The sequence below is a fragment of the Nonomuraea sp. NPDC000554 genome (genome assembly GCF_040300065.1).
Classification (GTDB): Bacteria; Actinomycetota; Actinomycetes; order Streptosporangiales; family Streptosporangiaceae; genus Nonomuraea.
In genome coordinates this window covers 1-113,432 of the sequence record NZ_JBEPDC010000020.1, presented here as the reverse complement: position 1 = coordinate 113,432, position 113,432 = coordinate 1, and the positions used below count along the sequence as shown (strand labels likewise).

Genomic DNA, 113,432 nt, shown 5'->3' with positions numbered 1-113,432 from the left:
CGACACGCACCTGGGGCTGATCGACTGGGTGCTCGGCGCCGAGATCCCGTGGACGACCGCGACCCCGTGGGCGTGGGTGGCGCTGGTGGGCGTCACGGTCTGGTGGACGCTCGGGTTCAACTCGGTGATCTACCTGGCGGGCATGCAGGACATCCCGCGCGAGCTGTACGAGGCGGCCAAGGTCGACGGGGCGGGCCGGTGGGCGGAGTTCCGCCACGTCACGCTGCCGGGGCTGCGGCCCGTGACGCTGTTCGTGGTGACGACCACGATCCTGGCCTCGGCCAACATGTTCGGCCAGTCGTACCTGCTCACCCAGGGAGCGCCCGGCGGTGAGACGCGGACCGCGATCATGTACATCCTCCAGCAGGGGCTCGGCGACTACAAGATGGGCAGCGCCTCGGCGATGAGCTACCTGCTCACGCTCGCCCTGATCATCATCAGCGTCCTCAACTTCCGGCTGTTCAGGAGCCGCTCATGAGGCGCTACACGGTCCTGGTGGCCCTGGCGGTCGTGATCGCGGGCCCGCTGCTGTGGGCGCTGGCCACGTCGCTGAAGAGTCAGGCGGAGGCGACCAGGATGCCGCCCACGCTCCTCCCGGCGAAGCCGACCACCACGGCGTACGCCACCGTCTTCGAGGGCACCACCGAGACGCCGGTGCTGCGCTGGTTCGCCAACAGCCTGATCACGGCCACGGTCCACATGCTGCTCGTGCTGGTCGTGTCGTCGCTGGCGGCGTACGCGCTGGCGCGGCTGGAGTTCCGCGGCAAGAACGTGATGTTCGCCGTCATCGTCGGGACGCTGCTCGTGCCGGGCTTCGTGCTGCTCATCCCGCAGTTCCTCATCATCGACGGGCTCGGCTGGCTCGACAGCCTGACCGCGCTGATCGTGCCGGGCGCGGCGGGCGCGTTCGGGGTGTTCTTCCTGCGGCAGTTCTTCCTCGCCCTGCCCCGCGAACTGGACGAGGCCGCGCTGATCGAGGGCGCCAACCACTGGCACATCTTCCTGCGCATCACGCTCCCGCTGTCGCGGCCCGCCCTGGCGACGCTGGCCGTGCTCAGCTTCCTGAGTAACTGGAACGACTTCATCTGGCCGATCTACGTGATCTTCAGCCCCGACTACCTCACGCTTCCACCGGGGCTGTCGCTCCTGCAGGGCGCGTACTCGATCCACTACCCGGTGATCATGGCCGGGGCGGCGCTGGCCGCCGTGCCGGTGCTCATCCTGTTCGCGCTGACCCAGCGGTACGTCATCGAAGGAATCTCCCGCAGCGGCCTGAAAGGCTGACCCATGCACCTCGCCGTGATCGCCTCCCTCCTCCTGGCCCTGTTCACCAACCCGGCGCCGCCAGGCTTCGCCAACCCCGTCTCCAAGAGCTTCGCCGACACCTTCGCCGACCCGTCGGTCATCCGCGGGCTCGACGGGTACTGGTACTCCTACGGCACGTCCGACCCCCTGCGTGAGGGCGAGGGCGTCCACCACCGGCTGCCCATCGCCCGCTCCACCGACCTGGTCACCTGGACGTACGTGAGCGACGCGTTCGGCACGGACAACCTGCCTCCGTACGCCGCGCCGGGCAGCCTGTTCTGGGCCCCCGACGTCCGCTACCTGGACGGCCGGTACGTCATGTACTTCACCGTCACGAACACGGCGAGCACCCCGCACCCGTGGGACTACTCGATCGGCGCGGCCACCGCCCCTACCCCGACCGGCCCGTGGACCCACGCCAAGGCCCCCGTGGTGGCCCCGCGCCCCTCGGGCGACTCCTACTGGAACACGATCGACCCGTCCGAGTTCACCGACGCGGATGGGCGGAAATATCTGTACTTCGGCGGCTTCTTCGGCGGACTGTGGGTGACCGAGCTCGCGCCCGACGGCCTCACCGCGGTCGGGCAGCCGGTGCAGGTCGCGATCGACAACAAGTTCGAGGGCTCGTACGTGGTGCGCCGCGACGGGTTCTACTACCTGCTGGCGTCGTCCGCGAACTGCTGCGCGGGCCCGACCACCGGCTACTCGGTGCTGGCCGGACGCGCCACCAGCCCGCGCGGCCCGTTCACGGACCGGGAGGGCGTGCCGCTCACGGCGTCCCGGGCGGGCGGCACGCCCGTCCTCGACCAGAACGGGAACAAGTGGATCGGCACCGGCCACCACGCCCAGCTCACGGACCTGTCCGGCCAGGACTGGATGCTCTACCACGCGATCGACAGGTCCGACCCCTTCCTGGACGAGCCGTACGGCGTCAACGAGCGTCCGATGCTGCTCGACCGGCTCGACTGGATCGACGGCTGGCCCGTCGTCCGCGCGGGCGCCGGGCCTTCCGAGTCGTCCCGGGAGGCTCCGGTCACCCGCGGAGCGCTCGACGAGCGGTTCTCCGCGGACCTGTCGGGCTGGCAGGACACGTCCGGCTGGGCCGTGCGTGACGGGTACGTGCGGCATGTCGACGGCGGGCGCGCGACCCTGACGGCCCGCGCGGGCGCGGGCGGGGACGTGCGCGCGGAGACGGACCTACGGCTGGAGGGCGACGGGGCCGGACTGCGCGTCGGGACGGCGACCGCGCTGGTGTCCGGTTCGGAGCTGACCGTCTCGGCGGGAGGCGTCACCCGCACCACGCCGCTGCCCGGGGGAGCCCGCACCTGGCACAACCTCGCCGTGACCGTCAGGGGAAGGACGGTCACCGCCGAGGTCAGCGCCGCCAGGCTCGGCGACCCGCAGGCGACCGTCACCGTGCAGGCATTGCAGCCGGTGCTCGCGCCGGAGCGTTCGGCCGCGCAGGTGGGCCTGGTCGCCGACGGGGTCGCCGAGTTCGACAACGTGAGCGTCGCCCGGCTGTTCCGTCCCGTCACCAGCCGGGCGCCCGTCCCGCGCCTGGGCAAGCTGGTCGACGGCGACGAGTTCACCGGCCCGCTCGACCGCCGCTGGACCTGGGTCCGCGAGGACTCGGGCGCCGCGACCGCGAACGGCTCACTGCGCTGGCCCGTGCAGGGCGCCGACCTGGTCGGCGACGGCAACAGGGCGGGCGTGCTGCTGCGCGAGCCCCCGCGCGGCGACTACGTCGTGGAGACCAAGGTGACGCTCGACCTGGGCGAGGACACCGTTCGCAACTACCAGCAGGCCGGGCTGGTCGCCTACGCCTCCGACGACGACTTCGCCCGCCTGTGCCAGGTCGCCATCTGGAACACCCGCCAGGTCGAGTACGGCAGGGAGCTGAAGTTCGCCGACCGCCTGTCGTACGGCGCCAACATCGTCGGCCCGCCCGCCAGGACGACCTGGCTCAGGCTGGCGCACCAGGTCGATCCCGCCACCGGCGAGCACCGCTTCCGCGCCGGCTCCAGCCGTGACGGCCGGACATGGACCTGGGGAGGCGTGTGGACGTTCCCGGCGGGCGCGTCCCCGCGGATCGGCCTGGTCTCGCACGGCGGCGCGCACCCGCAGGTCAGCGCCGAGTTCGACTACGTACGCATCTACCGAGGAGCCTGAGACGTGCCCGATGCCCACCTGACCCTGGACCCCGCCTTCGCGATCGGGCCGGTGCGCCGCCGCCTGTTCGGCTCGTTCGTCGAGCACATGGGCCGCTGCGTCTACACCGGTGTCTTCGAGCCGGGCCACCCGGCGGCCGACGACGCCGGGTTCCGCACCGACGTGCTGGAGCTGGCCCGCGAGCTGGGTGTGAGCGTGGTCCGCTACCCGGGCGGGAACTTCGTCTCCGGCTACCGCTGGGAGGACGGCGTCGGGCCCGACCGTCCCACCAGGCTCGACCTGGCGTGGCGGCAGATCGAGACCAACGCGTTCGGGCTGAACGAGTTCATGGCGTGGACCCGGGCCGCCGGCGTCGAGCCGATGATGGCGGTCAACCTCGGCACGCGCGGCCTGCAGGAGGCGTGCGACCTGCTCGAATACGCCAACCACCCGTCCGGGACGCACTGGTCGGACCTTCGGATCAAGCACGGCGTCGCCGAGCCGCACGGGATCAAGCTGTGGTGCCTCGGCAACGAGATGGACGGCCCGTGGCAGATCGGGCACAAGACCGCCGCCGAGTACGGACGGCTGGCCAACGAGACCGCCAAGGCCATGCGGCTGGTCGATCCGGATGTCGAGCTGGTGCTGTGCGGCAGCTCCAACAGCTCGATGCCGACGTTCGGCGCGTGGGAGGCGACCGTCCTGGAGCACGCCTACGACGCGGTCGACCACCTGTCGCTGCACGCCTACTACGAGGAGAAGGGGGACCTGCCCGGCTTCCTGTGCAGCGCGGTGGACATGGACCGCTACATCTCCGCCATCGTCGCCACCGCCGACCACGTCGGGGCCAAGCTGAGGCGGCGCAAGAAGATCGACCTGTCGTTCGACGAGTGGAACGTCTGGAACCAGTCGGACTTCCGCGGGCGGGAGACGTCCGCGTTCGAGGAGGCGCCGCGGCTGATCGAGGACACCTACACCGCCGCCGACGCGGTCGTGGTCGGCGACTTCATGATCACCCTGCTCAGGCACGCGGACCGGGTGAGCGTCGCCTGCCAGGCGCAGCTCGCCAACGTCATCGGGCCGATCAGGACCGAGCCCGGCGGGGCCGCCTGGCGTCAGACGATCTTCCACCCGTTCGCGCTGACCGCCAGGCACGCGCGCGGCACCGTGTTGCGGGTGGAGCCGTCCGGCCCGCTGCTGGAGACGTCCAGGTACGGCGAGGCGTCCGCGCTCTCGGCGGTGGCCACGGCCGACGGCGGGTCGCTGGCCCTGTTCGCTGTGAACCGCTCGCCCGACCAGGCGCTCGACCTCACCGCCCGGCTGCCGGGCCCGGCGCGCCCGGTGTCGGCGTCGGTGATCGCGGCGGGCGACGACCCGCACCGGACCGAGGTGACGCCGCAGCCGCTGGACGTGCGGGCGGACGGTGACAGGCTGACGGCCCGGTTGCCCGCCGCGTCCTGGGCGATGATCCTTGCCGATTGCGAAACACTGCGTTCTGCGGGAGCGCAGGAAGCAGGCCACCTGTGAGGCTCTGAAGGCGGCCGCGCTCCGGCTCGCGCCGGAGCGCGGCCCCCACGGGCGTCGCCGAGCGCGTGACCGCGTCCTCAGGCGTTAGTCTGCCGTCAGAATGTCGTTCTGGACTCTGGGGAGAGCCATGCCGGACAACCTGATCTTCCGCCTGCCGCCGACGTTCGAGACGGTCGAGGAGGAGCGGAGGCACCGCAAGGAACGGCTCGCCGCGGCCCTGCGGATCTTCGGCAAGTTCGGCTTCGAGGAGGGCGTGGCCGGGCACATCACCGCCCGCGACCCCGAGCTCACCGACCACTTCTGGGTCAACCCGTTCGGCCTGTCGTTCAAGCACATCCGGGTCAGCGACCTCATCCTGGTCGACCACGAGGGCAAGGTCGTCGAGGGCCGCTACCCCGTCAACGAGGCAGCCTTCGCCATCCACTCCCAGGTCCACCAGGCGCGTCCCGGCGTGGTGGCCGCCGCGCACAGCCACTCCGTCTACGGCCGCGCCCTGTCGGCGCTCGGCCAGATCATCGAGCCCATCACCCAGGACGCGTGCGCGTTCTACCAGGACAACGCGCTGTTCGACGACTACACCGGCGTGGTGACCGACCTGGAGGAGGGCAAGCGCATCGCCGCCGCGCTGGGCGGCAACAAGGCGGTGGTGCTGCGCAACCACGGGCTGCTGACGGTCGGCGACACGGTCGACGCCGCCGCCTGGTGGTTCATCACGATGGAACGCTCGGCGCAGGTGCAGCTCGTCGCCAAGGCGGCCGGGCAGGTGGTCCCGATCGAGCCCGGCAACGCGGCCCTCACCCACCAGCAGATCGGCAACGACCTCGTCGGCTGGATCAACTACCAGCCCCTGCACGACCAGATCACCCGCGAGCAGCCCGACCTGTTCGAGTGACCTCGCGCGGGCCTCAGCCGCGGAAGGTGTGGCGGTAGGCCAGCGGGGCGACCCCGACCGCGGCGTGCAGGTGCTGGCGGAGCGAGACGGAGGTGGAGAAGCCCGCTCTGCGGGCTATCTCCTCCACCCCCAGGTCCGTGCTCTCCAGCAGGTGCCTGGCGTGCTCCACCCGCTGCCTGGTCAGCCACTTCGCCGGGCTCAGGCCGGTCTCCTCGCGAAAGCGCCTGGTGAAGGTCCGGACGCTCATCTTCGCGTGGCCGGCCAGGGTGTCCAGGTCCAGCGGGGCCTGCAGCCGGGAGAGCATCCAGGTGCGGGTCGCCGCGGTGCTCGTGCCGTTGGCGTCCGGCAGCGGGCGCTCGATGTACTGGGCCTGGCCGCCCTCCCTCCAGGGCGGCATGACGCAGCGCCTGGCCACGCGGTTGGCCACCTCGCTGCCGTGGTCACGCCTGATGACGTGCAGCGACAGGTCGAGGCCCGCCGCCACCCCCGCCGAGGTGAGGACGTCGCCGTCGTCGATGAACAGCACGTCCGGGTCCAGCTTCACCTGCGGGAACAGGGAGGCGAAGCGCGCCGCGTCGCGCCAGTGCGTGGTGGCCGGGCGGCCGTCGAGGAGCCCCGCCGCGGCCAGGACGAACGCGCCCGTGCAGATCGACATGATCCGCGGGCGTCCGTGCAGGGCCGCCCTGAGGTCGTCGTCGATCATGCCGTCCTTCAGGGGGCTGCCGTCGTGGATGCCGGGCACCAGGACGGTCTCGGCCGTGTCCAGGACGTCGAGGTCATGGTCGGGCAGGACGGAGTAGCCCGCCGCACAGCGGACCGGCCTGCGGCCGGGGGAGCAGGTCACCACGTCGTAGAGTTTCTCCCCGTCGGAGGACTCGGCGCACCAGAAGACCTGACCGGGCACGCCCAGGTCGAGCGGGGCGAAGTGGTCGAGGGCGACGACCGCGATGCGATGGGCCATGGCCGGATTCTTACACATATTGGCTTCCCGGCCACTCGCGGGGACGACCTGGGATAATCCAGGATTATCGAATGACCTTGAGCACCACCACCCGCGCCCCCCGGCTGCACCGCGCCTGGTGGGTCGCGGCCGTCGCCTTCGTGGCCATCCTCGGGGCCGCGGGCTTCCGCGCCACCCCCGGCGTCCTGATCAACCCGCTCCAGGAGGAGTTCGGCTGGAGCAAGGGCACGATCTCCCTCGCCGTCTCGGTCAACCTGGTGCTCTACGGCCTCACCGCCCCCTTCGCCGCCGCCCTCATGGACCGCTTCGGCATGCGCCGCGTGGTCTCGCTGGCGCTGCTCCTGGTCGCCGCCGGCAGCGGGCTGACGGTGCTGATGACGGCGAGCTGGCAGCTCCTGCTGTGCTGGGGCGTCCTGGTCGGGCTCGGCACCGGGTCGATGGCGCTGGTGTTCGTGGCCACCGTCACCGACCGCTGGTTCGTCCGGCACCGCGGCCTCGTCACCGGCGTGCTCACCGCCGCGGGCGCCACCGGGCAGCTCATCTTCCTGCCCGTGCTGGCCCAGCTCGCCGAGGGCCCCGGCTGGCGGGTCGCCTCGCTGGCGGTCGCCGCGTCCGCGCTGGCGGTGGTGCCGTTCGTCTGGTGGCTGCTGCGCGACCACCCCGCGGACGTCGGCCTCACCGCCCTCGGCGCCGAGCCGGACGTGCCCCCCGTCGCGCGGCAGCACGCCAACGCGGCGCTGCGGGCGGTCACCGTGCTGCGGTCGGCGGCGCGCACCCGTGCCTTCTGGTTTCTGGCGGGAGGCTTCGCGATCTGCGGGGCCAGCACGAACGGGCTGGTCGGCACGCACTTCATCCCGGCCGCGCACGACCACGGGATGGCCGAGCCGACGGCCGCCGGGCTGCTCGCCGTCGTCGGGATCTTCGACATCGCGGGCACGGTGGCCTCGGGCTGGCTCAGCGACAGGATGGACCCGAAGGTGCTGCTCGGCGTCTACTACGGGCTGCGCGGGCTGTCGCTGATGGTGCTGCCCAGCCTGTTCGCGGCCACCACCGAGCCCAGCATGCTCATCTTCATCGTCTTCTACGGCCTGGACTGGGTGGCGACCGTCCCGCCGACGGTGGCGCTGTGCCGCCGCGTCTACGGCGCGGACGGCGCGGTGGTGTTCGGCTGGGTGTTCGCCTCGCACCAGGTCGGCGCCGCCATCGCCGCCGTCGGGGCCGGGCTCGCCCGCGACCACCTGGGCGCCTACGACCTCGCCTGGTACGGCGCCGGTGCGCTGTGCATCCTGGCCACCGGCATGTCACTGGCCATCGGGCATGCTAGAGCGCGATGAACGACACAGAACTGATGGTCCTGCCGCTCGTGGTCAGGATCGAGAGGGCGACGCCGCCCGAGCGCACCGACGCGCTGGAGGCGTCCGCGATGGCCGTGCTGAGCCTGCTCGACGACCCCGGCGAGTGGGCGGGCGAGGTGGACGCCTGGCAGTCCACCGGCAAGATCCGCAAGGTGGTGCGCAGGGCCAGGGGCGCCGAGTGGCGCCGGGCGCTCGCCCTGCCGGGCCGCACCGTCGAGCATCGCACGGCCGAGGTGCGGGTGTACCCGCCGGTGCCGCTCGACGCCTGGCCGCGCGACCTCGCCCGGTTGCAGGTGGGCGGCACCGAACTGGCCGACACCCGCGAGCCCGCCCCGGCCGCGTCGCCGGTCCTGTACGCCAATCCCGGGCTGGAGATGTCCGCGGGCAAGGCCATGGCCCAGGCCGGGCACGCCGCGCAGCTCGCCTGGTGGGCCAGCGACAGCGACGAGCGCGCAGCCTGGCGGGCCCACGGCCTGTCGGTGTCCGTGCGCACCGCGACGGAGGCCGGCTTCGCGGAGAAGGTCGCGGCCGGCCTGCCGGTGGTGCGCGACGCCGGGTTCACCGAGATCGAGCCCGGCTCGTGCACGTTCGTCGCCGACGCGCCCTGGCTGTACGGGCGGGTCGCCAGCTCCTGAGAGCCCCTAGAGGGGGAAGACGTCCGCCAGCACGCCGCCGGCGGCCGTGATCCGGGCGGGCGACGGGCTGTCGTACACCACCATGAACCTGTCCTCGCCCACCACGGCCAGCCCCTCCGGGTGGTCGCAGCCGATGCCGTGGGGCAGTTCGGCGACCGTCTCCAGCTTGTCGGCGGGCACCAGGTCACCGCTTCGCGCCACCCGCCAGCGCATCACCCGCACCGGGCCGTCGAGGTCCATGCTCGGGCCGGTGAGCAGCAGCAGGTCCCCCTCATGCGGGCACAGGTCCCGCACACCGAGCCCGCCCAGGTCCAGGAAGTGCTTGCGGTACGGGCTGCGCAGCCGCAACCGGCCGGCCTCGCTCTCCTCGGGACGCAGCTCCAGCACCACCGCCCAGCCGCGCAGCACCGGCCCGCGCAGGCCCAGGTAGACCCGCTCGCCCAGCACCGCGATGCCCTCGATGTCGAGCCCGTTGTCCTTGCCGGGCAGCGCCAGGAACGGCGCCAGGTGCTCGTCGTCCGCGAGCTGGGCGGCGACGTTGTCCGCGCCTGACAGGACCGCGCCGGGAAGCGGCGCGTTGGACGCCGGGTCCAGCGGGAGCCTGGCCAGGATGAAGCGGTTCTCCTCCCTGACCACGGTCGCCAGCCGCCTGGCCGCCTTGGCGGGGTCCTTCGACTTGACCCGCTTGCGCTTGAGGCTGTGCGAGCCGACCGCCCACAGGTGGCCGTCGGCTCTGGCCAGGCCCTCGATGTCGGCCTCGTCCTCGCGCCCGGCGGGAAGCCGCACGTAGTCGCCCAGGTGAAAGGTACGCTGACCTGCGAAGACCGCACCGTCCCAGGCGAGGTGCTCGATGGTCGCGGTCTCGTCGCCGGCGAGCCAGAGGCCGGTCTCGTCACGCCGGAGGGCTGAGAGGTTCGTGTGCGTCTGCGCCGCCCGCGAGGCGTGATCGAATCGGAGTTCCACCTGTTCCACGGAGCCATGATGACACTTCGGTCGCTTCATGAGCGGAATGGCGGGATTTGTCGTACGCTCCCGATCGTGCTCGATGGGGAAGATGGGACCAAAGGTGCCCCTGTGACAACCGCCAACAGGCCGGCTCCACGACCTCGTCGGTCCCGCATCGGCGATCTGCGGATGCGGGACGTCTACCGGGGGCTCGCCGTCCTCGCCGCGCTGGCGGTCGCCGCCGTCGCGGTCGTCCTGGCGCTCCCGTCGCGGCCGGACGAGGCCGCCGCAGGGCCGATCGCCGCGCCATCGGCCCTGCCGTCCTCGTCCGCGCCGCCCACCACTGCGCCAAGTACTGGGCCCACTACTGCGCCCACTACTGGGCCCACTACTGGGCCCACGGCGGTCGAGCCGTCCCCCAGTGACCCGGCTCCACGGGCGACGCCCACGCCCGGCACGTCGCTCGCCCCCGGATACACCGCCATGGAGGCCCTGTACGCCGACGCCCGCGTGCCCCGGCTGTCGGGCAAGGTCAGGCGGCTGCACCTGCGCGCCACTGGCAAGCGCTTCTACAAGGACGAGCGGACCGGCCTGCTCGTCCCGAAGCTGGGCAAGCCGTGGAAGGTGTCGGGAGCCGCGCCGTTCACCACCAAGCAAGTGCTGCGCAAGGAGCGCGGCAAGGTGCTGCGCGGCACGTTCGTCACCTGCCCGCTGCCGATCGAGAAGCAGAAGTCGCCGCGCGACACCGCGCTCCTGGCCGCCCGCTGGACCCTCAACCACCACCCCGAGGGCTCGCGCATCCACTGGCTCGCCTCGCAGCCCGTCAAGGACGGATGGATGCTTCTGTACCAGGTCGACTACGGCAAGCACGCCTCGCGCGCGGCGGTGGTCGTCCTTGACGGGGGAATGAGCAAGCCTGGTCTGGCGTTCGTCTCAGTACCTGACACGCAGCGCAACCGGTGGCGCGACATCACGCGCGTGATCTCCGGGATGCGTGTTCTAGGCTAGAGATCATGGTTGCGGCGATGTTGGGGGAGTGACGCCGTGGAACGCTCTGGAGCGCCGCAGGCAGGGGACAAGGACAGGTCCAAGCCGCCGTGGCGCGCGGAGGGGCTGCCGGGCTCGACGGGCGGAGGCCGTCCGAAGATCAACTGGTGGCGGTTCGTCATCACGCTCCTCGTCGTCTACGCGGCCTTCTTCCTGGTCTCGTCGTTCTTCGACAGCGGCCAGGTCGAGACCGTCTCCTACACCGAGTTCACCAAGCAGGTGAACGCGAAGAACGTCAAGGACATCTACGCCACCGGCCTGTCGGTCGAGGGCGACCTGAAGTCCGCGGCCAAGGACCCCGACAGCGGCAACACCTCCTACACGAAGTTCCGCACCGAGATCCCGGCCTTCGCCGACCATGACCAGCTCTACCAGCGGCTCGAGACGGCCCAGGTCGACATCAAGGCCGATCCGATCAACTCCGGGCGCGGCTTCTTCCTCAACCTGCTGCTGTCGCTGCTGCCCGTGCTGCTGCTGGCCGGGCTGTGGATCTGGATCATGCGCCGCGGCGCCAGCATGATGGGCGGCGGGCTGGGCGGGCTCGGCAAGTCCAAGGCGGCCAAGCCGGTCGAGGCGGGCCAGGTCCGCGTCACGTTCGAGGACGTGGCCGGCATCGACGAGGTGGAGAACGAGCTCGTCGAGGTCGTCGACTACCTCAAGGACCCCGACAAGTACCGCAGGCTGGGCGCCAAGCTGCCCAAGGGCGTGCTGCTCGCCGGGCCTCCCGGCACCGGCAAGACGCTGCTGGCCAGGGCCGTCGCGGGCGAGGCCAAGGTGCCGTACTTCTCCGCCAGCGCGTCCGAGTTCATCGAGATGATCGTCGGCGTGGGCGCGTCCCGGGTGCGCGACCTGTTCGAGGAGGCGCGCAAGGTGGCGCCGTCCATCGTGTTCATCGACGAGATCGACGCCATCGGACGGGCCCGCGGCGGCGCGGGCGGCCTGGGCGGCCACGACGAGCGCGAGCAGACGCTGAACCAGATCCTCACCGAGATGGACGGCTTCTCCGGAGCCGAGGGCGTGATCGTGATCGGGGCGACGAACCGTCCCGAGATCCTCGACCCGGCGCTGCTGCGTCCCGGACGCTTCGACCGGACCGTCCAGGTCGGGCTGCCCGACGCGGCGGGGCGCACCGCGATCCTGCAGGTGCACACCCGCAGCGTCCCGCTCGACGGCGAGGTCAGCATCGACCAGATCGCCAAGACCACGCCCGGCATGACCGGCGCGGACCTGGCCAACCTCGTCAACGAGGCGGCGCTGCTGGCGGCCAAGCGCGGCAAGGAGAAGGTCGGCGCCGCCGACTTCGCCGACGCGCTGGAGAAGCTCCAGCTCGGCGCGGCGCGCAGCATCGTCATGCCGGAGGAGGAGCGCAGGCGCACCGCCTTCCACGAGGCGGGCCACGCGCTGCTCGGCATGCTCCAGCCGGGCGCCGACCCGGTCAGGAAGATCTCGATCATCCCGCGCGGGCGGGCGCTCGGCGTCACCCTGTCCACGCCCGACACCGACCGCTACGCCTACGACGAGCAGTACCTGCGCGGACGCATCACCGGCGCGCTCGGCGGGATGGCGGCCGAGCAGGTGGTGTTCGGCGTGATCACGACCGGCGCGGAGAACGACCTGGAGCAGGTCACGATGATCGCGCGGGGCATGGTCGGCCGCTGGGGCATGTCGGAGCGGGTCGGGCCGCTGACGATTCTGCCCAGCGACGGGCAGCAGCCGCAGGCGTCCCCGGCCACGCTCGCCACCGTGGACGAGGAGGCCCGGCGGATCGTCGACGAGTGCTACGAGCGCGCGGTGCAGGTGCTCAGCGAGAACCGCGACAAGCTCGACGCGATCGTCGTCGCGCTCCTCGAGCACGAGACCCTGGACGAGGCCCGCGCGTACGCGGCGGCCGGTCTGGCCGCCCACGGTAAGTTTTCCGAAGATTAGTACAACCTGGGATATAGCTCGGTTTAGTGGAGGGAACGTCTCCCGGCGACGATCGGGGGGACTCTCATGACACTGAATGACGAGCTTCTCGCGCAATTGGGCGACCCCGGCGTGGAGCAGATCGCCGAGCTCCTCGGCACCGACGTCGCCTCGGCCCGCAAGGTGATCGAGGCGACGTCCGGCACGATCATCGGCGGCATGGCGCGCAACGCGGAGTACCCCGAGGGTGCCGAAGCGCTGCGCGCCGCGCTCGACGAGCACCTCGACGCGGACCCCTTCAACGCCGACGTCGCCTCGTTGTCGCGCGACGGCCAGAGCATCCTCGGCCACGTCCTCGGCGGGCAGGGCACCGAACAGGCGGCGGCCGGGCTGTCACGGCTCGCGGGGGTCGCCCCCGGCACCATCCTGAAGCTGTTGCTGCTGCTCGCACCCATGATCATGTCGCTGCTCGCGAACCGGGCGTCGTCCACCGGCATGGACGCCGGAGCGCTGGCCGACGTGCTGCACCGGGAGCAGTCGGCGCTGCCCGGCCGCCTCGGAGACCTGCTGGACGACCTGCTCGACGGCATCTTCGGCGGAACCCAGCCCAGCGTGCCCCAGCAGGGCCGGGCCGAGCCACAGCGGGCGTCGCACCCCGAGTGGTGACCGGTAAGCTGGGGCCGTGATCGTCCTGGCCTCAGCCTCCCCCGCCCGCCTGGCCCTGCTCCGCAGCGCCGGGCTCGACCCCAAGGTGATCGTCAGCGGCGTCGACGAGGAGGCCTTCTCCGCGTACTCGCCCGCGGCGCTCAGCCTGGAGCTGGCCAAGGCCAAGGCGGCGGCGGTCGCGAGCGGCCTCGACGAGGGGCTGGTCATCGGCTGCGACTCGATCCTGGAACTCGACGGCAGGCCCTACGGCAAGCCGAGCACGCCGGAAGAGGCGGCCGAGCGGTGGCGCCTCATGCGCGGGCGCACGGGGCGGCTGGTCACCGGGCACTGCGTGATCGACGTGGCGGCCGGCAGGCAGGTGGCCGAGGTGGCGACCACCGTGGTCCGGTTCGGTCAGCCGTCCGACGAGGAGATCGCCGCCTACGTCGGCACCGGCGAACCGCTCGCGGTGGCCGGGGCGTTCACCCTCGACGGGCGCGGCGGCTGGTTCGTCGAGAGCATCGAGGGCGACCACGGCAACGTGCTCGGCATCTCGCTGCCGCTGGTTCGCGAGCTGTTCGGCGAACTGGGCTACGCGGTGACGTCGTTCTGGCGCTAGCCTGCCGGGCATGCGATCTTTGCGCGATTTCGCCGCGGGCGTGGGGTTCTTCCTGCAAGGCTTGGGATGGGTCGCCAGGAACGGCCGATGGTGGCTGTTCGGGCTGATCCCGGCGCTGATCGCGTTCGCCGTGTACGTGGTGGCGCTCGTCTTACTCGGGACGAACGCGTCCGACCTGGCCGAATTCCTGACCCCGTTCGCCGACTCGTGGTCCTGGCGCGAGACCTTCCGAACCCTCATCGGGGTCGCGCTGGTCCTCGGTGGCCTCGCGCTGGCGGTACTCACGTTCACCGCGCTCACCCTGGCCATCGGGGAGCCGTTCTACGAGAAGCTGTCGGCCGCCGTCGACGTGCTGCCCGACGTGGAGGAGCAGCCGTGGTGGCGTACGGTGCCGCGGTCGATCAGGGACAGCCTCGTGACCCTGGGCTGGGTGATGGTGTTCACCGTGCCGCTGTTCTTCCTGGGCTTCGTCCCGGTGATCGGGCAGACCGTGGTGCCGGTGATCGGGGCGGCCGTGTCGGGCTTCTTCCTCACGGTCGAGCTGACGATGCTGGCGCTGGAACGCAGAGGACGCTCGCGGCGGGAGCGCTTCGCGCTGCTGCGGGCGAACAAGGGGCTGGCGCTGGGGTTCGGGGTCGTGGTGTTCCTGCTGTTCCTGGTGCCGTTCGTGGCGGTGCCGGCGATGCCGGCGGCGGTGGCGGGCGCCGCCCTCCTGGTCCGCGACCGACTCGCCTGACGACCTCGCCCGCGGTCTCTGCCCGCTTGACCCCGCGCACCGGCCCACGCTTGACCGCGCTCGCCGGGTCGCGTCGAACCCGTCCCGCGCCCTCCGTGTGACCTTTCCACGGGCTGCGCGCCCATCCTCAGGCCGAGTAACCTCTGCGTCTTCGTCCACGATCTTTCCGATGCCTCATGGGTTCAGGCCGGTCCAGCCCCAGGTGTCGTGATCGGCCTAGCGTCGTCCGGACTCTCGGTCAACTGGGTCTGTTGGCGAGGAAGTCCTCGATTCGCCGGGCGAGAGCGTCGGGCGTTTCGAGCATGGGTAGGTGTCCGCTGTCGAGGGATTCATTCCAGTTCGTGTCGAGGTTGCGCGCGAATCGCTGTTGCAGTCCGATCGGGAGCGCAGCGTCTTGGCTGGTGGAGAGGTAGCCTCGACGTTCGGGAAAACCGCCGCCTTGGGGCGTGTCCCGGTAGAGACGCACAGACTCGGGGTTGAACTCCGCCACGATGCGATCGGCCGTCTCCGCGTCGACCCGGCCGGCCACGCCTCGCCGGATGGCGGCGTCGGGCGGTCGGGTGCCGGCCAGTCGCATCGCCAGGCTCAGCACGAGCCGGTTCGGCAACGGCATCGACGCGACGAAGCTGCGTCCCGGCTTCGGCACGACGGCCGTGACGGCCAGGAACGCGCCCACCCGGTCAGGTGCGAGGGTGACGATTTCCGCTGCGACAGTCCCGCCGCTGGAGTGCGCGACGACCGCGAATCGCTCCCACGGTGCCGAATCCAGTGCCGCGGCGGCGTATTCCGTGAGCGAAGCGCGATCATGACGCGGTCGCTCAGCGACGGCCGTCCGGTGCGATGCGGCCAGTTCTTCGCGCACCTGATCCCAGATCCAGACGGGAAGACCGGCGCCGCTCAACAACAGGATGGGTTCTCGCGGCTGTGTCATGCTCCGATTCTGGAGGCGCTGGATGTCACCGTTATGGCACCATTCATGGATGAACCGCACCGACCGGCTCTACGCGATCCGCGAAGAGCTCCGCCGTGCCGGTCCCCGCGGCCGCACTGCCGAACAGCTCGCCACCGCATTCGAGATCAGTGTCCGCACCGTCAAGCGCGACATCTCCGCTCTGCAACAGGGCGGGTTCCCAGTCTGGGCACGCACGGGCCGGAACGGCGGATACGTCGTCGATCGTGCCGCCACCCTGCCGCCGGTGAACTTCACCGCCGCCGAAGCCTCCGCGCTCGCTGCGGCGATCGCAGCACACCGTGGACAACCATTCGACAGGCAGGCCCGAGCTGCCCTGGTGAAAGTGCTGGCGGTGATGGACCCGCAGGCGCGGCGGCACGCGGACGACTTGACCGAGCGCATCTGGATCGACCACAGCACTGCCGAGGCAGCTGATTCGCGCCGACGCAACGCGATCGAACAGGCCCTTCAGGAGCGCAAGGTCCTTTCGCTGCGCTACCGCGATCGTCACGGTACGCCAACGACGCGCCGGGTTGACCCCCAGCTGCTCGCGTTCACGGCCGGGCACTGGTTCCTCGTGGCGCGCTGCCACCGCCGCGAGGCCATCCGGTGGTTCCGCCTCGATCGGATCGAACGCGCCAGTCTCACCACTCAGCCTGCCGTCGACATACCCGTCGAAGAGTTGGGGGCACCGCCCTCGACGGCGGCCTCCGTCCGGGTACGACTGGCGATGTGATCCCGGCATAACCTTCGGTTGGTCGATGATTGGCGGCGCTTGCTTGCCAAGCCCGACTTCTACCTGCGGTACGCCGTGGATGAGGACTGACGGGCGAAGACGAAAGCCACCGGCCAACTGTCGCAAGACGGGGCAGCGTAGCCGTAAAACCCCAGATCAACCCCCTGATTGTGGATAGTCCAACGTTTTCCACAGAACGCGGTTCCGGCGCGCCGGACCAGAGCGGCTGCGGGCACCCTCGTGCCCATGACGACCTCCGAACCCTGCCTCACCCTGTCCAGCCCCGCCGACGTCCTGGCCGCCGTGCCGTACCTCGTCGGCTTTCACCCCGACGACAGCCTCATCGTCATCGGGCTGGCCGAGGGAGAGGCGAGGGTGGCGACCCGCTGGAACCTGCCACTCCCACCAGGCGCGCTGGCCCCCTTGGCCCCTCTGTTTGACAGGGAGGGCATCACCCAGGCCGTCGTCGTCGGCTACGGCCCAGGGGAGCGGGTCACCCCCGCGGTCGACGAGGCCAGGCTCCTCGCGGCCCGCGCCGAGGTGGAGGTCGAAGAGGCCCTGCGCGCCCACGAGGGCCGCTACTGGTCGTACGTGTGCGGCCTCGCCCGTTGCTGCCCGCCCGAAGGCACGCCGTACGACGTCGCCACCAGCCACGTCGCCGCCGAAGCCACGGTACGCGGCCTGGTCGCCCTCCCCGACCGCCAGACCCTCGAACGCACGATCGCCCCCGCCTCCGGCCCCGTCCGCCTGGCCATGCGCCGAGCGACAGCCGAAGCCGTGGCCGACATCCGAGCCACGCTGGCAGCAGCCCCCGACACCGACGCCTTCGCCACCGACTTCGTCACCGACGGCCTGGCCAGAGTCAGAACAGCGCTCGCCAGCCACGCCTCGGGCGGACGCCTCGACGACGGCGAAGCAGCCAAGCTCGGCCTGGACCTGGCAATCATCAGAATCCGGGACGAAGCCTGGACCCTCACGGACGAATCCCACGTCCCGTTCTGGAAAGACCTCACCCGCCGCCTGGAGCCGCGCTTCATCCCGCCGGTCGCGTCACTCCTCGCCATGGCGTCGTGGCGTGGGGGCGACAGCATCCTCGCCACCATCGCCCTCGACCGCGCCCTGACGATCAACCCCGGCTACTCGATGGCCAACCTGCTCACGCACGCCCTGCACCACCTGCTCTCCCCGCGCATCCTCCGAGGTCGTCTCCCCACCCCCGCCGAACTCGACACCGCCATGGGCCCGCCCCACGCCGCCTGGCTGCTCCCCTTGGTCGCCCTGCTGGACGAGGAGAGACCCGTGGCCGCCTGACGGGCCTTCGGTGTGCGGCAGGCTGCCGGTATGAGAGTTCTCATGCTTGGCGGCACTTGGTTCCTCGGCCGCCGCGTGGCCGAGCGGCTCGCCGAACGAGGCGACGAGGTGATGATCGCGCACAGAGGATCGCCCCGGTCGGCGCCAGAGGTGCCGGGCACCCATCTGCGCACCGAACGCCACGATCTGCCGCGACATGCCGCGCAGATCAAGGACTTCGCTCCCGATGCCGTGATCGACACCCACGCGCTCACCGGCGCGGACGTTGAGGTGGTGCTGCCGGTCCTGCCCGAGGTGCCCACGGTGGTGCTGTCCAGCCAGGACGTGTACGAGGCGTACACCGGCCTGATGAGCGGACGTCCCGTGGCGGCGTTGCCGTTGACCGAGGAGTCGCCGCTGCGGCGAGAGCGTTACCCCCACCGCGGCGCAGGTTACGACGGGGTGCCCGATGACTACGACAAGCTCGACGTGGAGGAACGTTGGCTGCCCAGAGGAGCCGTCGTGCTGAGGCTCCCGCTCATCTACGGCCCGCACGATTGGCAGCGCAGGGAGGAGCCGATCCTGCGGCGGCTCCGGGCGGGGCGGCGACGCATCCCCGTGGGGGCGGCGAACCTGCTGTGGACGAAAGGGCACGTCGACGATCTCGCCAAGGGGGTGCTCGCCGCGCTGGACTGCCGTGCCGCTGACGGGACGGCCGTCAACCTGGGCGAGACCAGCACGGTCACGATCTGGACGTGGTTCCGCCAGATCCTGGACGCGGCGGCATCCGAGGCCGAGCTGGTACGGGTTCCCGAGGAGGCGCTTCCCGCCGACCTGGCGCTGACGCGGGCACCCGCCCAGCACCTGCTGTTCTCGATGGCCCGTGCACAGGCCCTGCTCGACTGGGCGCCAGCCGACCCGGCGCTGCGGGTCGCCGAGTCGGTGCGCTGGCACCTGGCCAACCCCCCGGAAACGGTGTGGACCCCTGAGGACGAGGCTGCCGACGAGGCCGCGCTCTCCTGACTCCACGAGGTCTACGCGCGGGGCCGCCCAGCCCGGGCCGCCCCGCGGAAGCCTGCCCTGTGGAGGCCCACCCTGTGGAGGCTCGCCCAGCACGGGCCGTCCCTTCGAGTGATGATGCTCGCCTTCGGTCCCGGCCAGTCGCCGCCCGGCCGTCTCACCAGGCAGCCGCGTTGCGCACCGCAGGCCCCCAGAACCGCCGCCGTCACCCCGCCACCGCGACCGTCAGCCTTCTTGCCGCCGCCACCGCCTCGACGAGCGTGCTTATGGAGACACGGTGAACGGGAACTCGCCAACAGCGAATGGCCAGGCCAAGGCGTTGGCTCGCCCGTTCTTCGCTGGTGGTGGCGAGTGGCGGGAATCCGTTGGACATTGTCGATTCAGCCCATGGGGTGCCGGTCGACGCCCGGTCTAGCCTTGCGCTGCGAAACGAAAGGAGCGGCCTGGCTGCCAGGGATCGGCGGAGGGTCGGCCCTGCGTGTGCGGAACAAGGCGGCCGAGCGGGCTCACGTCAATCGGAAGCACCCCAACCTCAGAACGGAGCACACCCTCCCATGTCCATCTTCATGCCGATCGTGATCGGCCTGATCGCCGTCACCCTCATCTCCCTGATCCCCGAGCCGCACCGGCGCCTCGTCAACGCCGTGACGGTCGCCGGCGCGGGCGCCGCCTACCTCAGCGGCGGTGGTCTCGGCTACTGGGAGTTCGTCCTGCCCGTCGTCATGACCTATGTCGCCTACCGCGGGCTCAACAGCTGGACCTGGATCGGCATCGGCTGGCTGCTCCACACCGCCTGGGACGTCATCCACCACCTCAAGGGCGCCCCCATCCTGCCCTTCGCCGAACAATCCTCCTTCGGCTGCGCCATCTGCGACCCGGTGATCGCGTTGTGGTGCTTCGCCGGCGGGCCGTCGGTCCTCGGCTGGGTCCGCGACCGTCTGTCCCGAAAGGCGCAGAACGCACCGCAGGCCTGACCGCCCACGTCCTGCACAGCAGGGCGGTCGGTGAGTCAGTCCTGCTGACCGTTCGCCTCACGGCGACGGCGTTCGTTGTAGGCGCGCATGCGCGCCGGGTACCCGGTGAGCTGCACGTCGTAGACCGGCAGGGCAAGGTCGCGGGCGACCTTGTGGATCACGGCGGGGGAGCCCACCCTGCGCCTGGTCCACTCGCCGTCGTCAGCCACCGCGACCGCGGTCGTGTCGGTCGCGAAGGTCTCCGGCTCGACGTAGAACTCGACGCCACGCCGCGACCGGGCGAAGTCGATGAGGGCTTCGATGTCGGCGTCCGTCGCCTCACGGTCGAACTTTGCGACCTTCGCACCCCGCAGTCGCCGGATGCCGTAGCGGTCTCGCCATCTCATGGATCCTTTTTATACCGCCAAGAGCCGCCGCGCGTCGGGGTGATCTAGGGGATACATCCGGGATAGTCCCGATGGCCACGCCGTTTCGCGCGGACGCAGTATGGACGTTGACTGCCCGAACCGAAGGAGAGGCATGACTGTTATGGCTGGGGTACCCACACCCCCGGGCCCGGGACAGATGCCGCCGGCTCACCTGCGCGTCACCAACCAGGACCGCGAGCATGTCGTGGAGCACGTCAAGGCCGCCTACGCTGAGGGCCGCTTTGACAAGCTCGAGTTCGACGAGCGCCTGGAACGCGCGATGACCGCGCGTACGCACGGTGACCTGACGCCCATCATGACGGAGCTGTACGGCACCCGCCCTGCCCCGCGCATCTACCCGGCACCGCCGCCCGCCCGTCCGGATGCGCCTACGGAGAGCAACGAACGTCTCGGCGCCTCCCTGGCCCACCTGCTCACCGTGGTCGGCTTCCCGATCGTCGGCCCGCTGATCCTGCTGCTGACGGGGGCCAAGACCTCGCCCTACATCAAGCAGCACGCGGTGGAGGCCCTCAACTTCCACCTCACGGTCCTGGGCGCCACCATCCTGCTGCCGTTCACGCTCGTCGGCATCGTGCTCATCCCGGTCATCTGGGTGGCCGCCTTCGTCCTGTCCATCGCTGGAGGCATCTCCGCCCTCTCGGAGAACTCCTTCCGCTACCCCTTGACGGTCCGCCTGATCAAGTGACCTCGCGTGATGGGGCCCGACGGCCCCAGGCCCTTGCCCAGGGCCCGACGGGGGCGCGCGAGCCGACGGGGGCGCGCGAGCCGGCGGAGGTGCGCGAGCCGGCGGAGGTGCGCGACCGCTTGTGACGTCGGCGGCCGAGGCTCCGATCAGCTGCGCCCGCAGCGGCGGCAACGGCCGCGCCTGCGCAGGTGGTAAGCGAGGGCGGCGGTGGCCAGGGCGCCACCCCAGATCGGCCAGAACGTCTCCGGCAGCCAGGCGCCCCATTCGGACAGAAGGAAGCGTCCGGCGAGCGATTGGCGGATGTACGTCAGGCCCGCCACGGTGATGACGATCGCGACCAGGGTGGCCGGGACGATGGCGAGCAGCGGCGGCACCCGCCTGCCGCGCAGGCCGGGGATCCAGCGGGGGAAGATCTCGCCCCAGCGCTGCGTCAGCCCGAGTGTGAGCAGGCCGCCGCCCGCGCCGAAGGTGGCCAGGTAAGCACCGGCCAGCCAGATGCCGGGAGCGTCCTTGGCGCCTTCGTCGAGGAACTCCTTGCTCACCCCGAGAGGGATGTCCAGAGCCCAGCTCCATCGGGTCGCGCAGTACACGAGCGGGACCGTGACGGCGACGTAGACGGCGACGCGGCCCCAGCGGGCCGCCGCGGCGGGGGACGTCCAGCCGTCCTCGTCGGTACGCCCGCAACCGGCGCACGCGTCCCGGCAGCGCCGCTGGTAGGCGACCGCGCCGACCGCTAGGAGCAGCCCGCCGAGCACGCAGAGCAGCTGGTTGAGGACGGGCCAGGGCCAGGCATCGGACAGCTGGACGCCACCGAGGCTCCAACCGGCGAGCGGCGCGACCAGCAGCAGCGGCGTGTACGCCAGGCCCATCATGACGCGGGAGTCGGGAATCACGACGGCCAGCAGCGCGGCGAGGGGCCAGGCGAGGAACAGGGGTGTGAGGCGCAGCGGCACGCGCCCGCTCATCCGGGTCAGCGCCAGAGCGGTGACCGTGCAGACCAGGCCGAAACCGGCGATCCACCAGCCGCCGGGGGTGGGGTCGAGCCCCGCCAGGATGGACAGCGCGCCGTCGGGGTCGGGATCGCTCCGGCCCCACGGGAAGCCCGGCGCGCCCAGCGCCCACGACAGGCCCAGCGTGCCGTATCCGAGCGACCACACCGCCGCCGCGTACGCGGGCCACACCGCCCGGCGCGTGCGAGGGGATCGAACAGTGATCGTTGTCATATGCCCAGCGTCCTGCCCCCGACAGGGCGGCGGCCATGTGCCGTTCGGCAGATCCTGACCGCCTTCGCACGTCGTCTCTGTGCCATTCGGGGGGCGCGGCGGCGTCGGGCGTTGTGCTGCGGCTCGGGGGCGCGGCGTCGGGCGTTGTGCTGCGGCTCGGGAGGGCTGTCCTTATGGGCAGTCAGGGGACGTCAGCGGGCGAGGACCTCGTACTTGACCGTCATGACGCCCGCGCTGATGCTGCCGATGGACTTGAAGGCGGCTGCGGAGAGGTCCAGGCAGCGGCCCCCGATGTACGGGCCGCGGTCGTTGATGCGGACCGTGACCGACTCGCCGCTGGACGGGTTGGTGACACGGACCCTGCTGCCCATCGGCAGGGACTTGTGGGCCGCCGTCATCGCCGACGGGTCGAAGCGCTCGCCGCTGGCCGTCATCTGGCCCTCGTCGTAGTAGGAGGCGCCGCAGGTGCCCGACGACAGGACGCGGGTCTTCGGCTTGGCCGGCTCGGCCTTCTTGGGCGCCCGCGTCTGCTCCGTCTTGACGGCCTTCGGCAGGGCCCCGTTCGGCGGCTTGGGCGCGGAGGACGTCCTGGGGGACGGCTTGGGGGAGGGCTTGGAGGCAGCGGACGGGGTCGCGGGGCTGGGCGTCGCGGAGCCGGTGGGCGCCGGGGTGGAGGGTTCGGGGGTCGCGGGGGAGGGGGCGGCGAGGTCCAGTGCCGTCGTCGACCTGGGGGTGTCGTCGTTGGCGACGGCGGCCCAGGCGGTGGTGGACGCGGCCGCGACGACGGCGGCGCCGGCCGCGACGGTGACCCATCGGCGCTTGGAATGACCGGTCGCGCGCTCGGCCGGATTGGGACGTGACGGCTTGCGGGAGTGCTGGCCCAAGGGAACCACGGTCCTAATTAGGGGACAGGACGGGGAAGGCCAGGACGGGGACAGAAGTGGGGGCGTGCGTCGGCCGTTCCCGAGAGCGAGGGCGGGGGAGCCCTCGCGACGTGGACAATACGGGACAAACTGCAGGTAAAGGCAAGTTAATAGGACGTTCAGTGACATATATCACTTAAGTAACAAGATTGCCCAGAACTCCCACGGTACGCCGTGGATCTACCGGATTCTGGTAAAACGACGACTTCCATACCGCATGCGTATGGGTCGTGAAGATCGCGCTCTCTCGCGGAGGCGCGGACGCTCGTCTAGAGCATGAGGGAGCGGACGGTTTCCACCGTGTCGGCGTCCTGGGGACGCTTGTCCGGGCGATACCGCAGGACGCGTGCGAAACGCAGCGCCATCCCGCCCGGGTAGCGGGGCGAGCGCTGCACCCCGTCGAAGGCGATCTCCACCACCAGTTCGGGACGGAGCCGCACCATCCACTCCTCTGTCGGCCCGTCGGCCAGCTCCAGGAAGCGCTCTGTCTGCCAGGCCAGCAGCTCGTCCGTCAGCCCCTTGAAGGTCTTGCCGAGCATGACGAACCCGCCGCCCTCGGTGTCGCGCGCCCCCAGGTGGAGGTTGGACAGCTTGCCCTGACGGCGGCCGTGACCCCATTCGGCGGCCAGGACGACCAGGTCGAGCGTGTGCCGCGGCTTCACCTTGATCCACCCGGCGCCCCTGCGGCCCGCCGCGTACGGCGACGCCAGGGACTTGACGACCAGCCCCTCGTGCCCGGCCCTGACCACGTCGGTGAAGAACTTCTCCGCCTCCGCCACGTCGGACGTGACGAGCCGAGGCGTCAGAAGGGCCTGCGGGACCGTGCGCGCGAGCACCTCCTGGCGCTGGGAGTAGGGCAGGTCGAGCAGGTCGGCGCCGCCGACGCGCAGCGCGTCGAAGAAGAAGACGCTCAGCGGAGTCTCCTCGCGCAGCCGCGACACGTTGGTCCGGCTGGTGGCGCGGCTCGCCGTCACCTGGAACGGGTGCGGGCGGCCGTCGGGACGCAGCGCGAGCACCTCGCCGTCGAGCACCAGATCGCCGGACGGCAGCCCCAGCACCGCCTCGACCAGCTCGGGCACCTGCGCGGTGATGTCGTCGAGGGTGCGGGTGAAGACCTTCACCTCGTCACCCGAGCGGTGCGCCTGGACCCGTACGCCGTCGAGCTTCCACTCCAGAGCCGCGGGCACGCCGGCCTTCTCCAGCGCGGCGGCGACGTTCGGCGCGCTGCCCGCGAGCATGGGGGAGACCGCCCGCCCGACCTCGAGCCGGAACGCGCGCAGCGCCTCCACCCCGCCGGCCAGCGCCGCCGCCCCGACCGCGGGCAGCCAGCCGCGCAGCGTCAGCGCCTTCCGGACGTCCGCCGACGGCGCGCCTGACGCCTTGGCGATCGCCTCGATCATCACGCCGTCGAGCGCGCCCTGACGCAGCTCGCCGCCGAGCAGGCGGAGCATGAACGCCTGCTCCTGGCTGGTGAGACCGGCGAACAGCTGGGTGACGGCGCTCTTGCGGGCCGCCTGTGAGCCCTGCCCGGAGATCGCCTTGATGCGGGTGAGTTGCTCGTCGACGGTGCTGAGCGTGGCGGTGGCGATCAGCTTGGGCTCGGGAAGCTCCTGCAGGGTGCGCCAGCCCACGCCGATCTGGCGCTGCGGCAGCTCGCCCGACAGGTAGGAGATGGCGATCTCCGCCTCGTCGGGGCCGACCCGGCCGAGCAACTCGGCGAGGTGGCCGACCTTGCCGAGCCTGGCGGACGTCCGCGTCACCGCCTCGGAGACCCGGACCACGTCGATCAGTAGCACACGCCTATCGTGCCTCACCGCGCCGAGATTTCGTACATTCTTTCCTGTCGCGCCGACCGCGTGATGGACTCCGGCCGCACGACCAACTCCCGGAACCGACCGCCGTCGCGGGACTGGGCGGGCCTGGAATGGGCCCGCCCGCGGGTCAGCTGACTCCGAGGAGGTCGACCACGAAGATGAGGGTCTCGCCCGGCTTGATACGGGCGCCCGCGCCGCGGTTGCCGTAGCCCAGGTGCGGCGGGATGATCAGCTGGCGCCGGCCACCCACCTTCATCCCCGCCACGCCGCGGTCCCAGCCCGCGATGACCTTGCCGCCGCCCAGCGGGAACTCGAAGGGCTGGTTGCGGTTCCAGGACGCGTCGAACTCCTCGCCGGTGGAGAAGGCGACGCCCACGTAGTGGACGCTGACGTTCTGGCCGGGCTTGGCCTCGGGCCCGGTGCCCTCGGTGATGTCGACGATCTCCAGGTCGGCGGGCGGGTTGCCCCCCGGGAAGTCGATCTCCGGCTTTTCGAGTGCCACGAAGTGCTCCTGTGGACGATGTGAATGGACCCGACGACTCTATGCGGTCGGGATATCGCCATCGTCCATGGTGGCCCCTTCTCCCGCCGAGTTCCTGCTCACCGGGCGCGTCGCGGCGGTGACCACGACCGCCCGCCCGATCCCCGTCACCAGCTCTGGTGGAGAGGCATGCCCTCGGTGTAACCGGACGAGCTCTGGATGCCGACCACCGCGCGCTCGTGGAACTCCTCCAGGTTCCCCGCCCCCGCGTACGTGCAGGAGGAGCGCAGCCCGGCCACGATCGCGTCGATCTGGTCCTCCACGCTGGGACGTTGCGGGTCCAGGTACATGCGCGAGGTCGAGATGCCCTCCTCGAACAGCGCCTTCCTGGCCCGTTCGAACGCGCTGTCGTCGGCGGTGCGCAGCCGCACCGCCCGCGCGGACGCCATCCCGAAGTTCTCCTTGTACTTGCGCCCGTCGGCGTCGGTGCGGGTGTCGCCGGGCGACTCGTACGTCCCGGCGAACCAGGAGCCGATCATCACGTTGGCCGCTCCCGCCGCCAGCGCGAGCGCGACGTCGCGCGGGTGGCGGACGCCGCCGTCGGCCCAGACGTGCCGTCCGAGCCGCCGCGCCTCGGTGGCGCACTCCAGGACGGCGGAGAACTGCGGACGTCCGACGCCGGTCATCATCCGGGTGGTGCACATGGCGCCGGGGCCGACGCCGACCTTGAGGATGTCGGCTCCGGCGGCCACGAGATCCCGCACGCCCTCAGCTGTCACGACGTTTCCGGCGGCGAGAGGGACGTCCGGGGCGAGGGCGCGTACGGCCCGCAGCGCCGAGACCATCTTCTCCTGGTGCCCGTGCGCGGTGTCGACCACCAGGCAGTCGATCCCGGCCTCCAGCAGCTCCTTGGCCTTGGCCGTCACGTCGCCGTTCACGCCCACGGCCGCCGCGATGCGCAGCCTGCCCCGGGCGTCGAGCGCCGGACGGTAGAGGGTGGCGCGCAGGGCGCCCGTCCTGGTCAGGATGCCGACCAGGCGGCCGTCGCCGTCGACGATGGGGGCGAGGCGGTGGCGTCCCTCGTGCAGCCGGTCGAACGCCTGGCGCGGCTCCAGACCGGCGGGCAGCGTCAGCAGCTCGCTCGACATCACCTGGGAGAGCTGCGTGTACATGTCCACGCCCTGGCAGTCGGCGTCGGTCACGACGCCGACCGGCCGGTTCTCCCAGTCGACCACGATGACCGCGCCGTGCGCCCGCTTGGGCAGCAGCTGCAGGGCCTCGCCGACGGTGTCGTGCGGGGTGAGCGTGAGCGGGGTGTCGTGCACGAGATCGCGCTTCTTGACCCAGTCGACCACGTCGGTCACCACGTCGATGGGGATGTCCTGCGGGATCACGGTGATGCCGCCGCGCCTGGCCACGGTCTCGGCCATCCTGCGCCCGGCGACCGCGGTCATGTTGGCCACGACGACGGGGATGGTGGTGCCCGTGCCGTCGTGCGTCGAGAGATCGACTTCGAGCCGGGAACCGACCGAGGACCGCGACGGGACCATGAACACGTCGCTGTAGGTCAGGTCGTACTGAGGCTCCAGGCCATTAAGAAACTTCACGTTCGTCCATCTTATGTGCTGACAGGTCAACAGGGGGGTTTCCCGTTTCTGGTGGCCTTATGATCGGCCGGGAAACTTATGGGGGATGGAGGACCTGTGGAGGTCACAGATCGCGACGAGCTGACGGTGGTCGGCTTCGCCGTGCGCACCACGAACGCCGAGGAGAGAGAGCCGGCCAGGGCCAAGCTGCCCGCGCTGTGGCAGCGGGCGGGCGCGCCGGGGGCGTTCGCGCACGTGCCCGGGCGCCTCGACGAGAACCTGTACGCCGTCCTGACCGACTACGAGAGCGACCACAACGGCGCGTACACCCAGATCGTCGGCATCGGCGTGCGGACCGTGCCGAGGCTGCCCGAGGGGATGGTGGCGGTGCGGGTGCCCGCGGCCAAGTCGCTGCGGATCGAGGCGCGGGGGCAGCTGCCGCAGGCGATCGTGGAGGCGTGGCAGCAGGTGTGGAGTCACACCGAGTCGGGCGCCGCCCCCGGCCGCGCGTTCACCACCGACCTCGAGGTGCACCACAGGGACGGCGCCGACCTCTACATCGCCGTCTGACACGCGGCCGTCAGGCGGGGCCGGGGAGTCCCAGCGCCGCCGCGGCCGCCTCGACGGCCACGTCCTTGACCTCGTCCAGCGGCAGGTGGGCGTACTCCACCGCGCAGTCGGCCATCCCGCCGAGCGCCACCGTCGCGCGGATGTGCGCCGCCTGCGTGATCTCCTCGCCGAGCAGCAGCGTGATGAGCCGCCGCCGCCAGTCGAACATGCGCTCGCCCAGGTCGAGGTAGGCCAGCGTGGACATCTCCCGCACCACCATGACGATCACCTCGCGATGCCGCCAGATCAGGTCGAAGTAGTCTTCCAGCAGCGTGCGGGGGTCACCGGGCTCGCGCCCCGCCACGAACCGCTCCACGTCCTCGACCATCGGCTGGACGATGCTCCTCACCAGGTCGTCGCGTGAGGCGAAGTGGTAGTAGAGGGCGGGCTTGGTGATGCCGAGCCGGTCGGAGATCTGGCGCAGGCTGGTGTTCTGCACGCCCTGCTGGACGAACAGCTCACGCGCCACCGCCTGGATGCGCGCCTTGGTGTCTGTCTGCCTGGCCACGACACCAGCCTATCCCTTACCTATCGTTAAGTAAGCCCTTGTGCGATGCTGTCGAGCCGACTTACCATCCGTTAAGTAAGGAGGTGTCAGCCATGCGGATCCTCATCTCCGGCGCCAGCGTCGCCGGACCCGCCCTGGCGTACTGGCTCGACAGGTACGGCTTCACGGTCACCGTCGTCGAACGGGCTCCCGTGCTCCGCAAGACGGGCGGGCACGCGATCGACCTGTTCAGGCCCGCGATGGACATCGTCGAGAAGATGGGCGTGCTCGACCGGATCCTGGACAGGAAGACGGGCACCGACCGGCTCACCATGTACAGGGAGGGCGACGAGCGTCCCGTGGAGCTGGAGCTCCGCAGGGTGTTCACGGCCATCTCCGACCGCCACGTCGAGATCATGCGGGACGACCTCAGCGAGATCCTCTACGACGCCACCCGCGACCACGTGGAGTACGTCTTCGGCGACTCGATCACGTCGATCTCCGACGACGGCGAGGTGACCTTCGAGCGCGGCCCCGCCCGCCGGTTCGACCTGGTGATCGGGGCCGACGGGCTGCACTCGAACGTCCGGCGGCTGGTCTTCGGGCCGGAATCGCGCTTCTCCGCCTGGATCGGTGCCTACCTGGCCGTCGTGTCCGTCCCCGACTTCCTCGGGCTCGACCAGCGGATGGAGGGCGTCGCCGGGGTCGACCGGATGGCCGGGCTCTACAGCGCCGCCCACCTGCCGGACGCGCGGGCGCTCTTCCTGTTCAGGACGCCGGAGCAGCTCGACTACCACTACCGGGACGTCCCGCGGCAGAAGGAGCTGCTGCGCGAGAGGTTCGCCGGGATGGGCTGGCAGGTGCCCCGGCTGCTGGACGAGCTCGACGGCACGCCCGCTTTCTACTTCGACTCGATCACCCAGCTGCGCATGGACACCTGGTCGCGCGGGCGGGTCACGCTCGTCGGCGACGCGGGCTACTGCCCGGGGCCGGCCGTGGGCGGCAGCACCAGCCTGGCCGTCGTGGGGGCGTACGTCCTGGCGGGGGAGCTGGCCGCGTACGGGGGCGACCACGCGCGGGCCTTCCCCTCCTACGAGGCGGAGCTCGGTGACTACGTCCGGCGTGGCCGCGCGTTCGCCATCGGGGCCGCCAAGCGGATCGTGCCCGGCAGCCGCGCCGACCTGTGGGCCCTGACCCAGGGGGTGCGGCTGGTCAACCTGCTGCCCGCCGGGCTGACCAGGGCCGCGACCAAGCTGAGCAGCAAGGGCGTGCGGTTGCACGACTCGATCGCGTTGAAGGACTACTCGGCCTACGAAGGCGTCCTTCACTAGAATGCGCGCCGTGCGTGCCGCGTACTTCGCCTTCGACCGCTTTCCTTCAAGCAAGGGGTCCGCCGTCCACATTGGGCAGATGGCGGCTGAGTTGTTCCACGGGTACGGCGGGGGGCTGCTGGGAGTGCTGGGCGGGGGCGGGCTGCCCCGATATCAGCGGGAGGGCGACGTGCGGATCGCCCGGTTCGACGAGCAGATCCCCAACCTGATCGACCGGGCCGAGGCGTACTCGCACTGGGTCGCCCGGCACCTCGCGCCGCACCTCGGCACGCTGGAGCTGGTCCACGTGCGCGACCCGTGGAGCGCGCTGCCCGTGCTCGGGCACCGGCACAAGGTGGTGTACGAGGTCAACGGGCTGCCGTCGATCGAGCTGCCGCACACCTGGCCGCACGCCGCGCCCGCCACCCTGGCCAAGCTCAGGGACCTGGAGGCGCACTGCCTGGCGGGCGCCGACGCCGTCGTGGTCCCCTCCCGCGTCATCGCGGACTGCGTTCGCCGGTACGGGATAGGTCAGGACAAAATCCACCTCGTCCCCAACGCCGCCGACCCGGTCGTGCACCTCTGCGACAGCGCGCCAGAGAACGTGCGGGCGGGCGTGGGGCGGTACGTCGTCTACGTCGGGGCCCTGCAGCGCTGGCAGGGGGTGGACGTGCTGTTGCGGGCGTTCGCCAGGCTGGCCGATCTGGACTGGCTGCGGCTGGTGATCTGCTCGTCGGTGCCCGAGCGGCGCGCCAGGCCGCTGCGGCGGCTGGCCGAACGGCTCGGCGTGGCCGAGCGGGTCGAGTGGCGGTTCACCCTGCCCCACCACGAGGTGGCCGGCTGGCTGGCCGGCGCGGAGGTGTCGGTCGCCCCGCTCACCGCCTGCCCGCGCAACCTGGAGCAGGGCTGCGCCCCGCTGAAGATCCTGGAGTCGATGGCCGCGGGGACTCCGGTCGTGGCGTCCGACCTGCCCGTGGTCCGGGAGATCCTCGGCGATGACGGACGGCTGGTCGCGCCCGACCGGCCCGCCGAGCTGGCGCGGGCCATCAGGATCCTGCTGGAGTACGCGGAGGCGGCGGAGGCGATGGCGGAGCGGGCGAGGACGCGGGTGCCGAGCTGGTCCGAGTCCCGAGCGAGGCTCGCCGCCGTCTACCGGCGTGTGTAGGGTTCCAGCCATGTTCTGGCGGAAGACCCGGGCGGCCATCGCCCAGTTCCACCCGCTGCACCAGACCCTGGTCTGGCAGCACACGCTGTCGGCCACCCTCCCCAGGGTGGAGTGGGAGGCGCTGCTGGCCAGCCTTTCGCGGCACGACGCGCTGGTCCGCAGGCGCAAGTGGCGGCTCCCCGCGCGCACCGAGAGCGTGCTCGTGCCGCTGATCCGGGTGCTGTGCGAGGACGCGGGCAGAGGTTCCGTCTCCATCGACGCCGACCTGCGCGGCCACGACGTGCCGGGCAAGACGAGCCCGCCGCGCGAGCTGCCCGTCCAGCGTCCGGTGCGCAGTGTGCGGGAGTGGTGGGTGCGCGACCCGTGGCTGCGCGCCCGCTCCGAGCTGCGTGACGGCGGCCTGCTCGAACTGAGCGTCACCGACCACGTCAGGCACCGCCGCGTGGTCAAGGTCAACCCGCGCGGGAAGCGCAAGGCCAAGACCAAGACCAAGTCCGTGCAGCGCGTCCACACGACCCGTTCGCTGGCCAAGAACCAGGCGGCGGCGCAGCCGGGCAGCCCGCCGCCGCCGTGGATCCAGGTGAAGGTCCGTCCCGGGGCCAAGACCGTGATCAGGGCCGGCGCCAAACTGCCCGTGCCCTCGGAGCGCGACCAGTTACCGCTGATCATGACGGTGGCGACCGAGCTGTTCAGGTGGACCAGGAGGACCCCATGACCCCGTGCCTGGTGAGCACCGGCTTCTTCGTGCTCGGCCGGTGCGGCAGGCCGTCGGTGGCGGGCTGCGCGGGCTGCGGCAGGCCGATCTGCGACCGGCACGTGGCGCCGGGCGGCCTCTGCCCGGAGTGCGCCACCGCCCAGGGCTACGGCTCGCCGTACGACCCGTTCTGGACGAGCGGCTTCCGCGCCCACCACTACCACAGCAGCGCCTCGACCTACTCCGACCCCACCTGGTACACCACCTTCGACGACTACGACAGGGGCGCCTTCGACCCCGACGACCAGGGCGACTTCGGCGAGAGCGACTTCGACGACGGCGACGAGCGCGACTTCGTGGACAGCTGATGCGACTGCTGTGGATCACCGAGCACTACCCGCCGAGCAGGGGCGGGATGGCCGAGTCGTGCGACAGGATCGTCCGCGGCCTGCGCGCCGCGGGCGTCGAGACCGACGTCGCGCACCTGACCAGGCGCGCCAGGCCGTGGCAGGTCGCGGGCGAGCACGGCGGGCGGCTGCTGACCGTGCCGCTGGAGGACAACCCGGAGCACGCGCTGCGCAGGCTGTGGACCGTCCTGTCGGGCGAGTCCTACACGCACGTGGTGGCGTTCGGCGGCACGTACGCGATGCTCGCCGCGCCGGTCCTGTCGGCGTGGCTGGGCGCCCCGCTGGTGACGCTGCTGCGCGGCAACGACTTCGACACCGGCGTGTTCTCCCTGCGTCGCCGGAGCGCGCTGCTCGACGCGTTGCGCGCCTCCGCGCGGGTGTGCGTGGTGGCCTCGTCGCACGCGCCGCTGGTGTCGGCCCTGGCGCCGGGCGCCGAGGTGCGCTGGGTGGCCAACGGCATCGACACGTCCAGCTGGCAGATCCTGCCGTCCGAGCGCGCGTCGGGGCAGGTCCGGCGGGCGGCGGCGGGCAAGCGGACGATCGGCCTGATCGGGCAGCTCAAGAACAAGAAGGGCGTCGGCTTCCTGCTGGACGCGCTCACCGCCTCGGGGCACGCGGCGGAGTTCCACCTGCTGCTCGTCGGCGAGCTGGAGGCCGACCTGGAGGTGCCGGTCGAGCACACCAGGCTGCCGTTCCTCGACCGCTACGAGCTTCCGGCGCTCTACGCGGCGTGCGACCTGGTGGCGCTGCCGTCGTTCTACGACGGCCTGCCGAACGTCGCGCTGGAGGCGGCCGCCCTGGGCGTGCCGCTGCTCGCGTCCGACGCGGGCGGGCTCGGCGACCTGGTGGACGACGAGATCGGCTTCCGCTTCCGCGCGGGCGATCCGCACGAGTGCCGCGCGGCCGTGGACCGGGCCGCGCGGGCCACCGACGACCAGCTCGCCAAGCTCGGCACGGCGGCGGCCGAACGGGTGCGCAGGGACTTCACGGTGTCAGCGGAGACCGACGGCTACCTGCGGGTGTTCCGCGAGGTCGGATGAGCGTCCACGGTGGGGTTCGCGAGGTCGGATGGGCGCCTGCCGTGAGTTTCCGCGTACGCGCCTGCCGGATGGTCCGTGAGGTCGCGTGATCGTCTGTTACGCGCGGGGCGGCGGCCTGGGCCATCTCACCCGCGTCCGCGCCTTCCTGCACACCCTGCACCGGGGCGAGCCCGCCGCGATCGGCGGCAGGCCCGGGCCCGGGTCCCCGTTCGTCGTGGACGCCTTCCCCGCCGGTCTGGACGGTGAGCTGGACGCGTCCACGGCCCCGCCGGGCACCAGGACCGTCCACCTGGCCAGGCTGCTGCGCTGGGACGCCTACCGCCCGCTCCTGCCCGCCCGCCCGCTGCGGTTCGCCACGACGTACCTGATGGAGCCGGTCAGCGAGCCGCACCTGGCCTACCTGCGCGAGGTGTCGGACGAGGTCCTGCCGCTCACCCTGGTCGACCCGCCGGCCCCGCCCCGGACCTCGCCCGCGGCCCCGGGCGAGTGGCTCGTCGTCCACTCGGGGCCGCCGGGCGAGATCGCCGAGCTGCTCGGCTACGCCCGCGAGACGGCCGCCCTGGAGGGCGTCAGCCCGAGGCTGGTGCTGGTGTCGCCCGCCGCGCCGCCGGGGCTGCCCGACGACGTGACCCAGCTGGCCGTCTACCCGGCCTGGCCGTTGTTCGAGGCCGCCGAGCGGATCGTCTCGGCGGCCGGGTTCAACGTGGTGCGGCAGACCGCGCCGTACCGGCACAAGCACCGCATGCTGCCGTTCCCGCGCCGCTTCGACGACCAGTTCGCCCGCGCCAGAGCGGCTCGGGCCGCTCGGAACCCGTAGCCTCCGTCAGGCCAGCACGCCCTGCGAGCGCAGCTTCTCCGACTCCTCCGGCGACAGGCCCCAGGACGTCAGGTCGTCCAGCCGGGTGGCCGGGGAGAGGTCCGGCTCCTGCGCGCCGGACAGGCGGGGGGCCGGCAGCGGCTGGTGGACGTCGCCGACCTGGACGAAGGCGCCCCTGGCGACGTTGTGCGGGTGCGTGACCGCCTCGGGCATCGAGAGGACCGGCGACACGCACGCGTCCGAGCCGTCGAACACGGCCTCCCACTCGGCGCGGGTCCGCGACCTGAACGCCTCGGCGAGGCGGGACTTCAGCGCGGGCCACTGCTTCCTGTCGTGCCGGTCCGGCAGGTCGGTCAGGCCCATCCTGGTCACCATCGCGTCCCAGAACTGGGGTTCCAGCGAGCCGACCGCCACGTACTCGCCGTCGGCGGTCTCGTAGGTGTCGTACTGGGGCGCGCCCGTGTCGAGCAGGTTGGTGCCGCGCGGGCCCCACCCGCCGCTCTGCACGCCGTGGTAGAACATCGAGAACAGCAGCGCGGCGCCGTCCACCATGGCGGCGTCGATCACCTTGCCCCTGCCGGTGCGTTCGCGTTCGAACAGGGCGAGCAGCACGCCGTACGCGAGCATGAGGCCGCCGCCGGCGAAGTCGCCCAGGATGTTGATCGGCGGAGTGGGTTTGCCGCCCTCGCGGCCGAGCATCGACAGCACTCCGGAGACGGCCAGGTAGTCGATGTCGTGCCCGGCGGTCGGGGCGAGCGGGCCGTCCTGGCCCCAGCCGGTCATCCGGCCGTAGACCAGGCGCTCGTTCACCGCGTGCAGGTCGTCGGGGCCGATGCCGAGCCGTTCGGCCACGCCGGGTCTGAACACCTCGATGACCACGTCGGCCTTGCCGGCCAGCTTCTTGAAGGCCGCCACGCCCTCCGGCGACTTCAGGTCCAGGCCGATCGTGTGCTTGCCGCGGTCCATGACGTCCGTACGGGGCCTGTCGGAGACGGCCCGGACGCGGTCGATCCGCAGCACGTCGGCGCCGTGGTCGGCGAGCATCATCCCAGCGAACGGCCCGGGTGCGAGCCCCGCGAGCTCCAGCACCCGCACCCCGGACAGCGGCCCCTGCCGCGCTTCAGACATGGGATCTCCTTAGCTGGCGAGTCCGCCCTAGTAGAACAACATTCGGTGAGCTGTGGCAAGCCGCCTTGCGGACCACCCGCCACAGCGGAGTGAGGTATGGGAAACTTGCCCACTGTTCGGGGCTTCTACAGGGGTTGGACATGGTTTCGGAGAGCAATAGGCTGATCGCCCAGCGGTACCAGTTACAGCGCGAACTGGGCCGTGGAGGCATGGGCGTGGTCTGGGAGGGCTACGACACCCTCCTCAACCGGCCCATCGCGGTCAAGGAAGTGCTGTTGCCGCCAGGGGTGCCGCCCGCCGAGCAAGAACGCCAGTTGCTCCGCACCGCCCGCGAGGCCCGCACGGCGGCCAGGTTGAACCACCCGTCGGTCGTCGCCGTCTACGACGTCGTCGAGGAGGACGGCCGTCCCTGGATCATCATGGAGCTGGTGCGGCACCCCTCCGTCGAGGAGGTCGTGGCCACCACCGGCGCCCTCCCGGTGCGGCAGGCGGCCGACGTCGGCAGGCAGGTGCTGTCGGCGCTGCGTGCCGCCCATGAGGTCGGGATCCTGCACCGCGACGTCAAACCGAGCAACATCCTGCTCACCGACGACGGCCGGGCCGTGCTCACCGACTTCGGCATCGCCACCGCCGAGGGCGACCCGTCGCTCACCAAGACCGGCATGGTGACCGGCTCGCCGAGCTTCCTCGCCCCCGAACGGGTGCGAGCCGCCGAGGCGGGCCCGGCCTCCGACCTGTGGTCGCTCGGCGCCACGCTCTTCGCCACCCTGGTCGGGCGCTCGCCGTTCGAGCGCGGCGACCCCATGGCCACGCTCAACGCCCTGCTCAACGAGGAGCCGGACTACCGCAGGATCCCTCCGATCATGCATCCGATCCTGAAGGGGCTGCTGCGCAAGGAGGCGCACGAGCGGGTGACGGCGGAGGAGGCCGACCGGCTGCTCGCCGACATCATCGCCGTCAAGGCCCCGCCCGTGGACCCGGAACCGGCTCCGCCGAAACAGCGCCGCGGGAGCCGCACGCTGCTCGCCGCCGCGGTGGCGGCGGTGGTGGTCGCGGCGGGGGGCATCACCTATCTCAAACTCAGCTCGCCCGCGCAGGGCAGCAGCCCGCCGCCCATCGCCCAACCGGCCGCCGCCACCAGCGCGCTGCCCAGCGCGACGCCGACCGCCACCCGGACTTCCACGCCCACCCCCACGCCGACCAGGGTGGTGCCGCTCGTGCGGGCGTGGAAGTCGCCCGACGGCTGGTCGATCGTCCGGCCCACCGGCTGGAGGGGCGCCCGTAAGGAGTCCTACACCGAGTGGACGCGGCCCGACAGGACCGCCCACCTCGGCGTCGAGGCGGTCTACGCCACGCTCGACCCGCACCAGATCACCCGCGACTCGGAGGAGGAGCTCCGGCAGAGCGCCCCCGACCTGCGCGTCGTCCGCCGCGGAGCGGTCAACCACCAGGGCGCCAAGGCCGTGGAGTGGGAGTTCACCTACACCGCCGGAAGCGGCGGCGACACGCCGTGGGCCATGAGCGGCCGGCGCTACCACGAGGTGCAGCGCGCGATCACGGTCGGCCAGACCGCCTACATCCTGACCTGGACCGTCGCCGAGACCCAGTGGCGTCGCAACGCCTCGCTGATGCGGCAGGTGATCGGCAGCTTTACGGTCAAGGCGTGACCCCCTGGAACCTGCTCGCCCTGCCGCCCCTCCCCGAGGAACTGCTACGCGGCCTGCTCGCCCCGCTCGGTGACCGGGTGGACGTGCGGGTGCCCGCCTCCCGCGACCGGGCGGCGCTGCTCGACGCGCTGCCCGAGGCGGAGATCGTCCTGGGCGACTGGTCGGGGCTGCTCGCGCTCGACGCGGCGGCGGTGGCGGCCGCCCCGCGCCTGGCGTTCGTGCAGCAGCCGTCGGTGGGGGTCGACGGCCACGACTCCCCGGCGCTCGCCGCGGCGGGCGTGCCGCTGGCCAACACGGCCGGTGTCAGCGCCGTCGCGGTGTCGGAGTGGTGCGTCGCCGCCGCGCTGTCGCTGACGCGCAGGCTGGGCGCCGCCGACGCCGCCGTCCGCGCGGGAGAGTGGCCGCAGCAGAGCCTCCAGCCGCGCGAACTGCACGGCCGGCGCGTCGGCATCGTCGGCTACGGCCCCATCGGCGCCGCCTGCGCCGGCCTGTTCAGGGCGTTCGGCTGTCAGGTGTCGTACTGGACGCGCACCCCGCGCGAGGACCCCGGCTACACGGACCTGCCGACGCTGCTGGACTCCTCGGACGTGGTCGTCGTGGTGATCGCGCTGTCGGACGAGACCCGCGGCCTCGTCGACCCCGGACGGCTGAAGCAGGGCGCGCTGCTCGTCAACGCCGCCAGAGGTGGCGTCGTGGACCAGCGCGCGCTGGCCGCCGCGCTCGCCTCCGGACACCTCGCCGGAGCCGCGCTGGACGTGTTCGAGACCGAGCCCCTGCCGGGCGGCGACCCGCTGCGCGACCTGCCAGGAGTCCTGCTGTCTCCGCACGTCGCGGGGGTTACGCCGGAGGCGACCGGGCGCTTGCTGGGGGCCGTCATGGAGAACCTCACCGCGGCCCTCGACGGCCGCGAGGTGGCCCACGTGCTGAACGGCGTTTCCCCGATCCTCCGTAGGAGATTTCCGGATTCGCCTTCCGCGTAAGCGTTTCACCTGGCACGATAAACAGTTTTCGTGTCTTTAACGACCCCGGTCTGGTCGACTTCATCGCCGGGGGATACCGTCTAACGCGACGATCTCTACCAGCTCAAGGGGGTGCTTAGGTGACGACATCGATGTCGACACACCGACGGGCAGTAGAGCAGATCCGGCAGTCGTACGCCGAGATTCCCGGCGACGCCGCGCCCCGGCTCGCCAAGGCGACGTCCAACCTCTTCAGGTTCCGCGACGCCGGCAAGACGGCCAAGCTGTCCGCCAGGGACCTCGACGAGGTCATCAGCGTCGACCCGGTGACGATGACGGCCGAGGTCCAGGGCATGACGACCTACGAGCGGCTGGTCGACGCCACGCTGCCGCACGGGCTCATGCCGTACGTGGTGCCCCAGCTGAAGACCATCACGCTCGGGGGCGCCGTCACGGGGCTCGGCATCGAGTCCACCAGCTTCAGGGACGGCCTGCCGCACGAGTCGGTCGAGGAACTGGAGATCATCACCGGCGACGGCCGCGTCATCGTGGCCCGCGACGACAACGAGCACCGCGACCTGTTCAGGGCGTTCCCCAACTCGTACGGCACGCTCGGCTACGCGCTGCGCATCAGGATCAAACTCCGCAAAGTCCAGCCGTACGTCCGGCTCACGCACGTCAGGTTCACCGACGCCGACAAGTGCATGCTGGCCATGCAGGAGATCTGCGACAGCATGGAGCACGACGGCGAGCCGGTCGACTTCGTCGACGGGGTGTTCTTCGACCCGCAGGAGATGTACATCACGGTCGGCCGCTTCGCCGACCGCGCCCCGTACGTCTCCGACTACACCGGCATGCGGATCTACTACCGGTCGATCCAGCAGCGCAACCGCGACTGGCTGACCATCCGCGACTACCTGTGGCGCTGGGACACCGACTGGTTCTGGTGCTCGCGCGCCTTCGGCGTGCAGCAGCCCGTGGTGCGCTCGCTGATGCCGCGCCGCTGGATGCGCTCCGACGTCTACCGCAAGCTGGTCGCCCTCGACCGGCAGTACGGCCTGACCGCCAGGGTCGACAGGTGGCGCGGCCAGCCGGTGCAGGAGTCGGTCATCCAGGACGTCGAGACCCCGGTCGAGCGCGGCGCCGAGTTCCTGGAGTTCTTCCACCGCAAGGTCGGCATGACGCCGGTGTGGATGTGCCCGCTGCGCTCCTCGTCCAGCTGGCCGCTGTACCCGCTGGAGCCGGGCAGGCTGTACGTCAACTTCGGCTTCTGGGGGATGGTCCCGCTGCCGCGCGGCCAGTTCGACGGCTACTACAACCGGCTGATCGAGAACTCCGTCCACGACCTCGACGGGCACAAGTCGCTCTACTCGACGTCCTTCTACGCCCGTGAGCAGTTCTGGCAGCTGTACAACGGTGACGCCTACTGGCTCGTCAAGCGGGAATACGACCCGAACGGACGCCTGCTTGACCTGTACGACAAGTGTGTGCGGGGAAGGTGAACAGGTGGCACTCGCAACCATCTTTGAGAAGATCGTCGGCTCTGACGCCAACATCGCGTTCATGGCCTACGACGGCAGCAAGGCGGGGCCCGACGGGGCGGACCTCGCGATCGAGGTGAAATCGCCCATCGCGGTCGCCTATCTGGCGCAGGCGCCCGGCGAGCTGGGCCTGGCCCGGGCGTACATCTCCGGCCACATCGACGTGCACGGCGACATGTACGCCCTGCTCGACCGGATGTGGAACATCACCATGAACGACCTCTCCACCTCGGAGAAGGTCGCCGCGGTACGCTCGCTCGGGCTCAAACCGCTGCTCATGCGCGTCCCGCCGCCTCCGCAGGAGATGCGCCAGAGCGCGCTGGCCAGGCTCGGCTCCCGTCACGCCAAGCAGCGCGACGCGGAGGCCATCCACCACCACTACGACGTGTCCAACCGCTTCTACGAGTGGGTGCTCGGACCGTCCATGGCCTACACCTGCGCCACCTTCCCCGAGGAGACGTCCTCGCTGGAAGAGGCGCAGTACACCAAGTTCGACCTGGTGGCCCGCAAGCTCGACCTCAAGCCCGGGATGCGGCTGCTCGATGTCGGCTGCGGCTGGGGCGGCATGGTCATGCACGCCGCCAAGCACTACGGCGTCAAGGCCCTCGGCGTGACGCTGAGCAAGCAGCAGGCCGAGTGGGCGCAGCAGGCCATCATCGACGCCGGGCTCCAGGACCTCGCCGAGGTCCGGTTCATGGACTACCGCGACGTCAAGGAGACGGACTTCGACGCCGTCAGCTCCATCGGGCTCACCGAGCACATCGGCAAGGACAACGTCCCGTCGTACTTCTCCTTCCTGTACGGCAAGCTCAAGCCCGGCGGACGCATCCTGAACCACTGCATCACCAGGCCGACCGGCACCGAGAAGACGTTCAACAAGGGCGGGTTCATCAACCGGTACGTCTTCCCCGACGGCGAGCTCGAGTCCGTCGGCTGGCTGATCCGGGAGATGGAGGACCTCGGCTTCGAGATCAGGCACCAGGAGAACCTCAGGGAGCACTACGCCAAGACCCTCAGATACTGGTGCGACAACCTCGACGCCAACTGGGAGGACGCGGTACAGGAGGTCGGCATGGGCACCGCCCGCGTCTGGGCGCTGTACATGGCGGGCTGCATCGTCGGCTTCGAACGCAACAAGGTTCAGCTGCACCAGGTCCTCGGCGTCAAGCTGGACGAGGACGGCCGCTCCGGCGTCTCCCTGCGCCCGTCCCGCGACTGGCCCTGACCGCGACCGCGCCCCCGGCGAGGTCCTCGCCGAGGGCTTTGCGCGCCCCCCAGCGAGGTCCTCGCCGGGGGGCGCTTCGCGTCTTCCGGTCTTTCAGGGGCTCCGTTTGACGAGAGCCCTCCCAGCCCCTCACGCTTCCCGGGCATGAGCCAGGGGTAAGCGCGATCGGACCGCTGGGCTGATCGCCCTGGTCGGCGATAATGGGTGGAGTGTGTCATCTCTTGGAGAGATGGCCGCCCCGTCGGCTGAGGGAGGGTGGTGTGGATCTGCGGCAGATGGAGGTGGCCGTCGCGGTCGCCGAAGAGGGCGGGTTCACGGCGGCCGCGCAGCGTCTGCATGTGGTCCAGTCGGCCGTCTCCAGCACGGTGCGCGCGCTGGAGCGCGACCTGGGGGCCCCGCTGTTCGACCGAACCACCCACCGAGTGTCCCTGACCCCGGCCGGTGAGGCGTTCGTGCCCGCTGCGCGTGCGGCGCTTCGGGCGGCCGAGCAGGCGCGGGCCGCGGTCGACGGGGTGCGGGGAGAGCTGCGCGGGCGGGTCACGGTCGGCACGATGCAGGGCGTCTGGGCCGGCCTGCACCGCGCGCTGGCGGGGCTGCGGAAGGAGCACCCCGGCGTCGTGGTCCGCCTGCGGCAGGCGGCGGTCGTCGACATCCGGCAGGCGCTGCGCGACGGAACCGTGGACCTGGCCGTGGTCGCGCTCGACCGCCAGCAGCAGCGGGGCCTGGTGACCCGGTTGCTGTCCCGGGAGGAGATGGTGCTGGTGACCGCGGCCGAGCGTGAACTCCCCGAGAGCGGGCCGGTGACGCTGGCCGACGCGGCCCGCCTGCCCCTGGTGGACTTCTCGCCCGGGTGGGCGATCCGGCACTCGGTCGACCAGGCGTTTCGCGCGGCTCTGGTCGAGCGCACCACCACGTTCGAGGTGAACGACATCGTGGCGGCGTCCGAGCTCGTCCGCCACGACCTGGGTGTCTGCATCATGCCGGAGTCGATCGCCGCGAGGTTCCCGGACCTGACCACCCACCGCTTCGCCCGGCACGCGCCGCGGTGGAAGGTCATGGTCGTCCGGCCCCGGGGGGAGGCGCCGCCGGCGGTCGCGGCGCTGCTGCGGCACATCACCTGACCCGGACGCGTGCCGCCGGGCGGTACGTCAGACCGAGGTGGCCCGGACCGCCTCGCGGATCAGCGCGGCCACGTCCTTCGGACGGGACACCGCGACGGCGTGCGAGGCGCCTTCGACCTCGACGATGGTCGCCCCCGCCCGCTTGGCGCCGAACCGCTCGACCTCGGGGTTGATCGCCTGGTCGGCGGCGGCGACGAGCGCCCAGGAGGGCTTGCTCTTCCAGGCCGCCGTGCTCGCGGCCTCGGTGAACGCCCCGGCGGCGAGCGGCCGCTGCGCCACCGCGAGGACCTTGGTGACCTCGGTGGGGACGTCCGCGGCGAAGACCTCCGGGAACGCCTCGGGGGCGATCGTGACCTCGACCGCGGGGTCGCCGCCCTCGACCGGGTAGGTCGCCTGCCGCAGGTTGGCCCCGAGGGGCGACTCCGGGAAGCGTCCCTGCAGCTCGCCGAGGCTCTCCCCGGCTTCGAGCACGTACGCGGCGACGTAGACGAGGCCGACGACGTTGTCGGCCGCGCCGGCCACGGTGATGATCGCACCGCCGTAGGAGTGGCCGACCAGCACGACGGGGCCGTCGATCTGGGCGGCCACGGAGGCGATGTACGCGGCGTCGGAGGTCAGGCCGCGCAGCGGGTTGGGCGGCGCCACCACGGGAATGCCGTGGTCCTGAAGGTCGGCGATGACACCGGACCAACTGGCGGCGTCGGCGAACGCGCCATGCACGAGAACGACCGTGGGAGTGGGGTTCGCTGTCATTGGCTCAATTCCTTGTCATGGGTTTGCGGCGCGCGGGCTGTCGAAACGCGCGGCGTGCGGTGGTCTGCGCGACGGGTGGGCGGCCGACGGCTGGCTCAGGAGTGCAGTGCGTCGCGGAGGAACGCGCCGCCCTGCTGCGTCGCGGCCTTGGCGGCGTAGGTGTCGCGCATCGCGTTGACCATGACGAAGTCGTGGATGATCCCCGAATAGCGGACGGCGGTGACGGGCACACCGGCGGCACGCAGCTTGGCGGCGTACGCCTCGCCCTCGTCGCGCAGGACGTCCGCCTCGGCGACGATGACCAGCGCCGGCGGCAGCCCGGCCAGCTCCTCCAGGCTCGCCCGCAGCGGCGAGGCGGTGATCTGCGCGCGCTCGGCCGGATCGGTGGTGTACTGGTCCCAGAACCACTTCATCCCGTCCCGGCTGAGGAAGTAGCCGGTGGCGAACTGCTCGTAGGAGCCGGTGTCGAAGTTCGCGTCGGTGACCGGGTAGAACAGCAACTGCGCGGCCAGCTTGGGGCCCTTGCGCTCCTTGGCCAGGAGAGTGGTGGCCGCGGTCATGTTGCCGCCGACGGAGTCGCCGGCCACCGCGATGCGGGCCGGGTCGAGGTCGTGCTCGGCCCCGTGCTCGGAGATCCACTGCAGCGCGGCGTAGATCTCCTCGATCGCGGTGGGGTACTTCGCTTCGGGGGAGAGGCTGTAGTCGACGAAGACCGTCGCGGCCTGGGCGCGTACGGTGAGCTCGCGGACGAGCCGGTCATGGGTGTGGGCGTTGCCGAACACCCAGCCGGCGCCGTGGATGTACAGGACCACGGGCAGGGTGCCCTGAGCGCCGACCGGGCGGAAGATCCGGATCGAGACCTTGCCCGACGGTCCGCCGGGGATGGTGAGGTCCTCGATGTCGGCGTCCGGCACGGGGACGTCGCCGCTCTGGACGGCGTCCACGGCCTTGCGTCCCTCGGCCGGGCCGAGGTCGTACAGGAACGGCGGGTTCATGGTCGCCTCGACGAACGCCTGTGCGGCCTGTTCGAGGACGGGCTTGATATCGGACATGCTGACTGATCTCTTTCCATGCGCATGCGTGCCGCCGGTGGGCGGCTTACGCCGCTCAGCATGGCAACCCGACATTCCGGATGCATCAGTAAGTTGACTGCCCGGTTTGAGGCAGTCAACCCTGGCGCGGTTCCGGTTGACCGCTCGTCGGCTTCGTCAGAGTCAGCGGGACAGGGCGGAGCTAGGACTGGCGGCGCGCGAAGAGGACCGCCCCCGGAACGCTCTCGTCGAGGCCGAGCAGCATCTGGGCCTCGACCGCGAATCCGGCCTCGCGCAGCCGGCCGGCCACGTGGTCGGGCCGGCGGCGGTGAACATGCACCTTCATCGGGTGGCCGCCGTAGCCGTGCGTCTTCAGCCGCGACTCGTCGCCGACGTGAAAGCCGACGAGCAGCGGTCCGCCGGGACGCAACACCCGCCGGAAGTGCTCGAAAACCGTGCGGACCGCCTCGTCGGGGACGTGAATCAACGACCAGAAAGCGAGCAGGCCGGCCACCGAGCCGTCGGCAAGGTCCAGGTCCGTCATCGAGCCCACCTCGAAGCGCAGGCCGGGGTGGTCACGCCGGGCAACGTCGATCATCGCGGGGGAAAGGTCGATACCGAAGGCGTCGACACCCAGCTCATGCAGGTAGGCGGTGACGTGCCCCGGTCCGCAGCCCACGTCCGCCACCGGCCCGCCGCCGGCGGCGTGAACCAGGTCGGCGAACAACGTCAGAGCCGCCCGCAGGTACGGTTCTCCGGCCAGAGCGTCGCGTACGTGGTCGGCGTAGCTGACCGCGACCGTGTCGTAGGAGGTCCGGGTGTCTGCCAACCAGCCGTCTACGTTCATGACCCGACACGGTAGTCCAGTGATCAGGATCTCGTGCACTCGTCAGCGCCGGGCGGTCTTTGACGAAGAGGCCGCCGTGCCGGACGACGGCCCAGCACTGGTGGCGGTCACAGGTCGTCGAAGAGGTCGCGGAGCTGGTGGCGGCTGCTCACGCCCAGCTTCGGATACACGTTGTACAGGTGCGAGCCGACCGTGCGCGGGGACAGCATGAGCTGCTCGGCGATCTCCCGGTTGCGCAGGCCTCGCGCCGCCAGCCGGACGATCTGCTGTTGCTGGGCGGTCAGCTCCGACAGCGGATCGACGCCGACGGGCGAGGCGGCGACGCCGCTCGCCCGCAGCTCCGCTCGCGTCTCGTCGGCGAGGCCGTCCGCGCCGAGCCGGGTGAACGACTCCAGCGCCGCGGCCAGGAGCGGGCGGGCGTCCCGGGGGCGTCGCCGTCTGCGCAGCCACTGCGCGTAGTGGAGCCGGGCCTGCGCCCGGGCCGGCGGCCACTGGTCGCCCGCCGGGTTCACCGTGGCGAGCCGGAAGTGGTGCTCGGCCTCCTTCGGGTCGCCGGTCAGCGCGGCGGCGTGGTGCAGCAGCAGCGTCATCCGGGTCGTCGGCCGCGGACCTGTCGCGGCGCGCACCGCCGCGACGATGCGCGCCGTCTCCTCCTGCCGTCCCGTCCGTTGGGCGGCCGCGGCGAGGTCGGCGATCGACCGGGGCGACAGGAAATAGTGCAGGGGAGCGCCGTCCTCGCCGAACAGCAGCCGGAAGTGGCGGAACGCGCCGTCGAAGTCGCCGGCCGCCGCGGCGCCGGTGCCGGCGGCGCGTAGCAGGCGGGCGTGGGTGGCGCGGTTCTCCTCCAGGCTGACGGCCGTCCAGGCGGGGTCGGCCGGCATGCCGGCGGGCTGCCCGCGCAGGGCTCGCAGGGTCATCCGCAGCGCCTCGACGTCGATCTCGAGATGCCTCAGCTTGTGGACGGCCGCCAGCGTCGCGCTCTCCTCCAGATGCTCGTCGGCCTCCGCCCACCGTCCGGTGTCGATCAGCGCCGAGCACATCGCCGCGAGCGAGGGTGCGGCAGAGCCTATGGAGCCGTACGCGGCGAGCATGGCGAACGCCTGCCGGAAGGACTCCACACTCAGCTCGGACTCGTCGGCGTACCAGGCGACCGCGCCGAACGCGTGCAAGCGGGTCATCTCCGGGACGCTGGTCGCCGGCTCCGGCACGCTCGGCCGCCGGCGGATCCGCCGCAGCAGCCCGGGGGCCCCGGCCGGGTCGGCCCCCGCCAGGGTCGCGGCCCGTACCGCGTCGAAGGCGTCGGTCGTCGTCAGCTCGGCGTAGGGCGTGACGCGGCTGCCGGCCTCGATCCGGTCGAGAAGGGGAGCGATCGGACGCCTCACCTCGGGCAGACCCGACTGGAACGCGGCCGCCTGGAGCACGGCGGCCAGAGCGAGCGTCGTCAGACCGTCGCTGGGCGGCTCCGGCTCCAGCGCGCTCATCAGCACCTGGAACCCCTGCCGCTGGTGGCCGAACAGCGACAGGGCGATGCCTGCGCCGCAGGCCGCGACGCCCAGCAGGTCGCGGTCCTCGGTCAGCGCGGTGACCTGGTCGTACAGCTCGCGTACCCACGAAGGGTCGCCGGCGTTCTGGGCGGCTCTCAACGCCTTGGCGTACCGGCGCGCCCGGTCGGCGGGCGCGGGGCTGCACTCCGCCGACCGTTCCAGCGCCCGGGCCGCCGCGAAGAAGCCGCCGCGTCGCTCGGCGAGTTCCGCGGTGTCCTCCAGCGCCGCCGCGACGGACTCGTCCTGTCCGAAGCACGCGGCGGCCAGATGCCACGCCCGGCGCGCCGGATCGTCGGCGAGTACGGCCGCGAGGTCGGTGTGCACCCGCTGCCGCAGGTGCGCCGGCGCTCCGTGATAGGAGCCCGCGCGGACGAGCGGATGCCGGAAACCGACCCGGCCGCCCGCGATGGTGATGAGACCGGCGTCCTCCGCGGGCGCCCACAGCCCGAGGTCCGACCCGGCTTGCGCCGCGGCCATGATGGTCTCCAGGTCCTCGTGGTCCGAGGAGGCGGCCGCGTAGAGGATCAGTCGCTGGGTGACGGCCGGCAGGGCGCGCAGCTGGGCGGCGAACATCTCCCGGATGCGCAGCGTCTGCGGCAGCCCGCCGCCGGGCAGCGCCCGGCCCGCTCGTACGGCACGGGACAGTTCGATGATGGCCAGGGGATTGCCGGCGGCCTGCTCCAGCAGGTCGATCCGGGCCCGGCCGGTGGGCGCCTCCGGCTGGGCGTCCAGCAGGCGTGCGGCCGCCTGACGGCTCAGCGGCGCCAGAGACAGCACGGGCAGGTTCGGGACGAGGCCGTCCGGCGGCGTGTGCCCCCGCGCCGCGACCAGCATCGTCACGGCCTCGACAGTCAAGCGGCGCATCACGAAGCCGAGGACGTCGCGGGAGTCGCGGTCGAAGTGCTGGACGTCATCGACGATCAGCAGGACCGGCCGGTGCCGGGAGACGCGAGCCAGGAGGTTCAGCACGCCGACGCGCAGTAGCATCGGGTCGTGCTGCCGGGTGGCGGCGACGATCCCGAACGCCGTTTCGAGCGCTTCCCGCTGGTGTCCGGGCAGCTCGCCGGCCTCGGGCAGCACCGGCAGGAGCAGCTGGTGCAGGGCGGCGAACGACTGTTCCCTCTCGGCCTCGCAGCCCTGCGCGGCCACCACGAGGCTGCCGACCTTCTCCGCGTGGTCGGCCGCCGCCGTCAGCAGCGCCGTCTTCCCGGTGCCGGCCTCCCCGAGCAGCAGCATCGTCCGCGATTCGGTGCGGCCCGCGTCGATCGCGTCCAGGATCTGGGTGAGCTCGGTCCGCCGTCCCACCAGCGTCGTGTTGGGGCCGGGCCACCGTGCGGTTCCCCGTCTCTCGCCTGTGCGGTTGATGCGCACCTCCGGCCAGGAGGAACCGCGGTCGGCGACGGCGCCGCCGATCGGGTCGTCCATGATGTGCTCCTCTGCGTCCACGTGCTCGGTGTCCACGCGTCCGCGACCGGCCGATTCATCCAGGCAGATAACCCCAATTGCGCAGGTCGCTGACAGTTTAGGGCGTTTCCGTGGAGCGTTCGGTCGTCCAAGAGAGCAGGGCGAGGACGGGGAGCGCGACGCCCAGGACGGTCACGCCGGTCCAGCCGTAGGCGTGGTAGAGGATCGAGCCGACCTGGGAGCCGATGGCGCCTCCGGCGAAGAACGTGGCGATGTAGACGCTGTTGAGCCGTGCCCGCGCACCCGCGTCCAGCTGGTAGATGGTGTGCTGGCCGAGGATGAGGGTGGTCTGCACCGCCATGTCGAGCAGGACGGCGGCGACGGCCAGCAGGACGACGTCGTGCCGGCCGAACCCGGCGAGCGCGAACGCCAGCGCGGCCGTGACGAACGCCACGGCGGTCATCGGGCGTACCAGCCCGCGGTCGGCCCAGTGCCCCGCGAACGGCGCCACCGCCGCTCCGGCCGCCCCCACCAGGGCGAACATGCCCACCCCGAAGCCGGAGTAGTGGAAGGCGGGGCCGGTGAGCACGAACGACACCGTGGTCCAGAACGCGCTGAACACGGCGAACATCACCGCCTGGTACAGGCCGCGCCGCATCAGCGCCGGGTGGGTGCGTACCAGCTGCGCGGTGGAGCGCAGCAGCCGGCCGTACGACACGTTCGTGTTGGGGGCGTGGCGGGGCAGGGCCGCGCGCAGCGCCACTGTCAGCACGGCCATCAGGACGGCCGAGCCCAGAAAGACGACCCGCCACCCGGCGGCCTGGGAGACCAGGCTGCTCAGGGTGCGCGACAGCAGGATGCCGGTGAGCAGGCCGCTCATCACCCGGCCGACCACGCGCCCGCGGGCGTGGTCGGGGGCGAGACCGGCCGCGAACGGGACGAGGATCTGGGCGACGACCGAGGTCCCTCCGGCGACCAGCAGGGCAGCCAGGAGGACCGGGAAGGTGGCGGCCGTCCCCGCCACCACCAGCGCCACTGTTGTGACGGACAGCAGGATCACGACCAGCCGGCGCTTCTCGATGCGATCACCCAACGGGACGAGCAGCAGCATGCCCGCCACATAGCCGACCTGCGTCGCGGTGATGAGCCCGCCGGCGGCGACCTCGCTGATCCCGAAGAACGCGCCCAGCGAGGACAGCAGAGGCTGCGCGTAGTACAGGTTGGCGACAGTCATTCCGCAGGCGACGGCCAGCAGCGCGACGAGCCACCCTGATGGCCCGGCGGCCGGCGACGCGGTCCGTCGGGCGGTCTGGGATTGAACGGAAAGAGCCACGGGTGCCTCTCAGAGATGGAGCGTCTAGTGCGGTTCCGGTCATCGAGGGGGCTTCGCTCCCTCATGTCGCCTTCCAACGGCGGACGTGCGCACATGCTTCCTCTGCCGACGCGATAATCGTCGATGAGTGTCATCTCTGTTGGAGATAAGCCCGAGAGCCGCCACAGCCTTGGCCGATCGAGGACGCGCGCTCAGCGTCCGCTCCCAGGGAAGCGGTTATACCCGGCGGTGAAGGTCACGGCGTTCTGGATCTGATGAGTTCGTCCGTGGCTTCCTGGTAGGCCGTGGCGGCCCGCCCGAAGTAGTCGAAGAGCGTGGCGACCTCCTCCTGCGAGTAGCTGCGGAGCAGCTCGCCGATCCTGCGCCTGGTTCCCGACAGGACCTCGTCGAGATCCTCGGGCTGCCCGGCCGTCTCGACGATGACCTTGCGGCGGTCGGCCGGGTCGGGCACCCGCCGGACGTGGCCGCCCTTCTCCAGGCGGTCGATCAGGCGGGTGGTGGCGCCGGTGGTGAGGCCGGTCTGCGTGCTCAGCTCGCCGGACGTGAGCGGCCCCGCGAGGTCGAGCAGGTTGAGCGCGTAGTAGTCGGTGGCGTTCAGCCCGGCCGCCTCGGCGCTGGCCAGGCTGTTGAGCACCATCGCGCTCAGGTAGCGGCGGAAGATCTCGCTCGGGTCCGTTGACACGGTCGATTCCTCTTCTCTAATCTAATATCTGCAAGAAAGCAGATAAATACTTGATGCAGACACTGCATCGAGCAAGGTATCAGAAGGGGTAGCCATGAACACCACGCACACCGCCGAGCAGGCCGTCCGCGAACTGTTCGGCGCGATGGAGGACGCCTGGAACCGGGGCGACGGCGCCGCCTACGGAGCCTGCTTCACCGCCGACGCCAGCTACACGTCGTTCGTCGGCACCGTCTACCGGGGACGCGAGGACATCGCCGCCGGGCACCAGGCGTTGTTCGACTCCTTCCTGAAGGGGACGACGATGTTCAACGAGATCGCCGAGCTCCGCTTCTACGGCTCCGACGCCGCGGTCGTCACCGGCAGGGGAGAGGTGGCCAAGAAGCGTCCGGGCAAGCTGCCCAAGGTGCAGACGTACACGCTGGTCCGCGAGGCCGACGGGCGGTGGCGCATCGCCGCCTTCCACAACACCCGGCGCAGGTCGCTGATGGAGGCCATCTCCTTCAGGTTCGTCCCTGCCAGCGCCCCTCGCCACGCGTGACGGCCGTCGGCCGGGGTGGCTCAGGCGAGCCGGTCGAGGACGAACCGGGCACGCTGCTCGACCGGCGCCCGCGGCAGCGTCACCACCTCGTACCCGTAGCCGGCGTACGCCGCCACGCACGCCTCGTAGGTCCGCTCCGCCTCGTCGAGCGACTGCCTGCGCTCGGAGTCCTGCTCATAGATCTCCGGCCACGGCGGGGCGGCGAACACGCGCGGGTGGTAGCGGAACGTCCTGGCCGCCGCGTCGAGGTGCCGCGGCACCGGACGTCCGAGCAGCACGAGGTAGCCGACCGTGTCGACGAGCCCGCGGTCGAACAGCACCGGCTCGTCCCTCGACGCCTCCCGGTAGGAGCGCAGGTCCCAGGCGAGCATCAGCTCGGCGAACAGTCCAGGGTCGGACCAGGGCAGCGCGGGCCCCGAGATCGCCACCTGGTCCTGGATGACGGCGCGGCCCGCCTCCGGCTTGGTCGCGAAGCCCCGGCCGGCCAGGTGCCGGATCAGGGTGCTCTTCCCGGAGCCCGGCCCTCCGGTGATGACGGTGAAAGAACTTTCGGGCATGCGGCTGCCTGCTTCCGCTAGGTGGGCGTGGATGATCCGCTCGCGTCAGAGGAGGCGGAGAAGGGGACGGCCTGCGCGCCGCGGGAACAGGGCGGCCTGGCGATCGGGACGTCCGAACAGGGCCAGGATACCGGCGATCAGCCGCGCGGGGCGTACATGATGACGGCGACGCCGAGCAGGCAGACGGCGACCCCCAGCAGATCCCAGCGGTCCGGGCGGAAACCGTCCATGACGACGCCCCAGAGCAGGGAACCCGCGACGAAGATGCCGCCGTACGCGGCCAGCACCCGCCCGAAGTGCGCGTCAGGCTGGAACGTGGCGACGAAGCCGTAGGCGCCGAGCGCGAGGACGCCACCCAGCACCCACAGCACGCCGCGGCTCTCCCGGACGCCCTGCCACACCAGCCAGGCCCCGCCGATCTCGGCGACGGCGGCGAGCACGAACAGCAGCAGGGACCGGGCGAGCGTCATGGACGCGACCCTAGCGGAGCTCGCGCTTGAGGATCTTGCCGGTGGCGGTCATGGGCAGGGCGTCCCGGAACTCGACGATGCGCGGGTACTTGTAGGCCGCCATGTTCTCGCGGGCCCAGGCGATCAGCTCGTCCTCGGTGATTGCGCTGCCGGGCGTGCGGATGACGTACGCCTTGATCTCCTCGCCGTGCGACTCGTGCGAGACCCCCACCACCGCCGCCAGCGAGACGGCCTCATGCGTCATCAGGACCTCTTCCAGCTCGCGCGGGTACACGTTGAACCCGCCCCGGATGATCATGTCCTTGGTGCGGTCGACGATCGCGTAGTAGCCGTCGGCGTCGCGGGTGGCGAGGTCACCGGTGCGGAACCAGCCGTCGCGCATCACCTCGTCCGTCGCCTCGGGACGGCCGTAGTACCCCTTCATGATGTTGTGCCCGCGGACGGCGACCTCGCCGGGCCCCTCGCCGTCGATCGTCTTCCAGTCGCTGTCGATCAGCTTCATCTCCACCCCCCAGATGGGGGTGCCGATGGTGCCGGGCTTGGTGGGGCGTCCGAGCTGGTTGAAGCAGGCCACCGGCGACGTCTCCGACAGCCCGTACCCCTCCAGGATGCCGATGCCGAAGGTCTGCTCGAAGTCCCGCAGTACCTCGACCGGCGAGGACGCGCCTCCCGCCACCGCGACGTTCAGCGTCGTGGGCGTCGTCGCGCCCTCCGCATGGATCTTCGTCAGCATCGCCCAGTACATGGTCGGGACCCCGGCGAAGAACGTGACGCCCTCCTTGACCATGAGCGCCAGCGCCTCGCCCGGCTCGAAGCGCGGCATCAGCACCACGGCGGCCCGGCGGCGGAAGCCGGTGTTCATGACGACCGTCTGGCCGAAGGAGTGGAACAGCGGCAGCACGGCCAGCATCACGTCGCCGCCGGCGGCGCTGGGGAACATCTCGTCGCAGACGACGGCGTTCATCAGCATGTTCTGGTGGCTCAGCTCGGCGCCCTTGGGCTGCCCGGTGGTGCCGGAGGTGTAGAGGATCACCGCGGTGTCGTCGGGCGCGGTCTGCACGGTCTCGAACTCGCCGGGCATGCCGTCCAGCGCGGCCCAGAACGACTCGCCGTACTCCGACTCGGTCGCGAGCGGCGTGGCGGGCAGCACGAAGAAGTGCTCGCACCCCTCGGACGCCTCGAACGCCGCCCTGCCGCGCTCGCCCAGCGGCAGTTCGGGCGTGCCCTCGAAGCAGAACAGCGCCTTGGCGTCGCTGTCGTCGAGGTGGTAGGCGATCTCCCTGGACTGCAGCAGCACGTTCAGCGGCACCACCGTGGCCCCGGCCTTGAGGACGCCGAAGTAGACGAACGGGAAGTACGGCAGGTTCGGGCAGGCGAGCGCGACCTTGTCACCCTTGCCGATGCCGCGCGTCACCAGGAGGTTCGCCACCTGGGACGCCACAGTGTCGATCAAGGAGTAGGGCAGGCGCATGTCGCCGAAGACGATGGCCGTGCCGTCGGGGGTGGCCCTGGCGCTGTCTTCCAGGACGATCGACAGGTTGAGCATGGGACGCCTTCCTCTTCTGAACGGCTTGCGCGCCATCTTCGCAAAAGGTGATACCGACCGGTAGGTGGTGCGGAAGAACTGAAAGCCGCATTCATTTCCCGCCCCTAAGTACGGGGGTTGTCCGTCGTCGGGCGATGCCCCGGAAGTGTGCAGCGCGGACTCAGGGGTGCGGGCGGGGCGGCGTTGTTGGTTGATGTACTGCTTGACGGTCGACATGGGGTGCCGCCACAGGAGGTGGTGACCAGAAGTGGCCGGGCATGATGGCCCGGCTGACTGATGAGCAATGGCGCGGCATCGTGTCGTCTAACGCAGCGCGCTGGTGCTTGGTCGCGACGGCCGGATGGACGTGCGGTGCGGAATCCGTGAGCCTGCCGGGGTCGGCATTCGGCACCGGACGTAATGGTCCCGGTGATAATGTGTTCGAGTTGCGGAGGGTATCCATGAGGTAACCGAATGGTAATCCGTTCGGATCGTCGTACAGCGTCGCTGGGGCGAGGAGGTGTGCGGGGTGAAGCTGCGCTACAACTACCGGCTCTACCCTGACATCGCCCAGCAGCAGATGCTGGCCAAGACGTTCGGCTGTGCCCGGGTGGTGTGGAACGACGCTCTGGGTGCCCGCAAAGCCGCCCGCAAGGCCGGGTTGCCGTTCATCGGGGATGCCGCCATCCAGCGTCTGGTCCTCACCCAGGCCAAACGCACGCCTGAGCGGGCGTGGCTTGGCGAGGTCTCCTCGGTGGTGCTCCAGCAGTCGGTCCGTGATCTGAACACCGCCTACAAGAACTTCTTCGATTCAGTGTCCGGACGGCGTAGGGGCCGAAAGATGGGGCTGCCGGTTTTCAAGTCCCGTCATGACCATCGCCAGTCTGCCCGGTTCACCTCCAACGCCTTCCGTCTGACCGGTGCCGGCAGCCTGTATCTGGCGAAGATCGGCGAGGTGGAGGTCCGCTGGTCACGCGAGCTGCCCGTCGCTCCGTCGTCGGTTACGGTCGTCAAGGACGCTGCCGGACGCTATTTCGCCTCCTTCGTCATCGAGGTACCCGACGATGGCCAGGTGCTGCCGGGGTGTTACGCGGAGGTCGGGATCGATCTGGGGCTCGCCTATTACGCGATCCTTTCGACCGGAGAGAAGATCGCGAACCCGAAGTGGCTGCGCCGCCGGGAGAAGAAACTCGCCAGGCTGCAGCGGTCGCTGTCACGCAAGCGGAAGGAATCGGCCAACCGCGACAAGGCCCGGGTGATGGTTGCCCGTCAGCATGCCAAGGTCGCCGACGCCCGCCGGGACTTCCTGCACCAGACCACAACCTCGATCATCCGTGAGAACCAAGCGGTGCACATCGAGGACTTGGCGGTGCGGGGCCTGGCCAGAGGACGGCTGGCCAAATCGGTCAACGATGCCAGCTGGGGCGCGTTCGCGGCTCTGCTGGCTGGCAAGGCCGCCCGCCGCGGCCGCACCCTGACCAAGGTCGAGCGCTGGTTTCCCTCCTCCCGGCTGTGCCCTTGCTGCGGATGGAAGAACGGCAAACTGGCTCTGGAGGTGCGCGCGTGGGACTGCCCGTCCTGCGGCGAGCATCACGACCGCGACCTCGCCGCCGCGATCAACATCCTCCTCGAAGGGCAGCGCATCACCGGCACGACCGTGGCCGCCGGGCTGGCTGGACACGGCATAAACGACTGTGGAGGGCAGGTAAGACCGGGCAAGGCAACTCCGAGCCCGGCACCGCCCGAAACCTGCGACGCGCGAGCGGCGTAGAGGAAGCAGTAAGAACCCCACGGCGACGTGGGGCAGTCCTCAGCGTTCACGCCGAGGAGGATGCCAAGAGTGAATATGGACGCCGTCGATCGCCTGGAGTAAGCAAGGACCAGATCGCTTACCCCTGGGAGGGTCCATGGAGTACGACTACGTCGTGGTCGGGGCGGGGTCGGCCGGCTGCGTGCTGGCCAACAGGCTGTCGGCGGATCCGGGGGTGTCGGTCGCGCTCGTCGAGGCGGGCGGTCGCGACGACAAGCTGGAGATCCGCATGCCCGCGGGCTTCGCCAAGCTGTTCAAGACCGGCTACGACTGGAACTACACCACCGCGAAGCAGTCGGAGATGTCCGGCCGCGAGCTGTACTGGCCCAGGGGCAGGGTGCTCGGCGGTTCGTCGTCGCTGAACGCGCAGATGTGGGTGCGCGGGTGCCAGCGCGACTACGACCAGTGGCAGATCCCCGGCTGGTCGTACGAGGAGGTCCTGCCGTACTTCACCAGGGCCGAGCACCGGGTGGGCAGCAACCAGGGCGGGGTGTACGGCGAGGACGGCCCGCTCTACGTCTCTGAGCTGCGCAGCCCCAACGTCACCACCAAGGCGTTCCTGAGGGCCTGCGAGGAGCTGGGGTTCACGCGGCTCGCCGAGCTCAACGGACGTTCCAACGAGGGCTACAGCCCCACCCCCGTCACCCAGAACCGCGGACGCCGGTGGAGCGCGGCGGACGCGTACCTGCGTCCCGTGATGAAGCGGCCCAACCTGACCGTGATCACCGGGGCGACCGTCGCCCGGGTGGTGTTCGACGGCAGGCGGGCCGTCGCAGTCGAGCACGACGGCGGCGCCCCGGTCAGGGCCAGACGGGAGGTCATCCTGTCGGCGGGCACGATCGGCTCGCCGTACCTGCTCATGCGCTCGGGCGTGGGCGCCGCCGACGAGCTGCGCGACGCCGGGATCGCGGTCGTCCACGAGCTGCCGGAGGTCGGCAAGAACCTGCAGGACCATCTCTCGTCAGGGGTGTTCGTCGAGTGCAAGGAGCCGGTGACGCTCAGCAGGGCCGAGTCGCTGAGCAACCTGCTCCGCTACATCGTGCTGCGTTCCGGCATGCTCACCACCAACGTGGGCGAGGCGGTCGCCTTCATCAGGACGTCCCAGGACGAGCCCGCGCCCGACATCGAGCTGATCTTCGCGCCCGGTCCGTTCGTCAACCACGGCCTCACCCCGCCCACCGGCCACGGGATGACCGTCGGCGTCATCCTGCTGCAACCGGAGAGCCGCGGCAGGGTCGGGCTGAACGGCCGCGACGTGCTGATCGACCCCGGCTACCTGAGCAAGGAGGGCGACGTCAGGCGGCTGGTCGCCGGGCTGAAGACGGCCAAGCGGGTGTTCGCCACCGCCGCGATGCGTCCGTACGCGGGCGGCCCGATGGCGCCCTACCAGGCGCCGGAGAGCGACGACGAGCTGGCGCAGTGGGTGCGCGAGCGCGGCGAGACGCTCTACCACCCGGTGGGGACGTGCCGCATGGGCACGGACGAGGGCTCGGTCGTGGACCCGACGCTGCGAGTGCGCGGTCTTGAGGGCCTCAGAGTCGTGGACGTGTCGGTCATGCCGACGCTGAACCGCGGCCACACCCACGCCCCGGCCATCATGATCGGTGAAAAGGCCGCCGACCTGATCGCCGAACGTTGATCATGGCAGAGCGCTTTGCCCTAGATCGTGGAGACTCTTGACGTAAGTGGTCACTTGCGTGAGGCTTTGTGTGTATGACGCTCTCCGCAGACGTGGAACTGTCGCAGATCCCGTTCTGGGGGCTGCCCCAGGCCGAGCGCATGGCCGCCTTCCGCAGACTGCGCCAGGTCGACCGGCCGGTGTTCGTGCCGGAGCAGGTCGTGCCGTTCATCAAGGGCGGGCCGGGCTACTACGCCCTGGTACGGCACGCGGACGTGACCGAGGCCAGCAGGAACGCCGCCGTGTTCAGCAGCGAGCCGTGCTCCAACAGCATCCCGGACATGCCCCGCTGGCTGGCCGTGTACTTCGGGTCGATGATCAACATGGACGACCCGCGGCACGCCAGGCTGCGCAGGATCGTGTCCAGGGCGTTCACCCCGCGCATCCTGTCCAAGATGGAGGAGGACCTGGCCACGGCCGCCGCCGAGATCGTGGACCAGGCGATCAAGGAGGGGCCGGGCGACTTCGTCGCCCAGATCGCCGCCAGGCTCCCCGTCCGCGTCATCTGCGACATGATGGGGATTCCGCCGAAATTTCATGACATGGTGCTGCGGCGGACCAACGTGATCCTCGGGAACACCGACCCCGAGTACACCGGCCTCGGCGTCGACTTCAGCCGGGTCAACGTGGCCCGCGGCCTGGCCAAGCTGCTGCACGCCGGGTTCTCGCTGAACCGGCTCGCCGCCCGCCTCGGCGACGAGCGGCGCAGGAACCCGACGGGCGACCTGGTGAGCCTGCTGGTCAACGGCGACGAGCGGCTCACGTCCCAGGAGCTGGGGTCGTTCTTCATCCTGCTCGTGGTCGCGGGCAGCGAGACGACCCGCAACGCGATCGCGTACGGGCTCAAGCTTCTCACCGACCACCCCGACCAGCGCGAGCTGCTGCTGTCGGACTTCGACGGGCGCGTCACCAAGGCGTGCGACGAGATCATCCGCTACTCCACCCCGGTGATCCAGTTCCGCCGCACGGTCACGCAGGACCACGAGATGAACGGGATGCAGTACCGCAAGGGCGACAAGGTGCTGCTCTTCTACAACTCCGCCAACCGCGACGAGGCGGTCTTCACCGATCCCGACGCGTTCGACATCACCCGCGACCCCAACCCGCACGTCGGCTTCGGCGGCCCCGGCCCGCACTACTGCCTGGGCGCCCACCTCGCGCGCCGCGAGATGACCGTGATGTTCCGCGAGCTGTTCACGCGGCTGCCCGGCATCCGGGCGGTGGGCGAGCCGGACTTCCTGCTCTCCAACTTCATCAACGGCGTCAAACACCTGAAGTACGCGTACTGAGCCCGGCCGGTGCGGATCGGCGTGTTGTTCCAGCTTGTCTTCCAGATTGCGCCGGACTTGCCCGAGGTCGGCTGACAGTGGTGCTCCGCCTGCGGAGCGGCTAGGTTTCGCAGTCATGGAGATCAGGACAGTCCACGCCAACGGGGTGGAGTTCGCGTATCTGGCCCAAGGGGAAGGGCCGCTGGCGCTGTGCCTGCACGGCTTCCCCGACACCGCTCACACCTGGCGCCACCTCATGCCGGCCCTGGCCGAGCGCGGCTACCGCGCGGTGGCGCCGTTCATGCGCGGCTACGCGCCCAGCGAGATCCCGGCCGACGGCGCCTACGAGGGCGCCGCGCTGACCGCCGACGTCCGAGCCCTGCACGAGGAGCTCGGCGGCGACGACCGCGCGGTGATCGTCGGACACGACTGGGGCGCCTTCCCCGTGTACGGCCTGGGCGGGAGGTTCCGCAGGTCCGTGACCATGGCGGTGCCGCCGCCGGGCGCACTGGGCGCCGGGTTCTTCGAGTACGAGCAGCTCAAGCGCTCCTTCTACATCTTCCTGTTCCAGACCGGGCTGGCCGAGACCGCCGCCGCGAGCCCAGACTTCCTGGACGGCCTCTGGCGCGACTGGTCACCGGGCTACGACGCCCGGCGGGACCTGGAGTTCGTCCACCGGAGCCTCGGCCAGCCCGGCAACCTGGCCGCCGCGATCGGGTACTACCGGGCCATGCTCGGCACCACCCCGCCCTCGGGCCGGTACCCGGACCCCGAGCCCACCACCGGGCCGATCCTGTACCTGCACGGGGGGCAGGACGGCTGCCTCGGCCCCGACCTGGCCAAGGACGTCCTCGGCCACCTGCCGGAGGGCTCACGCGCGGAGCAGGTGCCCGGGGCCGGGCACTTCCTGCACCTCGAACGTCCGGACGAGGTCAACCGGCTCGTCCTCGACTGGCTCGGCCCCGCCTCCTGACCACCGCGAGCAGCGGGTGTCTGCCCGCCAGGGCGACGTCCTTCTCCCACGTCGCGACCCGGGGCGGCGGAAGGCGGCCCCGCATCGCCGGCGGGTCGCCGGCGTCGGTAGAAGGTGGTCGCGTGGCGAGAGCAGCGATCACGCGGGCGGCGGGCCAACCGGGTTTCCCGCGCGTACGTACGCTGTACGTGCAAACCGTTGACGCGGGCGACCGCCGCTCAAGATGATGGCTGAATGAGCGTCGTTGACTTCGATCTGTCGGAACGCGAGTTCTGGGCCAAGCCGATGTCCGAGCGGGAGCGGGCGTTCGACCGGTTGCGAGCCCGCGAGACGCCGGCCTTCTTCGAGGAGATGGAGATCTCCTACGCGCCCAAGGGGCCCGGCTACTACGCCCTGGTCAAGCACGCCGACATCCTGGAGGCCAGCCGGACCCCGGAGGTGTTCAGCTCGGGCGACGGCGGCGCGACGAACATCCCCGACATGCAGCCCGAGTTCGCCGAGTACTTCGGCTCCATGATCAACATGGACGACCCGCGGCACGCCAGGCTCCGCCGGATCGTCTCGCGCGCCTTCACGCCCAAGATGATCAGGCAGTTCGAGGCGGACGTGGAGGTCGCCGCCGCGCGCGTCGTGGACGACCTGCTGGCCAAGGGCGCAGGGTGCGACTTCGTCACCGAGGTGGCCTCCCGCCTGCCCCTCAAGATCATCTGCGACATGATGGGCATCCCTGAGAGCGAGTACCAGTTCGTCCTCGGCCACACCAACCTGATCCTCGGCGGATTCGACCCCGAGTACGCCGGCCCCGACCTGGACGAGCTGCCCGAACGCCTGCTCCGCGCGGCCATGGAGCTCCAGCAGCTCGTGCAGGACCTCGCCTCGCACCGGGCCGACAACCCCACCGGCGACCTGATCTCCTCCCTCGTCAACGCCAACCTCGACGGCGAGCGGCTCACGCTGCAGGAGCTGGGGTCGTTCTTCATCCTCCTGGTCGTGGCGGGCAACGAGACCACCCGCAACGCGATCTCGTACGGCCTGCGCCTGCTCACGAAGAACCCCGACCAGCGCGCCCTGTGGCTGGAGGACTTCGAGGGCCGCGCCCCTGGCGCCGTGGAGGAGATCGTCAGGCTGGCCGCGCCGGTCAACTTCATGCGCCGCAAGGCGACCCGCGACCACGAGATGAACGGCCACCTCTACCGCAAGGGCGACAAGGTGGTGCTGTTCTACTGGGCGGCCAACCGCGACGCGAGCGTCTTCGACGACCCGTACCGGTTCGACATCACCCGCAGCCCCAACCCGCACGTCGGCTTCGGCGGCCCCGGCCCCCACTTCTGCCTGGGCGCGCACCTGGCGCGCAGGGAGATCACGGTGATGTTCCGCGAGCTCCTGCGTCGCGTCCCGGCCATCGAGGCCGGCAGGCCCGACCGCCTGCAGTCCAGCTTCATCAACGGGATCAAGCACATGGAGTGCTCGTTCTGACGGTCAGGGCTGGCCGACGACCTTCAGCTGCTTGACCACGGTGTTGATGTCGGGCAGGTACTGCTTGCCGTCGGCGGGCACGGACATGTACACGATCGCGGGGACGTCGCCGCCGGAGTTGACGGCGGCCGTCACGATGGTGGCGTTCTCCGTGCCCGAGGTCAGCGAGTAGGCGACCAGGCGTCCGGTGGACTGGCCCACCTTGATCGGCTGCTGGGCGATCTTCCGGACCTTGTTGTCCTCGGGGAAGAAGCGCTTGCGCGCCGACAGCACGACCTGCCTGATGACCGGCTCCAGATCGTCCTCCGAGGTGAAGGAGGACGCCAGCTTGGACGGCAGGGGGCCGGTCATCAGCTGGGCATAGGAGTTCTCGCCGACCTTGGCGAACTGGCGGGTGTCGTAGCCGTACGTGGTCTTGACCGTGGCCCGCTGGTCCAGCTGCCAGGTGCCGCCGAGCCGGGGGACGCTGATCCTGGCCGCGGCGTCCGGGAGGGCGCCCGTGACCGGGGCCGCCTTGCCCGGGTACCGGGGGAGGCGGCCGATCGAGGTCGAGGACTTGGTGGGCGGGGGCGGCGCCGACGTGTTGGCCTTGGCCGGAGGCTGGTTCGCGGCCGGCTCGTCGCTCGCCAGGGGGCCGGCGAGGAAGGCCCACGCGAGGGCACCCACGAGGGCGATCGCCACCGAGCCCGCCAGGGCGTACATCCAGATCGGCCTGCCGGGCTCGTCGAGGGAGTCGTCCTGCTCGCCCATGGCCTGGTAGTTGTCGCCGAAGACGGTGTCCCAGAGCTCCTGCTGGCGCTCTGGCGGCGGGGTGCGGGAACCGCTGATCTGCCCGGCCGTGACGAACGGGCGGTCCGGGTCGGACGGGTCGCGGCTGAGGTTGGCGCCCGGCCTGGCCTGGTCGTCCATCGGAGGATGCGGCGTGCCGCCCGACGGGACGGCCCGGTCGTCGAGGGGCGTGCCGGGGAAGACCTGCTGGTCCTGCGGAGGGTTCGGGTAGACCTGGTGGTCCTGCGGAGGGGCAGGGAAGACCTGGTGGTCCTGCGGAGGAGCGGGGTAGACCTGCTGGTCCTGTGTGGGGCGGGGGCGGGGGCGGTCGTCAAGCGGCGTTTCGCTCATGGCGTACGCGTCCGCGGGGACGCCCTGGTTGTGCGAGGCAGGACGATCGAGCGGGCCGCCCGGCTGGGTCACCTGGGGCCACGGCGCGGGGGAGGAGAGGTTGGACCACGCGTCCGGGGAGGTCGTGTTCTGCGGCTCCGGCCAGGCGTCAGGAGGGGGCGTGCGCTGCGGGTCAGACCAGCCGTCGGGGGAGGTCGTGCGCTGCGGGTCGGACCAGCCGTCAGGGGAGGTCGTGCGCTGCGGGTCGGACCAGCCGTCAGGGGAGGTCGTGCGCTGCGGGTCGGACCAGCCGTCAGGGGAGGTCGTGCGCTGCGGGTCGGGCCACGTGGGCTCCTGCCGCGACGGCTCCGGCCAGGAGGGCTGCGGGGCTTCCGGCCAGGAGGTGGGCACGTCCTGCCGTGGCGGCTCGGACGGCCGCGTGGCCTCCGGCCAGGACGGCGGTGCCTCTCGCTGCGGCACCTCGGGCCAGGACGGTGGCAGGTGTGGACCTCCGGACTTCTCCGTTGCCATTGCTGCCGGGCCTCCCGAGGTTATGTCCGGATTGGATCTGTCACGCATGGTCTCATGGGATTTTCCAGGAGATGCGGTGGGTTCCGCAGGGAAACGCGGGAAGCCGTGTGGATCGGTCGGCGGGTCCTGCATCGGCAGGCCCGGCTCCGGTCGTTCTGGCACTCCTGGGTACACCACGGCGTTGAGAGTAATCTAAAGGGACATTAGAGGTCACAACGGATAGATCACCATCGGGTCTCGCGTGACCCGAAGGGTCTATTGTGCCCTCCGGAGTCGGTCGACTACAGGCGTTCACTTTAAGATGTGCGCTAGGCTTGACTTATGCGTTCCGCGACCCTGCTTCTTAGCGGGCCGCGACGGCCCTGAGATCTCGCCGTCGCGGCTGCCCCTCGTTGTCGCACGGGGGGTTTTCTTATGTCCCAGTCAAGCCCAGAAGGACGACAGCCGTGAGTGAGTACGACCCGCAGGCGCTGCAGGCCAAGTGGCAGGCGCGTTGGGAGGAACTGGACCCGTTCCGGGCGAGCGAGGACGCCGCCGACCCCCGTGAGCGGCGGTACATGCTCGACATGTTCCCCTACCCTTCCGGTGACCTGCACATGGGCCACGGCGAGGTGTTCGCCATCGGCGACGTCGTCGCGCGCTACTGGTTCCAGCAGGGCTACAACGTCCTGCACCCGATCGGCTGGGACTCTTTCGGTCTGCCCGCCGAGAACGCGGCCATCAAGCGGAACGCGCACCCGGCCGAGTGGACGTACGCCAACATCGACACCCAGGCCAACTCCTTCAAGCGCTACGGCGTCTCCTTCGACTGGTCGCGCCGCCTGCACACCAGCGACCCCGAGTACTACCGCTGGAACCAGTGGCTGTTCAACCGCTTCTTCGAGCGCGGCCTGGCCTACCGCAAGGGCGGCCTGGTCAACTGGTGCCCCAACGACCAGACCGTGCTGGCCAACGAGCAGGTCGTGGGCGGCAAGTGCGAGCGCTGCGGCGCCGACGTCATCCGCCGCGAGCTGACGCAGTGGTACTTCAAGATCACTGACTACGCGCAGCGGCTGCTGGACGACATGGCCCAGCTGGAGGCCACCTGGCCCGAGCGCCTGCTGACCATGCAGCGCAACTGGATCGGCCGCTCCGAGGGCGCCGACGTGCTGTTCCAGATCGAGGGCCGCGACGAGCCGGTCCACGTCTACACCACCCGCCCCGACACGCTGTTCGGCGCCACGTTCTTCGTGGTCGCCGTGGATGCGGCGCTGGCCGACGAGATCGTCACCGACGAGCACCGGGCGGCCTTCGAGGCCTACCGCGCCGAGGTGGCCAAGCTGAGCGACATCGAGCGGCTGTCCACCGAGAAGGAGAAGACCGGCGTCTTCCTGGGCCGCCACGCGATCAACCCGGTCAACGGCGAGCGCATCCCGGTCTGGGCGGCCGACTACGTGCTGTCCGACTACGGGCACGGCGCGATCATGGCCGTGCCCGCGCACGACCAGCGCGACCTGGACTTCGCCCGGGAGTTCAACCTGCCGGTGAAGGTCGTCGTGCACACCGGCCTGGCCGACCCGGGCGAGACCGGCGAGGCGACCCCCGGCGAGGGCACCCTGGTCAACTCCGGCCCGCTGGACGGCCTGTCCAAGGCCGAGGCCATTGCCAAGATCATCGACATCCTGGAGGTCGGGGGCAAGGGCACGGGCGCGGTCAACTTCCGGCTGCGTGACTGGCTGCTGTCCCGCCAGCGCTTCTGGGGCACGCCGATCCCGATCATCCACTGCCCCGACTGCGGCGAGGTGCCGGTCCCCGACGACCAGCTGCCGGTCACGCTGCCCGACCTGCGGGGCGAGGCGCTGGCGCCGAAGGGCGTCTCGCCGCTGGCCAGCGCCACCGAGTGGGTCAACGTCGAGTGCCCCAAGTGCGGCGGCGCCGCCAAGCGCGACACCGACACCATGGACACCTTCGTCGACTCGTCCTGGTACTACCTGCGCTACACCTCGCCCGGCTACACCGACGGCCCGTTCGACCCCGAGCAGGTCCGCAAGTGGGGCCCGATCGACCAGTACGTGGGCGGCATCGAGCACGCCGTGCTGCACCTGCTGTACTCGCGCTTCTTCACCAAGGTCCTGCACGACATGGGCATGGTGGACTTCACCGAGCCGTTCATGCGCATGCTGAACCAGGGGCAGGTGATCAACCAGGGCAAGGCCATGTCGAAGTCCCTGGGCAACGGCGTGGACCTGGGCCGGCAGATCGACGACTACGGTGTCGACGCGGTCCGCCTGACCATGATCTTCGCCTCGCCGCCCGAGGACGACATCGACTGGGCCGACGTCTCGCCGGCCGCGTCGCAGAAGTTCCTGGCGCGTGCCTTCCGGGTGATGGACGAGGTGACGAGCGTCCCCGGCGTCCCGTTCGACGACGGCGACCTGGAGCTGCGCAGGTTCACCCACCGCACCATCGACGAGGTCACCAAACTGGTCGACTCCTACCGCTTCAACGTGGCGGTGGCCCGCATGATGGAGCTGACGTCGGCCGCCCGCAGGGCGATCGACTCCGGCCCCGGCGCGGGCGACCCCGCGGTCCGCGAGGCGGCCGAGACGCTGGCCGTGATGCTGTCGCTGGTGGCGCCCTACACGGCCGAGGAGGGCTGGGAGCGGCTGGGCCACACCGGCACCGTCGCGTTCGCGGGCTGGCCGTCCGCCGACCCGGCGCTGCTGGTGCAGGAGTCGGTCACCTGCGTCGTGCAGGTGGCGGGCAAGGTCCGCGACCGGCTGGAGGTGCCGCCCTCGATCTCCGAGGACGAGCTGAGGGAGCTGGCGCTGGCCTCGGAGAAGGTCCAGGCGCACCTGTCGGGCACACCGCGGAAGGTGATCGTCCGGGCGCCGAAGCTGGTCAACATCGTCCCGTGACGCCCGCGGTTCACAGGCGGCGCAACGCCGGCAGCAGTTCGCTCTCCGCCCAGGCGAAGAACGGCTGCTGCTGGTCCGCGCCGATCTGCACCAGCGCGAGGTGCGTGTAGCCCGCGTCGGTGTACGTCTTCGCCGCCTCGACGACGGCCTGCACGTCGTCACCGCACGGCACGTTCCGGGCCACGTCCTCGGGCCTGACGGGGGTCGCGGCGGCCCCGAAGTTCACCGGCCCGGGCAGCTCCGCCATCACCTTCCACCCGCCCACGGCCGCCCAGCGCCACAACCTGTGCGCGCGCTCCTCGGCGGCCTCGGCGTCGGCGTCGTAGGCGATGGCGAGCTGGCCGTAGACCGGCTTGCCCGCGCCACCGGCGGCCTGGAACCGCTCGACGACCTCCGGCATCGGGTCGTTGATCATCAGGATGTCGCCGAACTCGGCCGCGATCTCCGCCGACCTGCCTCCCGAGGCCGCGATCCCGATCGGCACCCGCTGGTCCGGCAGGTCGTAGAGCCTGGCCGAGTCGATGTCGTAGAACTCGCCCTGGAAGGTGACGTAGTCGCCGTCGAACAGCTCCCTGATGATCTGGACGGCCTCGCGCAGCATCCGGTGCCGGGTGTCGACGGGCGGCCAGCCCTCGCCGATCACGTGCTCGTTCAGGTTCTCGCCCGCTCCCAGGCCGAGGGTGAACCGTCCCTCGCTCAGCACGCCCATCGTGGCGGCCTTCTGCGCGACCACGGCCGGGTGGTAGCGCATCAGCGGGCAGGTCACGTACGTCACGAGCGGCAGCCGCCTGGTGACCTGCGCCGCGGCGCCCAGCACCGACCAGGCGTAGGGGGAGTGACCCATCTCCTCCAGCCACGGAAAGAAGTGGTCGGAGATGACCGCGTAGTCGAAGCCCGCCCGTTCGGCGAGGGCGGCGTGGTCCACGAGCTCCCGCGCCGGGGTCTGTTCGCACATCAAGGTGTAGCCGAACTCGGCCATGGAGTGCGCCTCCCTGGAATCGTCGTTACCTGTCAGGAGATCAACGGCGGGTCCGGAGGTCGGCCAGTTCCTCGACCACCAGGCCGAGCCCGATGCCCAGCAGCCAGACGTCCTTGGCGATGGGGGTGCCCTGCTGCGACGGGCGCAGGCTGCCTTCCTCGCGCAGGCCGGGCGTGCTCAGGTAGAGGCCGAGGAGCCCTCCGGCGAAGGCGGTGAGCGCCGCCCCGGCCACCAGTGACGGCACGACCGGCAGCAGCAGGGCCAGGCCGATGGCGGTCTCGGCCCTCGACACGAGCCGGGTGAACGCCTCCGGGTCCTTCTCGCCCAGGAACGGGTAGCTGCCGGACGCCATGCCGTGCACGGTCTTCGCGGTCTGCAGGTCGGCGTTGGCCTTGCCCAGCCCGGAGTTCAGGATGAACGCCCCGGCTGCCACACGCGGCGGGAGCTGGTGCAGGCGGGCGAGAATTCTCATGATCCCTCACTCCTTGTGCCGAATGTCGATCCTCTTCCCATTTGTCGGGTTGGCATCCTCGGGTGCATCCGGTCTTGACCCATCCTTGGAGCAGACGGCTGTTCGCTCGTAGCGCAGCCGGTCGCAGGTCGCGTCCCAGGGTTGTCCGGGGCCTGCGAGCTTGCCGGGCGTGTGGCCTGCCGCTGCCGCCTGCGGGAACGGTCTGGGTCTCGGCCGTTCGCGGTGCCGAGCATTAGTGTGCAGCTGTGACAAATGGCGCATACCTCAGATATCCGCATCTTCACGGTGACCTGGTCACCTTCGTCGCCGACGACGACGTCTGGCTGGCGCCGCTGGCGGGCGGCAGGGCCTGGCGCTTCACCGCAGACCGGACGCCCGTCTCCCACCCCCGGTTCTCGCCCGACGGCACCCGCATCGCGTGGACCAGCAACCGCGAGGGGGCGCCCGAGGTCTTCGCCGCCGAGGTCGACGGGCCGGAGGGCGAGCGGCTGACCCACTGGGGCAACGCGATGACCGGGGCACGCGGGTGGAGCGCCGGCGGGGACGTCCTCGCCGTCACCGCCGCCGGTGAGGGCGGGCGGGCGCGGACCTGGGCGTACGCCGTCCCGCTCGACGGCGGGGCCGCGTCCCGGCTGCCGTACGGGTGGGTGAGCGACGTCGCCGTGAGCGGCGCCAAGGTGGCGACCGTCTCGCCGATGTGGCGAGAGCCGTCACAGTGGAAGCGCTACCGGGGCGGCACGGCGGGCAAGATCTGGGTCGACGCGGAAGGCGACGGCGAGTTCACCCGGCTGTTCGCCGACAGCGACGCGCAGTACTGGTCGGTGACGTGGGTGGGGGACAGGATCGCCTTCCTGGCCGACCCCGACGGCACCGGCAACGTCTACTCGTCCCTGCCCGACGGTTCCGACCTGCGCAGGCACACCTCCCACGACGAGTTCTACGCCCGGCACGCCGCGACCGACGGGCAGCGGCTGATCTACAGCCACGCCGGTGACCTCTGGCTGCTGGAGAGCCTGGACGCGGAGCCGACCCGGCTGGACATCCGGCTCGGCGGGCCGCGCCCGGCCCGCGCCAGGCGGCCCGCCCCCATCCGCGTCGGCGGGTTCTCGCCGGACGCGACCGGCCGGGCCAGCGCGGTCGAGATCCGCGGCACCGCGCACTGGGTCACCCACCGCGACGGCCCGGCCGGCATGCTGCGGGCCGAGTCCGGCGTGCGGGTCCGGCTGCCGCGCACGCTCGGCGCCGACGGGCGGACCCTCTGGGTGTCGGACGCCGGCGGCGAGGACGGCCTCGAGATCGGCACGCCGGGAGGCGAGATCCGCACGCTGGCCACCGGGGAGCTGGGGCGGGTGCTCGACCTGGTGGCCGCGCCCGACGGCAAGCACGCGGCCGTGGCCACGCACGACGGACGCCTGCTGGCCGTAGACCTCGAATCCGGAAATATCCGGGAACTGGACCGCACGTCCCAGGGCGACATCAGCGGGCTCACCTTCTCTCCCGACTCCGCCTGGCTGGCCTGGGTCCACCCCCACCACGAGCCGCTCTCCCAGATCAAGATCGGACGCCTCGACGGGACCACGGTGATCGACGTGACCCCGCTGCGCTTCGCCGACTTCAACCCCGCCTTCACCAGGGACGGCAAGCACCTGGCCTTCCTGTCCGTCCGGACCTTCGAGCCGGTCTACGACGCGCACGTGTTCGACCTGTCCTTCCCCGCCGCCTGCCGGCCGTACATCGTCCCGCTGCAGGCCACCACCCCCTCCCCGTTCGACCCCAGCCTGCAGGGACGCGGCTTCAACGGCGAGGACGACAAGCCCGCGTCCGAGGAGAAGAAGGACGACGCGCCGCCGCGCACCGAGGTGGACTCCGAAGGGCTCGCCTCCCGCGTGGTCCCCGTCCCCGTCCCCGCCGGCCGGTACCGCAACCTGCGCACCGCCAAGGACGCCCTGCTCTGGCTGCGCGTCCCGCAGTCCAGCCAGCCCGACGGCAGCACGTCCGGCGAGACCGTGCTGGAGCGCTACGACCTCAAGAAGCGCGCCAAGGCCGAGCTGGGCCAGGACGTGCGGGCGTTCGAGGTGAGCGGCGACGGCACCAGGCTCGTCACCAACGGCAAGAACGGCCTGCAGACCCGCGCTGCCACAGAGGGCGACGAGGTCGTCAGCATCGAGCTGGACCGGATCTCGGTCCAGCTCGACCCGGTCGCCGAATGGCGGCAGGGCTACCGCGAGGCCGGACGGCTCATGCGCGACCACTTCTGGCGCGCCGACATGAACGGCGTCGACTGGCAGGCCGTCCTCGACAGGTACGCGCCGCTCGTCGAGCGCCTCGGCTCCTACTCGGAGCTGATCGACCTGCTCTGGGAGGTCCAGGCCGAGCTCGGCACCTCCCACGCCTACGCCCGCGCCAACGGCACGGCCGTGGACCCCCGCCGCCGCCAGGGCCTGCTCGGCGCCGACCTGGCCCGCGACGCCGACGGGGTGTGGCGCGTCGAACGCGTCCTGCCGGGCGAGTCGTCCGACGATGAGGCGCGCTCGCCGCTGCTCGCGCCCGGCGTCGCCGTGCGGGCGGGGGACGCGATCGTCGCGGTGGGCGGACGTCCCGTCGATCGCGTCCGTGGGCCGTTCCCCCTGCTGTCCGGGACGGCGGGGCAGCCGGTCGAGCTGACCGTGCGTCCCGCGTCCGGCGGTGACCCGCGCCGTGTCGTCGTCACCCCGATCGACGACGAGACCCAGCTGCGCTACCACGACTGGGTGGAGGGCCGCAGGGCCTATGTCCGCGAGGCGTCGGGGGGCAGGCTCGGGTACCTGCACGTGCCCGACATGATCGCCTCCGGCTGGGCCCAGTTCCACCGCGACCTGCGCACCGAGATGGCCTACGAGGGGCTGGTCGTGGACGTCCGGGAGAACGGCGGCGGGCACACGTCCGAGCTGGTGCTGGAGAAGCTGTCACGGCGGGTCACCGGCTGGGCGTGGGCGCGCGGCTACGAGCCGATGCGCTACCCGGAGGACTCGCCGCGCGGCCCCATCGTGGCCGTCACGGACGAGTACGCCGGGTCCGACGGCGACATCGTCAGCGCGGGCATCAAGAACCGCGGCCTCGGCCCGCTGGTCGGCACCCGCACGTGGGGCGGCGTGATCGGCATCGACTCGCGCTACTCCCTGGTGGACGGCACCGTGGTCACCCAGCCGAGGTACTCGTTCTGGCTGGAGGGGCCGGGCTGGGGCGTCGAGAACCACGGCGTCGACCCGGACGTCGAGGTCGTCACCACGCCGCAGGACCGGGTGGCCGGGCGCGACCCGCAACTGGAGAAGGCGGTCGAGCTCGCGCTCGCGGCACTGGAGGAACGGCCCGCGGCCACACCTCCCGACCTGCCCCCTCTCGAGGCGTAACGGAGCCGTAACGGGATTCGCGGTGATAGTGATCAGCGCGAATCCCGTTGGCAGGCTTGGCTGCCATGGAGAACCTTGGCTTTCGTGCGAGTGACATTCACGGTGCCGGGCTGAATGCCACGAAGTTGGAAGAACAACTCAGTGGCTGGCTCAACGTCCTGCCCACCCTGCGCATGGGGACGCTGGGGGCTGCCGGCGAGTTCGCGAGAACGCGTCACAACAAGGCGAGGGAGGCGGTCAATGACAAGCTGTTCAGCTGCACCTCTTCGCTGCAACGCATCGCCGGCGGGCTGCACAGCGGCGCCGACACCTACGTCACGGCCAGCGACAAGGCGCTCCAGGCCGTCTTGAAGTCGCGCTCCAAAGTGACGTCGGGCTGGTACGCCGACGACGACAAGCCGCCCGAGCTGAAGGGACCCCAGTGGCAGGGGGCGGGGCTGCCCGCCTTGGCTGTGGTGCTGATGGCCGAGAAGAGGAAGATCAGGAGCGAACTCGCTTATCGGGTTGGGCGGAGCATTCTGCAGGATTTCGCAGAACGCGGGCAGATCGAGTTCGCGAATCTGGCGAAGAGAAGCCAGGCGACCCTGCGCCTGCTCAAGACCGCCGCAGCGATGTCATGGACGGCCTGGGCCGGGGTCGCCGTCTGGCTGTCCGTCGTGAGCTGGCACGACGAGGACCTGAACGACGCCATGGTCCTGTGGCGGCAGCTCGCGGGCGAGCTCGCGCAGACCTTCGCGGCCGGTGACCCCTTCAACTGGGAGCAACTGACACAGTCGTGGAGCGGCCAGGGTAAGAACGCCGCCGACCTGCGGCTGCGTGACTTCCTTGTCGCGGGGATGCAACTCGCCGACAAGGTCGCGGGCCGATCCCAGGGGCTGGAGGAGGCGGTCAAGCGGCTGAACGAGGTTCATGACTGGGCCTTCAAAATTACGGTCGGGGAGCTGGCCCTGCTGGCGGGCCTGGAAGCCGTGAAGTTCCTGTTTCCCACCGCCAAACTGGCCTCGGCCGTCGTCGGCCGCCGGCTCACCTTGGTGCTCGTGGCCGTCCAGGCCGTGGTCGTCGGCATTCTGGCCACTCTCGCCTACCAGGACGCCGGCCAGGACTCCGCCGGGCTCGGGCCGTCAGGCGTGGAGGAGGTCGACTTCCCGTTCGCCTAGTGGGCCCGCGAGAGCCGGTTGAGGATCTCGGTCAGGACGGGTTCGGTGGTGGCGAAGTTCAGCCGGGCGAAGTTCTCGCCGCCGGGGCCGAACCCGGCGCCGTCGCTCAGCATCACCCTGGCCTCGCGCTCCAGCCGCTCGGCCGCCCCCGGACGTCCGTAGTCGAGCCAGGCCAGGTAGGTGGCCTGCGGCAGCCGGTACCCGACTCCCTCGGGAAGGCGCTCCGCGATCGTGCGGCGGTTGCGGTCGAGCAGGGCGCGGGTCTCGTCCAGCCAGGCGTCCCCGTGCCGCCACGCCGCGACCGTCGCGTCCACGCCGAACACGTGCGCCGACCCGTACACGAAGGACGGCTGCGCGTCGAGCGCCTTCCGGACCTCCGGCGAGCCGATGTGGGCCACCGAGCACCTGATGCCGCCCAGGTTGAACGCCTTGGTGGCGGAGGTCAGCGTCACCGTCCGCTCGGGGAGGATCGTGGCGAACGGGATGTGCTCGTGCGGGGCGTAGGCGAGGTCGGCGTGGATCTCGTCGGCGATGACCAGCAGGTCGTGGCGCTCGACGTGGTCGGCCAGTTCGGTCAGTTCGTCCCTGGTGAAGACGCGGCCGGTCGGGTTCTGCGGGTTGACGAGCAGCAGCACCCGGCATCCCGCCAGGTCCGGCGGGTCGAAGCGCCAGGAGTCGCCGTCGGGCTGGAGCGGGATGGGCCGCAGCGGGCGGTCCATCTCGGTCAGCGTGCCGAGGAACGGGTGGTAGGCGGGGGTGTGCAGTGCCACCCCGTCGCCGGGACTGGTGCACACGTGGAGGAGCACCTGAAGCGCCTGGTTGATGTCGCTGTAGGCGCGGACCAGTGAAGGGTCGGCGTCCCAGCCGTAGCGGGTGGTCATCCGCTCCGCGAACGCCTCCGCGAGCGGCCCCGGCTGGGGGCTCTCGAGCCAGACGGGATATCCGAGGTCGCCTTCGGCCCGCCGGCGCAGGACCTCGATCACGGCCGGGGCCGTGGGGAGATCCATGTCGGCGATCCAGGCGGGGATGACGTCCGGTCCGGCCTTCGCCCACTTCAGCCCGTCATGCGTTGACTTGAGGGATTTGCCCATGAATGCGTCGCTCACCCGAGCATTTTAGGGACCCCTTGCCCGGACATCGAGGCCCTGGCCCCTGCTCCCGCCGTGCGGGGGTCGCTCTCGCGAATTAGTAATCGGTACGGTACCGTTTATTAAATGACGGACACCGTACTCATCGCGGGCGCCGGCCCTACCGGCCTGGCCCTGGCCGTTCACCTGGCCCTGCACGACATCCCCGTCCGGGTCGTCGACGCCGCTCCCGGCCCGGCCACCACCTCTCGCGCTCTCGGCCTGCAACCACGCGGCGTCGAGGTGCTGGAACGGATCGGCGCGCTCGGCGACCTGCCGCAGCGGGCGCAGTCCTCGCTCACCATGTCCTACAACGAGGGATCGCGCACCGTGCTGCGGTTCCAGGTCGGCCAGGCCGTGATGGACCAGCCGAAACAGACGCTGCTGATATCGCAGGCCGAGGTCGAAGGCGCCCTTCGGCAACGGCTCCGCGAGCTCGGCGGCGAGGTCGAGTGGCATACCCGGCTCGTCGGGGCCCAGCAGGACGACAGGGGCGTCACCGTCACCGTCCGCACCGGCGACGACGCCGAGCAGCACGTCCAGGCCGAGTGGCTGATCGGCTGCGACGGCGCGCACAGCACGGTGCGCAAGCTCGCCGGGATCGGCTTCCCCGGCCGCAAGCTCTTCGAACGCCTGCTGATGGTCGACGTGCGGGCCCCGTGGCCGTTCGACAGGAACGGCAGCACCACCTGGATGGACGCCGGGCACATGCTGTCGGTGACCGCCCTGCCTGACGACACGTGGCGCGTGTTCACCGAACCGCCGGCCGACCTGCCGGACCAGCTGTCCGAAAGCGAGATCGCCGACCGGGTGCTGGGCGACTTCGCCCGGCGCAGCGGCGTCAGCCTCGACACGGTCGCCGAAGTCCGCTGGGCCTCGGAGTTCCGGATCCACCGCCGGCTCGCCGACGCCTACCGCCGCGGCCGGATCCTGCTGGCCGGCGACGCGGCCCACATCCAGAGCCCCAGCGGCGGGCAGGGGCAGAACACCGGGCTGGGCGACTCGGAGAACCTCGGCTGGAAGCTGGTGCTGGTGGCCCGCGGCAGCGCCGACCAGCGGCTCCTCGACACCTACGAGGGGGAGCGGCGCCCGCTGGCCCGCAACGTGCTGAGGGCGACCAGCACCGCTGTCGACATCATGTTGCCCGACAACGAGTGGAAACGACTGGTACGCGACAAGGTGGTCCTGCCGATCTTCCGGCTGCCGGCCGTGCAGCGACGGGTGTGGCTGGCCGCGTCGCAGCTGGGCATCAGCTACCGGGGCGGACCGCTGGCGCCCGCGTCGCACCGGTGGGCCCAGGGGCCGCGTCCGGGTGACCGGATGCCGGACATCAGGTGCCGGCGTTCCGACGGCGGCGAGGTCATGCTGCACGCGGCGATCTCTGGACGCTGGGTCGTGCTCGCCGGCGACGAGCGCGACGCCGCCCGGCACGCCACGGCCGCCGCCACGCAGCTGGGCGCCGACCTGGTGATCCCGCTCGTGCCGGTGGAGACGAGCGCGCACGACGTGCTGCTGATCCGCCCCGACGGGCACATCGGTTGGCGTGGACGTCCGGCACCGGACAGACTGGCGGCATGGCTGAACCAGGTGCTGTGGCCGGCGTAGACCGCGGCCGCCCGCGCGACCCCAGTAACGACGCCTCGATCCTGGACGCCGCGCTGGATCTGCTGATAGAGCGCGGCGCGGCGGGCACCAGCATCGAGGCGGTCGCCCGGCGCGCCGGCGTGGCGAAGCTGACCGTCTACCGGCGCTGGCAGTCGAAAGAGGATCTCCTCATGGGCGCGCTGGAACACGCCCGCAACGCCGACCCGGACACGCCCGCCGCCGGGCGGTCGATCGAGGAACTGGTCGAGTTCACCGCCGAACTGCTGAGCCAGCCCCGGTTCCGCGCGCTGATGGCGAGGGTGATCGGCGCCTCGGTGGACTATCCGAAACTGGTGACCGCCTACACCGAGCGGTACCTCCAGCCACGGCTGGACGCCGTGGCCGACCTGGCCCGGCAGGCCGTCGACGCCGGCCGCTTCCCGAAGGACACCGACCCGAGCGCCATACAGGACGTCTTCTCCAGCGCGGTCGGATTCGTCCTTCTCCACGGCGAGGAGGGCTTGACCGCAGCGCAGATCGCGCGCCGGCTGTGGGCCCTGTTGCACCACATGGGATACCAGCCCCCGAACCCCTAGCGGTGCGGTGGGGGATTGCTGTGCGCTGCGGCACGGCGTGGACGCCGTGCCGCAGAACGAAGAACCAGTCGCTGAGCGGAGAGCCGCAGGCGCGGGAGCCCGCCGGGGCGGAGCCGCGCCGCGCGCAAGCTAGAGGCGACGCAGGACGGCCACGACCTTGCCCAGGACGCTGGCCTCGTCGCCGGGGATCGGGTCGTAGTTGGCGTTGTGCGGGACGAGCCAGACGTGACCGTCCTTGCGCTTGAAGGTCTTGACCGTGGCCTCGCCCTCGATCATGGCCGCCACGATGTCGCCGCTCTCGGCCACCGGCTGCTGGCGGACCACGACCCAGTCGCCGTCGGCGATCGCGGCGTCGATCATCGAGTCGCCGGTGACCTGCAGGAGGAACAGCGTGCCCTCGCCGACGAGCTGCTTGGGCAGCGCGAAGACGTCCTCGACGCTCTCCTCGGCCAGGATCGGCCCACCGGCGGCGATCCGGCCGACGAGCGGGACGTAGGCGGCCGTCGGCCTGCTCACCGTGGGCTCATCGGTGGTGGCGTCGGGATCGACCCAGAGGACGGGCTCGCCGGGCAGGCGCACCTCAAGCGCGCGCGGCCGGTGGGGGTCGCGCCGCAGATACCCCTTGCGCTGCAACGCCGTCAACTGGTGCGACACACTGGACGTGCTCGTCAGCTGGACCGCCTCGCCGATCTCCCGCATGGAGGGCGGATAGCCGCGCTGCTGCACCGAGTCTCGGATCACCTCGAGGATCTTGCGCTGCCTGGGCGTCAAGCCCAGAGAGTCGCGCCGACGCACCGCGAGGTCGGTGACCCCGTTCGCGTCTTCCCGCTCACTCATGCTCTTCCTCCTCGCCCGGCGGGCCGCCTCACCGGCCAGCCTCCCGGTCCGTGGTCTTCGTGTCGCACACAGCGACCGTATCGCTGTTGAAGATCATCTTCAAACAATTGTTCGAGTCTTCCTCGAAATTGTTGCCAGCGTGGTGTACAACATCGTACGGGAGTTCGATCGACACCGTGTTCGATTTGCCGATCTTTGTTGGGCCTTTTCGTCAGGCCACGACGGTGCGGGAGGTCAATCATGCGAGCGACCACGACCACAGACACCACCAGCGACGATGCCAGGCGGCTGACCCTCATCGCGGACGCGATCGGGGGCGGCGGCAGTGGCGCGGACAATACACACGACAACCACTCTGAGCACTATCTAAACGGCAATTCCGATACAAAAACGGCTTCGGCCGGTTTCGAACGCGATCGCGGATGCGAAGATCCCGACGCGGATCCCGGGCCGGGGGTTGCGTCCGGTTCCCAGGGGCAGCCCACGAGGCCCCGCACCGGGCACCGCCCCGTGGCGGGTTCCTCGGGTAGTTCCCTGGGGCGCCCTGTCAGGGGTTCCGTGGGTCGCCCTGTCGAGGGTTCCGCGGGTCGCTCTGCGGTGGGTTCCGCGGGTCGCTCTGTTGCGGGTTCCTCGGGTCGCGCTGTCGGGGGTGCTGCGGGTCGCGCTGTCGGGTCCGAGGGGCGCTCCGTGGGGGATTCCGCGGGGCGCTCCGGGGCGCGTCGCGGGCCGGCGGCTCAGGGAGGGCCGAGGCTGTGGCTGGTGCCGCCGCCGCGCGCGGAGTCCGACGCCGACGCCGATGCGCCGCGTCGAGGGCGACGCCATCCCGATGGCGAGCCGACCGCGCCGAGAGTCCCCCGGGGATATCCGGGTGGGCGTCGAGCGGCCCTGCGTGCGCTCGACGAGGGGCGCGCCGACGGCGAGAGTGGACGAATCCGTGGGGAGGCGGTTTCGTCCGCGCGCCGACCCGGTGCGCCACGAGAGGTAACCCCCAGACGGCAGCCAGGCGTGGCCCAGGGAATCGGCCCAGCGCGGCAACCGGGGGCGGCTCAGGGGGGTGGCCCGGCGCGGAGGTCGAGCCCGGCCCGGAAGATCGGCCCAGCGCGGCAACCGGGCGTGGACCAGGGCAGCCGCCCCCTGCGGCAGCTTGGTGCCGACCAGGGGGTTGGTCCGGCGCGGCAGCCGGGCGTGGACCAGGGCAGCCGCCCCGTGCGGCGGCCTGGTGCCGACCAGGGGGTTGGTCCGGCGCCGCAGCCGGGCGTGCCTCAAGGGGCCGGTTCGGCGCGGCCGGGGGCTGTCAGGGGGCGAGGTGACACGCGCCGACAGGGGAGTGCCAGGAAGCGTGCGAAGGCCCGATCGCAGGGGAGCGTCGACGGGCGGACGGATGCGGGGCGGCAGATGGGCTCGCCGGGCGCGGCACGGCGGGGGAGCGCTGACAGGCGTTCGATGGCTGGACGGCGAGCGGACGCACGTCGGATCGCCCACGGCCCCAGGCAGGGCGGCGCGCCTGCGACGAAAGTGGGCAAGCCGCCGCTGCGGCTGACGCGGCGCGGGCGGATCGTGCTGGTGGTCGGGGTGGCACTGCTCTCTCTCGGCGGGTTCTGGCTGGGCACCCGGGCGGTCGGCCTCGCCTCCGCCGCGCCCGTGACCAACGGCGAGTCCGTGCTGCCGGCGGCGCGGTAGGGGGCGCCGACGCGCTCGGCGAAACCAGGGGGAGACGTTCGGGTGCCGCGCGGCCCCGTCAGGGGCGCGTGCGCGCCCGGGGAGGTCAGGGGGAGATGCTGAGGGGTTGCGCAGGCCCATCGGGGCTCCGGCGTGCTCGGGGAAGCTGGAGTGAGAGGTTCGGGGGGTACGCGGCCCGACCGGGGCGGGGTCGGGGGGTCAGAAGATCTTTCCGATGACCCCTGACTCGAGGACGATGAGCGCGCCGATCACCATGAACACCCCGGGCACGAGCCACTGCCCGTACCGTTCGACGATCTCGATGACCCGCTTGTGCGACCCGAGCCAGGCCCCCGCCACGCACCAAACGGCCACCCCGATGGCGAACACGAGGACGGTCACGACCGTGGGGCCGGTGCCGATCGCCCGGAACACCGGCGTGTAGACGGAGACGTTGTCCGCGCCGTTGGCGACCGTGACCCCCGCCACCGCGACCAGGCCGGACGCGACGGCGGGCGTCGAACCTCCGCCGCCGCGGACGGCCGAGACCAGGCCGCGGACCCCGAGCGCGAACGGGACCAGCCCCAGGAGGCCGACCCAGTCGTCCGGGAGGATGGTCAGGCCGAGGGCCGCGACCACCGACAGGGCCACGAGCGCCGCCACCCCCGCGTACTGGCCGGCCCAGATCTGCCACGCCTTCGGGGCCCCGGTCGTGCGTGCCGACAGGAACAGCACGGTGAGCACGACGAGGTCGTCCACGTTGGTGCCGGCGAACATCCCCGCTGCCGCTGCGACGGTTGTTGCGATCCCGTCCATGGGTGCTGAACCTACCGATTCCGCCGTCAACGGAGGAGTCCGGATCGGTGGGTGAAGTCGTGGCAGGACGGGATGCGCGGTGTCACGCATGTGCCGGTCGATGCTGTTGTGATCGCGGTTCACCTGCGTGTTCATGCACAACCGAAGTGACATGTGTGTGCAGGAACATCGCCGTCCCGGCGGTTGTTGTCGGCGACACACCGGGGAGGACGCGCTGATCAGCGACTTCGACGGGAGGGGGTCCGCCAACTTGCGTTCATGGTCGCGCGCTTCTACGGTTGGACCACAACATCTAGTAGTTACACCGATGTAGTTCACCACACCTTGTGTTTTCCGTGACCGCACCATGGTTCTCCATGGGGCGCGCGTGAGCGTACGGAAAAGGGCTCTTGATGCCTGTGGTGGCCGCGGGTCTCCGGGAGGCGAAAGCGTGCACTGTCCGTTCTGTCGCCATCCTGACACGAGGGTCATCGACAGCCGCTCGACGGACGACGGCGCGGCCATCCGGCGCCGCCGCACCTGTCCCGAGTGCGGGCGCAGGTTCACCACCCAGGAGACCGTGCTCCTGATGGTGAGCAAGCGTAGCGGTGTGACGGAGCCGTTCTCGCGTGACAAGGTCGTCGCCGGCGTGCGACGGGCCTGCCAGGGCAGGCCGGTGAGTGAGGATTCGCTGGCCCAGCTGGGCCAGCGGGTCGAAGAGGCCATCAGAGCCAAGGGCGCGGCCGAGCTTCCCTCGAACGAGGTGGGCCTGGCGATCCTGGGCCCGCTGCGGGAGTTGGACGAGGTGGCCTACCTGCGGTTCGCATCGGTATATCGCGGTTTCGAGAGCCTGGCGGACTTCGAGGCCGAGATCGAACAGTTGAAGGCGGAGAAGGGGGAGTCATGACGGAGACGGTCAGCGGTTCAGTCGCGCGCGGAGGTAAGCGTCCGCGCAAGGGTCTGAAGATGAAGCGGATCTTCACCCAGCCCGGCGTGCATCCGTACGACGAGATCACGTGGGAGCGCCGCGACGTCGTCATGACGAACTGGCGCGACGGCTCGATCAACTTCGAGCAGAGGGGCGTCGAGTTCCCCGAGTTCTGGTCGGTCAACGCGGCCAACATCGTGACGACCAAGTACTTCCGTGGCGCGGTCGGCACGCCGCAGCGCGAGTGGAGCCTGAAGCAGCTCGTCGACCGGGTGGTGAGCGTCTACACCAGGACGGGTGTCGAGAACGGCTACTTCGCCAGCGACGAGGACGCCGAGATCTTCGACCACGAGTTGAAGCACGCCCTGGTCCACCAGGTCTTCGCGTTCAACTCGCCCGTCTGGTTCAACGTGGGCACGCAGAGCCCGCAGCAGGTCAGCGCCTGTTTCATCCTCTCCGTGGACGACCAGATGGAGTCGATCCTGGAGTGGTACAAGGAAGAGGGCGTGATCTTCAAGGGTGGCTCGGGTTCGGGCGTGAACCTGTCGCGGATCCGCTCGTCCAAGGAGTTGCTCTCCAGCGGCGGCACGGCGAGCGGCCCGGTGAGCTTCATGCGCGGCGCCGACGCGAGCGCGGGCACCATCAAGTCCGGCGGCGCGACCCGCCGGGCGGCCAAGATGGTCGTGCTGGACGTCGACCACCCCGACATCGAGGAGTTCATCGAGACGAAGGCGCGCGAGGAGGACAAGATCCGCGCGCTCCGCGACGCCGGGTTCGACATGGACCTGGGCGGCAAGGACATCGTCTCGGTGCAGTACCAGAACGCCAACAACTCGGTTCGCGTGTCCGACGAGTTCATGCGCGCGGTCGAGAAGGGCGGCGACTTCGGCCTGCGCGCCCGCCTGACGGGCGAGGTGATCGAGACGGTCGACGCCCGCGGCCTGTTCCGCAAGATGGCCAAGGCCGCCTGGGAGTGCGCCGACCCCGGCCTGCAGTACGACGACACGATCAACGACTGGCACACCACGCCCGAGACCGGCCGCATCACGGCGTCGAACCCGTGCTCGGAGTACGTGCACCTCGACAACTCCTCGTGCAACCTGGCCAGCATCAACCTGCTGAAGTTCCTGAAGGACGACAACTCCTTCGACGTGCAGAACTTCGTCAAGCTGACCGAGCTGATCATCACCGCGATGGACATCTCGATCACGTTCGCCGACTTCCCGACCGAGAAGATCGGCGAGACCACCCGCGCCTACCGGCAGCTCGGCATCGGCTACGCCAACCTGGGCGCGCTGCTCATGGCCACCGGCCACGCCTACGACTCCGACGGCGGCCGTGCGGTCGCGGGCGCGATCACCAGCCTGATGAACGGCGTCTCCTACCGGCGCAGCGCCGAGCTGGCCGGGGTCGTCGGGGCGTACGACGGCTACGCGCGCAACGCCGAGCCGCACAAGCGGGTCATGCGCAAGCACGCCGCCGCCAACGACGACCTGCGCACGATCGGCTCCATGGACGGGAAGATCCACGCCGAGGCGTCGCGCCAGTGGTCCGAGTGCCTCAAGATCGGTGAGAAGAACGGCTACCGCAACGCCCAGGCGTCGCTGCTGGCCCCGACCGGCACCATCGGTCTGATGATGGACTGCGACACCACCGGCATCGAGCCCGACCTCGCGCTGGTCAAGTTCAAGAAGCTGGTGGGCGGCGGGTCCATGCAGATCGTCAACCAGACGATCCCGCGGGCGCTCAAGCAGCTCGGCTACCAGCAGGAGCAGATCGAGGCGATCGTCGAGTACATCGCCGAGCACGGCCACGTCGTCGACGCCCCCGGCCTCAAGCACGAGCACTACGAGGTGTTCGACTGTGCGATGGGCGAGCGGGCGATCGCGCCGATGGGCCACGTCCGGATGATGGCCGCCACGCAGCCGTTCCTGTCGGGCGCGATCTCCAAGACGGTGAACCTGCCCGAGTCGGCCACGATCGACGACATCGAGCAGGTCTACCTGGAGGGCTGGAAGCTCGGCCTCAAGGCGCTGGCCGTGTACCGCGACAACTGCAAGGTCGGCCAGCCGCTGTCGGTCGCCGGCAAGAAGGACGAGGCCAAGGCCGAGAGCGAGCCCGAGGTCAAGGTCATCGAGGTCAACCGGCCCACCAGGCGCCGGATGCCCAACCAGCGTCCGAGCATGACCACCCGGTTCACGGTCGGCGGCGCGAAGGGCTACATGACGGCGTCGTCCTACCCCGACGACGGTCTGGGCGAGGTCTTCCTCAAGATGTCCAAGCAGGGCTCGACCCTGGCGGGCGTCATGGACGCCTTCTCGGTGGCGATCTCGATCGGCCTCCAGTACGGCGTGCCGCTCGAGACGTACATGAGCAAGTTCGTCAACATGCGCTTCGAGCCCGCCGGGATGACCGACGACCCGGACATCCGGATGGCCACCTCGGTGATGGACTACATCTTCCGCCGCCTGGCCCTCGACCACCTGCCGTACGACGAGCGGGCGGCCCTGGGCATCTTCTCCGCCGCCGAACGCGCCGCCCAGCAGCGCGGCGAGGACCCGGCCGCGCTCGCGGAGACGGTCGACCGCGAGGCGCTCGCCCAGTCGGCGCCGATCGAGGAGAGGCCCAAGCCGGAGCCGGTCAAGGAAGTGACGCTGGAGAGCCACCAGCGCTTCACGGCTGACGCGCCGCTCTGCATGACGTGCGGCACCAAGATGCGTCCCGCGGGGAGCTGCTACGTCTGCGAGGGCTGCGGCTCGACGAGCGGCTGCAGCTAGTTCCGGGCAGGTCACGCCGTGACTGAATAGCCGTTGGCTCAGGGCGCGGGAGTGGGCAGTCGGACCTCGGCTCTCCACTCCCGCGTTGCGTTTCTCTCGAGACGTCGACGATGTCGGATGTCGGTGGAGACGCAGGCCGAGGATGGCTGCTTGTCGTGACATTCGCCCGTGAATCGGGCCGGACGAACATTCGCCCGTGAAGAGGACCGGATGAACGGGGTCATGGCGCGTTCAGCGCCGCGTCGATGGCCGCGCCATTGCGGTCGAGCCATGCCTCGCGCCGCTTGATCTGGTCACCGACGCCCTCGTCCCACATTCTCGCCCACCCGCCGCCACGCTCCTCGGCGATCTGCTTCATCGAGAACCACGACCGCCGCGTCCGCAGCACGGCCACCTCGACGAGCCGCGAGCGGTCGGCGTCCGACAACCGGTAGGCGTCGGCGAGGATCCGGCAGCGACGCGGCACGTCCACCTCCCGCAGCAGCCGGTCGGCGTCGACGGGGTCGCCCAGCGGCGCCCAGTACAGCATCGCGTTGCACATCTCCTCCACCCTGGCGACCGGCTTGGCGACGTCGAAATCGATCAGCGCGGCCGCCTTGCCGTCCCGGAACACGATGTTGTCCGGCGTGTAGTCCATGTGCCCGACCACCTCGGCCGGGTAGGGCGGCGCGGGCGGCATGTCCGGAGGCTCCGAGAACCCGAGGCCGGGCCGCACCCCTTCGGGCACGACGAAGCCCGCGACGGCGTCGTCGTAGTCGCGGACGAGGCGACCGACGGAGGCCAGTCGTTCCTCGTCGGCGATCCACGCCGGCCTCGGCCGCCCGGCGACCTCGCCGGGAACGAAGGTCAGCACCTCGCGCCCGGCCGCGTCGATGCCGAGGAACCGCGGGGCGCCGGTGAACCCGGCCTCCTCCAGATGGCGCAGCAGCGCGTGGACGAGCGGGGCGTTGGGGCCGACCGGACGGCGCACCGTGTCGCCGACACGCACGACCCCCTCGGTGACGTCACCGCCGGCGAGCGGGATCTCGGGATGGGGTTCGGGTGACTCGACGTACCTGGTCATTTCTCCTGGACCAACGGCTCGGGCGGAACCATGATCTTAGGCGATGGACCCCCTGATCGGGGCCCGGTTCCCTGCCCTCGCCGTAACCGGCGCGGCTGTATGGTCGTGCGCGTGGAGCGGTCGACGGGGCCGATGGGCTTCGGGTCGCCCGCCCCCGGCCGGGTCTTTCCGAAAGGGGAGGGCGCGGTGGCTGCTGACCAGCGATCCCCGGCGATTTGAGCCGACTTGTCGAAGAGTCCGGCTGCTCGAAAGAACGAATGAACGGTGCGTGTTATGTTCTCCAGCATGCCGAGGGGGACCGACGAAGTCAGCGAGCCGATGTACTACGTGCTCACCGCGCTGCTCGACGGACCGCTGCACGGGCACGCGATCATGAAGGTGATCATGGAGCTGTCAGGCGGGCGGGTGAAGCCGTCTGTCGGCACGCTCTACGGCATCCTGGAGCGGCTCGGCGATCGCGGGCTGATCGTGGTCGACCGCGAGGAGACGGTCAACGGCCGGGGCCGCCGGTACTTCCGCATCAGCGACTTCGGGCAGGGGGTGCTGGAGGCCGAGGCCCGGCGGATGCAGGAGGCCGCCGCCCTGGTGATGAAGCGCAGCACCGCGCACGCATGACCCCTCTCGAACGCCGGTACCGGTGGTTGTTGCTGGCCTATCCGCGTGCCTACCGTGCCGCCCACGGCTGGGAACTGCTCGGCGTGCTGGTCGACTGCGCCGCTCCGGGGCGTACCGTCCCGGAGTTCAGGGAGGCGGGTGGGCTGGTCGCGGGCGGGCTGCGCGAGCGGGTCAGGCACGCGGCGGGCGGCAACGCCTGGTGGGACGGCCTGCACCTGGGCGTCACCGCCGTGCTGGCCCTGCACCTCGCGACGGTGCTGCCCTATGCGGGGTCCATCCCGTTGTGGGTGGCGCTGTCGGGGTTCGCGCTGCTGGCCGTCCTGCGCGGGTATGTGCGGTTGGCGTTGCCTGTCGTGCTGCTCACCGGGATGAAGGCGACGGCGATCGCGAGCGGCTGGCAGCCCGTGGACGTGACCCTGCTGCCCGTCTATCCGAGTTTCCTGGCCCGCGAGCCGCTGTTCGGCACGAGCGGGCCGGTCGTCGTGGCGCTCGGCTACGGGTTGGCCTGGTTCGGCCTGCTGGCGTTGGCGCTCAGGGGCGGCACCGTCCGTACCAGGTCGTGGTGCTGGTGGGTCGCGGCGCCGCTGGCCGCGTGGGCGGGGCCGGGGTGGATGCCGGAGGGGACGCCGTACCCGATCGGGCTCAGCCGGCTGGTGCTGGAACTGGCGCTGCTCTGCCTGGGCGTGTGGGCGGCGCGGACGGCGCGCGACCCGCGATGGGCGGTGGCGGCGGCTTGCTATCTCACGGCCGTCTCGCTCCGGCTCGGCGAGCACCTGACAGAGCTGACGCACCAGCATCTGGGCTACTGGGGGCTGCTGGCGTTCCTGACGGTGGCGGCGGCGTTCGTCCCGTTCGGGTACCGGAGGCGCGTGCCGAATTGACCGTACTTCGTTGAACGGAATATTGTCCTCGGCATGCTCAAGCGATCATTGGCGGCTTCGGCCGTCCTGGTGTTGCTGGCCGGTTGCGGCACGAACGCGACCGGCCGGCCGTCCACGGCCGCCTCTCCCAAGCAGGGCGCGAAGCAGCGGATCGAGGCCGCCAAGGCGGACTGCTTGAAGGGGAAGGGCTTCAGGTACATCCCGTACGTGGAGCAGCCCAGCATGTCGGACGATGCCAGGAAGGCCTTCTTCGAGGGCGACTACCAGGCGCTGAAGACCCGCAGGTCCAAGTACGGGTTCGAGGTCTTCGCCTTCTTCGTCTATCCGAAGGAGATGGGCAGCCCGGCGGTCAAGCCCGACAACGCCGGCGTCAACCCCAACTTCGCCATCAGGAACGCCCTGTCGGCCGCCCAGCAGAAGTCCTACGACAGGGCGTCGGAGGACTGCGACGGACAGGCGATCACGCAGGTCACCGGCAAGGCCGTCAAGTCCTCCCAGGACCGGGCCGAGAAGACCGAGATCGCGAAGAGGGACGACATCCCGGACGATGACCTGCCCAAGGGACAGTACTTCGAGCCCTCCCACCTCGCTCCCGCCGTCGCCCGCCGTCATCTGGACCGGGAGATCAAGATGGCCCTCGAAGACCTGGAGTGCGGCAGGGGTTTCTACGCCGCCTACCTGCCCAAGTCCCACCTGCTGGAGGAGCAGATCAGCGAGCAGTACGGCCAGTGAGCGCCGACTGGTCGCCCGCTGTCCCGTCCCCAGATGAGAGAACCTTGACAGGCTCCTGCTGACGATCGTCGTCTCCGTCCTTTAGGGCGGAGAGCAGGTCAAATGGGATGTAAGGCCGGCAGGGCTGACGGAGTTGGGAGGTCGTCAGAGCGGTCGCTTGCTGTGATCATCCGTGCAGTCGGAGCCGGCACGGCGTCGCGCCGACCGACCTCGACGGTCGCGGGCTGGGGACTCTGCACCGCACGGGGCGACTTCAGAGGCCGCAGTGCCGTCGGCCGGGTGCTCGCGACGGGTCGCGGGCACCCGGCCGGTCAGATCGGGGTCAGTGGACGGGGCGGCCGGCGATGGGCGACCGGGTGTCCAGGTCCGGGGTGGACCTGACCGTGGTGGGCGGTTCGGTGGGGAACTGGGCGGGGCAGTGCGTCCTCGGCGCGGGCAGCGCGCGGTTGATCAGGTAGTTCTCGATGTGGCCGCGCGCGCAGGTGCTGTTGCGGAACTGGCCGTGGCCGACGCCGTCGTACTCCAGGACGACCGAGCGCGGGATCTGCCGGGCCGCGGCGTAGTTCCACGCCTTCGGGGTGGCCACGTCGTTGGCGGCCTTGATGAGGAGCGTCGGCGGGGTGCCGCTGATCCTGAGCCGGTGCTGCGGGTTGGACACCTTGCCCTGCCAGTTGAGGCAGGTCGTCACGTCACTCCAGAACGGCGAGAGCTCGGTGTGCGGGGCGAGCCTCTTGAGCCTGCGCTGGTAGGCGTCGAGCTCGGCGAAGCTCTTGACGTTCCACTTCCAGTCGGAGCACCAGATGGCCGGGTAGGCGTGGTTGACGGGCTCGTCCGCCGTCGTGTCGGCGAGCTTCCGGGCCGGCTGGGCGTCCGCGAGGGCCTTCAGCAACGAGGCCACCGGGAACCAGGCCGCTCCCGGGTTGTACATGGAGTTGAAGACCTCCGACCGCAGCGCCTCCGCCGGGATCGGGTCGCCGGTCTCCGGGTCGGTGAGGGTGCCCGCCTTGGCCTTGCGGAACAGCTCGTCCCAGACGGCGGTGACGTCCTGGTCGTGCAGGGCGCAGGCGGGGGTGTCACGGCACCACGTGGAGAACGCCAGGAAGGAGCCCTCGAGGTCGTCCGTCGTGGTCTTCAGGTACTCGTAGGCGGAGGTGATGCTGTGGTCCATGTTGGAGTCGATCGCCATCGCCCGGACGCGCTTCGGGAACAGCTCGGCGTACTGCTGGCCGACCTGCGTGCCGTAGGAGATCGCGAAGAAGCTGATCTGGCCCTCGCCGAGCGCCGCGCGGATCGAGTCCACGTCGCGGGCGACGGTCGTGGTGTCGACGTGGTCGAACAGGGGGCCGGTCAGCTCCCGGCAGTTCTGCGACAGCTTGGCGTTGAACGCCAGCAGGTCCCGGTACTCGGCCTCGCTGGCGGGGTAGGTGGCGGGCGTCTGGTTGACCAGGTCCTCGCTGCACAGGATGGGGGTGCTGCGGCCGACGCCGCGCGGGTCCACGCTGACGATGTCGAAGTTCTGGCGCAGCGGGCTGTCGTCGGGGATGCCGCGCCCCATGATGTACGAGTTGAGCCCGGAGCCGCCGGGGCCGCCCGGGTGCACGAACAGCACGCCCTGCCGCTTGGCGGGGTCCAGCGCCTTCAACCGGCCGATGGCCAGGTCGATGGTCGGGCCGCCGGGGTCGGCGTAGTCGAGCGGCACCTTGATGGTCGCGCACTCGCCCTTGTATGTGGTGCCGCACTCCGACCAGGTGATCGCGGCTGGTTCCGCTTCCAGGCGTCGCTCGCTCGAAACGCCCGATTGTGCCGATGCCGTCCCGGCGAGCTGGGTCACCAGCGCGCAACCGGCGACTGCCGCGGCGAACAACCGTAATTTCACTGTTGCGTCCTTCCGAAAGCCTTCACAGGGACACCGAACCGATGTCAATGATCACTCTGACGGACGATGAAGCGCCTTGTGCGGCTTTTGTGCGACGGCAGGTTGGGCTGGTACCGGTTCATGCCGGTAGATCAACCGGCGCGAGCGGGCCGGTCTCCCCTGTGAGGGGGAGGTGGTCGCCCCCGCCGGGGGAGGGAACGCGAGGCCGGTGCCGTGAGGCTGGTCGTCCATGAGCTCCACCACGCTACGCAAGATCGCGGGGTACGGGGCGGCGCTGACGCTGTCGCTGTACCTGGCCGTGAAGATCATCTGGGTGACGGCCGAGCTGATCCGGGGGACCAGCGACTGGCTGGCGCTGAACGCGCTGACCGTGGTCATGGCCGGGGTCGGGGTGACCCTGGCGCTCGCGCTGGCCCAGCGGTGGGGGCTGCGGCTGCCGGCCCTGCCCGTGGTCTTCTTCGCCTGGGTGGGGTACGGGTTCCTGGTCCCGATGATCCCGTACATGGCGGCGGCGTCCCTGCTGGCGCCGAATGTCGAGACCAGCGACGCCACGCCGCTGTGGGAGATGGTGCTGATCTCCGTCGGGTTCGCGGGGATGGCGCTGGGGCTGGCGGTCGGCCTCCCGCTCTACCTGCGCGAGCGCTGGCCGGACGCGTTCGCGGGACGGCTGGGCGGCAGGCGGAGCCCGGCCCTGGCAGGCGCGGTGCTCGCGGGGGCGGCCGTGCTGGCGGTGCTCTGGCTCGGCTGGGCCCTCGGCGGCACCGCCCTCACCCGTCACCCCCTTGATCTGAACGCCAGGCTGATGCTGGGCACCACCGGCGTCTGGACGCTCGCGGGCGCCTGGAGCGCCTGGGCGCTCGGGCTGCGCCGGACGGGCATGCGGAAGTGGCCGGCCGTGGCGCTGGGGTTCACCGTGTCAGGCATGCTGTTCGCCTGGAGCGGGTGGAAGCTCGCGATGGCCCTGCTGGGGCCCGGCGGGTACGTGCCGCCCGAGTATCCGGTCGTGGCGGTGGCCGAGCACGCCGTCGGGGTCCTGGCGGGCGCGGGGCTGTTCGCGCTGGTCCTGCGGGCCGCCCGGCCCCGGGCCTACCTCGTCCGACGTTCAGGTCCTAGCCTGCCTGTGTGAAGTTTGGCGCGACGCTGGCCGTCCTGCTGTCGGCCTGGTTCATGGCCCAGTTCGACTTTTTCGTGGTCAACGTGGCGGCCCCCTCGTTCGAGCGCGAGCTGGAGGCGGGTCCGGCGGCGCTGGAGCTCATCGTCGGCGGGTACGCGTTCACGTACGCGGCCGGCATGATCACTGGCGGGCGGCTCGGCGACCGGTTCGGGTACCGGCGGCTGTTCATCGGCGGGATGGTCGCGTTCACGGTCGCGTCGGTGCTGTGCGGGGTGGCGCTGAACCCGTCCCAGCTGGTCGCGGCCCGGCTGTTACAGGGGCTGGCGGGGGCGGCGATGGTGCCGCAGGTGCTCGCGATGATCTCCGCGGTCTTCCCCGCCGACGAGCGCCCACGCGCCGTCGGCTGGTACGGCGTCGCGGGCGGGCTCGGCTCGATCGCCGGGCAGGTGCTGGGCGGGCTGCTGCTCACGGCCGACCTGTTCGGGCTCGGCTGGCGAGTGATCTTCCTGGTCAACCTGCCCGTCGGCCTGATCGTGGTGCCGCTGGCCGCGAAGCTGCTGCCCCGGGTCGAACCGGCCGGGCGGACGCGGCTGGACCTGCTCGGCGCGTCCGGGCTCGCCGCCGGGCTGGCGCTGCTGCTGGTGCCGCTGGGCCTGGGCAACAGCGCGGGCTGGCCCGCCTGGACGTGGGTCAGCATGGGGCTGAGCGTGCCCGTCCTCGCGCTGACCGGGCGCTGGCAGTACGTCCTGGGAGCGCGCGGCGGGCAGCCTGTGCTGGACCTCGCGCTGCTCAGGATCCGCTCCTACCTGGCGGGCGTGGCCGCGATCACCGCGTTCATGGCCTACTTCGCCTCGTTCATGTTCACGCTGACGCTGCTGCTCCAGGGCGGCCTGAGGTTGACCGCGTTCCAGGCCGGGCTGGCGTTCGCGCCGATGGGCGTGCTGTTCTCGGTCACCTCGCTGCTGGGCACCCGGCTGGTGCGCAGGTACGGGCTGGCCGTGGTGGTGGCCGGAGGCTCGGTGGTCACCTGCGGGCTGCTGATGCTGGCGGTCACGGCGCGGGCCGGGCTGCCGTGGATCATGGCCTCGCTGATGCTCGTCGGCGCCGGCAACGGGCTGGTCGTGCCGCAGCTCATCGGGGCCGCGCTGGTCGAGGTGGAACCGCATCAGGCGGGCATCGGCTCGGGCTTCCTCAGCACCGCCCAGCAGTTCGCCGGCTCCGGGGGCGTCGCCGTGATCGGGGCGGTGTTCTTCGCCGTCGCGGCGGGCGGCGACCACGTCCGCGCGACGCGCTGGTCGGCCGCCGTCGACATCGGCCTCGTCCTGGTCGTGATCGGGGTGGTGGCCTACAACGGGCGCCGGGCTAGCCGGCAGGCGGGACGTCGAGGGCGGTCCCGTACAGCCGGGACACCCGGAGCCTGATCACCAGCCGCCGGTCCGCGACCACCCGGCGCAGGAAGGCGTCCTGGTCGCGCGGCTCGAAACCCGGCTGCATCGCCAGGAGCTCGCGGCCCACCTCGTCGCCCGGCACGGCGCTCACCGGCGACAGCTCGGCCTCGCCCTCGGCCACCGCGTAGGACCAGAAGTCGTCGCTGGCGACGTAGAGGGCGGCCCGGGGGTCCTTGTGGAGGTGGCGCGCCTCGAGCCGGTCGGCGACGGTGGAGACGCGGATGACCTGCTGGTCGGCGTCCCAGGTGTAGACGACGGTGGACAGGTGCGGGTGGCCGCTGGTCTTGTTCGTGGCCAGCGCGCCGAACCGCTGCGCGCCGAGCAGGTGCGTCGCCTGCTCGCCGGTGAGCGAGCGGGGCCCTGGGCCCGCGCCCAGGCCGTGGGCTTCTTGTGACACTTCGCGGCATCCCTTCCGTTGATGAACTTTACCGACCCCATGGCGTGTCGCGCAGATTGGAGGGACATGTTCAGGTTTCAACCGTTCAGGTAGGTTGCTGCGCATGAATGTCGCGATCATCAACGGCCAGGTCGTCCCCGTCGACGGCGATCCCATCGACGGCGGCACGGTGCTGATCAGGGACGGGAAGATCGCCGCGGTGGGCCGGGACGTCGAGGTGCCGTCCGGGGTGCGGGTCGTCGACGCGGCGGGCAGGTGGGTGCTGCCCGGGTTCGTGGAGGCGCACGGGCACCTCGGCGTGCACGAGGAGTCCGAGGGCTGGGCGGGCCAGGACACCAACGAGATGACCGACCCGAACGGCGCCCGGCTGCGCGCTCTGGACGCGATCAACCCCGCCGACCTGGGCTTCGCCGACGCCCTGTCGGGCGGCGTGACCACGGCGGTGATCAAGCCCGGTTCCGGCAACCCCATCGGCGGGCAGACGGTCGCCGTCAAGTGCTGGGGACGGACCGTCGAGGAGATGCTGGTCAGGGAGCCCGTGAGCGTGAAGAGCGCGCTCGGCGAGAACCCGAAGCGCGTCTACGGAGACCAGAAGAAGCTGCCCTCGACCCGGCAGGGCGTCGCCGCGGTGATCCGCGACGCGCTCATGAAGGCGCAGGACTACAAGGCCAAGCGGGCCGCGGCGGTCGCCGAGGGCAAGCCGTTCGACCGCGACGGCACGCTGGAGGTGCTGGTCCGGGTGCTCGACGGCGAGCTGCCCTGGTGCCAGCACACGCACCGCGCCGACGACATCGCGACCGCGCTGCGGCTGGCGAACGAGTTCGGCTACCGCGTGATCATCAACCACGGCACCGAGGGGCACCTGATCGCCGACGTGCTGGCCGCCAGGAACATCCCGGTGATCATCGGGCCGCTGTTCACCAGCAGGTCCAAGGTGGAGCTGCGGCACAGGTCGCTGCGCAACCCCGGCATCCTGGCGCGGGCCGGCGTCGAACTGGCGATCACCACCGACCATCCGGTGGTGCCGATCCACTTCCTCGTGCACCAGGCCACGCTGGCCGTCAAGGAGGGGCTCGACCCCGAGGTGGCGCTGCGGTCGATCACCGTGAACCCGGCACGGATCATGGGGATCGACGACCGGGTGGGCGCGCTGCGTCCGGGCCTGGACGGGGACGTGGTGATCTGGTCGGGCGACCCGCTCGACATCATGAGCCGGGCGTTGCAGGTCTTCGTCTCAGGCCGCGAGGTGTACACGTACGCGGACGGCGAGGGCGTGGTCTCCGACCCGTACTACCGCGAGTCGCAGGGCGCGTAGCCGAGGACGTGCTCGCGCAGCATGCGGCCGACGCCGGGATCGCCCGCCTCGAAGGCCTCGACGAGCGGCTCGTGGTCGGCGGCGTTCTCGTCCGGCCGCATCCTGAACAGCCGGATCGACAGGTGCGTCCACACCTCGACGCCCAGCGACTCCCACACTGACAGCAGCACGGCGTTGCCCGAGGCCGCCACGATCTCCCGGTGGAAGGCGACGCTGTGCCGCACCTGGTCGTCGAGTGAGCCCGCCGCGGCGGCCACGTGCAGGCGGGCCGTGTGCGCCCGCAACTCCTCCAGCCGCGGGACGCCCAGCCGGGCCGCCGTCTCCTCCAGCCCCGCCCGCACCTCGTAGACCTCCCGCAGGTCGGCCGCGGTGAGGGGGCGAACCCTGGCGCCCTTGTTGGGCGACGACTCGATCAGCCTGAGCGCCTCCAGCTCGCGCAGCGCCTCGCGGACCGGCGCCTGGCTGACCTCCAGCTCGGCGGCCACCCGGCGCTCCACGATGCGCTCGCCGGGCTCCCACCGGCCGCTGATCAGGCCCTCGAGCAGTACCTGGCGGATGTGGTCGCGCAGCGGCGACCGCACAACGGGTCTCACGGACGTCGATAGTACGCCCCTAAACAACCAACGATCGATCATAGGGTGTTTAATGGCGTCATGGAGAGAGATCTGGATCCTCAGGAGACCGCCGAGTGGCTGGAGTCGCTCGAGGCGGTCCGGCGCGCGGCCGGCCACGAGCGGGCCGAGTTCCTCCTGAGACGGCTCGCCACGAGTTCGCGTCCCGTCAACACCGTGCCCACCGCCGAGGAGCCCGCCTACCCGGGTGACCTGGAGCTGGAGGAGCGCATCGCCGCCTACGACCGCTGGAACGCCGCCGCGATGGTGACCAGGGGCAGCAAGCTCGGCCTGGGCGGCCACATGGCGACGTACGCGTCCGCCGCCTGGCTGTACGAGGTGGGTTTCAACCACTTCTTCCACGGTACGGACGACCAGGTCTACTTCCAGGGCCACGCCTCGCCGGGCGTCTACGCGCGCGCCTTCCTGGAGGGGCGGCTGAGTGAGGCGCAGCTCGACCTGTTCAGGCGGGAGACCGAGGGCGGGCTGCCGTCGTACCCGCATCCGCGGGCGATGCCGGGCTTCTGGCAGTTCCCCACCGTCTCGATGGGCCTCGGCCCGCTGAACGCGGTCTACCAGGCCAGATTCAACCGCTACCTGCACAACCGCGGCATCAAGGACACCTCCCACAGCCACGTATGGGCCTTCCTCGGCGACGGCGAGATGGACGAGCCCGAGGCCACCGCCGCGCTCACGCTCGCCGCCCGCGAGGGGCTCGACAACCTGACCTTCGTCATCAACTGCAACCTGCAGCGGCTCGACGGCCCGGTACGCGGCAACACCAGCGTCGTGCAGGAGCTGGAGAGCGTCTTCAGGGGCGCGGGCTGGCACGTCGTCAAGGCGCTGTGGGGCCAGGAGTGGGACGACCTGCTCCGCTCCGACGAGCTGGTGGCCCGGCTCGCCGAGACGCCCGACGGCCAGTTCCAGACGTATGCGGCCTCGACCGGCGCGTACATCAGGGAGCGCCTCTTCCACGGCCTGGACGTCCCGTACTCGGACGACGACCTGCGGCGGATCGTCGGCGGTTCGCGGGCCGGGCACGAGCCGCGCAAGGTGCACGCCGCCTACCGCAGGGCGCTCGACCACCGTGGCGGGCCCACGGTGATCCTGGTCCAGACCGTCAAGGGCTGGACCCTCGGCGCGGGCGTGGAGGCCCGCAACGCCAACCACCAGATGAAGAAGCTCACCCAGGACGAGTTCCGGAGCATGCGTGACCGGCTCGGCCTGCCGGTATCGGACGAGGCGCTGAGCGGGGAGCTGCCGCCGTACCTGCACCCGGGCCCCGGCTCGCCCGAGGCGCGCTACCTGGCGGAGCGGCGCGCCGCGCTGGGCGGCCCGATCCCGCACCGCACGGCCGCCTACCGCCCGCTCCCGCCGCCCGCCGACAAGCCCTTCCAGAGCCTGGCGAAGGGCGGTGCCAGGATCGCGACCACGATGGCGTTCGTCCGCCTGGTCAAGGACCTGATGAAGGAGCCGGAGACCGGACGCCGCTGGGTGCCGATCGTCCCCGACGAGGCCCGGACGTTCGGCATGGAGTCGCTGTTCCCGACCGCGAAGATCTACTCGCCGCTGGGCCAGCGCTACGACGCCGTCGACCGCGAGCTGCTGCTGTCGTACAAGGAGGCGGTCGACGGGCAGATCCTCATCGAGGGCATCACCGAGGCCGGGTCGATGGCGTCCTTCACCGCCGCGGCGTCGAGCTACGCCACGCACGGCGAGGCGATGATCCCCTTCTACATCTTCTACTCGATGTTCGGCTGGCAGCGCACCGGCGACCAGATGTGGGCGCTCGCCGACCAGCTCGGCCGCGGGTTCCTGATCGGCGCGACGGCCGGGCGCACCACGATGACGGGTGAGGGCCTCCAGCACGCCGACGGGCACTCCCAGCTGCTCGCCTCGGCCAACCCGGCCTGCCTGGCCTACGACCCGGCGTTCGGCTACGAGGTCGGCGTGATCGTCCGCGAAGGGCTGCGGCGGATGTACGGCGAGGCGGGCGAGGACGTCTTCTACTACCTCACCCTCTACAACGAGCCGCTGCCCCAGCCCGCGATGCCCGAGGGCGTCGAGGAGGGCATCCTCAAGGGCCTCTACCGCTACTCCGCGAACGGCGGCGCCGCGCACCTGCTGGCCAGCGGCACCGCCATCCACTGGGCGCTGGCCGCGCAGCGACTGCTCCAGGACGAGTACGGCCTGGGCGTGGACGTCTGGTCCGTCACCTCCTGGAGCGAGCTGCGCCGCGAGGCCATGGCCACGTCCGGCGTGCCCTATCTCCAGCAGGCCATGGCCGGGGCCGAGGGGCCGGTCGTCGCGGTGAGCGACTGGATGCGGGCGGTGCCCGACCAGATCCAGCCGTGGATCGGCCGCCCGTGGACGTCGCTCGGCACCGACGGGTTCGGCCTGTCCGACACCCGTGAGGCGGCGCGCAGGCACTTCGGCGTCGATCCGCGGTCGATCGCCGACGCGGTGCTCAAGGCCGTCGAGTAGACCTCACGTCTCCGTCTGGTGGCCGCCTGGCCTCCAGACGGGGCGGGCCTCTGGACGGGGTGGCGGGTCAGGCGTTCAGGTGGCGGAGCACGGCCGCCACGCGGCGGTCCAGCTGGTCCGTGGGGGCCAGGTCGAGCTTGGCGAAGATGCTGCGGATGTGCTTGTGCACCGCCCCGTCCGTCACCACCAGACGGGACGCGATCGCCACGTTGCCCAGCCCCTCGGCCATCAGCGCGAGCACCTGCCGCTCCCTGGCCGTCAGCCGGTCCAGCGGGTCGTCCTGGCGGCGGCGGGTGAACAGCTGCGCCACGACCTCCGGGTCGATCGCGGTGCCGCCTCCGGCCACCCGGCGCAGCGCCTCCACGAACTCCTCCACCCGTCCCACCCGCTCCTTGAGCAGGTAGCCGACGCCGCCCACGCCGTCGGCCAGCAGGTCGGTGGCGAAGGCCTGCTCGACGTAGGCCGACAGCACCAGCACCGCCAGCCCGGGCCGCACCCGCCTGGCCTCGACGGCCGCCCTGATCCCCTCGTCGGTATGGGTGGGCGGCATCCGGACGTCCACGACCGCGACGTCCGGGCGGTGCTCCTGGACGGCGAGCAGGAACTCGCCCGGGGTCGGCACGGCCGCCGCCACCTCGAACCCCTCGCCGCCCAGCAGCAGCGCGAGGCCCTCCCTCAGCAGGGCGTCGTCTTCGGCGATCACGATGCGCACGTCGGCTCCAGGGCGTCGTCGGTCATGCTGCGCACGGGAGTTCCACTTCCAGCGTCGTCGGGCCGCCCGCCGGGCTGGCCAGGCTGACCGTCCCGTCGTGCGCCTCGACCCGGTCGCGGATGCCGGCCAGGCCCGTCCCGGCGTCCTCGGCGGCTCCGCCCTTGCCGTCGTCGGTGACCAGGATGCGCAGCGTCCGTCCCGACTGCCGGACCTCGACCTCGACCTGGGCGCTGGACGCGCCGCTGTGCCTGGAGACGTTCGTGAGCGCCTCCGCGACGGCGAAGTAGGCGGTGGCGGCCACCGAGATCGGCACGTTCCGCAGGTCGCCGGACGTCACCCGGCACGGCACGGCGCAGTCGGCGGCCAGCGCGCTCAGCGCGCCGGACAGGCCACGATCCTCCAGGATCGGTGGCAGGATGCCGCGCACGACCCCGCGCAGCTCGGCCAGTGCCTGCTCGGCGGCGGCCTGGGCGCGCTCCATCGCGGGCCGGGCGGCGGCCGGGTCGCGCTCCATCGCCCGGCGGGCCGCCGCGACCATGACCACCACGCCGACGAGCCGGTTCTGCGCGCCGTCGTGCAGCGACCGCTCGATCCTGCGCAGTTCCGCCGCGTGCGCCCGCAGCGCGCCCGCCCGCGTCGCGGTCAGCCTGGCCACCCGCTCCGACAGGTCGACGGACGGGTGCGGGCCGAGCAGCAGCACCCCGGGCCACGCCTGCAGCCGCGCGAGCAGCGGGCCCGCGACCATGGCGATCAGGACCCAGCCGACCCCCATCAGCGACACCGCCAGCGCGCCCGGCCAGGTGGAGACCGGGAACCCGAGCGCCGACCCCCGCTCGCCCACCGGAAGCAGCTCCCACCACAGCGGGAAGGTGATGTCGCGCACGGCGCCGAACGGCAGCAGCATCCCCACCAGCCCGGCCGCCAGCCCCAGCGTGCCATGGCAGGCCAGCCAGCCGAGGTCCCGCCGGTCGGCCGGATCGGCAGACAAAGTCCCCTTCCCGTCCGGACGGGCACGGTCGGCGGGGGCCGACAGGTACGGGGTGACGACGGGCGTGCCCCAGCCGCTCAGCCTGGCCCGCTCGCGCTCCGCGACCGCCCTGGTCAGCGCCCGCGCCTTCGGGGCGAGCAGCAGCCCCACGCCGGCGAGGCAGGCCACGCCCACGCCCAGCCAGGCGAGCAGGGCGCACGCCGCGAGCAGTGCGGTGCCGACCCCGCCCGCGAGGCGTTCGAGCGCCTCGAAGGGATGCCGATTCATGCCGTAACCATATGAGGCCCCCCAAACAGAAACATTCCAGCCTGCTGTACCACCTTCCACCAGAAAGCGGGATTTCTCCTGGTCGTGGCCGTCCCTAGCGTTGCCAGGCATGAACCACTCTCACACCGGTCTGCGCGGCCTGCTCTGGGTGCTCCTCGTCATGGCCGTCTCCGGCAACGCGGTAGCCAGCCTCGCGGGGCTGGGCACGGCGATCTCCCTGCCGTGCGGCATCGTCGCCGTGCTCAGCGCGGCGGGCCTGATCACGCTGTACATCAGGCGGCGGCGCTCGTGAGCGTCGTCACGCTCGGCAACGTCACCAAGAGGTACGGCGACCGGGTGGCGCTCGACGACGTGTCGCTGGAGATCCCGCGCGGCCGGTTCCTGGCCGTGATGGGCCCGTCGGGGTCGGGCAAGAGCACGCTGCTGCACTGCGCGGCCGGGCTCGACGTGCCCACGTCCGGCTCCGTCATCCTCGGCGGCGTGGACATCGGCGGGCTGACCGAGACCCGGCGCACCGTCCTGCGCAGGAAGCACGTCGGGTTCGTGTTCCAGTCGTACAACCTGCTGCCCGCGCTGACCGTCGAGCAGAACATCACGCTGCCGCTGCGGCTCGCCGGAACCGGCGCCGACCGTGCCTGGCTGCGCGCCCTCGTGGACCGGGTGGGCCTGGGCGACCGGCTGCGGCACCGTCCCGCCGAGCTGTCGGGCGGGCAGCAGCAGCGGGCGGCGATCGTCCGGGCGCTGGCGGCCCGTCCCGACGTCGTGTTCGCCGACGAGCCCACCGGCGCGCTCGACCTGCGCAGCGCCCGCGAGGTGCTCGACCTGCTGCGCGAACTGGTGGACGAGCTGGGGCAGACCGTCGTCATGGTCACCCACGATCCCGCGGCGGCGGCCCGCGCGCACGAGGTCCTGGTGATGGCCGACGGCCGTCCCGTCGAGGTGCTGCCGGAGCCCGCTCCGGAGGCCCTGGCGACCAGGCTCACCTCGCTGGGCTCCCGCCTGACCCCGGTCGGGCCATGATCAGGACCGCGCTCGCCATGGCCGGGCTCGGCGGGCTCGTCGTGGTGTTCTGCACCGTCCTGGGCGGCACGGCCCTGGTGACGGGCACGGGCGTCCTCGCCGAGTCGGGGCTGCGCTCGCACGTGACGGCGGACCGGCTGGCGGGGGCCGACGTGGTGGTCACCGCTCCCCAGACGGTCCCCCAGGACGAGGACCTGCCCGTGGCCCTCCCGGAGCGCGCGGTGCTGCCCGCCACGCTGGTCTCCGAGCTGGCCTCGCTCCCGGGTGTCACGTCCGCCACGGGTGACCTGACGTTCCCCGTCGCGGTCACGGACCCGGCGGTGGTCCCGCTCGGCGGGCACGGCTGGTCGTCCGTGACGCTGCCCGGCGCGGTGACCATCTCCGGCGTGCCGCCCATGCGGCCCGGCGAGGTGGCGCTCTCCGCGGACGCCCTGCCCGGGGCGCGCCTCGGCGGCGACGTCCAGCTGACGGCGGGCGGCCACCCGGGCCGGTACCGCGTCACCGCCCTGGTCGGCAAGCCGGGCGCGTCCGGTTCCCTGCCGCCGGAGGCGTACTTCTCCGACGCCACCGCCGCCACGCTGGCCGGGCGGGACGCGGGGCCGCGCAAGGGGACCGTCGATCTCGTCGCGCTGCGCGGCGACGGCCGCCCGGAGGCGCTCGCCCAGGAGGTCAGGCGGCACCTGGGGAAGCGGTACGAGGTCGCGACGGGAGACGGCAAGGGCGACGCCGAGGTGCCGGGGGCGGCGGCCTCGCGGGCGTTGCTGCTGGTCATCGCGGGCTCGCTGGCTGGGATCACGCTGCTCGTCGTCGGCTTCGTCGTCGCGGGGGCGCTGTCGCTCTCCATCACCAGGCAGCGAAGGGACCTCGCGCTGCTGCGCTCGGCGGGCGCGACACCCCGTCAGGTGCGCGCGCTCGTGGCCGCGCAGGGCGTCGTGGGCGCGCTGCTCGCGCTGGCGCCGGGCGCCGCGCTCGGCTACCTGCTCGCCGGCCGTTTCGGCGACCTGCTCACCGGGCTCGGCGTGCTTCCGGCGCGCCTGCCGCTCACCTGGAGCCCGCTGCCGGCCGTCGCCGCCATGCTGCTGATGCCGGCCGTGGTGCGGGTGTCGGCGTGGGCGTGCTCGCTGCGCGTGTCCCGGATGCCGGCGGTCGCCGCCGTGTCGGAGGCGCAGAGCGAGCCGCGCACGCCCTCGCCGGTGCGCGCCAGGGCCGGGCTGCTGCTGATCGTCGCCACGGTCCCGCTGTCGTCGGTGCCGCTGCTCGTCCGTTCGGACGCGGGCGCGGCCGGCACCGCCCTGACCGGGGTCCTCGCGGTGATCGGGCTCGGGCTGTCGGGGCCCTGGCTGGTGCAGCGCGGCGCCGGGCTGCTGGCCGACCGGCTGCCGGACAGGCTGCCCGCGCCCGCGTGGCTCGCCGTGGCGAACGCGCACGGCCACGCGCTCAGGACGGCGGGGGCCGTGGCGGCGCTCGGCATGGTCGTCACGCTGACGCTCGGCTACACCCTGACCCAGACCACCGTCATGGCGGCGGCCGCGAACGACCTCGCCGAGGGCACCCGCGCCGACCTGACGCTCACCGCACCCGCGCTGGGCGGCATCCCGCGCGGGCTGCTCGCCGAGGTCAGGGCCACGCCGGGAGTGGCGGCGGCCACCGCGACGGCCACGACCACCGTGCTGATCCCGTACCGGGAGGACGGCAGGGACAAGATCGACTCCAGCCCGGCGCTCGTCCTCGGCCCTGACGCCGAGGGGCTCGTGGATCTCGGCGTCACCAAGGGCGGCCTGTCCGGTCTCACCGGCGCGACCATCGCCGTGGCCGACCGGTCGGCCGTCGTCGGCGAGGAACGTCCGCTGATCCTCGGCGACGGCACCAGGGTGCGGGCCCGCGTGGTGGCGACGTACGCGCGCGGGCTGGGTTTCGGCTCCGTCGTGCTCTCCCGCGACCTGGCCGCCGGCCACACCACTTCCGGCCTCGACGGCGCCGTCCTGGTACGCCTGGCCGGGGCGGAGCCTCTCACCGCCGCCTGGCCGGGAGTGGAGGCGTCGAGAGACCCGGTCGGCGGCGGAGCCGGCCGGGTGCCGCCCGAGGTGTGGGTGAACCTCGCGCTGCTCGCCGTGCTGCTCGGATACGTGCTGGTCACGGTGGCCAACCGGCTGGTCGCCAGCACGGCGGGACGCGGCGCCGAGCTGGCCGCGCTCCGCCGGGTCGGAGCCACGCCCGGCCAGCTCAGGGCGATGCTCCGCGGCGAGGCGCTGCTGGTCGCGGTGGCGGCCGTGGCCGGGGGCGTGCTGCTGTCGGCCGTGCCGCTGGGGCTGCTCGGCCTCGGCTTCCTCGGCCGTCCGTGGCCAGCGGGCCCGGGATGGCTGCTCCCCGCGACAGCCCTCGCCGTGGGCGTGATCGCCTGGCTCGCCCACGAGCTGCCCGGCAGGCGCCTGCTCCGTACGTCCTGAGGAGACGTCCCGGCGGGCAGAGGAGTCAGCCGGGCTCGTCGGAGTCACCGATGACGATGGGGTGACCGAGGCCGCGCACACCAGGAGGAAGAGGTACAAACTGCCCTACGCTGTCGAGGCAAGCGCCACCCGAGCCCCGAGGTGGAGCCCGCCGCTGGCGTCCAGCACCTGCCCGGTCACCCAGCGGGCATCGTCGGAGGCGATGAGGGCCACCACGTCGGCCACGTCCTCGGCCCGGCCGACTCGCCCCAGCGCCGCCTGCCCGGCGAGGAACGCCGCCGCCTCAGGCGGGAACAGCGACGCGTTCGCCTCGGTCATGGTCGCGCCCGGTGCGACGACATTCACGGTGATGCCGCGGTCACCCAGCGCCAGGGCGAGGGTGCGGCTCATGGTCTCTATCGCGCCCTTGGTCATGGCGAAGGAGGTCTGCGCGGGGTTGGCGATCCGGGTGACGGCCGAGGAGACGTTGACGATGCGTCCGCCGTCGGCCAGCAGCGGGAGCGCGCGCTGGATGATGAAGTAGGGCGCCTTGACGTTGACCGCGAAGAGGCGGTCGAACTGCTCGGCCGTGTCGGTCTCGATCGGACCGGCCGGGGCGGCCGCGGCGTTGTTGACCAAGATGTCCAGGCGCCGTCCGGCCAGGCCGGCCTCCAGCTCGGTGAACAACGCGTCGGCGGCCCCGCGACCTCCAGGTCCGCGCCGATCGGGAATGCGCTCCCGTCGGCCCGCTCGATCCGCTCGACCGTCTCCTGTGCCGCTGCCGCGTCCTTTCCGTAGTGGACGGCGACCAGGGCCCCGTCGGCGGCGAGACGCTCGGCGACCGCCCGCCCGATACCGCGTGAGGCCCCAGTCACCAGTGCCGTCTTCCCTGTCAGCTGTCCCATTGCGTACCTCGCAAACATGTTAATAACTACCAGTGTGGTAGTTTGTACCTGATGGCAATGGAATCAGCAAGCCTGCGTGAGCGGCGCCGGGCGGAGACCCGGCGCACGCTTCAGGCGCACGCAGTCCGCCTGTTCGTGGCGCGGGGCTACGAAGCGACCACGATCAACGAGGTCGCGCAGGCGGCCGGGGTGTCCGTGATGACCTTGTACCGGCACTTCGCGACCAAAGAGGACTTGGTGCTCTACGACGAGTACGACCGGGAGACCGCGGCGACGCTGGCGGCACAACAGCAGGAGGGGTCACTGCGTCAGCGGATCGGCCGGGCGCTGGTGCAGACCGCCGCAACGGCCGTCGACTCCGACCGGGACCTCCTGCTCGCCCGCCTCCACCTGATGATCTCCACACCCGCCCTGCAAGCCCGCCATCTGGACAGCCAGTACGCCACGGAGATCGCCGTCGTCGACACCCTCTGCGCCGGCATCACCGACCCCGACCTGGAATTCCGTGTCCGCAGCACGGCCTCCGCATGCCTGGCCGCCACCCATGTCGCCCTTGTCCGCTGGGCTGAAGGTGACGGCCGGCAGGACCTCCCCACCCTCATACGCCACGCCCTGGCCGCAGCCTTCGACGCCGAATTCTGAAAGCGCAGAGGCTCAGGCGGTAGTGGTGCTCGATGCGCAGATGCGGCAACCGCGAGAAGGCGCACCTATACCGCGCCAGGCTCGGTGGCGGCTCGCCTGAGCCGCCACCGCGGTGGAGGAACGTCCGCTGATCCTCGGCGACGGCACCAGGGTGCGGGCCCGGGTCAGCCGCGCGCCAGGAACTCGCGCAGGTGGGACAGGACGAGGTCGGGGCGCTCCTCTTGCAGGAAGTGGCCGCAGTCGGGGATCTCGGCGCCCCGGACGTCGCGCGCGTACTCGCGCCAGATGTCCAGCACCGGCACCCGGCTGGGCAGCCCGGCCGACCCCCACAGGGCGAGCACCGGCATCTCCAGCCGCCTGCCCGCCTCCCAGTCGGCGTCGTCATGGGCGGCGTCGTCGGGGAAGGAGGCCCGGTAGTCGTCGAACCCGGCCCGCAGCGCGCCGGGCTGGGAGAAGGCCCGGACGTACTCCTCGACCTCCAGCTCCGCCCGCCGTACCGTCCACTTCTCGAAGAAGTAGCCGAGGTAGGCCCGCACGTCCGCGCCGGCCAGCAGTTCCGGCAGGTCGGGCTGGAGGTGGAAGGTCCAGTGCCAGGTGCCGAGGGCCAAGCCGGTGGTCATGTCGTAGCGGCGCCACATCTCCCTGGTGGGGATGATGTCGAGGAAGGCGGCCCGTTCCACCTCGTCCGGGTGGTCGAGGGCGTAGCGGTGGGCGACGCGGGCGCCTCTGTCGTGCCCGGCCAGCGACAGCGTCCGGTGGCCGAGCGTGTGGGCGAGCCGGCGGACGTCGGCGGCCATCGTGCGCTTGTCGTAGCCGGACGCGGGCTTGTCGGTCCGGCCGTATCCGCGCAGGTCGGGGGCGACGACCGTGTGCTGCTCGGCCAGCGCCGGGATGACCTTGCGCCAGCAGTGCCCGGTCTGCGGCCAGCCGTGCAACAGGACGAGCAGCGGCCCGTCGCCTTCGATGAGGTAGTGCATGCGCAGGCCGTCGAGGTCGGCCGTTCGCGATTCCGCCATTGCTAACTCCACGATGAGGTTACAGGTAACCGCATCATAGAGTTAAGACATGGACTGGGTGTGGGACGGGGGCAGGCCGAGCCTCGACCTGGTGAACACGTACCGCGACCGCAAAACGGGCGGCCGGGAGCAACTGCGCGAGCCCGGCGACCTCGTCGCCTGGCTGGAAGCCGCCGGTCACACGGGCGCGCGCGCCGATGACGAGCGCCTGCGCGAGGCCCGCGAGCTGCGCGACGCGATCAGCCGCTGCGTCGACGCCGCGCTCGCCGGTGCGGAACGGCTCCCGGCCACGGGGGAGGCACAGGTCCGAGGTCAGGGCCAGGATCGTGCCGTGGAACAGGTCCCGGCCGCGGGGGCGGTGCCTTCCCCGGCCCCGGACGATCTCGCCGTGGTCAACGCCTGGGCCGCCCGGCGGCGAGCCCCGGTGCTCCAGCTCGCGGCCGACCTCTCCCTGGTGCGTCCCGCGCCGGCCGATCCCGCGGAGGCGGCGCTCGCGGAGATCGCCCATGACGCGGTGGCCCTGCTCGGCACCGCGGACCGGCTCCAGATCCGCGTCTGCGCCAGCCCGACCTGCGGGCTGCGCTTCACCGACAGGTCCAACGCGGGCAAGCGGCAGTGGTGCTCGATGCGCAGATGCGGCAACCGCGAGAAGGTGCGCCTGCACCGCGCCAGGCTCAGCGGCGGGTCGCCAGAGCCGCCACCGCGGTGACGGCCGTCAGCACGATGCACCCGGCCACGGCCACCGTCGCCCCCTCACGCAGCCCCAGCGCCCCGACGACCGCCGCCACCCCGGCCGCGCCCAGCGAGGAGCCGACGTAGCGGGCGGTGTTGTTCGCGCCCGACCCCATGCTGACCCGGTGCCTGGGCACGCTCTCGATCGCCAGATGGGTGATCGAGGAGTTGATCAGTCCGCCGCCGACCCCGCTCACGGCCAGCCCGGCGACCACCAGTGCGGGCGTGAACGAGGACGCGACGCCCAGCAGCCCGGCGAAGCCCACCGCGCTCAGCGCCAGCCCGAGCGCCAGCCGCGCCGCCGCGCCCAGCCGCACGTGCCTCGACAGCAGCGCCGCCGCGAACGACAGCCCGGACCAGACGCAGAAGAGCGCCGCCGTGACCAGCGGCGTCAGCCCGTGCGCGGCCTGCAGCACGGTCGGCAGGTAGCTGAGCAGGCCGATCACGGCCGCGCCGACGACCAGCGCGCCGCCCGTCGCGACCAGGAACACCGGCCGCCGGAACAGGTCCAGGTCCAGCAGCGGCTCGGCCCGCCGCCGCTCCACCTGGACGAACGCCGCGACCAGCACGGCGGCAGCTCCGAACGCCGCCAGCACCACCGGACGCGACCAGCCGAGACGTCCCTCGGTCACGCCCGCCAGCAGCGCGGCCACGCCCAGGGTGAGCAGCACCACGCCCGGCACGTCGAACCGGCGCGGCTCGGCCGAGCGCGACTCCTCCAGAGCCCGCGCCGACACCACGGCCAGGGCCGCCGCGGCGACGGCCATCAGCCAGTACACCGCCCGCCAGCTCGCCACCGTGGCGAGCGCCCCGGACAGCAGCGGCCCCACGGCGGTGCCCAGCCCGATCATCGCCCCGTACCTGCCGGTGGCCCGCATCCGCTCGGGCCCCGACGGGTAGGCGTGCCCCACGAGGCCGAGGCTGGCCGCCAGCATCGCCGCGCTGGCCCCGCCCTGCACCAGCCGGGCCGCCACGAACATCGGCACCGTCGTGCTCACCGCGGCCATCACGCTCGCCGCGGCGAGCACGACCGTCCCGATCACCAGGACCCGCTTGCGCCCGTAGTCGTCGGCCAGCCCGCCCGAGACCAGCAGTAACGCCGACAGTCCGAGCGCGATCGCCCCGAGAATCCACACCGGCCCCGTCGGCCCCGCCCCGAGCGCCCGCGCCGTCTCGGGCAGCGTGACCATCGGCACCGTGTAGTTCGTCAGCACGAGCAGCGGCGCCGCGGACGCCACGGCCAGAATCTCCCGCCGTACCGTTGGTTCGGTCATTGAACTCATGCCGCGCACCGTACCACGGTTCGTTGAATGAACTAGGGTGGGGTCATGGCGCTCGGCAAGAACTACGACGGCCAGGACTGCTCGCTGGCCAAGGCCCTGGAAGTGGTCGGCGAACGGTGGACCCTGCTCGTCGTCCGCGACGCGATGTACGGCGTGCGCCGTTACGGCGACTTCCTGGCCCACCTCGACATGCCCAGGGCGGTGCTCTCGCAGCGCTTGTCGGCCCTGGTCGAAGCCGGGATCCTGGCGAAGCGCCGCTACCAGGAGGCGCCGCCGCGCGAGGAGTACGTGCTGACCCCGGTGGGCCGCGAGCTCTGGCTGCCCATCCTCGCCCTGTCACAGTGGGGCCAGCGGAACCTCGCCGGGAGTCCGTGCCGCCTCTTCTTCCACCTGCCGTGCGGCACCCGCCTCGACCAGGTCGCGTTCTGCGCGGCCTGCGGCGTCCAGGCGCCCGTCGAGGACGTCGAGATGCGTCCAGGCCCCGGGCTGGCGGACATCAGGGACGACCGGGTCAGCGTCGCGCTGCGGGCACCCCATCGGATGCTGGATCCGATTCCCTGACAAGATTGGAGAAACCCCCGAAGGGAGAGCAGATGAGCTGGGCGGAGATCGAGTCCGAGGCCGAACTGCGCGAGCTACTGGGCGAGGTCATGCCGCGGGCGGCGTTCAAGGAGCGGGTCCGCCTGCACCAGCGCGACAGGGAATGGCTGGCCGCCTCGCCGTTCTGCCTGATCGCCACCTCCAGCGCGGACGGAACCTGCGACGTCTCGCCGAAGGGCGACCCCGCCGGATTCGTCCACGTGATCGACGACACCACGATCGCCATCCCAGACCGCCCCGGCAACCGCAGAGCAGACGGATTCCTCAATATCCTGAAAAATCCGCATGTGGGGCTTATCTCGCTGATCCCCGGACGCAACGAGACGCTCCGCATCAACGGCCGCGCCCGCCTGATCCGCGAGGCCCCCTTCTTCGACGAGATGATCGTCAAGCATCACCGTCCGCACCTCGCGCTCGTCGTCGAGATCGACCAGATCTTCTTCCACTGCGCCAAGGCGTTCATGCGCTCCGGCCTGTGGAAGCCCGACCAGTGGCGGCCCGACGGCCTGCCCTCGCACGCCACCCTGGTCAAGGACGTGCAGGCGGTCGAGGAGACCTTGGAGCAGCTCGAGGCCTACTACGGTGAGTCCTACGCCAAGAAGCTCTACTGAGTTCGAGGAACACCGGCAACGGCTGTTCGGCCTGGCCTACCGGCTGCTCGGCTCGGCCGCCGAGGCCGAGGACGTCGTCCAGGACGCCTACCTGCGCTGGCGCGACGCCTCGCCCGACAACCCCGCCGCCTGGCTGGCCAGGGTGGTGACCAACCTCTGCCTCAACCGGCTGACCTCGGCCCGGGTCACCAGGGAGAGCTACGTCGGGCCCTGGCTGCCCGAGCCCGTCCAGAGCGCCCGGCTGGGCCCGCTGGAGACGGCCGAGCAGCGCGACTCGGTCTCGATCGCGCTGCTCGTCCTGCTCGAACGGCTGACTCCGGCCGAGCGGGCCGTCTTCGTGCTGCGCGAGGCGTTCGCCTACGACTACCGCGAGATCGCCGAGGTGCTCGACCTGTCGGAGGCCCACTGCAGGCAGCTGCGGGGCAGGGCGCGGCGCAGGCTGGGCGAGCCGCGCAGGTTCGACCGGCCGAGCCCGGAACACTGGCGCGAGGTGGTGGAGCGGTTCCTGAAGGCCGCGTCCGACGGCGACCTGGAGAGCCTGGAGCGGCTGCTCACCCGGGACGTGGCGGCCTGGGCCGACGGCGGCGGCAAGGTCGTCGCGGCCAGACGGCCGATCGAGGGCCCGGCCAGGCTGGCGACGTGGGCGGCGGGCACCCTCGCCAAGTTCGGCGTCGGGTACGAGTACTCCTTCGAGGAGTACAACGGCCGGCCCGCGATCGTGGGCCGGCTCGACGGCAGGATCGCCGCCGTGGTGGCGATCGACCTCGACGGCGATCTGATCTCCAGGATCTGGGCGGTGCTCAACCCCGCGAAGCTGTCACACCTGCGGGAGCCCTAGGCGGCCGGGGTGGGGCCGCCGGGAAAGCGGATCACGTTGCGGCCGCTGTAGGCGCGCAGGTCGACGACCTTGGGGTCGGCGGCGGGCCTACGGCGAACCACGGAACGGATGTCGCGCACCGTGTGCCTGGCAACCAGTGGCGGCACCACCACAAGTGTCTTCATCGTGAGCCCCCCGCGTGATGTTTCTGTTACCTATGTTATCTACAGATTCCGCTGTAAGTTGAGTGTAAGAAGCAAGTCAGTAGGGAAGCCGTCGTCCTGACGGGGTTCGCAGGTCCAGCTCCCTGGCCCGGTCCGGGCGTCGCCTGGCCACCGGCTTGACGATCCGCACGCGTCTCATGGTCTGCCCCCTGTCGGTGCTCGGTACCACTGCGGCAACTGTGCGCTCGTCCGCTTGCCGACGGGTTGGCGGGCGGTTGCAGCCAACCGCCCGCCGCGTGCGACGGCTCAGTCCAGTGGGGCCAGGCGCGTCGTCACCCCGATCCGGTTCCACGCGTTGATCATGGCGACGGCCACCACCAGCGCGGCGAGTTGCTTCTCGTCGTAGTGTTCGGCCGCCTCCTGCCACACCGCGTCAGGCACGGCCTCCCGGTCGGCCAGCCTGGTGGCCTCCTCCGTCAGGGCCAGCGCGGCCCGCTCGGCGGGCGTGTAGCAGGGCATCTCGCGCCAGACGGCCACCCCCCACAGCCGCTGGTCGCTCTCGCCCGCCGTGTTCAGCGCGTTGCTGTGCATGTCGACGCAGTACGCGCAGCCGTTGATCTGGCTGGCGCGCAGCTTCATCAGCTCGATCGTGGTGTGCGGGACGCCGCTGCGCTGCAGGAACCCCTCGACGCCGATGAAGTGCTTGTAGGCCTCTGGGGCCAGCTCCGCCACGTTGAGACGCTCGGTCATCGGATCCTCCTGAGTTCGTCGGAAACGCGGAGTGGACGGTACAGGGGGGCGAAAGTGTGACAACTCCAGGGTAACGATCTGCGTCTAACCGGCCGTGGAATCGCTGAGCGCGGGGGATCCGCAGCACATCGGTGAGTACTGGCTGGCAGGACGGCTCGGCTCGGGCGGTCAGGGCGTCGTCTACGAGGCGTACGACGCCGACGGCCGCCGGGTGGCGCTCAAGATGCTGCACGCGACCGGCGACGGCGGCAGCCGCGACCGCTTCGCCAAGGAGGCGACGGCCGCGGGCAGGGTGGCGTCGTTCTGCACGGCCAGGGTGCTGGCCGCCGACCTGGACGGGCCCAGGCCGTACATCGTGTCGGAGTACGTCGCGGGGCCGAGCCTGCGACAGGCGGTGCGCGACGGACGCAGGTTCACCGGTGACGACCTGCACCGGCTGGCGACGGCCGTCGCGACCGCGCTGACGGCGATCCACGAGGCGGGCGTCATCCACCGCGACCTCAAACCCGACAACGTCCTGCTCGGCCCCGACGGCCCACGAGTGATCGACTTCGGCATCGCGCGGACCCTCGACATGTCGCTGACCAGGACCGGCGAGGTGTCAGGCACGCCCAGCTACATGGCGCCCGAGGTGTTCACCGGTCAGCGGGCGGGCGCTCCCGCGGACGTGTTCGCGTGGGGCGCGATCATGGTGTTCGCCGCCACCGGGCAGGACCCGTTCGAGGCCGACAACCTGGGCGGCGTCATGCACCGGGTGCTGTCGCAGCAGCCCGACCTCGGCGCGCTGCCGCCCCGGCTGGCCGCGCTGGTCTCGGTCGCGCTGCGCAAGGACCCCGCGACCAGGCCGACCTCCCGCGACCTGCTGCTCGCGCTGGTCAGCGGCAACGGCGCCGACACTCGGGGGCTTCTGACCCAGGGCAGCCGCGCCGCCGAGGGCGTGCGCGGGCAGAGTGACGGCGACCCGGCGCTCGGCACCCTCGCCGAGGACGCCTACACCGCGCTCGGCCCGCAGGAGCGCGACCTGGCCGCCGAGGTGTTCCTGCGCCTGGTCGCCGTCGACGGGGACGGCCACGAGACCGGCAGGTCGGCCTCCCACGACGAGCTGTTCGGCGGACGTCCCGAGCACGAGGCCGTCGCCGTCCGGCGCGTCCTGCGCGCGTTCGCGTACGTCGTCACCGTGGAGAACGAGTCGGTCGCGCTGTCGCGTCCGGCGCTGCTGCGCGCCTGGCCGCGCCTGCGCATGTGGGTGGACGCCGACCGCGAGGGGCTCGCCGTGCTGAGCCAGATCACCAGCGCGGCGCGACACTGGACCGAGCACGGCAGGCGCGACGGCGACCTGCTGCAGGGCAGCCGTCTGGAACAGGCGCTCAGCTGGGCCGCCACCGGCCGCCGCCACGTGACGCTCACCCCGCGCGAGCGCGACTTCCTCCAGGCGGGCACCGCGCTGACCAGGAAACGCACCAGGCTCAAGACCCTGACCACCACAGCGCTGGCAGGACTGCTGGTGGTGTCGCTGGTGGCGGGCGGGCTGGCGCTGTGGCAGCGCCAGCAGGCCACGGAGCAGCGCGACGTCCTCACCGCCAAGCAGGTGGCCGCGGAGGCGGACCGGATGCGCACCACCGACCCGGTCCTGGCCATGCAGCTCAGCGTGGCCGCCTGGCGGGTCTCCCCGCAGAGCGAGGCCCGCTCCGCGCTGACGGCCTCGTTCCAGCAGCACGAAACCGCCGTCTTCCGCGACCCGCCGGTCAAGGGCGTGGCCAGCAGGGCGCTCAGCCGCGACGGCCACACGCTGGTCAGCGTCAGCGAGGGCGGCGTCAACGTGTACGACGTCCGCACCGGCAGGCGCACGGGCGGCTGGCAGGGGCAGGGGCTGAACGGGGGGATGCGTCAGGACCCGGTGCTGAGCAGGACCGGTCGGCTCCTCATGCTGGCCACGTACGACGAGTTCGGCGTCTGGAACCTCGCCACCGGCAAGCGGCTGCTCAAGCAGAGCTTCCCGCCGGGCAGCTCGGACAAGCACGTCACGATGGGCGAGGACGAGGCCACCCTCGCCGTCACCGACGACAGCACCCTCGACCACCTGGTGGACATCCGCACAGGCAGGACGTTCGGCAAGGGCGCCGATCTGCCCAGCTGGGCTCCGCTGATCGACCAGACCGGCAGGCACCTGGTGCTCCCGGACGACGGCTTCGCCGTGCGCGCCCTGCCCGGTTTGACCCCGGAGCGCCGCTACTCCCGCTGCGGCAAATCCCGCCCGGTCGCCGCGTTCTCGCCCGACGGCGCCAGCCTGGCCTGCGCGGGCAGCGACGTGGTGCTCGTGGACGCGGCCACCGGACGCCGCCGCGACACGCGCGACTGGTCCTGCGACGTCTGCGGCGACTCCTTCTACTCGCAGCTCCGCTTCAGCCCCGACGGCCGCTACCTCGCCGCGTACAACAAGCGGAACATCCAGGTCTGGAAGGTCGCCGACCACGAGTACGAACTCCTCTCCTACCAGGCCGAGGGCCAGCTGACCGACGTCAGGTTCGACGGCACGACGCTGCGCTACCTGGAGGACGACGCCGTCATCAGCGTGGACCTCGCCCCGCGCGCGGCCTCGACCAAGATGGGAGGCAAGGCCGTCCTCAGCCCCGGCAGCCAGTGGGCCGCGATCGGAGGCTTCGAAGCCAAGCACGTCCGGCTGTGGGACGTGCGCGGGCACAAGGAGGTCGCCCGATTCCCCATCCAGGCCGACAGCGCCTCCCAGCTGCTGGTCTTCGACCCGCCAGGCAGGCGGCTCATCATCGGGCAGGAGTCGGGCCGGATCGAGCTGATCGACGTCGGCACCCGCAAACGGATCTGGTCGATCCTCTCACCGCACTCCGACTCCCAGATGCCGTCACGGGCCGAGTTCAGCCCCGACGGCCGGACCATCGCCCTCACGCTCGGCCCGCGCGGCCAGGCCGATGACTACCGGCTGGCGGTGCTCGACGCCGCCACCGGCCGCGTCCTGCACGACAGCCGCACGATCGGCGACGGCGGCCCGTACCTGCCCGACGGCAAGCGGCTCGCCACCGGCTCCGGCAGGTTCGTGGACGTCGCCACCGGCAAGCCGGTCGGGACGGGCTACGACACGTCCTGGCGCGGAGGCGCAGGCGTCGCTCTGAGCAGCCGCGGCCTCATGGCCGTCGCCTATGACGAGATGGGACGCGTCTCGCTCTGGGACCCCACCGGGCCTAAGGCGGTGCGGCCCATGCTGGCCAGATCCGGAGGCGGGAGCGGCGCCCTGGCCTTCTCACCTGCCGGTGACCTGCTCGCGACGGGCGGCGGGGGCGATGTCCAGCTCTGGGATCCCCTCAACAGGCGGCGGATCGGCGGCTTCTTCGACACCCAGACGATCCAGGACACCGACTCGCTGACTTTCAGCGCCGACGGAACCCAGCTGTACTACTCGGCCGACGGCGCCGTCACGGAGTTCCCCGTCGGGCCGGAGCAGGTCGCGGCGGCGGTGTGCCGGCGCGTCGGCCACGCGCTGAGCGAGTCCGACTGGAACCGCTACCTGAAGGACGTCCCGTACCGAAAGGTCTGCTAGCTCAGCCCCCTCGACCCCAGCACTCCCAGACCACCGGCCCGGCCACCCACACCGCTGTTCCGGCCACCCACGCATCCAGGCGCCCGGACCAGACTCTCACTCGCGCCACCGCGCGCTCCGAACCACCGAGGGTCGGAACCACCGAGGGTCGGAACCACCGAGGGTCGAAACCACCGAGGGTCCGAATCACCGTGCGCCCCTACCACCGAGCGGGTCGGGCTGCCGTGCGGGTCGGGTTGCTGTGCGGGTCGCGCCGGGCCGGTGGTCGCGGGGATCGGCGCGCCGGGCCGGTCGGCTGGATCAGCGGCGGCGGACCAACATCATTGTGATGTCAGGACCCCGATAGTGTTCGCCATATGCAACGAATGACGGGTATGTTGATCGGCGCTACCTTTGGTGCGATTTTCGTGTTCATCAACGCCCACGCCCCCCTCAACGCGGTGATCGGCACCCTTCTCCGGATAGTCGCCGCTCTCGCTCTGGCGAGCGTCATCGCCATGTGGTTCCAGGCCATCCGCCGTGCGCGGGCCACCGGCGTCGAACCGGCTCTCCCCGGCCAGGCCCAGGGAGCCGCCATGTTCGGCCGGGGTTTCGCCGTGGTCGTCGTCGTCGAGGCCGTCGCCCTGTTCGGCGGCATCGCGCTCATGCGTGCCTGGCAGGTCCCTGAACAGGCCAACGTCGCCTGGATCGCGTTCGTCGTCGGCGTGCACTTCGTCGCGCTGGCCCCGGTGTGGAAGAGCCGCTCGATCGCGCTGCCCGGCGCCGTCCTCACCGTGCTCGGCGTCGTCGGCTTCGTCATGGCGGCGACTTCCGCGCTGGACTGGGTTCCGTTCGTCAGCGGCGTGCTGTCCGGGGTGACCCTCCTGGCGGGCTGCGTCACCTCGTCCTGGAACGGCCTGGCCTCCCAGCAGGAGGCGACGCTGACCACCCGCTAACCCTGGGGTCGTCTCAAAAGGCGTCGCGGCCACCCGGCGGTCGTCCGCTAGCCCCGGCAGTTGCCCCAGGACTTGCGTCCGCCCCAGGCCTCGATCCGGTTGTCGGGGTCGCGGGTCCAGCCGGCGTACTTCACGCACTTCCAGCTTCCGTCGACGTGCCCGGTCTCGGCGTAGTACTTGTACCGGCGCACGTCCTGCGAGCGGGCGCCGCCGCGCACCTCGATGCTGGCGCCGGTGACCGTGCGGGTGCCCGTGAACGCGGTCTTGATCGCGGCCACGCAGTTCTTGCCGCTGCGCTTGTTGTACATCAGGTACACGTGGCCGAGGAGGACGCCCTTGCGGGTCCGCATCTCCCGGTGGCCGTCCTCGACGCGGTGGAAGCCCGGGCCGCAGATCTGCTCGGGGGAGTAGGGGGCGGCAGTGGTGGCGGAGGCGGCGGCGGGGGTGGCGGCGATCCCGGCGGCGGCCAGAGTGGCCGCGATGACCGTTCGCGTAAGCACAAGCTTCCCTTCCGTAGACATTATGGAGATCGTCGATCTTTACCGGGACATAACCGTACTGCAAGGGGATGTGGTGAAGGCGCTGGTTCTCGTCTGTGCGGCCTGGGGAGTGTCCTGGGGCTCCTGGTCGGCGCTGCTTCCGGCCGTCAAGGAACAACTCGCCGTCTCCCCGGCAGACCTCGGCCTCGCGCTGAGCGCCGTGCCGGTGGGCGCGATCCCGGCGATGGTCCTCGCGGGCCGCCTGGCCAGGGGCAGAGAGCGCGCCGGCCTCGCCATCTCCTGCGTCTCCTTCGCCCTGAGTCTCGCCGTCCTCGCCCTGCTCACCTCGTCGGAGGCCGGCCGGCTGGCGCCGCTCCTGGCGCTCGGGCTGCCCCTGTTGCTGGTCGGCGCGACGAGCGGGGCGATCGACGTGGCGCTCAACCTGGCGACTGGACGGGCCGAGCGGGAGACCGGTCGCAGGTTGTTCCAGCCGGTGCACGCCGCCTTCCCCGTCGCGGTGATCGTCGCCGCCCCCGCCACCGGCCTGGCCCGAGAACTCGGCCTCAGCCCCCGGACCGTGCTGGTGGCCGCCGCCGTGGCCGTCCTGGCCGCGTCCACGTCACTCGTCACCCTCCCCGCGGGGAAGGACGGCCTGCCGCCCGCCGACGACCAGGCTGGCGGACGGCGTCGCTGGACGGCCGCCCTCGTCATAGGCGGGCTCATCGCGTGCGTCCTGATCATCGAGAACGCCGTCGAGCAGTGGTCGGTGCTGCTTCTGGAGGAGCACCGGGACGCGTCGGCGCTGGTGGCGAGCGCCGCCCCGGCCGTCTACATGGGGGCGCTCACGGCGGGCAGGATCATCGCCCAGGCCCTGCCCCGCCTGCCGACCAGATTCCACTACCTGGCGGCGGGCGCGGGAGGCGGCGCGGGCATCGCGCTGGCGGGCCTCGGCGGCTCGGCGGTGGCCTCGCTGGCCGGGTTCGCGCTGACCGGGCTGGCCCTGGGCCCGCTCGTCCCGGCCGTGCTCAGTCAGGCCGCGGCCGAGGACCCCACGGGCACCCTGGTGTCGGCGCTCTCGACGATCTCGTACGCGGGCTTCGTCGTCAGCCCCCTGCTGGTGGCCGCCCTCACGTCCTGGATCGGCCTGCCCGCCGCGCTGGCCGCCCTCGGCCTGCTGGCGCTCCCGCTCCTGGCCCAATCCTTCAGGACGTGAACATGGTCATACCTTGGGACAACCAGGGCAGGCGACGGGGTATCAGCCCGGCGAACAGAGAGCGTGAGGTGATCACCATGGCCGTCTGCGAAGCCTGCGGCAACGACTACGACATGGCCTTCGAGGTGCACGCCCAGGGCGGGGTGCACACCTTCGACTCCTTCCAGTGCGCGATCCAGACGATGGCGCCGATCTGCGAGCACTGCGGCACCAGGGTCATCGGCCACGGGGTCCAGTCGGGCGAGCACTGGTACTGCTGCGCGCACTGCGCCCGCCAGGAGGGCACCACGGGCCTCGTCGACCGCGTGATGGCAGGAACATCCGCCTAGGCGCGGGCGACCAGGTCATCCGCCTAGGCGGGCGACCAGGAGCGAGCGGGCCTGATCAGAGGAACGAGCCGACGAGGCCGGCGAACTCCTCGGGGCCGAAGAACGCAGGCCCAGGCGTTCGGCCTGCCTTCTCTCCCGCCGCCAGCAGCGCTCGGCGAGGGTAGCCAGGGCGTCGTCGATTTCACCCTTGTACTGGGCTGATCGGCCGAGGTCAGCCGAGTTCGGCCAGCGCGGCCATCTTCGACCCGTTCGCGCCGAGGATCCGCGGATAGGCGGTGTCCGGCGCGGGCGGCCAGGTCTGGCCGTCCACGCCGGTCCAGCTGGCAGACCGCCGCCCGCTCGACCGGCGCTGTGCTGGTGAACGTGACCGGCATCCGCTGGCCACGACATCAGAGCCCTGCGCCCCGACCTGACCATGATTGCCTTGGACGGAGTCGAACCGGCGCACGTCGTCCTGGCCACCCGCGCCGACGACCGCAGTCGCCTGGTCACCGCGTTCCGCAAAGTACGCCCTGGCCCGACTCACCGGCCCCGAACCCAGCAGCCCGGCCGAGCCCGCCGATTCGTGACCGCATGACCGGCCGCGGAAAGACCGAGCCGGAGATCAGACACTCCCAGCCGAGCAGCACGCAAGACCGAGGCTAGCCCTTCATGAGTTCGGCGAGGCGGTCCCAAGCGGGGGATGAGGCTCCGGGCTGGGATTGCGCGGCCAATCGGGCGATAGCCGGGTTGTGGACGGGGCGGGTCTCGGATCGACTGTGGTGATGGGTGAACCAGTTCCGGGTACGGTCCGCGAGATCGGGGAGGCGGGGATCGTTCGGCGACCAGTCGTAGGCGGCGTCATGTTCGAGGTAGAGGGCGCGGAACTCGGGATCGGTCATGAGCTCGCGCTTTTCGTCGATCCACAGGGAGGCGTCCTCGGGTGAGGCTGTTTGCATGAGGATCCAGCCGTCGCGTTCCAGGTGCGTCTGGCGCTCGCTGACGCCGAGTTCGCGCAAGTCGTCGAGATAGTCGGCGACTTCCGGGGACACGAAAAGCCGGTCGCCGCCGCGCAGCTGGGTGAGTTGGTCGCGGGTTCGCCGCAGCTGCGCGATGCGGTCTTGGAGGTCGTGGTCGATCTCGGCGATGGCTGCCGTGAGGGTGTCCGGGTCGGCGTCGAGAAGGTCTTTGATGCGGGCCAGTGGCACGCCCGCATGGGTCAGGGTCCTGATCTTGACGAGGTCGACGGCGTCTTTGGCGGTGTAGCGCCGGTAGCCGGACGCGTCGCGGTCGGGCTCGGCGAGCAGGCCGCGCTCGTGATAGTGGCGGATGGCTTTGATAGTCACTCCGGCGTAGTCCGCGAGCTGGCCAATCGTGAGCATGCTGGACATCCTTCCACTCGGCGGTCAGGTCGTTCGGAACGGTCAGGCCCGTCGGGTCAGGCGGCCGCCGCCGTTGCGGAAGCGCGCTTGGCCGTCGCGGGCGTCGTGGTAGGAGACGAGCAGCAGTCGCAGGTATCCGTCGAACGTTTCCAGTGGGTATCCGGCGGGCGCGAAGAGGCCGGGCCGGATCGGCACGTAGCGCTGCGGCGGGGCGGAGGTCATGCCGCCGGCGAACTCGGTGAAGATCCGCTCCTGCGTTTCGTCCGCCGGTTCGTAGGTCATCCGCTCCTCGAGCTGACCATCGACGATGCTGACGTCGATGCGGAGCTGGTTGGAGCGGTAGGTGCCCACATAG

102 protein-coding genes and 2 pseudogenes (1 of these 104 running past the window's edge) are annotated in these 113,432 nt (G+C 71.2%); 63 read left to right on the top strand and 41 right to left on the bottom strand.

Features of this window, described 5'->3' with window-relative positions; translation table 11 throughout:
* From ABT294_RS32760 to ABT294_RS32740, 5 genes are all read left to right on the top strand, one after another.
* A protein-coding gene (locus tag ABT294_RS32760) for a carbohydrate ABC transporter permease (protein WP_350810177.1) crosses the window boundary here: on the top strand, positions 1–478 show its 3' portion. Its footprint begins 449 nt before the window's first position; only the last 478 of its 927 coding nucleotides appear in the window; the start codon falls outside the window, past its left edge; it ends in the stop codon at positions 476–478.
* A complete protein-coding gene (locus ABT294_RS32755) occupies positions 475–1,284 on the top strand; it encodes a carbohydrate ABC transporter permease (RefSeq protein ID WP_350810176.1) in 810 nt (269 codons plus the stop codon). Before ABT294_RS32760 ends, ABT294_RS32755 begins: the two co-directional genes overlap by 4 nt.
* A gap of 3 nt (positions 1,285–1,287) precedes the next feature.
* A complete protein-coding gene (locus ABT294_RS32750) occupies positions 1,288–3,474 on the top strand; it encodes a glycoside hydrolase family 43 protein (protein ID WP_350810175.1) in 2,187 nt (728 codons plus the stop codon).
* Between the two features lie 3 nt (positions 3,475–3,477).
* A complete protein-coding gene (gene arfA, locus ABT294_RS32745) occupies positions 3,478–4,980 on the top strand; it encodes an arabinosylfuranosidase ArfA (protein ID WP_350810174.1) in 1,503 nt (500 codons plus the stop codon).
* 127 nt (positions 4,981–5,107) lie between these two features.
* Positions 5,108–5,872, top strand: a complete 765-nt coding sequence (locus tag ABT294_RS32740) for a class II aldolase/adducin family protein (protein ID WP_350810173.1) — start codon at positions 5,108–5,110, stop codon at positions 5,870–5,872.
* Between the two features lie 13 nt (positions 5,873–5,885).
* Here the strand turns inward: ABT294_RS32740 and ABT294_RS32735 are convergent, their stop codons facing one another.
* Positions 5,886–6,833: a GlxA family transcriptional regulator gene (locus ABT294_RS32735; RefSeq protein ID WP_350810172.1), complete on the bottom strand. Its 948-nt coding sequence runs from the start codon at positions 6,831–6,833 to the stop codon at positions 5,886–5,888.
* Between the two features lie 71 nt (positions 6,834–6,904).
* On the opposite strand from ABT294_RS32735, the gene ABT294_RS32730 reads away from it, so the two are divergent.
* Positions 6,905–8,167, top strand: a complete 1,263-nt coding sequence (locus tag ABT294_RS32730) for an MFS transporter (RefSeq protein WP_350810171.1) — start codon at positions 6,905–6,907, stop codon at positions 8,165–8,167.
* Positions 8,164–8,823 carry a peptidyl-tRNA hydrolase gene (locus ABT294_RS32725; protein ID WP_350810170.1) on the top strand — a complete coding sequence of 220 codons (660 nt, stop codon included), beginning with the start codon at positions 8,164–8,166 and terminating at the stop codon, positions 8,821–8,823. Before ABT294_RS32730 ends, ABT294_RS32725 begins: the two co-directional genes overlap by 4 nt.
* A 6-nt stretch (positions 8,824–8,829) precedes the next feature.
* Here ABT294_RS32725 and ABT294_RS32720 read toward each other — a convergent pair whose 3' ends face one another.
* Positions 8,830–9,795 carry a DUF3616 domain-containing protein gene (locus ABT294_RS32720; RefSeq protein ID WP_350810169.1) on the bottom strand — a complete coding sequence of 322 codons (966 nt, stop codon included), beginning with the start codon at positions 9,793–9,795 and terminating at the stop codon, positions 8,830–8,832.
* Positions 9,796–9,897: 102 nt separating this feature from the next.
* Here ABT294_RS32720 and ABT294_RS32715 point away from each other — a divergent pair, with 102 nt between their 5' ends.
* The 5 genes from ABT294_RS32715 (at position 9,898) to ABT294_RS32695 (ending at position 14,720) form a co-directional block, all read left to right on the top strand.
* Positions 9,898–10,776: a hypothetical protein gene (locus ABT294_RS32715; protein WP_350810168.1), complete on the top strand. Its 879-nt coding sequence runs from the start codon at positions 9,898–9,900 to the stop codon at positions 10,774–10,776.
* Between the two features lie 36 nt (positions 10,777–10,812).
* On the top strand, positions 10,813–12,741 hold the full coding sequence (ftsH, locus tag ABT294_RS32710; RefSeq protein WP_350810167.1) for an ATP-dependent zinc metalloprotease FtsH: 1,929 nt from the start codon (positions 10,813–10,815) through the stop codon (positions 12,739–12,741).
* 66 nt (positions 12,742–12,807) lie between these two features.
* Positions 12,808–13,386: a DUF937 domain-containing protein gene (locus ABT294_RS32705; protein WP_350810166.1), complete on the top strand. Its 579-nt coding sequence runs from the start codon at positions 12,808–12,810 to the stop codon at positions 13,384–13,386.
* Positions 13,387–13,402: 16 nt separating this feature from the next.
* Positions 13,403–13,984, top strand: coding sequence for a Maf family protein (locus ABT294_RS32700; protein WP_350810165.1), 582 nt, complete (start codon positions 13,403–13,405; stop codon positions 13,982–13,984).
* A gap of 10 nt (positions 13,985–13,994) precedes the next feature.
* A complete protein-coding gene (locus ABT294_RS32695; RefSeq protein WP_350810164.1) occupies positions 13,995–14,720 on the top strand; it encodes an EI24 domain-containing protein in 726 nt (241 codons plus the stop codon).
* A gap of 238 nt (positions 14,721–14,958) precedes the next feature.
* Here the strand turns inward: ABT294_RS32695 and ABT294_RS32690 are convergent, their stop codons facing one another.
* Positions 14,959–15,651, bottom strand: coding sequence for an alpha/beta fold hydrolase (locus tag ABT294_RS32690; protein ID WP_350810163.1), 693 nt, complete (start codon positions 15,649–15,651; stop codon positions 14,959–14,961).
* A 49-nt stretch (positions 15,652–15,700) separates the two neighbouring features.
* Between ABT294_RS32690 and ABT294_RS32685 the strand changes: the two genes are divergently transcribed.
* From ABT294_RS32685 to ABT294_RS32670, 4 genes are all read left to right on the top strand, one after another.
* On the top strand, positions 15,701–16,408 hold the full coding sequence (locus ABT294_RS32685) for a helix-turn-helix transcriptional regulator (RefSeq protein WP_350810162.1): 708 nt from the start codon (positions 15,701–15,703) through the stop codon (positions 16,406–16,408).
* A 246-nt stretch (positions 16,409–16,654) separates the two neighbouring features.
* Complete coding sequence (locus ABT294_RS32680) at positions 16,655–17,719, top strand: DUF4192 domain-containing protein (RefSeq protein WP_350810161.1); 1,065 nt, start codon at positions 16,655–16,657, stop codon at positions 17,717–17,719.
* Positions 17,720–17,761: 42 nt separating this feature from the next.
* Positions 17,762–18,721: a Rossmann-fold NAD(P)-binding domain-containing protein gene (locus ABT294_RS32675; RefSeq protein ID WP_350810160.1), complete on the top strand. Its 960-nt coding sequence runs from the start codon at positions 17,762–17,764 to the stop codon at positions 18,719–18,721.
* A gap of 551 nt (positions 18,722–19,272) precedes the next feature.
* Complete coding sequence (locus ABT294_RS32670) at positions 19,273–19,692, top strand: DUF6010 family protein (RefSeq protein ID WP_350810159.1); 420 nt, start codon at positions 19,273–19,275, stop codon at positions 19,690–19,692.
* A gap of 35 nt (positions 19,693–19,727) precedes the next feature.
* Here ABT294_RS32670 and ABT294_RS32665 read toward each other — a convergent pair whose 3' ends face one another.
* Positions 19,728–20,078: a hypothetical protein gene (locus ABT294_RS32665; protein ID WP_350810158.1), complete on the bottom strand. Its 351-nt coding sequence runs from the start codon at positions 20,076–20,078 to the stop codon at positions 19,728–19,730.
* A 178-nt stretch (positions 20,079–20,256) separates the two neighbouring features.
* On the opposite strand from ABT294_RS32665, the gene ABT294_RS32660 reads away from it, so the two are divergent.
* Positions 20,257–20,805, top strand: coding sequence for a DUF1707 and DUF4870 domain-containing protein (locus tag ABT294_RS32660; RefSeq protein ID WP_350810157.1), 549 nt, complete (start codon positions 20,257–20,259; stop codon positions 20,803–20,805).
* A gap of 146 nt (positions 20,806–20,951) precedes the next feature.
* Here ABT294_RS32660 and ABT294_RS32655 read toward each other — a convergent pair whose 3' ends face one another.
* From ABT294_RS32655 to ABT294_RS32635, 5 genes are all read right to left on the bottom strand, one after another.
* Entirely contained in the window at positions 20,952–22,028 is a 1,077-nt protein-coding gene (locus ABT294_RS32655) for a hypothetical protein (protein ID WP_350810156.1), read from the bottom strand.
* A 191-nt stretch (positions 22,029–22,219) separates the two neighbouring features.
* A complete protein-coding gene (locus ABT294_RS32650) occupies positions 22,220–22,912 on the bottom strand; it encodes a septal ring lytic transglycosylase RlpA family protein (RefSeq protein ID WP_350810155.1) in 693 nt (230 codons plus the stop codon).
* A gap of 308 nt (positions 22,913–23,220) precedes the next feature.
* The gene (locus tag ABT294_RS32645) at positions 23,221–24,747 is read right to left on the bottom strand and encodes an ATP-dependent DNA ligase (protein WP_350810154.1); all 1,527 of its coding nucleotides are present in this window, start codon (positions 24,745–24,747) and stop codon (positions 23,221–23,223) included.
* 145 nt (positions 24,748–24,892) lie between these two features.
* Entirely contained in the window at positions 24,893–25,267 is a 375-nt protein-coding gene (locus ABT294_RS32640) for an FKBP-type peptidyl-prolyl cis-trans isomerase (RefSeq protein WP_350810153.1), read from the bottom strand.
* A 146-nt stretch (positions 25,268–25,413) separates the two neighbouring features.
* Positions 25,414–26,853, bottom strand: a complete 1,440-nt coding sequence (locus ABT294_RS32635) for a GuaB1 family IMP dehydrogenase-related protein (RefSeq protein ID WP_350810152.1) — start codon at positions 26,851–26,853, stop codon at positions 25,414–25,416.
* 96 nt (positions 26,854–26,949) lie between these two features.
* Here ABT294_RS32635 and ABT294_RS32630 point away from each other — a divergent pair, with 96 nt between their 5' ends.
* Positions 26,950–27,402 carry a GyrI-like domain-containing protein gene (locus ABT294_RS32630; protein ID WP_350810151.1) on the top strand — a complete coding sequence of 151 codons (453 nt, stop codon included), beginning with the start codon at positions 26,950–26,952 and terminating at the stop codon, positions 27,400–27,402.
* 10 nt (positions 27,403–27,412) lie between these two features.
* On the opposite strand, the gene ABT294_RS32625 is transcribed toward ABT294_RS32630, so the two are convergent.
* Positions 27,413–27,949 (bottom strand): TetR/AcrR family transcriptional regulator, encoded by a 537-nt coding sequence (locus ABT294_RS32625; RefSeq protein ID WP_350810150.1) that lies wholly within the window; start codon positions 27,947–27,949, stop codon positions 27,413–27,415.
* Between the two features lie 92 nt (positions 27,950–28,041).
* Between ABT294_RS32625 and ABT294_RS32620 the strand changes: the two genes are divergently transcribed.
* From ABT294_RS32620 to ABT294_RS32595, 6 genes are all read left to right on the top strand, one after another.
* Positions 28,042–29,259: an FAD-dependent monooxygenase gene (locus ABT294_RS32620; protein WP_350810149.1), complete on the top strand. Its 1,218-nt coding sequence runs from the start codon at positions 28,042–28,044 to the stop codon at positions 29,257–29,259.
* 79 nt (positions 29,260–29,338) lie between these two features.
* Positions 29,339–30,403: a glycosyltransferase family 4 protein gene (locus ABT294_RS32615; RefSeq protein ID WP_350810148.1), complete on the top strand. Its 1,065-nt coding sequence runs from the start codon at positions 29,339–29,341 to the stop codon at positions 30,401–30,403.
* A gap of 10 nt (positions 30,404–30,413) precedes the next feature.
* A complete protein-coding gene (locus tag ABT294_RS32610) occupies positions 30,414–31,118 on the top strand; it encodes a hypothetical protein (protein WP_350810147.1) in 705 nt (234 codons plus the stop codon).
* Positions 31,115–31,465, top strand: coding sequence for a hypothetical protein (locus tag ABT294_RS32605; protein WP_350810146.1), 351 nt, complete (start codon positions 31,115–31,117; stop codon positions 31,463–31,465). Before ABT294_RS32610 ends, ABT294_RS32605 begins: the two co-directional genes overlap by 4 nt.
* Positions 31,465–32,544 carry a glycosyltransferase family 4 protein gene (locus ABT294_RS32600; RefSeq protein WP_350810145.1) on the top strand — a complete coding sequence of 360 codons (1,080 nt, stop codon included), beginning with the start codon at positions 31,465–31,467 and terminating at the stop codon, positions 32,542–32,544. Before ABT294_RS32605 ends, ABT294_RS32600 begins: the two co-directional genes overlap by 1 nt.
* A gap of 85 nt (positions 32,545–32,629) precedes the next feature.
* Positions 32,630–33,361 (top strand): hypothetical protein, encoded by a 732-nt coding sequence (locus ABT294_RS32595; protein WP_350810144.1) that lies wholly within the window; start codon positions 32,630–32,632, stop codon positions 33,359–33,361.
* Between the two features lie 6 nt (positions 33,362–33,367).
* Here ABT294_RS32595 and ABT294_RS32590 read toward each other — a convergent pair whose 3' ends face one another.
* Entirely contained in the window at positions 33,368–34,489 is a 1,122-nt protein-coding gene (locus tag ABT294_RS32590; protein ID WP_350810143.1) for a CaiB/BaiF CoA transferase family protein, read from the bottom strand.
* Between the two features lie 140 nt (positions 34,490–34,629).
* On the opposite strand from ABT294_RS32590, the gene ABT294_RS32585 reads away from it, so the two are divergent.
* The 5 genes from ABT294_RS32585 (at position 34,630) to ABT294_RS32565 (ending at position 41,002) form a co-directional block, all read left to right on the top strand.
* Positions 34,630–36,156, top strand: a complete 1,527-nt coding sequence (locus ABT294_RS32585; RefSeq protein WP_350810142.1) for a serine/threonine-protein kinase — start codon at positions 34,630–34,632, stop codon at positions 36,154–36,156.
* On the top strand, positions 36,153–37,136 hold the full coding sequence (locus ABT294_RS32580; protein ID WP_350810141.1) for an NAD(P)-dependent oxidoreductase: 984 nt from the start codon (positions 36,153–36,155) through the stop codon (positions 37,134–37,136). The genes ABT294_RS32585 and ABT294_RS32580 overlap by 4 nt, the downstream gene beginning before the upstream one ends.
* A 131-nt stretch (positions 37,137–37,267) precedes the next feature.
* Positions 37,268–38,617, top strand: a complete 1,350-nt coding sequence (locus tag ABT294_RS32575; RefSeq protein ID WP_350810140.1) for an FAD-binding oxidoreductase — start codon at positions 37,268–37,270, stop codon at positions 38,615–38,617.
* A 4-nt stretch (positions 38,618–38,621) separates the two neighbouring features.
* Positions 38,622–39,881, top strand: coding sequence for a class I SAM-dependent methyltransferase (locus ABT294_RS32570; RefSeq protein ID WP_350810139.1), 1,260 nt, complete (start codon positions 38,622–38,624; stop codon positions 39,879–39,881).
* Positions 39,882–40,141: 260 nt separating this feature from the next.
* Complete coding sequence (locus ABT294_RS32565) at positions 40,142–41,002, top strand: LysR family transcriptional regulator (protein ID WP_350810138.1); 861 nt, start codon at positions 40,142–40,144, stop codon at positions 41,000–41,002.
* Between the two features lie 27 nt (positions 41,003–41,029).
* Here ABT294_RS32565 and ABT294_RS32560 read toward each other — a convergent pair whose 3' ends face one another.
* The 6 genes from ABT294_RS32560 to ABT294_RS32535 form a co-directional block, all read right to left on the bottom strand.
* A complete protein-coding gene (locus tag ABT294_RS32560) occupies positions 41,030–41,755 on the bottom strand; it encodes an alpha/beta fold hydrolase (protein WP_350810137.1) in 726 nt (241 codons plus the stop codon).
* A 95-nt stretch (positions 41,756–41,850) separates the two neighbouring features.
* Positions 41,851–42,807, bottom strand: coding sequence for an alpha/beta hydrolase (locus ABT294_RS32555; RefSeq protein WP_350810136.1), 957 nt, complete (start codon positions 42,805–42,807; stop codon positions 41,851–41,853).
* Between the two features lie 181 nt (positions 42,808–42,988).
* A complete protein-coding gene (locus ABT294_RS32550; RefSeq protein WP_350810135.1) occupies positions 42,989–43,633 on the bottom strand; it encodes a class I SAM-dependent DNA methyltransferase in 645 nt (214 codons plus the stop codon).
* 107 nt (positions 43,634–43,740) lie between these two features.
* The gene (locus ABT294_RS32545) at positions 43,741–46,602 is read right to left on the bottom strand and encodes a helix-turn-helix transcriptional regulator (RefSeq protein WP_350810134.1); all 2,862 of its coding nucleotides are present in this window, start codon (positions 46,600–46,602) and stop codon (positions 43,741–43,743) included.
* A gap of 97 nt (positions 46,603–46,699) precedes the next feature.
* On the bottom strand, positions 46,700–47,914 hold the full coding sequence (locus tag ABT294_RS32540; RefSeq protein ID WP_350810133.1) for an MFS transporter: 1,215 nt from the start codon (positions 47,912–47,914) through the stop codon (positions 46,700–46,702).
* 235 nt (positions 47,915–48,149) lie between these two features.
* On the bottom strand, positions 48,150–48,596 hold the full coding sequence (locus ABT294_RS32535) for a MarR family winged helix-turn-helix transcriptional regulator (protein ID WP_350810132.1): 447 nt from the start codon (positions 48,594–48,596) through the stop codon (positions 48,150–48,152).
* A gap of 94 nt (positions 48,597–48,690) precedes the next feature.
* On the opposite strand from ABT294_RS32535, the gene ABT294_RS32530 reads away from it, so the two are divergent.
* Entirely contained in the window at positions 48,691–49,137 is a 447-nt protein-coding gene (locus ABT294_RS32530; RefSeq protein WP_350810131.1) for an SgcJ/EcaC family oxidoreductase, read from the top strand.
* 20 nt (positions 49,138–49,157) lie between these two features.
* Here the strand turns inward: ABT294_RS32530 and ABT294_RS32525 are convergent, their stop codons facing one another.
* The 3 genes from ABT294_RS32525 to ABT294_RS32515 all read right to left on the bottom strand — a co-directional run bounded on the left by ABT294_RS32525 (position 49,158) and on the right by ABT294_RS32515 (position 51,710).
* The gene (locus ABT294_RS32525) at positions 49,158–49,694 is read right to left on the bottom strand and encodes an AAA family ATPase (RefSeq protein WP_350810130.1); all 537 of its coding nucleotides are present in this window, start codon (positions 49,692–49,694) and stop codon (positions 49,158–49,160) included.
* 137 nt (positions 49,695–49,831) lie between these two features.
* Positions 49,832–50,164, bottom strand: coding sequence for a YnfA family protein (locus ABT294_RS32520; protein ID WP_350810129.1), 333 nt, complete (start codon positions 50,162–50,164; stop codon positions 49,832–49,834).
* 10 nt (positions 50,165–50,174) lie between these two features.
* Complete coding sequence (locus ABT294_RS32515) at positions 50,175–51,710, bottom strand: long-chain-fatty-acid--CoA ligase (RefSeq protein ID WP_350810128.1); 1,536 nt, start codon at positions 51,708–51,710, stop codon at positions 50,175–50,177.
* 508 nt (positions 51,711–52,218) lie between these two features.
* Between ABT294_RS32515 and ABT294_RS32510 the strand changes: the two genes are divergently transcribed.
* The 5 genes from ABT294_RS32510 to ABT294_RS32490 all read left to right on the top strand — a co-directional run bounded on the left by ABT294_RS32510 (position 52,219) and on the right by ABT294_RS32490 (position 58,894).
* Positions 52,219–53,460, top strand: a complete 1,242-nt coding sequence (locus ABT294_RS32510; RefSeq protein ID WP_350810127.1) for an RNA-guided endonuclease InsQ/TnpB family protein — start codon at positions 52,219–52,221, stop codon at positions 53,458–53,460.
* Between the two features lie 136 nt (positions 53,461–53,596).
* Complete coding sequence (locus ABT294_RS32505; RefSeq protein ID WP_350810126.1) at positions 53,597–55,138, top strand: GMC family oxidoreductase; 1,542 nt, start codon at positions 53,597–53,599, stop codon at positions 55,136–55,138.
* Between the two features lie 74 nt (positions 55,139–55,212).
* Positions 55,213–56,466 carry a cytochrome P450 gene (locus ABT294_RS32500; protein WP_350810125.1) on the top strand — a complete coding sequence of 418 codons (1,254 nt, stop codon included), beginning with the start codon at positions 55,213–55,215 and terminating at the stop codon, positions 56,464–56,466.
* Between the two features lie 115 nt (positions 56,467–56,581).
* Entirely contained in the window at positions 56,582–57,418 is an 837-nt protein-coding gene (locus ABT294_RS32495) for an alpha/beta fold hydrolase (protein ID WP_350810124.1), read from the top strand.
* A gap of 234 nt (positions 57,419–57,652) precedes the next feature.
* Complete coding sequence (locus ABT294_RS32490) at positions 57,653–58,894, top strand: cytochrome P450 (protein WP_350810123.1); 1,242 nt, start codon at positions 57,653–57,655, stop codon at positions 58,892–58,894.
* 3 nt (positions 58,895–58,897) lie between these two features.
* On the opposite strand, the gene ABT294_RS32485 is transcribed toward ABT294_RS32490, so the two are convergent.
* Complete coding sequence (locus ABT294_RS32485) at positions 58,898–60,523, bottom strand: hypothetical protein (protein ID WP_350810122.1); 1,626 nt, start codon at positions 60,521–60,523, stop codon at positions 58,898–58,900.
* Between the two features lie 446 nt (positions 60,524–60,969).
* Here ABT294_RS32485 and leuS point away from each other — a divergent pair, with 446 nt between their 5' ends.
* Entirely contained in the window at positions 60,970–63,420 is a 2,451-nt protein-coding gene (gene leuS / locus ABT294_RS32480) for a leucine--tRNA ligase (RefSeq protein ID WP_350810121.1), read from the top strand.
* 10 nt (positions 63,421–63,430) lie between these two features.
* Here the strand turns inward: leuS and ABT294_RS32475 are convergent, their stop codons facing one another.
* Positions 63,431–64,399: a TIGR03557 family F420-dependent LLM class oxidoreductase gene (locus tag ABT294_RS32475; protein ID WP_350810120.1), complete on the bottom strand. Its 969-nt coding sequence runs from the start codon at positions 64,397–64,399 to the stop codon at positions 63,431–63,433.
* A 40-nt stretch (positions 64,400–64,439) separates the two neighbouring features.
* Entirely contained in the window at positions 64,440–64,871 is a 432-nt protein-coding gene (locus ABT294_RS32470) for a hypothetical protein (RefSeq protein ID WP_350810119.1), read from the bottom strand.
* A 245-nt stretch (positions 64,872–65,116) separates the two neighbouring features.
* Between ABT294_RS32470 and ABT294_RS32465 the strand changes: the two genes are divergently transcribed.
* Together ABT294_RS32465 and ABT294_RS32460 are read left to right on the top strand one after the other, a co-directional pair.
* Positions 65,117–68,260: a S41 family peptidase gene (locus ABT294_RS32465; RefSeq protein ID WP_350810118.1), complete on the top strand. Its 3,144-nt coding sequence runs from the start codon at positions 65,117–65,119 to the stop codon at positions 68,258–68,260.
* Positions 68,261–68,325: 65 nt separating this feature from the next.
* Positions 68,326–69,417 carry a hypothetical protein gene (locus ABT294_RS32460; protein ID WP_350810117.1) on the top strand — a complete coding sequence of 364 codons (1,092 nt, stop codon included), beginning with the start codon at positions 68,326–68,328 and terminating at the stop codon, positions 69,415–69,417.
* Here ABT294_RS32460 and ABT294_RS32455 read toward each other — a convergent pair.
* Positions 69,414–70,523, bottom strand: a complete 1,110-nt coding sequence (locus ABT294_RS32455) for a MalY/PatB family protein (protein ID WP_350810116.1) — start codon at positions 70,521–70,523, stop codon at positions 69,414–69,416. The genes ABT294_RS32460 and ABT294_RS32455 overlap by 4 nt on opposite strands.
* A 108-nt stretch (positions 70,524–70,631) precedes the next feature.
* Here ABT294_RS32455 and ABT294_RS32450 point away from each other — a divergent pair, with 108 nt between their 5' ends.
* Both ABT294_RS32450 and ABT294_RS32445 read left to right on the top strand, forming a co-directional pair.
* On the top strand, positions 70,632–72,149 hold the full coding sequence (locus ABT294_RS32450) for an FAD-dependent monooxygenase (protein WP_350810115.1): 1,518 nt from the start codon (positions 70,632–70,634) through the stop codon (positions 72,147–72,149).
* Positions 72,119–72,724 carry a TetR/AcrR family transcriptional regulator gene (locus ABT294_RS32445; RefSeq protein ID WP_350810114.1) on the top strand — a complete coding sequence of 202 codons (606 nt, stop codon included), beginning with the start codon at positions 72,119–72,121 and terminating at the stop codon, positions 72,722–72,724. The genes ABT294_RS32450 and ABT294_RS32445 overlap by 31 nt, the downstream gene beginning before the upstream one ends.
* A 129-nt stretch (positions 72,725–72,853) precedes the next feature.
* Here the strand turns inward: ABT294_RS32445 and lexA are convergent, their stop codons facing one another.
* Complete coding sequence (gene lexA / locus ABT294_RS32440; protein ID WP_350810113.1) at positions 72,854–73,561, bottom strand: transcriptional repressor LexA; 708 nt, start codon at positions 73,559–73,561, stop codon at positions 72,854–72,856.
* Between the two features lie 1,443 nt (positions 73,562–75,004).
* Here lexA and ABT294_RS32435 point away from each other — a divergent pair.
* Complete coding sequence (locus tag ABT294_RS32435) at positions 75,005–75,241, top strand: hypothetical protein (RefSeq protein ID WP_350810112.1); 237 nt, start codon at positions 75,005–75,007, stop codon at positions 75,239–75,241.
* A gap of 198 nt (positions 75,242–75,439) precedes the next feature.
* On the opposite strand, the gene ABT294_RS32430 is transcribed toward ABT294_RS32435, so the two are convergent.
* Positions 75,440–76,036 carry a cadmium resistance transporter gene (locus ABT294_RS32430; protein ID WP_350810111.1) on the bottom strand — a complete coding sequence of 199 codons (597 nt, stop codon included), beginning with the start codon at positions 76,034–76,036 and terminating at the stop codon, positions 75,440–75,442.
* A gap of 430 nt (positions 76,037–76,466) precedes the next feature.
* On the opposite strand from ABT294_RS32430, the gene nrdR reads away from it, so the two are divergent.
* Positions 76,467–76,922, top strand: coding sequence for a transcriptional regulator NrdR (gene nrdR / locus ABT294_RS32425; protein ID WP_185087106.1), 456 nt, complete (start codon positions 76,467–76,469; stop codon positions 76,920–76,922).
* Entirely contained in the window at positions 76,919–79,720 is a 2,802-nt protein-coding gene (locus tag ABT294_RS32420; protein ID WP_350810110.1) for a vitamin B12-dependent ribonucleotide reductase, read from the top strand. Before nrdR ends, ABT294_RS32420 begins: the two co-directional genes overlap by 4 nt.
* A gap of 220 nt (positions 79,721–79,940) precedes the next feature.
* Here the strand turns inward: ABT294_RS32420 and ABT294_RS32415 are convergent, their stop codons facing one another.
* Complete coding sequence (locus ABT294_RS32415; protein ID WP_350810109.1) at positions 79,941–80,783, bottom strand: phosphotransferase; 843 nt, start codon at positions 80,781–80,783, stop codon at positions 79,941–79,943.
* Between the two features lie 285 nt (positions 80,784–81,068).
* On the opposite strand from ABT294_RS32415, the gene ABT294_RS32410 reads away from it, so the two are divergent.
* The 3 genes from ABT294_RS32410 to ABT294_RS32400 are packed head-to-tail and all read left to right on the top strand — an operon-like array spanning position 81,069 to position 83,011.
* A complete protein-coding gene (locus ABT294_RS32410) occupies positions 81,069–81,398 on the top strand; it encodes a PadR family transcriptional regulator (protein ID WP_350810108.1) in 330 nt (109 codons plus the stop codon).
* Entirely contained in the window at positions 81,395–82,279 is an 885-nt protein-coding gene (locus ABT294_RS32405) for a hypothetical protein (RefSeq protein WP_350810107.1), read from the top strand. Before ABT294_RS32410 ends, ABT294_RS32405 begins: the two co-directional genes overlap by 4 nt.
* A 33-nt stretch (positions 82,280–82,312) precedes the next feature.
* On the top strand, positions 82,313–83,011 hold the full coding sequence (locus ABT294_RS32400) for a hypothetical protein (RefSeq protein WP_350810106.1): 699 nt from the start codon (positions 82,313–82,315) through the stop codon (positions 83,009–83,011).
* A 322-nt stretch (positions 83,012–83,333) separates the two neighbouring features.
* Here the strand turns inward: ABT294_RS32400 and ABT294_RS32395 are convergent, their stop codons facing one another.
* The gene (locus ABT294_RS32395) at positions 83,334–84,887 is read right to left on the bottom strand and encodes an alpha/beta fold hydrolase (RefSeq protein WP_350810105.1); all 1,554 of its coding nucleotides are present in this window, start codon (positions 84,885–84,887) and stop codon (positions 83,334–83,336) included.
* A gap of 229 nt (positions 84,888–85,116) precedes the next feature.
* Here ABT294_RS32395 and ABT294_RS32390 point away from each other — a divergent pair, with 229 nt between their 5' ends.
* Together ABT294_RS32390 and ABT294_RS32385 are read left to right on the top strand one after the other, a co-directional pair.
* Positions 85,117–86,013, top strand: a complete 897-nt coding sequence (locus ABT294_RS32390) for a hypothetical protein (RefSeq protein WP_350810104.1) — start codon at positions 85,117–85,119, stop codon at positions 86,011–86,013.
* Positions 86,010–87,422: an MFS transporter gene (locus ABT294_RS32385; protein ID WP_350810103.1), complete on the top strand. Its 1,413-nt coding sequence runs from the start codon at positions 86,010–86,012 to the stop codon at positions 87,420–87,422. The genes ABT294_RS32390 and ABT294_RS32385 overlap by 4 nt, the downstream gene beginning before the upstream one ends.
* On the opposite strand, the gene ABT294_RS32380 is transcribed toward ABT294_RS32385, so the two are convergent.
* Positions 87,364–87,846: a TIGR03618 family F420-dependent PPOX class oxidoreductase gene (locus ABT294_RS32380; RefSeq protein WP_350810102.1), complete on the bottom strand. Its 483-nt coding sequence runs from the start codon at positions 87,844–87,846 to the stop codon at positions 87,364–87,366. The two genes, ABT294_RS32385 and ABT294_RS32380, sit on opposite strands and share 59 nt — an antisense overlap.
* Positions 87,847–87,949: 103 nt before the next feature.
* Between ABT294_RS32380 and ABT294_RS32375 the strand changes: the two genes are divergently transcribed.
* Complete coding sequence (locus tag ABT294_RS32375) at positions 87,950–89,161, top strand: amidohydrolase (protein WP_350810101.1); 1,212 nt, start codon at positions 87,950–87,952, stop codon at positions 89,159–89,161.
* Here the strand turns inward: ABT294_RS32375 and ABT294_RS32370 are convergent.
* Entirely contained in the window at positions 89,137–89,796 is a 660-nt protein-coding gene (locus tag ABT294_RS32370; RefSeq protein WP_502912179.1) for a GntR family transcriptional regulator, read from the bottom strand. The two genes, ABT294_RS32375 and ABT294_RS32370, sit on opposite strands and share 25 nt — an antisense overlap.
* An 18-nt stretch (positions 89,797–89,814) precedes the next feature.
* On the opposite strand from ABT294_RS32370, the gene aceE reads away from it, so the two are divergent.
* Entirely contained in the window at positions 89,815–92,256 is a 2,442-nt protein-coding gene (aceE, locus tag ABT294_RS32365; RefSeq protein WP_350810099.1) for a pyruvate dehydrogenase (acetyl-transferring), homodimeric type, read from the top strand.
* A gap of 67 nt (positions 92,257–92,323) precedes the next feature.
* On the opposite strand, the gene ABT294_RS32360 is transcribed toward aceE, so the two are convergent.
* Both ABT294_RS32360 and ABT294_RS32355 read right to left on the bottom strand, forming a co-directional pair.
* A complete protein-coding gene (locus ABT294_RS32360; protein ID WP_350810098.1) occupies positions 92,324–92,968 on the bottom strand; it encodes a response regulator in 645 nt (214 codons plus the stop codon).
* A gap of 22 nt (positions 92,969–92,990) precedes the next feature.
* Positions 92,991–94,223, bottom strand: coding sequence for a sensor histidine kinase (locus ABT294_RS32355; RefSeq protein ID WP_350810097.1), 1,233 nt, complete (start codon positions 94,221–94,223; stop codon positions 92,991–92,993).
* Positions 94,224–94,332: 109 nt separating this feature from the next.
* Between ABT294_RS32355 and ABT294_RS32350 the strand changes: the two genes are divergently transcribed.
* The 3 genes from ABT294_RS32350 to ABT294_RS32340 are packed head-to-tail and all read left to right on the top strand — an operon-like array spanning position 94,333 to position 97,690.
* On the top strand, positions 94,333–94,515 hold the full coding sequence (locus tag ABT294_RS32350; protein WP_350810096.1) for a hypothetical protein: 183 nt from the start codon (positions 94,333–94,335) through the stop codon (positions 94,513–94,515).
* Complete coding sequence (locus tag ABT294_RS32345; protein WP_350810095.1) at positions 94,512–95,243, top strand: ABC transporter ATP-binding protein; 732 nt, start codon at positions 94,512–94,514, stop codon at positions 95,241–95,243. Before ABT294_RS32350 ends, ABT294_RS32345 begins: the two co-directional genes overlap by 4 nt.
* Entirely contained in the window at positions 95,240–97,690 is a 2,451-nt protein-coding gene (locus ABT294_RS32340; protein ID WP_350810094.1) for an FtsX-like permease family protein, read from the top strand. Before ABT294_RS32345 ends, ABT294_RS32340 begins: the two co-directional genes overlap by 4 nt.
* A gap of 105 nt (positions 97,691–97,795) precedes the next feature.
* Here the strand turns inward: ABT294_RS32340 and ABT294_RS32335 are convergent, their stop codons facing one another.
* Positions 97,796–98,356 carry an SDR family oxidoreductase gene (locus ABT294_RS32335; protein ID WP_350810093.1) on the bottom strand — a complete coding sequence of 187 codons (561 nt, stop codon included), beginning with the start codon at positions 98,354–98,356 and terminating at the stop codon, positions 97,796–97,798.
* A gap of 80 nt (positions 98,357–98,436) precedes the next feature.
* Positions 98,437–98,574: pseudogene (locus ABT294_RS32330) on the bottom strand (SDR family NAD(P)-dependent oxidoreductase); the annotation flags it as partial.
* 51 nt (positions 98,575–98,625) lie between these two features.
* Between ABT294_RS32330 and ABT294_RS32325 the strand changes: the two are divergent.
* A complete protein-coding gene (locus ABT294_RS32325) occupies positions 98,626–99,216 on the top strand; it encodes a TetR/AcrR family transcriptional regulator (RefSeq protein ID WP_350810092.1) in 591 nt (196 codons plus the stop codon).
* Between the two features lie 23 nt (positions 99,217–99,239).
* Positions 99,240–99,347: pseudogene (locus ABT294_RS32320) on the top strand (CGNR zinc finger domain-containing protein); the annotation flags it as partial.
* Positions 99,348–99,380: 33 nt separating this feature from the next.
* Here ABT294_RS32320 and ABT294_RS32315 read toward each other — a convergent pair.
* A complete protein-coding gene (locus ABT294_RS32315) occupies positions 99,381–100,232 on the bottom strand; it encodes an alpha/beta fold hydrolase (RefSeq protein ID WP_350810091.1) in 852 nt (283 codons plus the stop codon).
* Between the two features lie 49 nt (positions 100,233–100,281).
* Between ABT294_RS32315 and ABT294_RS32310 the strand changes: the two genes are divergently transcribed.
* Positions 100,282–100,941 (top strand): CGNR zinc finger domain-containing protein, encoded by a 660-nt coding sequence (locus tag ABT294_RS32310; protein ID WP_350810090.1) that lies wholly within the window; start codon positions 100,282–100,284, stop codon positions 100,939–100,941.
* Here the strand turns inward: ABT294_RS32310 and ABT294_RS32305 are convergent.
* Positions 100,907–102,247 (bottom strand): MFS transporter, encoded by a 1,341-nt coding sequence (locus ABT294_RS32305; RefSeq protein WP_350810089.1) that lies wholly within the window; start codon positions 102,245–102,247, stop codon positions 100,907–100,909. The genes ABT294_RS32310 and ABT294_RS32305 overlap by 35 nt on opposite strands.
* 45 nt (positions 102,248–102,292) lie before the next feature.
* On the opposite strand from ABT294_RS32305, the gene ABT294_RS32300 reads away from it, so the two are divergent.
* Genes ABT294_RS32300 through ABT294_RS32290 form a run of 3 tightly spaced genes read left to right on the top strand, consistent with a single transcriptional unit; the run spans position 102,293 to position 104,296 of the window.
* On the top strand, positions 102,293–102,808 hold the full coding sequence (locus tag ABT294_RS32300) for a winged helix-turn-helix transcriptional regulator (RefSeq protein WP_350810088.1): 516 nt from the start codon (positions 102,293–102,295) through the stop codon (positions 102,806–102,808).
* A gap of 32 nt (positions 102,809–102,840) precedes the next feature.
* Complete coding sequence (locus ABT294_RS32295; RefSeq protein WP_350810087.1) at positions 102,841–103,458, top strand: pyridoxamine 5'-phosphate oxidase family protein; 618 nt, start codon at positions 102,841–102,843, stop codon at positions 103,456–103,458.
* Entirely contained in the window at positions 103,430–104,296 is an 867-nt protein-coding gene (locus ABT294_RS32290) for an RNA polymerase sigma-70 factor (RefSeq protein ID WP_350810086.1), read from the top strand. Before ABT294_RS32295 ends, ABT294_RS32290 begins: the two co-directional genes overlap by 29 nt.
* On the opposite strand, the gene ABT294_RS32285 is transcribed toward ABT294_RS32290, so the two are convergent.
* Both ABT294_RS32285 and ABT294_RS32280 read right to left on the bottom strand, forming a co-directional pair.
* Positions 104,293–104,460, bottom strand: a complete 168-nt coding sequence (locus ABT294_RS32285; RefSeq protein ID WP_350810085.1) for a hypothetical protein — start codon at positions 104,458–104,460, stop codon at positions 104,293–104,295. The two genes, ABT294_RS32290 and ABT294_RS32285, sit on opposite strands and share 4 nt — an antisense overlap.
* 285 nt (positions 104,461–104,745) lie before the next feature.
* Positions 104,746–105,189: a carboxymuconolactone decarboxylase family protein gene (locus ABT294_RS32280; RefSeq protein WP_350810084.1), complete on the bottom strand. Its 444-nt coding sequence runs from the start codon at positions 105,187–105,189 to the stop codon at positions 104,746–104,748.
* A 94-nt stretch (positions 105,190–105,283) separates the two neighbouring features.
* On the opposite strand from ABT294_RS32280, the gene ABT294_RS32275 reads away from it, so the two are divergent.
* Both ABT294_RS32275 and ABT294_RS32270 read left to right on the top strand, forming a co-directional pair.
* Entirely contained in the window at positions 105,284–108,760 is a 3,477-nt protein-coding gene (locus tag ABT294_RS32275; protein ID WP_350810083.1) for a protein kinase domain-containing protein, read from the top strand.
* 407 nt (positions 108,761–109,167) lie between these two features.
* Complete coding sequence (locus ABT294_RS32270) at positions 109,168–109,695, top strand: hypothetical protein (RefSeq protein ID WP_350810082.1); 528 nt, start codon at positions 109,168–109,170, stop codon at positions 109,693–109,695.
* A gap of 47 nt (positions 109,696–109,742) precedes the next feature.
* On the opposite strand, the gene ABT294_RS32265 is transcribed toward ABT294_RS32270, so the two are convergent.
* Positions 109,743–110,195, bottom strand: coding sequence for a hypothetical protein (locus ABT294_RS32265; RefSeq protein WP_350810081.1), 453 nt, complete (start codon positions 110,193–110,195; stop codon positions 109,743–109,745).
* Between the two features lie 73 nt (positions 110,196–110,268).
* Between ABT294_RS32265 and ABT294_RS32260 the strand changes: the two genes are divergently transcribed.
* Together ABT294_RS32260 and ABT294_RS32255 are read left to right on the top strand one after the other, a co-directional pair.
* The gene (locus ABT294_RS32260) at positions 110,269–111,387 is read left to right on the top strand and encodes an MFS transporter (RefSeq protein WP_350810080.1); all 1,119 of its coding nucleotides are present in this window, start codon (positions 110,269–110,271) and stop codon (positions 111,385–111,387) included.
* Positions 111,388–111,464: 77 nt separating this feature from the next.
* Positions 111,465–111,716, top strand: a complete 252-nt coding sequence (locus ABT294_RS32255) for a metallothionein (protein ID WP_350810079.1) — start codon at positions 111,465–111,467, stop codon at positions 111,714–111,716.
* Between the two features lie 641 nt (positions 111,717–112,357).
* Here the strand turns inward: ABT294_RS32255 and ABT294_RS32250 are convergent.
* Together ABT294_RS32250 and ABT294_RS32245 are read right to left on the bottom strand one after the other, a co-directional pair.
* Positions 112,358–113,077 (bottom strand): MerR family transcriptional regulator, encoded by a 720-nt coding sequence (locus ABT294_RS32250; protein ID WP_350810078.1) that lies wholly within the window; start codon positions 113,075–113,077, stop codon positions 112,358–112,360.
* A 42-nt stretch (positions 113,078–113,119) separates the two neighbouring features.
* Positions 113,120–113,432: hypothetical protein (locus ABT294_RS32245; protein ID WP_350810077.1), on the bottom strand; the 313-nt coding region annotated here is incomplete at its 5' end.

Excerpts from the sequence above, each read along its gene's own strand:
- ABT294_RS32555 (WP_350810136.1), bottom strand. The coding sequence starts at position 42,807 with ATGTCCGATATCAAGCCCGTCCTCGAACAGGCCGCACAGGCGTTCGTC.
- ABT294_RS32460 (WP_350810117.1), top strand. The coding sequence starts at position 68,326 with ATGGAGAACCTTGGCTTTCGTGCGAGTGACATTCACGGTGCCGGGCTG.
- ABT294_RS32610 (WP_350810147.1), top strand. The coding sequence starts at position 30,414 with ATGTTCTGGCGGAAGACCCGGGCGGCCATCGCCCAGTTCCACCCGCTG.
- ABT294_RS32740 (WP_350810173.1), top strand. The coding sequence starts at position 5,108 with ATGCCGGACAACCTGATCTTCCGCCTGCCGCCGACGTTCGAGACGGTC.
- ABT294_RS32445 (WP_350810114.1), top strand. The coding sequence starts at position 72,119 with ATGGCTGAACCAGGTGCTGTGGCCGGCGTAGACCGCGGCCGCCCGCGC.
- ABT294_RS32560 (WP_350810137.1), bottom strand. The coding sequence starts at position 41,755 with ATGACAGCGAACCCCACTCCCACGGTCGTTCTCGTGCATGGCGCGTTC.
- ABT294_RS32750 (WP_350810175.1), top strand. The coding sequence starts at position 1,288 with ATGCACCTCGCCGTGATCGCCTCCCTCCTCCTGGCCCTGTTCACCAAC.
- ABT294_RS32495 (WP_350810124.1), top strand. The coding sequence starts at position 56,582 with ATGGAGATCAGGACAGTCCACGCCAACGGGGTGGAGTTCGCGTATCTG.
- ABT294_RS32485 (WP_350810122.1), bottom strand. The coding sequence starts at position 60,523 with ATGGCAACGGAGAAGTCCGGAGGTCCACACCTGCCACCGTCCTGGCCC.
- ABT294_RS32305 (WP_350810089.1), bottom strand. The coding sequence starts at position 102,247 with ATGAGTTCAATGACCGAACCAACGGTACGGCGGGAGATTCTGGCCGTG.
- ABT294_RS32325 (WP_350810092.1), top strand. The coding sequence starts at position 98,626 with ATGGCAATGGAATCAGCAAGCCTGCGTGAGCGGCGCCGGGCGGAGACC.
- ABT294_RS32280 (WP_350810084.1), bottom strand. The coding sequence starts at position 105,189 with ATGACCGAGCGTCTCAACGTGGCGGAGCTGGCCCCAGAGGCCTACAAG.
- ABT294_RS32690 (WP_350810163.1), bottom strand. The coding sequence starts at position 15,651 with ATGACACAGCCGCGAGAACCCATCCTGTTGTTGAGCGGCGCCGGTCTT.
- ABT294_RS32505 (WP_350810126.1), top strand. The coding sequence starts at position 53,597 with ATGGAGTACGACTACGTCGTGGTCGGGGCGGGGTCGGCCGGCTGCGTG.
- ABT294_RS32705 (WP_350810166.1), top strand. The coding sequence starts at position 12,808 with ATGACACTGAATGACGAGCTTCTCGCGCAATTGGGCGACCCCGGCGTG.
- ABT294_RS32420 (WP_350810110.1), top strand. The coding sequence starts at position 76,919 with ATGACGGAGACGGTCAGCGGTTCAGTCGCGCGCGGAGGTAAGCGTCCG.
- ABT294_RS32355 (WP_350810097.1), bottom strand. The coding sequence starts at position 94,223 with ATGAATCGGCATCCCTTCGAGGCGCTCGAACGCCTCGCGGGCGGGGTC.
- ABT294_RS32600 (WP_350810145.1), top strand. The coding sequence starts at position 31,465 with ATGCGACTGCTGTGGATCACCGAGCACTACCCGCCGAGCAGGGGCGGG.
- ABT294_RS32695 (WP_350810164.1), top strand. The coding sequence starts at position 13,995 with ATGCGATCTTTGCGCGATTTCGCCGCGGGCGTGGGGTTCTTCCTGCAA.
- ABT294_RS32575 (WP_350810140.1), top strand. The coding sequence starts at position 37,268 with ATGTCGACACACCGACGGGCAGTAGAGCAGATCCGGCAGTCGTACGCC.
- ABT294_RS32500 (WP_350810125.1), top strand. The coding sequence starts at position 55,213 with ATGACGCTCTCCGCAGACGTGGAACTGTCGCAGATCCCGTTCTGGGGG.
- ABT294_RS32665 (WP_350810158.1), bottom strand. The coding sequence starts at position 20,078 with ATGAGATGGCGAGACCGCTACGGCATCCGGCGACTGCGGGGTGCGAAG.
- ABT294_RS32725 (WP_350810170.1), top strand. The coding sequence starts at position 8,164 with ATGAACGACACAGAACTGATGGTCCTGCCGCTCGTGGTCAGGATCGAG.
- ABT294_RS32685 (WP_350810162.1), top strand. The coding sequence starts at position 15,701 with ATGAACCGCACCGACCGGCTCTACGCGATCCGCGAAGAGCTCCGCCGT.
- ABT294_RS32310 (WP_350810090.1), top strand. The coding sequence starts at position 100,282 with ATGGACTGGGTGTGGGACGGGGGCAGGCCGAGCCTCGACCTGGTGAAC.
- ABT294_RS32670 (WP_350810159.1), top strand. The coding sequence starts at position 19,273 with ATGTCCATCTTCATGCCGATCGTGATCGGCCTGATCGCCGTCACCCTC.
- ABT294_RS32525 (WP_350810130.1), bottom strand. The coding sequence starts at position 49,694 with ATGCCCGAAAGTTCTTTCACCGTCATCACCGGAGGGCCGGGCTCCGGG.
- ABT294_RS32730 (WP_350810171.1), top strand. The coding sequence starts at position 6,905 with ATGACCTTGAGCACCACCACCCGCGCCCCCCGGCTGCACCGCGCCTGG.
- ABT294_RS32415 (WP_350810109.1), bottom strand. The coding sequence starts at position 80,783 with ATGACCAGGTACGTCGAGTCACCCGAACCCCATCCCGAGATCCCGCTC.
- ABT294_RS32515 (WP_350810128.1), bottom strand. The coding sequence starts at position 51,710 with ATGCTCAACCTGTCGATCGTCCTGGAAGACAGCGCCAGGGCCACCCCC.
- ABT294_RS32660 (WP_350810157.1), top strand. The coding sequence starts at position 20,257 with ATGCCGCCGGCTCACCTGCGCGTCACCAACCAGGACCGCGAGCATGTC.
- ABT294_RS32410 (WP_350810108.1), top strand. The coding sequence starts at position 81,069 with ATGCCGAGGGGGACCGACGAAGTCAGCGAGCCGATGTACTACGTGCTC.
- lexA (WP_350810113.1), bottom strand. The coding sequence starts at position 73,561 with ATGAGTGAGCGGGAAGACGCGAACGGGGTCACCGACCTCGCGGTGCGT.
- ABT294_RS32620 (WP_350810149.1), top strand. The coding sequence starts at position 28,042 with ATGCGGATCCTCATCTCCGGCGCCAGCGTCGCCGGACCCGCCCTGGCG.
- aceE (WP_350810099.1), top strand. The coding sequence starts at position 89,815 with ATGGAGAGAGATCTGGATCCTCAGGAGACCGCCGAGTGGCTGGAGTCG.
- ABT294_RS32300 (WP_350810088.1), top strand. The coding sequence starts at position 102,293 with ATGGCGCTCGGCAAGAACTACGACGGCCAGGACTGCTCGCTGGCCAAG.
- ABT294_RS32605 (WP_350810146.1), top strand. The coding sequence starts at position 31,115 with ATGACCCCGTGCCTGGTGAGCACCGGCTTCTTCGTGCTCGGCCGGTGC.
- ABT294_RS32400 (WP_350810106.1), top strand. The coding sequence starts at position 82,313 with ATGCTCAAGCGATCATTGGCGGCTTCGGCCGTCCTGGTGTTGCTGGCC.
- ABT294_RS32470 (WP_350810119.1), bottom strand. The coding sequence starts at position 64,871 with ATGAGAATTCTCGCCCGCCTGCACCAGCTCCCGCCGCGTGTGGCAGCC.
- ABT294_RS32250 (WP_350810078.1), bottom strand. The coding sequence starts at position 113,077 with ATGCTCACGATTGGCCAGCTCGCGGACTACGCCGGAGTGACTATCAAA.
- ABT294_RS32405 (WP_350810107.1), top strand. The coding sequence starts at position 81,395 with ATGACCCCTCTCGAACGCCGGTACCGGTGGTTGTTGCTGGCCTATCCG.
- ABT294_RS32340 (WP_350810094.1), top strand. The coding sequence starts at position 95,240 with ATGATCAGGACCGCGCTCGCCATGGCCGGGCTCGGCGGGCTCGTCGTG.
- ABT294_RS32520 (WP_350810129.1), bottom strand. The coding sequence starts at position 50,164 with ATGACGCTCGCCCGGTCCCTGCTGCTGTTCGTGCTCGCCGCCGTCGCC.
- ABT294_RS32475 (WP_350810120.1), bottom strand. The coding sequence starts at position 64,399 with ATGGCCGAGTTCGGCTACACCTTGATGTGCGAACAGACCCCGGCGCGG.
- ABT294_RS32680 (WP_350810161.1), top strand. The coding sequence starts at position 16,655 with ATGACGACCTCCGAACCCTGCCTCACCCTGTCCAGCCCCGCCGACGTC.
- ABT294_RS32655 (WP_350810156.1), bottom strand. The coding sequence starts at position 22,028 with ATGACAACGATCACTGTTCGATCCCCTCGCACGCGCCGGGCGGTGTGG.
- ABT294_RS32430 (WP_350810111.1), bottom strand. The coding sequence starts at position 76,036 with ATGGACGGGATCGCAACAACCGTCGCAGCGGCAGCGGGGATGTTCGCC.
- ABT294_RS32390 (WP_350810104.1), top strand. The coding sequence starts at position 85,117 with ATGAGCTCCACCACGCTACGCAAGATCGCGGGGTACGGGGCGGCGCTG.
- ABT294_RS32735 (WP_350810172.1), bottom strand. The coding sequence starts at position 6,833 with ATGGCCCATCGCATCGCGGTCGTCGCCCTCGACCACTTCGCCCCGCTC.
- ABT294_RS32375 (WP_350810101.1), top strand. The coding sequence starts at position 87,950 with ATGAATGTCGCGATCATCAACGGCCAGGTCGTCCCCGTCGACGGCGAT.
- ABT294_RS32285 (WP_350810085.1), bottom strand. The coding sequence starts at position 104,460 with ATGAAGACACTTGTGGTGGTGCCGCCACTGGTTGCCAGGCACACGGTG.
- ABT294_RS32315 (WP_350810091.1), bottom strand. The coding sequence starts at position 100,232 with ATGGCGGAATCGCGAACGGCCGACCTCGACGGCCTGCGCATGCACTAC.
- ABT294_RS32585 (WP_350810142.1), top strand. The coding sequence starts at position 34,630 with ATGGTTTCGGAGAGCAATAGGCTGATCGCCCAGCGGTACCAGTTACAG.
- ABT294_RS32450 (WP_350810115.1), top strand. The coding sequence starts at position 70,632 with ATGACGGACACCGTACTCATCGCGGGCGCCGGCCCTACCGGCCTGGCC.
- ABT294_RS32255 (WP_350810079.1), top strand. The coding sequence starts at position 111,465 with ATGGCCGTCTGCGAAGCCTGCGGCAACGACTACGACATGGCCTTCGAG.
- ABT294_RS32590 (WP_350810143.1), bottom strand. The coding sequence starts at position 34,489 with ATGTCTGAAGCGCGGCAGGGGCCGCTGTCCGGGGTGCGGGTGCTGGAG.
- ABT294_RS32615 (WP_350810148.1), top strand. The coding sequence starts at position 29,339 with ATGGCGGCTGAGTTGTTCCACGGGTACGGCGGGGGGCTGCTGGGAGTG.
- ABT294_RS32550 (WP_350810135.1), bottom strand. The coding sequence starts at position 43,633 with ATGAACGTAGACGGCTGGTTGGCAGACACCCGGACCTCCTACGACACG.
- ABT294_RS32370 (WP_502912179.1), bottom strand. The coding sequence starts at position 89,796 with ATGATCGATCGTTGGTTGTTTAGGGGCGTACTATCGACGTCCGTGAGA.
- ABT294_RS32435 (WP_350810112.1), top strand. The coding sequence starts at position 75,005 with ATGGCTGGACGGCGAGCGGACGCACGTCGGATCGCCCACGGCCCCAGG.
- ABT294_RS32530 (WP_350810131.1), top strand. The coding sequence starts at position 48,691 with ATGAACACCACGCACACCGCCGAGCAGGCCGTCCGCGAACTGTTCGGC.
- ABT294_RS32675 (WP_350810160.1), top strand. The coding sequence starts at position 17,762 with ATGCTTGGCGGCACTTGGTTCCTCGGCCGCCGCGTGGCCGAGCGGCTC.
- ABT294_RS32490 (WP_350810123.1), top strand. The coding sequence starts at position 57,653 with ATGAGCGTCGTTGACTTCGATCTGTCGGAACGCGAGTTCTGGGCCAAG.
- ABT294_RS32350 (WP_350810096.1), top strand. The coding sequence starts at position 94,333 with ATGAACCACTCTCACACCGGTCTGCGCGGCCTGCTCTGGGTGCTCCTC.
- ABT294_RS32755 (WP_350810176.1), top strand. The coding sequence starts at position 475 with ATGAGGCGCTACACGGTCCTGGTGGCCCTGGCGGTCGTGATCGCGGGC.
- ABT294_RS32295 (WP_350810087.1), top strand. The coding sequence starts at position 102,841 with ATGAGCTGGGCGGAGATCGAGTCCGAGGCCGAACTGCGCGAGCTACTG.
- ABT294_RS32545 (WP_350810134.1), bottom strand. The coding sequence starts at position 46,602 with ATGGACGACCCGATCGGCGGCGCCGTCGCCGACCGCGGTTCCTCCTGG.